Annotated in this window: 104 protein-coding genes and 1 tRNA gene (2 of these 105 running past the window's edge); 65 read left to right on the top strand and 40 right to left on the bottom strand. The window is 33.9% G+C overall.

Going from position 1 to position 115,343, the window contains the following annotated elements; all coding sequences use genetic code 11:
• The 5 genes in view from ACM39_RS08525 to ACM39_RS08505 are tightly spaced (at most 36 nt apart) and all read left to right on the top strand, a layout consistent with a single transcriptional unit that may run on beyond the window.
• A protein-coding gene (locus ACM39_RS08525) for a response regulator (protein ID WP_048510607.1) crosses the window boundary here: on the top strand, positions 1-3,322 show its 3' portion. The gene continues 290 nt to the left of window position 1, outside the view; only the last 3,322 of its 3,612 coding nucleotides appear in the window; the start codon falls outside the window, past its left edge; its stop codon occupies positions 3,320-3,322.
• A gap of 15 nt (positions 3,323-3,337) precedes the next feature.
• On the top strand, positions 3,338-3,703 hold the full coding sequence (locus ACM39_RS08520) for a response regulator (protein WP_048510606.1): 366 nt from the start codon (positions 3,338-3,340) through the stop codon (positions 3,701-3,703).
• The gene (locus ACM39_RS08515) at positions 3,704-4,534 is read left to right on the top strand and encodes a CheR family methyltransferase (protein WP_048510605.1); all 831 of its coding nucleotides are present in this window, start codon (positions 3,704-3,706) and stop codon (positions 4,532-4,534) included.
• Between the two features lie 13 nt (positions 4,535-4,547).
• A complete protein-coding gene (locus ACM39_RS08510; RefSeq protein WP_048510604.1) occupies positions 4,548-5,120 on the top strand; it encodes a chemotaxis protein CheB in 573 nt (190 codons plus the stop codon).
• A gap of 36 nt (positions 5,121-5,156) precedes the next feature.
• Complete coding sequence (locus tag ACM39_RS08505) at positions 5,157-5,525, top strand: response regulator (protein WP_048510603.1); 369 nt, start codon at positions 5,157-5,159, stop codon at positions 5,523-5,525.
• A gap of 69 nt (positions 5,526-5,594) precedes the next feature.
• Here the strand turns inward: ACM39_RS08505 and ACM39_RS08500 are convergent, their stop codons facing one another.
• Complete coding sequence (locus tag ACM39_RS08500) at positions 5,595-5,897, bottom strand: hypothetical protein (protein WP_048510602.1); 303 nt, start codon at positions 5,895-5,897, stop codon at positions 5,595-5,597.
• A gap of 191 nt (positions 5,898-6,088) precedes the next feature.
• Here ACM39_RS08500 and ACM39_RS08495 point away from each other — a divergent pair, with 191 nt between their 5' ends.
• Both ACM39_RS08495 and ACM39_RS08490 read left to right on the top strand, forming a co-directional pair.
• Positions 6,089-7,081: an SDR family oxidoreductase gene (locus ACM39_RS08495; RefSeq protein ID WP_048510601.1), complete on the top strand. Its 993-nt coding sequence runs from the start codon at positions 6,089-6,091 to the stop codon at positions 7,079-7,081.
• Positions 7,082-7,164: 83 nt separating this feature from the next.
• Entirely contained in the window at positions 7,165-8,346 is a 1,182-nt protein-coding gene (locus ACM39_RS08490; RefSeq protein WP_048510600.1) for a glycoside hydrolase family 88 protein, read from the top strand.
• 53 nt (positions 8,347-8,399) lie between these two features.
• Here the strand turns inward: ACM39_RS08490 and ACM39_RS08485 are convergent, their stop codons facing one another.
• The 6 genes from ACM39_RS08485 to ACM39_RS08460 form a co-directional block, all read right to left on the bottom strand.
• Positions 8,400-9,743 (bottom strand): MATE family efflux transporter, encoded by a 1,344-nt coding sequence (locus ACM39_RS08485; protein ID WP_048510599.1) that lies wholly within the window; start codon positions 9,741-9,743, stop codon positions 8,400-8,402.
• Entirely contained in the window at positions 9,719-11,065 is a 1,347-nt protein-coding gene (locus ACM39_RS08480; RefSeq protein WP_048510598.1) for a lysine N(6)-hydroxylase/L-ornithine N(5)-oxygenase family protein, read from the bottom strand. The genes ACM39_RS08485 and ACM39_RS08480 overlap by 25 nt, the downstream gene beginning before the upstream one ends.
• A gap of 167 nt (positions 11,066-11,232) precedes the next feature.
• Positions 11,233-13,656, bottom strand: coding sequence for a GNAT family N-acetyltransferase (locus ACM39_RS08475; RefSeq protein ID WP_048510597.1), 2,424 nt, complete (start codon positions 13,654-13,656; stop codon positions 11,233-11,235).
• Entirely contained in the window at positions 13,634-15,151 is a 1,518-nt protein-coding gene (locus ACM39_RS08470) for a pyridoxal phosphate-dependent decarboxylase family protein (RefSeq protein WP_048510596.1), read from the bottom strand. The genes ACM39_RS08475 and ACM39_RS08470 overlap by 23 nt, the downstream gene beginning before the upstream one ends.
• Positions 15,152-15,347: 196 nt before the next feature.
• Positions 15,348-17,579: a TonB-dependent receptor gene (locus ACM39_RS08465; protein WP_048510595.1), complete on the bottom strand. Its 2,232-nt coding sequence runs from the start codon at positions 17,577-17,579 to the stop codon at positions 15,348-15,350.
• A gap of 292 nt (positions 17,580-17,871) precedes the next feature.
• Positions 17,872-19,353, bottom strand: coding sequence for a PLP-dependent aminotransferase family protein (locus ACM39_RS08460; RefSeq protein ID WP_048510594.1), 1,482 nt, complete (start codon positions 19,351-19,353; stop codon positions 17,872-17,874).
• A gap of 66 nt (positions 19,354-19,419) precedes the next feature.
• Here ACM39_RS08460 and ACM39_RS08455 point away from each other — a divergent pair, with 66 nt between their 5' ends.
• The 16 genes from ACM39_RS08455 (at position 19,420) to ACM39_RS08380 (ending at position 36,573) form a co-directional block, all read left to right on the top strand.
• On the top strand, positions 19,420-20,037 hold the full coding sequence (locus ACM39_RS08455) for a hypothetical protein (RefSeq protein WP_048510593.1): 618 nt from the start codon (positions 19,420-19,422) through the stop codon (positions 20,035-20,037).
• Positions 20,030-21,136, top strand: coding sequence for an aminotransferase class I/II-fold pyridoxal phosphate-dependent enzyme (locus tag ACM39_RS08450; protein ID WP_048510592.1), 1,107 nt, complete (start codon positions 20,030-20,032; stop codon positions 21,134-21,136). The genes ACM39_RS08455 and ACM39_RS08450 overlap by 8 nt, the downstream gene beginning before the upstream one ends.
• Position 21,137: 1 nt before the next feature.
• Complete coding sequence (gene bioD, locus ACM39_RS08445) at positions 21,138-21,794, top strand: dethiobiotin synthase (RefSeq protein ID WP_048510591.1); 657 nt, start codon at positions 21,138-21,140, stop codon at positions 21,792-21,794.
• Entirely contained in the window at positions 21,791-22,789 is a 999-nt protein-coding gene (gene bioB / locus ACM39_RS08440) for a biotin synthase BioB (protein WP_048510590.1), read from the top strand. The genes bioD and bioB overlap by 4 nt, the downstream gene beginning before the upstream one ends.
• A 43-nt stretch (positions 22,790-22,832) precedes the next feature.
• Positions 22,833-24,101, top strand: coding sequence for an adenosylmethionine--8-amino-7-oxononanoate transaminase (gene bioA, locus ACM39_RS08435; protein ID WP_048510589.1), 1,269 nt, complete (start codon positions 22,833-22,835; stop codon positions 24,099-24,101).
• A 272-nt stretch (positions 24,102-24,373) separates the two neighbouring features.
• On the top strand, positions 24,374-26,179 hold the full coding sequence (locus ACM39_RS08430) for a hypothetical protein (protein ID WP_048510716.1): 1,806 nt from the start codon (positions 24,374-24,376) through the stop codon (positions 26,177-26,179).
• A gap of 256 nt (positions 26,180-26,435) precedes the next feature.
• Positions 26,436-26,523 (top strand) — tRNA-Ser (locus ACM39_RS08425).
• A gap of 524 nt (positions 26,524-27,047) precedes the next feature.
• On the top strand, positions 27,048-27,752 hold the full coding sequence (locus tag ACM39_RS08420; RefSeq protein WP_165585109.1) for a helix-turn-helix domain-containing protein: 705 nt from the start codon (positions 27,048-27,050) through the stop codon (positions 27,750-27,752).
• Positions 27,753-27,806: 54 nt separating this feature from the next.
• Complete coding sequence (locus tag ACM39_RS08415; protein WP_048510587.1) at positions 27,807-28,214, top strand: hypothetical protein; 408 nt, start codon at positions 27,807-27,809, stop codon at positions 28,212-28,214.
• 310 nt (positions 28,215-28,524) lie between these two features.
• Positions 28,525-29,049 carry a hypothetical protein gene (locus ACM39_RS08410; protein WP_048510586.1) on the top strand — a complete coding sequence of 175 codons (525 nt, stop codon included), beginning with the start codon at positions 28,525-28,527 and terminating at the stop codon, positions 29,047-29,049.
• Between the two features lie 87 nt (positions 29,050-29,136).
• Positions 29,137-29,940 (top strand): molecular chaperone, encoded by an 804-nt coding sequence (locus ACM39_RS08405; RefSeq protein WP_048510585.1) that lies wholly within the window; start codon positions 29,137-29,139, stop codon positions 29,938-29,940.
• A complete protein-coding gene (locus tag ACM39_RS08400; RefSeq protein WP_048510584.1) occupies positions 29,933-30,961 on the top strand; it encodes a hypothetical protein in 1,029 nt (342 codons plus the stop codon). The genes ACM39_RS08405 and ACM39_RS08400 overlap by 8 nt, the downstream gene beginning before the upstream one ends.
• 99 nt (positions 30,962-31,060) lie before the next feature.
• Positions 31,061-33,766 (top strand): hypothetical protein, encoded by a 2,706-nt coding sequence (locus ACM39_RS08395; protein WP_131701430.1) that lies wholly within the window; start codon positions 31,061-31,063, stop codon positions 33,764-33,766.
• Between the two features lie 172 nt (positions 33,767-33,938).
• A complete protein-coding gene (locus ACM39_RS08390) occupies positions 33,939-34,817 on the top strand; it encodes an SDR family oxidoreductase (RefSeq protein WP_048510582.1) in 879 nt (292 codons plus the stop codon).
• 55 nt (positions 34,818-34,872) lie between these two features.
• Positions 34,873-35,631, top strand: coding sequence for an SDR family oxidoreductase (locus tag ACM39_RS08385; protein WP_048510715.1), 759 nt, complete (start codon positions 34,873-34,875; stop codon positions 35,629-35,631).
• 21 nt (positions 35,632-35,652) lie between these two features.
• On the top strand, positions 35,653-36,573 hold the full coding sequence (locus ACM39_RS08380; protein WP_048510581.1) for a helix-turn-helix domain-containing protein: 921 nt from the start codon (positions 35,653-35,655) through the stop codon (positions 36,571-36,573).
• A 234-nt stretch (positions 36,574-36,807) separates the two neighbouring features.
• Here the strand turns inward: ACM39_RS08380 and ACM39_RS08375 are convergent, their stop codons facing one another.
• Entirely contained in the window at positions 36,808-37,269 is a 462-nt protein-coding gene (locus ACM39_RS08375) for a MaoC family dehydratase (RefSeq protein WP_048510580.1), read from the bottom strand.
• A gap of 229 nt (positions 37,270-37,498) precedes the next feature.
• Here ACM39_RS08375 and ACM39_RS08370 point away from each other — a divergent pair, with 229 nt between their 5' ends.
• Positions 37,499-38,107 carry a hypothetical protein gene (locus ACM39_RS08370; RefSeq protein ID WP_048510579.1) on the top strand — a complete coding sequence of 203 codons (609 nt, stop codon included), beginning with the start codon at positions 37,499-37,501 and terminating at the stop codon, positions 38,105-38,107.
• 210 nt (positions 38,108-38,317) lie between these two features.
• Here the strand turns inward: ACM39_RS08370 and ACM39_RS08365 are convergent, their stop codons facing one another.
• Positions 38,318-39,277, bottom strand: coding sequence for a helix-turn-helix domain-containing protein (locus ACM39_RS08365; RefSeq protein ID WP_048510578.1), 960 nt, complete (start codon positions 39,275-39,277; stop codon positions 38,318-38,320).
• Positions 39,278-39,382: 105 nt separating this feature from the next.
• Here ACM39_RS08365 and ACM39_RS08360 point away from each other — a divergent pair, with 105 nt between their 5' ends.
• Positions 39,383-40,906 (top strand): FAD-dependent monooxygenase, encoded by a 1,524-nt coding sequence (locus tag ACM39_RS08360; protein ID WP_048510577.1) that lies wholly within the window; start codon positions 39,383-39,385, stop codon positions 40,904-40,906.
• A 219-nt stretch (positions 40,907-41,125) separates the two neighbouring features.
• Positions 41,126-41,482: a response regulator gene (locus tag ACM39_RS08355; RefSeq protein ID WP_048510576.1), complete on the top strand. Its 357-nt coding sequence runs from the start codon at positions 41,126-41,128 to the stop codon at positions 41,480-41,482.
• Positions 41,483-41,677: 195 nt separating this feature from the next.
• Here ACM39_RS08355 and ACM39_RS08350 read toward each other — a convergent pair whose 3' ends face one another.
• Positions 41,678-41,941 carry a hypothetical protein gene (locus ACM39_RS08350; RefSeq protein ID WP_048510575.1) on the bottom strand — a complete coding sequence of 88 codons (264 nt, stop codon included), beginning with the start codon at positions 41,939-41,941 and terminating at the stop codon, positions 41,678-41,680.
• Positions 41,942-42,961: 1,020 nt separating this feature from the next.
• On the opposite strand from ACM39_RS08350, the gene ACM39_RS08345 reads away from it, so the two are divergent.
• From ACM39_RS08345 to ACM39_RS08335, 3 genes are all read left to right on the top strand, one after another.
• On the top strand, positions 42,962-43,636 hold the full coding sequence (locus ACM39_RS08345) for a hypothetical protein (protein ID WP_131701429.1): 675 nt from the start codon (positions 42,962-42,964) through the stop codon (positions 43,634-43,636).
• A gap of 645 nt (positions 43,637-44,281) precedes the next feature.
• A complete protein-coding gene (locus ACM39_RS08340; RefSeq protein WP_048510573.1) occupies positions 44,282-46,027 on the top strand; it encodes an ATP-binding protein in 1,746 nt (581 codons plus the stop codon).
• Positions 46,008-46,664, top strand: a complete 657-nt coding sequence (locus tag ACM39_RS08335; RefSeq protein ID WP_048510572.1) for a response regulator transcription factor — start codon at positions 46,008-46,010, stop codon at positions 46,662-46,664. The genes ACM39_RS08340 and ACM39_RS08335 overlap by 20 nt, the downstream gene beginning before the upstream one ends.
• A gap of 402 nt (positions 46,665-47,066) precedes the next feature.
• Here ACM39_RS08335 and ACM39_RS08330 read toward each other — a convergent pair whose 3' ends face one another.
• Positions 47,067-49,235, bottom strand: coding sequence for an outer membrane beta-barrel protein (locus ACM39_RS08330; RefSeq protein ID WP_048510571.1), 2,169 nt, complete (start codon positions 49,233-49,235; stop codon positions 47,067-47,069).
• Between the two features lie 322 nt (positions 49,236-49,557).
• Here ACM39_RS08330 and ACM39_RS08325 point away from each other — a divergent pair, with 322 nt between their 5' ends.
• On the top strand, positions 49,558-51,141 hold the full coding sequence (locus ACM39_RS08325; RefSeq protein ID WP_048510570.1) for a Na+/H+ antiporter: 1,584 nt from the start codon (positions 49,558-49,560) through the stop codon (positions 51,139-51,141).
• Positions 51,142-51,219: 78 nt separating this feature from the next.
• Here ACM39_RS08325 and ACM39_RS08320 read toward each other — a convergent pair whose 3' ends face one another.
• Entirely contained in the window at positions 51,220-51,636 is a 417-nt protein-coding gene (locus ACM39_RS08320; RefSeq protein ID WP_048510569.1) for a hypothetical protein, read from the bottom strand.
• A gap of 197 nt (positions 51,637-51,833) precedes the next feature.
• The gene (locus ACM39_RS08315) at positions 51,834-52,169 is read right to left on the bottom strand and encodes a hypothetical protein (protein ID WP_048510568.1); all 336 of its coding nucleotides are present in this window, start codon (positions 52,167-52,169) and stop codon (positions 51,834-51,836) included.
• Between the two features lie 418 nt (positions 52,170-52,587).
• Here ACM39_RS08315 and ACM39_RS08310 point away from each other — a divergent pair, with 418 nt between their 5' ends.
• Positions 52,588-52,797, top strand: coding sequence for a hypothetical protein (locus ACM39_RS08310; RefSeq protein ID WP_053073309.1), 210 nt, complete (start codon positions 52,588-52,590; stop codon positions 52,795-52,797).
• A 103-nt stretch (positions 52,798-52,900) separates the two neighbouring features.
• Here the strand turns inward: ACM39_RS08310 and ACM39_RS08305 are convergent, their stop codons facing one another.
• Positions 52,901-53,548 carry a DUF1349 domain-containing protein gene (locus ACM39_RS08305; protein ID WP_048510566.1) on the bottom strand — a complete coding sequence of 216 codons (648 nt, stop codon included), beginning with the start codon at positions 53,546-53,548 and terminating at the stop codon, positions 52,901-52,903.
• 103 nt (positions 53,549-53,651) lie between these two features.
• On the opposite strand from ACM39_RS08305, the gene ACM39_RS08300 reads away from it, so the two are divergent.
• The 5 genes from ACM39_RS08300 to dnaX all read left to right on the top strand — a co-directional run bounded on the left by ACM39_RS08300 (position 53,652) and on the right by dnaX (position 58,248).
• Entirely contained in the window at positions 53,652-54,407 is a 756-nt protein-coding gene (locus tag ACM39_RS08300) for a helix-turn-helix transcriptional regulator (protein WP_048510565.1), read from the top strand.
• Between the two features lie 73 nt (positions 54,408-54,480).
• Complete coding sequence (locus tag ACM39_RS08295) at positions 54,481-54,864, top strand: helix-turn-helix domain-containing protein (protein ID WP_048510564.1); 384 nt, start codon at positions 54,481-54,483, stop codon at positions 54,862-54,864.
• Positions 54,865-55,173: 309 nt separating this feature from the next.
• The gene (locus ACM39_RS08290) at positions 55,174-56,430 is read left to right on the top strand and encodes an aminotransferase class I/II-fold pyridoxal phosphate-dependent enzyme (RefSeq protein WP_048510563.1); all 1,257 of its coding nucleotides are present in this window, start codon (positions 55,174-55,176) and stop codon (positions 56,428-56,430) included.
• A 6-nt stretch (positions 56,431-56,436) separates the two neighbouring features.
• Positions 56,437-57,063, top strand: a complete 627-nt coding sequence (locus ACM39_RS08285; RefSeq protein WP_048510562.1) for a TetR/AcrR family transcriptional regulator — start codon at positions 56,437-56,439, stop codon at positions 57,061-57,063.
• A gap of 99 nt (positions 57,064-57,162) precedes the next feature.
• On the top strand, positions 57,163-58,248 hold the full coding sequence (dnaX, locus tag ACM39_RS08280; protein WP_048510561.1) for a DNA polymerase III subunit gamma/tau: 1,086 nt from the start codon (positions 57,163-57,165) through the stop codon (positions 58,246-58,248).
• On the opposite strand, the gene ACM39_RS08275 is transcribed toward dnaX, so the two are convergent.
• Positions 58,229-58,417, bottom strand: coding sequence for a hypothetical protein (locus ACM39_RS08275; protein ID WP_048510560.1), 189 nt, complete (start codon positions 58,415-58,417; stop codon positions 58,229-58,231). The two genes, dnaX and ACM39_RS08275, sit on opposite strands and share 20 nt — an antisense overlap.
• Positions 58,418-58,553: 136 nt before the next feature.
• Between ACM39_RS08275 and ACM39_RS08270 the strand changes: the two genes are divergently transcribed.
• From ACM39_RS08270 to ACM39_RS08250, 5 genes are all read left to right on the top strand, one after another.
• Entirely contained in the window at positions 58,554-58,856 is a 303-nt protein-coding gene (locus ACM39_RS08270) for a hypothetical protein (RefSeq protein WP_228377082.1), read from the top strand.
• A 402-nt stretch (positions 58,857-59,258) separates the two neighbouring features.
• The gene (locus ACM39_RS08265; RefSeq protein ID WP_048510558.1) at positions 59,259-60,341 is read left to right on the top strand and encodes a chorismate mutase; all 1,083 of its coding nucleotides are present in this window, start codon (positions 59,259-59,261) and stop codon (positions 60,339-60,341) included.
• A gap of 139 nt (positions 60,342-60,480) precedes the next feature.
• The gene (gene rsgA, locus ACM39_RS08260) at positions 60,481-61,407 is read left to right on the top strand and encodes a ribosome small subunit-dependent GTPase A (RefSeq protein WP_048510557.1); all 927 of its coding nucleotides are present in this window, start codon (positions 60,481-60,483) and stop codon (positions 61,405-61,407) included.
• Between the two features lie 321 nt (positions 61,408-61,728).
• On the top strand, positions 61,729-62,145 hold the full coding sequence (locus tag ACM39_RS08255) for a nucleoside-diphosphate kinase (protein WP_034722935.1): 417 nt from the start codon (positions 61,729-61,731) through the stop codon (positions 62,143-62,145).
• Positions 62,146-62,400: 255 nt separating this feature from the next.
• Positions 62,401-62,886: a DUF1772 domain-containing protein gene (locus ACM39_RS08250; protein WP_082140557.1), complete on the top strand. Its 486-nt coding sequence runs from the start codon at positions 62,401-62,403 to the stop codon at positions 62,884-62,886.
• A 215-nt stretch (positions 62,887-63,101) separates the two neighbouring features.
• Here the strand turns inward: ACM39_RS08250 and rpe are convergent, their stop codons facing one another.
• Together rpe and ACM39_RS08240 are read right to left on the bottom strand one after the other, a co-directional pair.
• Positions 63,102-63,752 carry a ribulose-phosphate 3-epimerase gene (gene rpe / locus ACM39_RS08245; RefSeq protein WP_048510555.1) on the bottom strand — a complete coding sequence of 217 codons (651 nt, stop codon included), beginning with the start codon at positions 63,750-63,752 and terminating at the stop codon, positions 63,102-63,104.
• Positions 63,753-64,091: 339 nt separating this feature from the next.
• The gene (locus ACM39_RS08240; RefSeq protein ID WP_048510554.1) at positions 64,092-65,165 is read right to left on the bottom strand and encodes a M28 family peptidase; all 1,074 of its coding nucleotides are present in this window, start codon (positions 65,163-65,165) and stop codon (positions 64,092-64,094) included.
• A 51-nt stretch (positions 65,166-65,216) separates the two neighbouring features.
• Here ACM39_RS08240 and ACM39_RS08235 point away from each other — a divergent pair, with 51 nt between their 5' ends.
• Positions 65,217-65,921 (top strand): DUF4294 domain-containing protein, encoded by a 705-nt coding sequence (locus ACM39_RS08235; protein WP_048510553.1) that lies wholly within the window; start codon positions 65,217-65,219, stop codon positions 65,919-65,921.
• 46 nt (positions 65,922-65,967) lie between these two features.
• On the opposite strand, the gene ACM39_RS08230 is transcribed toward ACM39_RS08235, so the two are convergent.
• Both ACM39_RS08230 and mnmD read right to left on the bottom strand, forming a co-directional pair.
• Entirely contained in the window at positions 65,968-66,384 is a 417-nt protein-coding gene (locus ACM39_RS08230) for an NUDIX domain-containing protein (RefSeq protein WP_048510552.1), read from the bottom strand.
• A gap of 132 nt (positions 66,385-66,516) precedes the next feature.
• Positions 66,517-67,191 (bottom strand): tRNA (5-methylaminomethyl-2-thiouridine)(34)-methyltransferase MnmD, encoded by a 675-nt coding sequence (gene mnmD / locus ACM39_RS08225; RefSeq protein WP_048510551.1) that lies wholly within the window; start codon positions 67,189-67,191, stop codon positions 66,517-66,519.
• Between the two features lie 84 nt (positions 67,192-67,275).
• Between mnmD and ACM39_RS08220 the strand changes: the two genes are divergently transcribed.
• From ACM39_RS08220 to ACM39_RS08210, 3 genes are all read left to right on the top strand, one after another.
• Positions 67,276-68,346: a branched-chain amino acid aminotransferase gene (locus ACM39_RS08220; RefSeq protein WP_048510550.1), complete on the top strand. Its 1,071-nt coding sequence runs from the start codon at positions 67,276-67,278 to the stop codon at positions 68,344-68,346.
• A gap of 89 nt (positions 68,347-68,435) precedes the next feature.
• A complete protein-coding gene (locus ACM39_RS08215; protein WP_048510549.1) occupies positions 68,436-68,948 on the top strand; it encodes an FKBP-type peptidyl-prolyl cis-trans isomerase in 513 nt (170 codons plus the stop codon).
• Between the two features lie 77 nt (positions 68,949-69,025).
• Positions 69,026-70,063, top strand: a complete 1,038-nt coding sequence (locus ACM39_RS08210) for a peptidylprolyl isomerase (RefSeq protein WP_228377089.1) — start codon at positions 69,026-69,028, stop codon at positions 70,061-70,063.
• A gap of 114 nt (positions 70,064-70,177) precedes the next feature.
• Here the strand turns inward: ACM39_RS08210 and ACM39_RS19095 are convergent, their stop codons facing one another.
• From ACM39_RS19095 to ACM39_RS08175, 8 genes are all read right to left on the bottom strand, one after another.
• A complete protein-coding gene (locus ACM39_RS19095; protein ID WP_131701428.1) occupies positions 70,178-70,429 on the bottom strand; it encodes a hypothetical protein in 252 nt (83 codons plus the stop codon).
• A gap of 356 nt (positions 70,430-70,785) precedes the next feature.
• A complete protein-coding gene (locus tag ACM39_RS08205; RefSeq protein ID WP_048510547.1) occupies positions 70,786-70,983 on the bottom strand; it encodes a hypothetical protein in 198 nt (65 codons plus the stop codon).
• Positions 70,984-71,177: 194 nt separating this feature from the next.
• Positions 71,178-72,536, bottom strand: coding sequence for a M20/M25/M40 family metallo-hydrolase (locus ACM39_RS08200; RefSeq protein ID WP_048510546.1), 1,359 nt, complete (start codon positions 72,534-72,536; stop codon positions 71,178-71,180).
• Positions 72,537-72,539: 3 nt separating this feature from the next.
• Positions 72,540-73,946, bottom strand: a complete 1,407-nt coding sequence (locus ACM39_RS08195; protein ID WP_082140551.1) for a M28 family peptidase — start codon at positions 73,944-73,946, stop codon at positions 72,540-72,542.
• A gap of 55 nt (positions 73,947-74,001) precedes the next feature.
• Positions 74,002-75,246 carry a DUF1015 domain-containing protein gene (locus ACM39_RS08190; protein ID WP_048510545.1) on the bottom strand — a complete coding sequence of 415 codons (1,245 nt, stop codon included), beginning with the start codon at positions 75,244-75,246 and terminating at the stop codon, positions 74,002-74,004.
• Between the two features lie 3 nt (positions 75,247-75,249).
• The gene (locus ACM39_RS08185; RefSeq protein ID WP_048510544.1) at positions 75,250-76,215 is read right to left on the bottom strand and encodes a D-2-hydroxyacid dehydrogenase; all 966 of its coding nucleotides are present in this window, start codon (positions 76,213-76,215) and stop codon (positions 75,250-75,252) included.
• A 121-nt stretch (positions 76,216-76,336) separates the two neighbouring features.
• Complete coding sequence (serC, locus tag ACM39_RS08180) at positions 76,337-77,401, bottom strand: 3-phosphoserine/phosphohydroxythreonine transaminase (RefSeq protein WP_048510543.1); 1,065 nt, start codon at positions 77,399-77,401, stop codon at positions 76,337-76,339.
• Positions 77,402-77,525: 124 nt separating this feature from the next.
• Positions 77,526-77,876, bottom strand: coding sequence for a 4Fe-4S binding protein (locus tag ACM39_RS08175; protein ID WP_048510542.1), 351 nt, complete (start codon positions 77,874-77,876; stop codon positions 77,526-77,528).
• A 59-nt stretch (positions 77,877-77,935) separates the two neighbouring features.
• On the opposite strand from ACM39_RS08175, the gene ACM39_RS08170 reads away from it, so the two are divergent.
• Genes ACM39_RS08170 through ACM39_RS08160 form a run of 3 tightly spaced genes read left to right on the top strand, consistent with a single transcriptional unit; the run spans position 77,936 to position 80,198 of the window.
• Positions 77,936-78,970, top strand: coding sequence for an acyl-CoA reductase (locus ACM39_RS08170; protein WP_048510541.1), 1,035 nt, complete (start codon positions 77,936-77,938; stop codon positions 78,968-78,970).
• Positions 78,971-79,020: 50 nt separating this feature from the next.
• Positions 79,021-79,476: a hypothetical protein gene (locus tag ACM39_RS08165; protein ID WP_048510540.1), complete on the top strand. Its 456-nt coding sequence runs from the start codon at positions 79,021-79,023 to the stop codon at positions 79,474-79,476.
• Between the two features lie 35 nt (positions 79,477-79,511).
• Positions 79,512-80,198 (top strand): Bax inhibitor-1 family protein, encoded by a 687-nt coding sequence (locus ACM39_RS08160; RefSeq protein ID WP_048510539.1) that lies wholly within the window; start codon positions 79,512-79,514, stop codon positions 80,196-80,198.
• A 134-nt stretch (positions 80,199-80,332) separates the two neighbouring features.
• Here the strand turns inward: ACM39_RS08160 and ACM39_RS08155 are convergent, their stop codons facing one another.
• The 4 genes from ACM39_RS08155 to ACM39_RS08140 all read right to left on the bottom strand — a co-directional run bounded on the left by ACM39_RS08155 (position 80,333) and on the right by ACM39_RS08140 (position 82,153).
• Positions 80,333-80,581 (bottom strand): DUF6952 family protein, encoded by a 249-nt coding sequence (locus tag ACM39_RS08155; RefSeq protein WP_002980002.1) that lies wholly within the window; start codon positions 80,579-80,581, stop codon positions 80,333-80,335.
• Positions 80,581-80,886, bottom strand: a complete 306-nt coding sequence (locus tag ACM39_RS08150) for a thioredoxin family protein (protein WP_048510538.1) — start codon at positions 80,884-80,886, stop codon at positions 80,581-80,583. The genes ACM39_RS08155 and ACM39_RS08150 overlap by 1 nt, the downstream gene beginning before the upstream one ends.
• Before the next feature lie 108 nt (positions 80,887-80,994).
• On the bottom strand, positions 80,995-81,627 hold the full coding sequence (locus ACM39_RS08145) for a peroxiredoxin (RefSeq protein WP_048510537.1): 633 nt from the start codon (positions 81,625-81,627) through the stop codon (positions 80,995-80,997).
• Between the two features lie 163 nt (positions 81,628-81,790).
• Positions 81,791-82,153, bottom strand: a complete 363-nt coding sequence (locus tag ACM39_RS08140) for a helix-turn-helix domain-containing protein (protein ID WP_048510536.1) — start codon at positions 82,151-82,153, stop codon at positions 81,791-81,793.
• A 142-nt stretch (positions 82,154-82,295) separates the two neighbouring features.
• Here ACM39_RS08140 and ACM39_RS19605 point away from each other — a divergent pair, with 142 nt between their 5' ends.
• Both ACM39_RS19605 and ACM39_RS08135 read left to right on the top strand, forming a co-directional pair.
• Positions 82,296-82,463 carry a bacteriocin-like protein gene (locus ACM39_RS19605; protein WP_410470243.1) on the top strand — a complete coding sequence of 56 codons (168 nt, stop codon included), beginning with the start codon at positions 82,296-82,298 and terminating at the stop codon, positions 82,461-82,463.
• Positions 82,438-83,514 (top strand): peroxiredoxin family protein, encoded by a 1,077-nt coding sequence (locus ACM39_RS08135; RefSeq protein ID WP_082140550.1) that lies wholly within the window; start codon positions 82,438-82,440, stop codon positions 83,512-83,514. The genes ACM39_RS19605 and ACM39_RS08135 overlap by 26 nt, the downstream gene beginning before the upstream one ends.
• Before the next feature lie 45 nt (positions 83,515-83,559).
• Here ACM39_RS08135 and ACM39_RS08130 read toward each other — a convergent pair whose 3' ends face one another.
• A complete protein-coding gene (locus ACM39_RS08130) occupies positions 83,560-84,753 on the bottom strand; it encodes a pyridoxal phosphate-dependent aminotransferase (protein WP_048510713.1) in 1,194 nt (397 codons plus the stop codon).
• Between the two features lie 94 nt (positions 84,754-84,847).
• On the opposite strand from ACM39_RS08130, the gene rsmG reads away from it, so the two are divergent.
• From rsmG to ACM39_RS08110, 4 genes are all read left to right on the top strand, one after another.
• Complete coding sequence (gene rsmG / locus ACM39_RS08125) at positions 84,848-85,483, top strand: 16S rRNA (guanine(527)-N(7))-methyltransferase RsmG (RefSeq protein ID WP_048510534.1); 636 nt, start codon at positions 84,848-84,850, stop codon at positions 85,481-85,483.
• 62 nt (positions 85,484-85,545) lie between these two features.
• The gene (locus ACM39_RS08120; protein WP_048510533.1) at positions 85,546-85,950 is read left to right on the top strand and encodes a hypothetical protein; all 405 of its coding nucleotides are present in this window, start codon (positions 85,546-85,548) and stop codon (positions 85,948-85,950) included.
• A complete protein-coding gene (locus ACM39_RS08115; protein WP_228377081.1) occupies positions 85,950-86,354 on the top strand; it encodes a hypothetical protein in 405 nt (134 codons plus the stop codon). The genes ACM39_RS08120 and ACM39_RS08115 overlap by 1 nt, the downstream gene beginning before the upstream one ends.
• 127 nt (positions 86,355-86,481) lie before the next feature.
• A complete protein-coding gene (locus tag ACM39_RS08110) occupies positions 86,482-89,181 on the top strand; it encodes a PD-(D/E)XK nuclease family protein (protein ID WP_048510532.1) in 2,700 nt (899 codons plus the stop codon).
• A 53-nt stretch (positions 89,182-89,234) separates the two neighbouring features.
• Here the strand turns inward: ACM39_RS08110 and ACM39_RS08105 are convergent, their stop codons facing one another.
• The 4 genes from ACM39_RS08105 to ACM39_RS08090 all read right to left on the bottom strand — a co-directional run bounded on the left by ACM39_RS08105 (position 89,235) and on the right by ACM39_RS08090 (position 94,577).
• Entirely contained in the window at positions 89,235-91,181 is a 1,947-nt protein-coding gene (locus tag ACM39_RS08105; RefSeq protein ID WP_048510531.1) for a T9SS type A sorting domain-containing protein, read from the bottom strand.
• Positions 91,182-91,338: 157 nt separating this feature from the next.
• Positions 91,339-92,517 carry an acyl-CoA dehydrogenase family protein gene (locus ACM39_RS08100; RefSeq protein ID WP_048510530.1) on the bottom strand — a complete coding sequence of 393 codons (1,179 nt, stop codon included), beginning with the start codon at positions 92,515-92,517 and terminating at the stop codon, positions 91,339-91,341.
• A 120-nt stretch (positions 92,518-92,637) separates the two neighbouring features.
• Positions 92,638-93,426 (bottom strand): NUDIX hydrolase, encoded by a 789-nt coding sequence (locus ACM39_RS08095; protein WP_048510529.1) that lies wholly within the window; start codon positions 93,424-93,426, stop codon positions 92,638-92,640.
• A gap of 23 nt (positions 93,427-93,449) precedes the next feature.
• The gene (locus ACM39_RS08090; protein ID WP_410470244.1) at positions 93,450-94,577 is read right to left on the bottom strand and encodes an MFS transporter; all 1,128 of its coding nucleotides are present in this window, start codon (positions 94,575-94,577) and stop codon (positions 93,450-93,452) included.
• Positions 94,578-94,814: 237 nt separating this feature from the next.
• Between ACM39_RS08090 and ACM39_RS08085 the strand changes: the two genes are divergently transcribed.
• From ACM39_RS08085 to ACM39_RS08060, 6 genes are all read left to right on the top strand, one after another.
• On the top strand, positions 94,815-97,724 hold the full coding sequence (locus tag ACM39_RS08085) for a SusC/RagA family TonB-linked outer membrane protein (protein WP_048510527.1): 2,910 nt from the start codon (positions 94,815-94,817) through the stop codon (positions 97,722-97,724).
• Between the two features lie 11 nt (positions 97,725-97,735).
• Positions 97,736-99,286 carry a RagB/SusD family nutrient uptake outer membrane protein gene (locus tag ACM39_RS08080; protein WP_048510526.1) on the top strand — a complete coding sequence of 517 codons (1,551 nt, stop codon included), beginning with the start codon at positions 97,736-97,738 and terminating at the stop codon, positions 99,284-99,286.
• Between the two features lie 2 nt (positions 99,287-99,288).
• Complete coding sequence (locus ACM39_RS08075) at positions 99,289-100,719, top strand: glycoside hydrolase family 30 protein (protein WP_048510525.1); 1,431 nt, start codon at positions 99,289-99,291, stop codon at positions 100,717-100,719.
• Between the two features lie 9 nt (positions 100,720-100,728).
• Positions 100,729-102,951, top strand: coding sequence for a glycoside hydrolase family 3 N-terminal domain-containing protein (locus ACM39_RS08070; protein WP_048510524.1), 2,223 nt, complete (start codon positions 100,729-100,731; stop codon positions 102,949-102,951).
• 178 nt (positions 102,952-103,129) lie between these two features.
• Positions 103,130-103,939, top strand: coding sequence for a family 16 glycosylhydrolase (locus ACM39_RS08065; protein ID WP_053073308.1), 810 nt, complete (start codon positions 103,130-103,132; stop codon positions 103,937-103,939).
• 40 nt (positions 103,940-103,979) lie between these two features.
• Positions 103,980-105,419 (top strand): glycoside hydrolase family 30 protein, encoded by a 1,440-nt coding sequence (locus tag ACM39_RS08060; protein WP_048510523.1) that lies wholly within the window; start codon positions 103,980-103,982, stop codon positions 105,417-105,419.
• Between the two features lie 145 nt (positions 105,420-105,564).
• On the opposite strand, the gene ACM39_RS08055 is transcribed toward ACM39_RS08060, so the two are convergent.
• The gene (locus ACM39_RS08055; RefSeq protein ID WP_048510522.1) at positions 105,565-106,383 is read right to left on the bottom strand and encodes an enoyl-ACP reductase; all 819 of its coding nucleotides are present in this window, start codon (positions 106,381-106,383) and stop codon (positions 105,565-105,567) included.
• A gap of 119 nt (positions 106,384-106,502) precedes the next feature.
• Positions 106,503-106,802 (bottom strand): hypothetical protein, encoded by a 300-nt coding sequence (locus ACM39_RS08050; protein WP_048510521.1) that lies wholly within the window; start codon positions 106,800-106,802, stop codon positions 106,503-106,505.
• Between the two features lie 134 nt (positions 106,803-106,936).
• Here ACM39_RS08050 and ACM39_RS08045 point away from each other — a divergent pair, with 134 nt between their 5' ends.
• Positions 106,937-107,491 (top strand): DNA-3-methyladenine glycosylase I, encoded by a 555-nt coding sequence (locus tag ACM39_RS08045; RefSeq protein WP_048510520.1) that lies wholly within the window; start codon positions 106,937-106,939, stop codon positions 107,489-107,491.
• Positions 107,492-107,596: 105 nt separating this feature from the next.
• Here ACM39_RS08045 and ACM39_RS08040 read toward each other — a convergent pair whose 3' ends face one another.
• Positions 107,597-108,451, bottom strand: coding sequence for a nucleoside phosphorylase (locus tag ACM39_RS08040; protein ID WP_048510519.1), 855 nt, complete (start codon positions 108,449-108,451; stop codon positions 107,597-107,599).
• Between the two features lie 317 nt (positions 108,452-108,768).
• Between ACM39_RS08040 and ACM39_RS08035 the strand changes: the two genes are divergently transcribed.
• The 3 genes from ACM39_RS08035 to ACM39_RS08025 all read left to right on the top strand — a co-directional run bounded on the left by ACM39_RS08035 (position 108,769) and on the right by ACM39_RS08025 (position 113,906).
• Entirely contained in the window at positions 108,769-110,595 is a 1,827-nt protein-coding gene (locus ACM39_RS08035; RefSeq protein WP_048510518.1) for a cytochrome-c peroxidase, read from the top strand.
• Between the two features lie 201 nt (positions 110,596-110,796).
• Entirely contained in the window at positions 110,797-112,950 is a 2,154-nt protein-coding gene (locus ACM39_RS08030; protein WP_048510517.1) for an alkaline phosphatase PhoX, read from the top strand.
• Positions 112,951-113,006: 56 nt separating this feature from the next.
• On the top strand, positions 113,007-113,906 hold the full coding sequence (locus tag ACM39_RS08025; RefSeq protein WP_048510516.1) for a leucine-rich repeat domain-containing protein: 900 nt from the start codon (positions 113,007-113,009) through the stop codon (positions 113,904-113,906).
• A 1-nt stretch (position 113,907) separates the two neighbouring features.
• Here the strand turns inward: ACM39_RS08025 and ACM39_RS08020 are convergent, their stop codons facing one another.
• Positions 113,908-114,231: a translation initiation factor gene (locus ACM39_RS08020; protein WP_048510515.1), complete on the bottom strand. Its 324-nt coding sequence runs from the start codon at positions 114,229-114,231 to the stop codon at positions 113,908-113,910.
• A 261-nt stretch (positions 114,232-114,492) separates the two neighbouring features.
• Here ACM39_RS08020 and gpmI point away from each other — a divergent pair, with 261 nt between their 5' ends.
• Positions 114,493-115,343 carry the 5' portion of a 2,3-bisphosphoglycerate-independent phosphoglycerate mutase gene (gene gpmI, locus ACM39_RS08015; protein WP_048510514.1) on the top strand. Its footprint extends 691 nt past the window's final position, so 851 of the gene's 1,542 nt are visible here — the first part of the coding sequence; the start codon lies at positions 114,493-114,495; its stop codon lies off the right edge, out of view.

Below are 115,343 nucleotides of genomic sequence, written 5' to 3'. Positions count from 1 at the left end.
GGATATTTCAGATGAAAGCCAGCTCGCCAGACTCAATCAGCTTGAAAAAAATGTCAATGGAAATATTGATAATTTAAAACAATTTGTCGAAAATAGGAAAAAAGGTATTGTGATGACCCAGCAACAGATGTTGTTGAGCAAAATGTATATGGATAAATGCCGTCAGATTGTTCGTGATTTTGTACAGTACGAAGAAAATCAGCTTGATAAGAAAAATAATAATCTTAACAGATCATCAAATACAACGGTGATATTCATTATTTTTTCTGCGATTGCGGCCATTGTTGTTACTACATTTTTATATATAAAATTACGTGCTGATATAGTACGTAGAGATAAGCTTGAAAGAGAATTACGAAAAAAAGATTTAGAAATCAGCAGGCGTGTAAGCGCTATTCAGCAGATTGCCAATAGAGTAGCGAATGGTGATTATAGCCAAAAAGCCGTTGATAATTCACAGGATGATTTAGGTGATTTGGTAGATTCATTAAACAATATGACAGACTCACTGAAAAAATCATTTGATAAAATTAATAAGAGTGATTGGCGTCAGAAAGGACTTGCTTTATTGAATGAATCTTTAGTTGGAAACAAATCTGTAAAAGAGGTTACCAAAGAATCTTTAAATCAGCTTGTAGAATATGGAAATTGCATTAACGGATCTATCTATCTTTTTGATGAAGGCTTATTAAAGCTGAATGCTGTTTTTGGGCTGGAGAGCAATATGAAAAAGACTTTCGAGCCTGGAGAAGGAATGGTAGGTCAGACTTTTGTCAGCGAAAAGATGGCGGTTTACAATAATCTGCACGAAGATGATTTTGTAGTAACTTTTGCAAGCAGTACAATTCAGATTTACGGGATATTATTAATACCAATCATAGCCGATCATTACTGTATTGGAGTGTTGGAATTAGGTTCAACTTTAAATTTTGAAGAAGAAAGAGTTGACTACTTTGCTGAATGCAGCCGAAATATCGGCATTGCTTTAAGCGCGGCAAAAGGTCGTGAAAAAGAACAGCAATTATTGGAAGAAACACAAGCTCAATCAGAAGAATTGCAGGTGCAGCATTCCGAACTGGAAAATCTTAATACAGAATTAGAAGCTCAGACTCAAAAATTACAGGCTTCAGAAGAAGAGCTGAAAGTTCAGCAGGAAGAATTGATGCAGGCAAATGCTGAGTTAGAAGAGCGCTCAAGAGCTTTAGAAGAAAAAAATCATTTGATTGCTGAACGAAATAATGAGATTCAGAAAAAAGTAGAAGAATTGGCTTTAAGTACAAAATACAAATCAGAATTTTTGGCGAATATGTCTCATGAGCTTCGTACGCCTTTAAATTCAATCTTACTTCTTTCGCGTCTGATGGCAGAAAATCCCGATGAAAATTTAAATGAAGACCAAATAGAATCTGCAAAAGTGATTCAAAGTTCGGGAAGCAGTTTATTAACTCTTATTGATGAAATCCTGGATCTGGCAAAAATAGAATCCGGTAAGATGACACTGGAGTACCAGGATGTTGTAATCGATGATATCGTTAAAGATTTAAAGAATTTATTTAATCCTGTTCTCCGTGAAAAAGGAATAGAATTCAATCTTGAGATAGAAAATGATGTAGAAAAAACGATTGAAACAGACCGCTTACGTGTAGATCAGGTATTACGCAACTTATTGTCAAATGCTACAAAATTTACCACGGAAGGAAGCATTACTTTAAATATTAAGAAAGATCCAAAAGATAGGAATTTTGTTATTTTCAGTGTAAAAGATACAGGAATAGGCATTCCGGAGGAGAAACAGGGAATTATTTTTGAAGCTTTCCAACAGGCAGACGGATCAACGAGACGTAAGTTTGGCGGAACAGGTCTGGGATTGTCGATCAGCCGCGAAATTGCAAGATTATTGGGGGGAGAGCTGATTTTGAAAAGCAAGGTAAATGAAGGAAGTGAATTTAGTTTGACTATCCCTGTAAATCCAACCTTTCAAACCGGTAAAAATGAAACAGATCAGCATTTGGTTGATGTTATCCGTGAAGATGTAGAAGAGATTCAGAATATTCTGGAAGATGGAGAATCAGAGATGGTATTGCCTTACGAGATATTGGAAATTCCGGAAGATGTAGCAGATGACAGAGAGGCAATCTCAGAAGAGGATAAAGTAATTCTGATTGTAGAAGATGATACAAATTTCGCCAAAGCTTTATTGAAATACGCCCGAATTAACGGTTATAAAGGAGTGGTTGTAGTAAGAGGAGATCATGCTTTGTCTGCAGCGGTTCAATATCATCCGAAAGCTATTTTACTGGATGTACAGTTACCGGTGAAAGATGGTTGGAAAGTAATGGATGAGCTCAAATCAAATTCTGCTACAAAACATATTCCGGTACATATGATGTCTGTGCTTCAGGTGGAAAGGGAAAGTCTGATGAAAGGGGCTATTGATTTTATTAATAAACCTCTTGCTTTGGATAAAATGACAGACGTTTTTAAGAAAATTGAAGAAGCTCTTCTGAAGTCTCCGCAAAAAGTTTTGATAGTGGAGGATAACGCTAAGCATGCCAGTGCATTATCTTATTTTTTAAGTAATTTTAATATTTCTTTATCGGTAGAAAATAATGTTGAAGATAGCGTGAAAGCCCTGACTTCGGCTGAGGTTGACTGTGTGATTCTGGATATCGGGGCTTCCAGAGGGAATGAATACCAGATCATTGAGTCTATTAAAAGCTATGAAGGCTTAGAGAATCTACCGATTATTATTTTTACGGAACGTAATTTGTCAAAGACTGAAGAACAAAAAATTAAGCAATATGCTGACTCTATTGTAGTAAAAACAGCTCATTCTTATGAAAGGATTTTGGATGAAGTAGGCTTATTCTTACATTTAGTTGAAGAGAAAAACAATTCGGTAGAAATGGCAAGAAACAAAGTTTTAGGGTCATTAACGGAGGTTTTAAGTGGTAAAAAAATATTAATTACTGATGATGATGTTCGAAATATTTTCTCGTTAAGCAAAGCTTTAGAAAAATATAAAGTAGAAGTAGTAGTTGCGATGGATGGGAAACATGCATTGCAGCAAATCAAAGAGCATCAGGATATTGATGTGATTTTAATGGATATGATGATGCCTGAAATGGATGGCTATGAGACGATAAAAGAAATTAGGAAAATGCCAATGTTTAAAAGGCTTCCGATCATTGCTATTACTGCAAAATCTATGATTGGAGAACGTGAAAAATGTATCACGGCAGGAGCGTCAGATTATATCTCGAAACCGGTAGATATTGATCAGTTATTGTCTCTTTTAAGAGTTTGGTTATATGAAAGTTAAACAGCTAAAGTTCTGATGAATAAGAAAATTTTAATTGTGGATGATGATCCACGTAATATATTTGCTTTAAAACTTACTTTAAAAGCACGCGGTTATCAGATTGTAAGCTGTACAATGGCTCAGGAAGCTATTCAGATATTAAAAGAAGATAATACAATAGATATTGTTTTGATGGATATGATGATGCCGGAAATGGATGGTTATGAGGCTATCAGAATAATCAAAGATATGCCTTTGGTCAGCCGGGTTCCTGTGATTGCGGTTACTGCACAGGCAATGCCGGAAGACCGCCAGAAATGCCTTGATGCAGGAGCGCAGGGGTACGTATCAAAACCAATCGATGTAGATCAACTAATCTTAGCAATAGAAAAACTTTCATAAATGTTAGAACCAAGTATCGTAAAAGATGAAGAGGTAGAATATTTGATAAAAGATGTTTATGATTTGTATGGGTATGATTTTTCAGAATATAGCAGGGCTTCTTTTAAACGCAGGATAAACCGGATTTGTCTGCTCGACAGGTTTACCAGTTTTGCGGAGTTAAGATATACATTAATGAATGATCCTGAATATCTGAAACGTTTTGTAGAAGAAATTACGGTGAATGTTACTGAAATGTTCCGTGATCCGGCTTTTTTTAAAACGTTAAGAGAAAAAATTTTACCACAGTTAGGAACGTATCCATTGATTAGAATATGGGTTGCAGGTTGCTCAACGGGAGAAGAGGCTTATTCGGTTGCGATTTTGTTAAAAGAAGCTAATCTTTACCATAAATCACTTATCTATGGGACAGATCTTAATCCTTCGGTTTTAGAAACTGCCCGAGCCGGAGTTTTTCCGTTACAGCAAATGAAATTATATTCTGAAAATTATATGCTTTCGGGAGGTAAAAAAGATTTTTCACATTATTATACGGCAAATTATGATAGTGTAAGATTTGATAAAAGTTTAAAAGAAAAACTAATATTATCAACTCATAATTTGGTTTCAGATAGTTCTTTTAACAGTTTTCAATTAATTATATGCAGAAATGTTTTAATTTATTTTGATAGAGGATTGCAAGAACGCGTTTTTAAACTTTTTGATAACAGTCTTGAAAATCTGGGATATTTGGCCTTAGGAGCAAAAGAAACGCTGAGGTTTTCCAGGCTGGATAAAAATTATCATCAGGTAGATGAGCAGCGCATCTGGAAAAAAGTAGAGCATAATTAATAGCATTTAGCCCATGAAAGCAAAGAACACAAATACAGAATTGGTGGTTATTGGAGGATCTGCGGGAAGTCTGCAGGTGATTCTGGAAATGCTCAAAAAATTAAAAGAAAAAATTAGGTTCCCTATCTTGTTGGTAGTGCATCGTAAGGCCTATTCCAATAATATTTTGCAGATTTTACTACAACAGTTTATATCTATTGAAGTTGTTGAGATTGAAGATAAAACAGAAATTCAAAATAATAAAATATATGTAGTGCCTGCGGATTATCATTTGTTGTTTGAGAATAAGAAAATGATGGCTCTTGATTGTTCGGAAAAGATGAATTATTCCCGGCCATCCATTGATGTTACTTTCAAATCCGCAGCAGAAACCTATGGTGAAAATCTTATTGGCATTTTGCTTTCGGGGGCAAATGCTGACGGGGTAGAGGGTTTAGCATATATCAAAAAAAATAAAGGAAAAGTCTGGATACAAGATCCTGAAACGGCTGAAGTAGAATATATGCCGAAACATGCCGCTGATGAAATTGCTTATGATTTGCTGATTACCCCTGGAAATTTAGCGGATAATATTAATAAGCTGTAAAAATATAAACAACCTTAGGTTTTAAATATAACTAATATGAGTAAAAAGAGAATTTTGATTTTTGATGATGATACGGCTATTTTAGAGGTAATCACCATCATTTTTGAAGAGAATGGTTATCAGGTTGAAATTTCGGAGACCTCTCATGATATTATAGAAAAAGTTTCACAATATCAGCCGGATGTGATTCTTATGGATAACTGGATTCCTAAAATTGGCGGTGTAGAAGCCACAAAACTGTTGAAAAGTCACGAGGAATTTAAGGACATTCCGGTTATCTATGTAACTGCAAATAATGATATTGTAGCCTTGGCAGAGCAGGCTCAGGCTGATGATTATGTTGCAAAACCATTCAACCTTGATGATTTAGAGGGAAAAGTGGCAAAATATTTACAGGAAGCTTGATAGCAATCAGGCTGAATCCTTTCAATACGTTTAAAATTAATCCTTACAAATTGTAGGGATTATTTATTTTTAGACGATTTTTTTAATGTGTTGCAGGTTCATCTCTTTGGTATGTTTTAACCTGTCTTTGATATTCTCAATAGTACAATTGCCGTTATTAATCTCTGTGATTAAAGCTGCCAAAAATACTTTTATCTGAGGATTAAATAATATTTTATCACTGAATGTGGTGGCTATAATCATTTTTTTTGAAACGATATTTTGAGTAAAGATATATTCATCTTTCAAATCAAAATCCAGATCGAATTGTATTTTAATATTTAAAGCCAAATATCTATTGATTATATCTTTATTTTCTAGCATATTTTCCATCTTGTGTCCTTTACTTATTATATAATAATATCTATGCCATAAATTCAATTTGGAATTTATATTTTTTGATATAATGAACTAAATTACTTTTTAGTATAAAAATTTAACTTATTATTTTAAAATGATAATAACTTAATTTTTATGGCATAATAATAGGTTGATTATAGGTAATTAACCAAAACCATCACAAAATGAAATCAATTGAAAAAGTACAAAACAGCCTGAAAGGAAAAACAGTTGTCATCACGGGTGGGAGCAGTGGTGTAGGGAGAGCAACAGCAGAAGCGTTTGCGTTAGAAGGATGTAACATTGTAGTTGCGGCCAGAGGAAAAGAAGCGTTGGATGAAACGGTAGCTTTGTGCAGGGATTTAGACGTTGCTGCAATTGGTATACCGGCGGATGTATCGATAGCTTCGGATGTTCAGAATTTGGCTAATAAAGCGCTTCAATTTAATGGAAGAATTGATATTTGGGTAAATAATGCAGGAGTAATGGCAAGCGGAAAATTTGAAGAAATCCCAATGGAGCTAAACGAACAGGTTATTAAAACTAACCTTTTTGGATACATGCACGGAGCGTATAGTGTTTTGCCGGTTTTTAAAAGACAAAATGAAGGTATCCTCATCAATAATGTTTCCATCGGCGGATTCATGCCTGCTCCGTACAGTGCGGTATATTCTGCTACAAAATTCGGTATTCGCGGAATGATGGAATGCCTTCATGGTGAAATTTCTGACTTTTCTGATATCCACATTTGCAATCTTTATCCTCAAATTCAACGCTCGACGGGAAATATGCATTCTGCCAAATATTCGGGCTTAGATTTTAAAATTCCTCCGTTTGCGGCTGATCCAAGAGACACTGCAGCAAAAATAGTTGAGTTAGCCAAAAATCCCAGAAAAGATTTGTTTCCGGATTTTACATCAATGATGCTTAAAAATGTTTATGGATTATTTCCTAAACCAATTATCAATACAGCTTCAGCTGCAATGAGATTGATGATGAAAATAAAAAATGCACCGTCTGATTCGGGTAACGTGTTAGAACCTTCATCAAAACCTCATCGGATTTACGGTGAAACCATGTTGCCGGTTCCTTCAAGAAAAACTAAAATTGCAGTTTTAGCAGGGCTTGGTTTAGGCTTAACTTATATGTTTTTGAGAATGAAATCTAATAATAAATAAACAAGATTTTAGATAATCATAAACTTAAATTCTTCCACTGAAATCATAAATTTTAAGTAAATTGTACGGAATAATCTACGTACATGGCCTTACATAAAATCACGATGGCAACTTTTACCATTTTGGCAACTTTTTTTAATGCTCAAAGCAAAAAAGAAATGTCAAAACTGATCAATGAAGAATTTCATTTCGCAACCAGGCAATACAAACATTTGATGAAAGCTGTTCCGAACGATAAAATGCCCCAGTCATACAAGGATAATAAAGTTATTACTAGAGAGATTACTTGGTGGTGCTCAGGTTTTTACCCGGGTTCGTTATGGATGATTTATGAACAGACGAAAGATTCTGAAATAAAAAAAGAGGCAGAAAGATCGTTATTAATTATAGAATCCAATAAGACGTTTACAAGAGATCATGATTTGGGCTTTATGATGTTTTGCAGTTTCGGTAATGCTTATCGAATTACAAAGGATTCAAAATACAAAGACATTATTCTTACATCGGCAGAATCTCTTTCAACAAGGTTCCGTCCGGGAATGCAGGCTATTTTGTCTTGGGATAAAATGGCTGATTTTAAAGGTCCTGTAATCATCGATAATATGATGAATCTTGAAATGTTAAACTGGGCTTCACAACATGGGGGAAACAAAAAGTTGAGCGAAATTGCTGTCGCTCATGCCAATACAACGATGAAAAATCATTTTCGACCGGATTACAGTTCTTATCATGTGATTGATTATGATATTGATACAGGTCAGGTTTTAGCAAAAAAAACGTTTCAGGGATACTCTGATTCTTCGGCTTGGGCTCGGGGACAGGGTTGGGCTTTATACGGATATACGATGATGTACCGGTTTACAAACGATGAAAAATATTTAATTCAGGCAAAAAATATCGCGAAATTTATTCTAAATAATCCCACTTTACCAGATGACAAAATTCCTTATTGGGATTTTAATGACCCTAAAATTCCGACTGTTCCGAAAGATGCTTCAGCGGCTGCAATTATAGCTTCAGCCTTATTGGAATTGGGACAATACACGGAAGGTAAGGAAAAAGAAAAGTATATAAATTCTGCTCAAAAAATGATAATTAGTCTCTCTTCTGAAAAATATCAGGCTAAATTAGGCGAAAATGGAGGTTTCTTACTGATGCACAGTACCGGAGGCTTGCCATTGAACTCTGAGATTGATGTTCCGTTGATATATGCAGATTATTATTTCCTGGAAGCTTTAAAAAGATATAAAGATTGGTATTTATAAAAGGTTTCGGGCAAATCGAAGATTTGCCCGAAACCTTTTTATTTCATAAAAAATTAAGCTGCTATTGTTTGTGATTTAGCAACGCCTTTTTTCAGTATAATAAATGTAATAGTTCCTACAGTTACTTCTATCAAAGCACTACCCCAATAAATACTTTTCACTCCGAAATAATACGGAAGAATAAGCATTAAAGGAATATAAAGAATAATCTGACGAAGGAAAACCAGAAAACTTGCCTTTTTACTGTCATTTACAGCAGGATAATAGGAGAGCGCCAAGACCGTAATTGGGAGTAAAGGTAAAACGGAAAAAAATAATCTGAAATCCAAAATCTGGTGCTGAGTTACCGAATATCCGGGGAGCATTAAATCAATTAACTGTTGCGGAAAAACGAGAGCCACAAAAAAGAAAGGAAATAGAATTGCTATTCCGGCTACAATATATGTTTTCAAAAATTTTCCGGCTCTTACATAATTTCCGGCTCCGAAATTAATGCCTACAACAGGCTGTAAACCACGCATTAGACCAAATAATGGAGTCAGTAAAAACAAAAAAAACCTATTCAAAACTGTGAAAAATGAGATGTCATTTTCCGTTCCGTATCTTGCAATAGCATTAAAAATAATAATACTTTGGATCACTCCCATTATGGATAAAATCATTTCCGGAAGTCCCAATTTTAATATTCTTTTTCCGATTTCAGGATGAAAAGATAATGATTTCCAGTTTGTTTTAAAAGAACTTTTTCCTTTAGCGTAATAGAAAATTCCAAGTAAAGAATAAATAATCATACCGCAGTTTGTTGCCCATGCTGCACCTGAAACGCCCATTCCTAAGGTTGAAATAAAGATTGGCTTTAAAATAATATCAATAATTAATCCTACAGCAATCATTACAGCAGCGGTTTTCATTTTGCCTTCAGCACGGATTAACATATTTAAGGCTAAACCATAAATCCAGAAAATAGTACCAATCAATGTTGTTCTGAAATATTCAACTGCTATGGTTTGTAAATTCCCTTTTGCTCCCATCATTGCCATCAATTCATTAGCAAAAATATAAGCCGGAACTGTGCAAATCAAAGAGAAAAAAATACATAGAAAGTTGAAACTCCCGAATAAATTATATAATTTATTGCTTTCGTTTTTGCCAATCCAGATACTTACTGCTGCTCCGGCCCCGGTTCCGACCAATCTTCCGAATCCCAGAACAATCTGGGATAACGGATAAGCCATTCCAACTGCTGCGAGAGCCTGAGTATTAACTAAATAACCAACAAAAATAGCATCCAGAAAATTATTAATTCCATATAAAACAATGGCCGCAATGGCAGGCCATGAAGTTTCCCACATGACCTTTTTCAAATCACCTGTTAAGATGAATGTTTTGCGGTCCATACTTCTGAAGTGTTAAATTGTTGAAAGGCAATTCGCTTTTCTACTTTATAAATTTCTTTTCCTGCAATAGAATTGATGATAATAGAATTTCGATAAGCACCCATTCCTAAATCTGGTGTTACAAAACCATGAGTATGGAGCTCTGCATTCTGAACGAAAATGGTTTCTTTGTTATCAATTGTATAATAACGGCTTACATTAAATAATCCGTCTTCCGTTCTTTGAATTATACTGTGGATTCCCTTTAAAAAACCAGGTTCTTTATATTTATACCCTGTTGCCAAAATAATGTAATCTGAAATATGGGTAAATGTGGCTTCATCCTGAACATGAGTAAAATTTAACAGATAAGAATTTCCTTCAGGATAAATGCTGTCGAGTTGACAGCTTGGCTTTAATTCTACATTCAAGGGTGCATTTCCGACACTCATTTCGTATAGCGTATCGAAAATTTCGTTAATTAGGTCAAAATTTATTCCTTTATAAAGAGGAGGCTGTTTTACCAATAAATTTTTACGTTTTTCAGAAGGCATCTGGTAAAAATGATCAACGTATTCGGGAGAGGTTAATTCTAATGTCAATTTAGAATATTCCATTGGGAAAAATCGGTCCGGACGCGTAAACCAGTTCATTTTAAAATCAGTTTTGGTTTCCGGAAGCAGGTCCTGAAATATTTCTGCTGCGCTTTGTCCGGAACCGATAATTGAAACGGAATTTGAATTTAAAATGTCATCTTTACGATTAAGGTATTCCGAAGTATGAATTACATTTGGATAATTTTTTCCTTCCATAAATTTTGGAAGATTCGGCTGGGTTCCTGTTCCTAAAGCCAGTTTTTTTGTATAATATCTTTTTACATCGTTATTTTTCAAATCTAAAATTTCAATGATGTAAATTTCCCTGGTTTTATCAAATGTAATGTTTTCAACTTTTTTTCCAAAAAGACAATTCTGCAATTGATTAGAAACCCACTGACAATACAGATTGTACTCTTTTCTTAAAATATAAAAGTTTTCCCTGATATAAAATTTATACAAACGGTCTGTTTCCTTTAAAAAATTCAGGAAACTAAATTGGCTCTTCGGATCTGCCATCGTCACCAAGTCAGCCATGAAAGGAACCTGCAACGTTGCATTATCAAGCATTAATCCGGGATGCCAATCGAAGCATTCTGCCTGATCCAAAAAAAGGGAATTAATAGATTTTACAGGCTCTAAAAGTGCTGCCAATCCAAGATTAAAAGGACCAATTCCGATCCCGATGATATCGTATATTTTATTATTTTCCAATGTTTTTGTTTTTGAAATTTGATTTTTAACCATTAAGATTTTATTTAAAGGGCGAGGATTTGAGTTAAATTCTTCATCTTTGACTACATTTCTAAACTTTCAGTTATATTCAGAATGATAGAATGTATGTTATTCCGAAGGAGAGATCTCTTAATAGTTTCAAATTCCTTAAATAAAATCTTAATGGTTTATTTTAAATATTAAACACTTTTCGCTTCCAATCTACTCTCAGGACATTTTTCCCAATATCCCTCTCGGGTACAGAAAGTCAGATAAGCCGTTTTGTGGGGCATTTCAATAACACCTTCCCGAGTGTAACCCAATTTTGTGATGATTCTATCCGTCGGAACTGCATCAACAGATGCTTCACCGATACATTTCCCAACCTCAGGAAGCATAAAAATATAATCTAAAGCAACCTGAAAGGATTGGAAAGAAAACTTCTTGTCTTTTTGAGTTTCAGCAACAAAAAAATGAGTTCCATAGTCGGTCGGAAGTGCTTCATAGTAAGCCCCTACAATATCTCTCATTGGCCAGTACGGTTCAAAGCTGAATTGAGGAACATCATTCACATAGCCTATAAAGCTGTGCTGCTCATCGCTTGGAAGAATTGTTCTGAACCAAAGTTCTAAGTCTCTTTTCGGACCATCCATTTTCCAGAAAGGTTTTGCGTGTTCCATATTAAACCATTCGTGGATCATTTCAAAATCTTTTTCAATGTCGAAAGGCCTAATGCTGATATTTATGTTTTCTTCTTCAAAGTATCTTGAATAAACGGTTTCTTTGGTTTCAGGCTTAATTAGTTTATTCGAAAAAAAATATTTGTTTAAAGGATTCGGGGTATCTAAGAAAACGGCAGGATATTCTAAATTTTCGTTTGCTTCATTGATGTTTTGAAGACTAGTAATTAAATTCCCTTTGGTATACCAATTTCTTTTATTGATGATGTAGCTTACCAATCCGGTTTCATCCTCATTTTCAAGTTCTTTGAATGCTTTATAAACCAAATTGATTAATTTCCGTTCATCTGCCAACTGATTACATCCCAAAGCATTAACAACCCCTAAAATATTATTTGTCACCAAATAGTAGGTGTATTTCGGTGCTAGAGATTCTTCATCAATAATCGACTGACTTTCACCGGCAATTCCCGGAAGTGCATTGGAAACCAATTCTTTTCTGCCTTCTCTAAAGAAAAAGCCCTGATTGTCCCTGAAATAAATTTTCGCCGGAAAACTATTTTTGTCAAGTTCTATCATTACATTCTGCTGATGGAATTCACAAGCTAATCCATACTTATTTAAAATTCCGACAATCGGTCTTACACAAATATGGAGATATTGCTTAAACCAATCCAAAGCAACCTGTTCTACAGATAAACCAAGATTTCTGGCTGTATTTACAATGATATTCTGAAGCCTTGAAGGCTGTCCCAAAATACCGTCCTGGCAAAGAGCCGCCAACAGCGTTACATTTTTGTTTTTATTTTCACCATAGAAGGGATTTCGCCTGATGCTGATATTAAATCCGTTAATGATTTTATCATTAAATTTCACAGCAATAAAAGCGGGATCCACCATGAAATCAATTTCGGGGAAATCTTTTTGTAAATTTTTTCCCCAATCTGTTTTTAATAACTGGCTGATATCATATCCACGGTGAAGCTCCGGGTATAAATTAATTCTCTCAGAATTAGTAATTTTCACATGAAGAGAAAACTTAAACATCCATTTATTGGTTTCGCTGTAAACAGTTCTTACAGAAGAAGTAGGAGTGAAGTGTTCTCCGTAATGTCCTAAAGCAAAGAGAATTCCTTGTTCCTGCATGATTTGAACATTTTCCTGAGCTAACAAATATTCTGCTTCCCAAGGATGCATCGGGACAATTTGATAATCCGGAAATTTGTCCCACAATTTTTTATGTTCAGTATTTAAAAGCGGATATATTTTTTCACCTAACCTTTGGGAAACAAGTTCTCCATCCGCATTTTTTTCTACAATATTTTCAGGATTGATTAAGAAATAAAATAACTGAAATTTTCCTGATGTTTCGGGAGAATACACAAGTAAATCCTGTTGATTAAAACCTTGTTTTGATTTTGGAACAGGGTGCAAAATATGTCCTAAAATAAGCGACTGTTCTGCTTCTATAAAAGACATTTCCAGGTCATTGGCAGATTTATTATTTTCAACCAAATATTCCAGGTAAGTTGAAAGATTTTCAATGCTGTTATTCAATCGTTCCATGACTGTTGAGGCATCGATATTCTGATAACTATTTTTAGCATACTCTGCCGTTAAAGCCATAAATCCATAAATATCAACCTCAGCAACTTCATCTGTCTCTAAAATTCTTCTCAGAACCGGAAAATCAAAAAGATGTCTTCCGCTTTCCGAAAAATAAGTAACAGGAATATAAATATCACACCCAATCGAAGAAAAATCTATTCTGATGTGAAGATTTGTTGGAGTTTTTCTCAGATTTTTTGCAATAGCAATATCGTATTTCGGGATTCCCAAATAACGGCTCCAGTTGGTAAATTCCTTCATGTAGCAGTTGATCAGAGCCGTATAGTTTATCTTTTCTGCGTATTCCTGTATATTAATTGACTTCAATGTATTCATTTCCGTATTGTTTAATGGTAGTTAAAATTGTTTGGATATCTCCGATGGTTGTTAAAGGGTTTAGAATGGTGAATTTTAAATAAAACTGTCCGTTTACTTTTGTTCCTGCAACCAGGGCATTTCCGTGTTTATAGAGTTGTGATTTGATGAAAGTATTGATTCTGTTTAAATCAAAAGTTTTGAAAGGATCTGCTGAATATCTGAAAACCAGTGCGGAAATATCAGAATTGTTCAGAACTTCAAAATACGGATCATTTTCCAGAAGAACAGCAGCTTGACGAGCTGTGTGAATAATCCTTTCAATATAACTTCCCAATCCTTTTTTACCAATAATTCGCAGTGTAAACCAAAGTTTCAGAGCATCAAACCTTCTGGTTGTCTGAATTGATTTATTGACCTGATTAGGAATCTCATTTTCATCATGATCTTTCGGGTTTAAATAATCTGCGTAATGTGTTATTATAGTGAAGTAACTTCTGTCCTTTACCAAAAATCCACTGCTGCTTACGGGCTGGAAAAATGATTTGTGATAATCAACTGTCACAGAATCTGCTTCTTCAATTCCGTTGATTAAATGGCGATACTTCTCCGTCAGCAGCAATCCGCAACCATATGCTGCATCTACGTGAAACCACATTTGATATTTTTTTGCAATGGCTGAAATAGTAGTCAAAGGATCAATATTTCCAAAATCAGTTGTTCCCGCTGTAGCAACTATAGCAATCGGAATATTTCCGTTTTCAATTTCTTTCTGAATGGCATCTTCCAATAAAATACTGTTCATTTTAAAAGAACGGTCGGTTTTCACTTTTACAACTGCCTGTTCGCCCAATCCTAAAATCGAAGCACTTTTCTGAATGCTGAAATGGGCCATTTCTGAAACAAAAATCCTGAAACGATGGGCATTTTCCGGCAATCCGTTTTTCTTGATATTATGATTAAAATGTTTAATAGAATAATAATCTCTCGCTAAAAGCATTCCCATCAGGTTACTCTGGGAACCGCCGCTTGTGAAAATTCCATCGGATGATTTTCCGTAGCCAATTTCGCTACATGTCCATTCAATCAGTTTTTGCTCCATCAATGTCCCACCTGCACTTTGATCCCATGTATCAAGGGAAGAATTGATGGAACTAATAAGCATTTCCGCAGCAACAGCCGGAATCACAACCGGACAATTGAGATGGGCAACGTATTTTGGATGATGAAAGGCAATTGCATGCTGTGTATAAAGTGTTCTGACTTCTTCAAAAACTTCCTCATAATTCTGCGGAAGATCATTGAGATTGACATTTTCAAACTGTTTTCTCAGCTCTTTCGGGGAAACTCCACTGAAAGGCTGATTGCTGTCTTCTAGAAATGCAACTACACTCTCCTGTGCTTTCTGCATCGCATTCTGATATTCGTGAATATTGATATCACAGAATAAATTTTCCAGATTTGGGAAAAGGAGTTCCCTTTCCGAAACCGCATGTTCGGTAATAACTGTGTTCATAAAAAATACGGGATTTTGTGTTTCTTTTTACTTTTTGATTAGAATTTTATTTAAATTTTAATTTGAAACCATCAAGGTTTTATCAAGAACTTAAGAATATTAAATTTGCTTTCACTTAGGTGAAATCAGTATGACTTAATCTTAATTAAACGTAACTCCTTAATAGAATCTTAATGGTTAAAAATATTTACAATAATTAATAATTTATCGTGTATCCTACAGAAAATGTAGTTCCTCGGCCCTGATAAGCAAAAGCTTTTTCAGGTGCTCCGTAGAAAAATACGGAGCGCTGTCCCCAAATGGTAGTATACTGTTTGTTAAAGATGTTTTGTACTCCAAAGTTGATTGTTCCCTTGTTTAATTTCACATCTCCAACAAAGTCAAATAGGGTATAACCTGTGATTTTCATATCTGCTAAATCTGTATAGTTCATAGAGTTTTGCATTTGAAGCCTTAATGAAAATCTTTTTGCATTCCATCCTGTGTACACCATGAATTTGGACGGATTTGTTGTATATACTGACTGATTTTGCCAACCCTTATCAATAGTTTCTGTTTCAGATTGCATTAATAAAACATTTCCCCCTAATTCCAAGCCTTGAACAAATCTATACCCTAAAGCCCCTTCAAAACCGTAGTTCCTCAATTTTTGATCGAGTAAAGAAATCGTGAAAGCGGCATTGTCAATTTTCAAAGTTTTGTTGGAAAGAGCATAGAAAAAGGAACCCTGAGCGTAGAATCCTGCATCTGAAGTTCTGTTGTGCCTGAAACCCAGTTCCATTTGATCAGTTTTAATTCCACTCAAAGGCTGTTCTGCAATATTCATGCTGTTTAGTATATTCCAACGGTTATTATCCAATTGATATTTTCCGAAACCGTAAGATTTTGCGGCATCTGGAACAGCAAATCCTTGAGAAAAGCTAAACCAGGTTTGCAAGGAAGGAGTGATTTTATACAGCAGACTTGCATTCAGTAATGTTACATCATAATTATTTTTACCCCCTTTCACTGCATCCGCGGAATTTCCATATCCGAAATGCATATAAACCTGTTCTTTAAATCCAACAAAATCGTCAAGTTTTACATTAATAAACTGTTGACGAACCCCTCCGGAAAGGATTAATTGCTTGGTAATATTCCAATCGGCCTGAATGAATCCCGATAAAGTGAAAATTTTTGTATCAGGATATCTTCCGACAAAAGTATCGGTTTTGTTTACTAAGCCTCCGGATTCAGCACTTTTTTGGGGATTAAAAATGGCTTGGTCTCCTGTGAAATTTTCATAATCAGAATCAACTCCATACGTAAAATTGAATGATTCCCATTTTTTGTTTACCACTAATTTTGCTCCGTAAATATCAGTATTTCCTCTCGCCGAAGAAAGAAAAACCGGAAGCGTGATCCCAGCCGGTGGTTTCGGAACTTCTGCAAAAGATGCCCCGAAATCTACTTCTTCACGTCTTCCGTAAGCTTGTAAAAGCAAATCCTGGCCGCCCCAAATATTTCGGGCATTGTACTGAAGATTTGCCATAAAACGTTCCGTCCTTGGAACTATATCAGAATCAGTACCATCTAAAACATTGATTAAATCCGGATTTTTAGTAGTAAATCCCACAAAATCCTGACCAAAAGAAAGCCATTTTTTGTTTCTGACCTGTGAATTGTAATATTGTAAATCTAAACTCAAGTCTTGATTTGGACTTAGTTTTGCACTCATTCCGCCCAGAATGTCAATTGAACGGTTGTATTGAAAATCAGCCTGTTTTACATCAGTAATAATCTGATCTCCATTAGCATCAAAAGCTCCTTCATTTTGAGTGAAAGCAGCTCCTAATCTGAACTTCATTTTATCACTTCCGCCTTCAATAGACTGGGCAATTCTTTTATCTAAATCGTCTTTATGAAAACCGCTTTTTAATCCAACTGATGTTTCGAATGCTAATTTATTTGAAGCTGGTTTTTTCGTAACGATATTAATAATTCCTCCCGTAGAATCTCCCCCGTAAATGGAAGATGCACCAGAAAGAACCTCTATTTTTTCTATGTTGAAAGGATCAATGGCATCAAATTGTCTGCTGGAAGCTCTCGTACTGTTTAAAGAAATTCCGTTGAGCAATACCAAGACGTTTCTGCCGCGCATATTTTGGGCATAATTTGTTCTACCCTGATTTCCAAAATCGAACCCCGGAATCATATTTCCTAACACTTCTTTCAATCCGGCGCCGCCTTTTATTTGGGTCTGAAGTTCTTTTTCGCCAATCACCCAAACTGTTCCCGGAATATCACTAATCTGCTTTGGAGAGCGGGATGATACCATAATGACTTCATTGATATCTTTGGTTGTAATACTGTCTTGCTTAATTTGAGCAGAAGCATTTGCTGTTAAAGTCGCCAGCAATAAGATTGAAAGTGCGTATTGTCTTTTCATTTATTTAGAATAATTAAAAATAATTCTGTAAATATAAATTATTCTCTAAACAAAATTCAAAATGATATTTGTCATATAATTCAAATTGGGGTGAATTTGGGTTAATCTTACCCTTTGTTAATGGAATAGTGCAAACGGTTAACCCTGTGTGAGTGTATAAAATAAGCAGTCTCAAAATGAGAATAAGCATTCGATAAAAATATTTGGGAATTAACAAAAATATAATATTAATTCATAGTTTTAGTAGTAATTACTGTTTTTCCAGATAAATTATAATCCCCAAAATTGATAGCTAGGTGAGTGATTTTGCATTTTCTGAAAAAATATTGATAGTTTTTTCCATCTCTTCAAAATTTAAATTTCCGAAGCCTAACCGCATGGCCGTCAGATTTTTATTTTGGTATAATAACGTTTTGGGAATAAAAAGGCTTTTTTGAGCACAATTTCGACTTAATTGCATCAGGTTTATCGGAGTTTTCCATTCCATCCAAATGGCAAGACCTCCCGATGGTTTTTCAAACTGAATTAAATTTTTAAGCTGATCATTCAGCAGAGCTGAAAAATAATCCCGCCTTTCCTGATAAATTTTCAATGATTTTTTTAAATAGCGGTTGATTTCGCCTTCTGCGATCATTTCGCCCAAAACATGTTCCATCAAAATATCCCCCTGTCTGTCGATGATTCCCAGATATTTCCTCATTTCCATCATCAGGTTTTCCGGAGCGACAATAAAGCCTGTGCGAAAACCGGGAGCGAGAGACTTTCCAAAAGAACCGATATAAATAACCATCCCATCCGTATCGGCGCTGGCTAAAGGTAAAATAGGGCTTTTATCATAGTGAAAATCATAATCATAATCATCTTCAAGAATTACAAATCCAAATTCATGAGCAAGGTTGAGAAGCTCCAGTCTCCTTTGTGCGCTAAGGGCAACAGTAGTAGGGTAATGATGGTGAGGTGTGAGATACAGCATCCTGATTTTATATTCTTTGCAAATTTTCCTTACTTCATCTACAATAATCCCATCCTCATCAATTGGGATCGAAATAATATTTACCCCCACTTTTTGGAAAATCATGTTTACGGAAAAATAACTCAGTGCTCCTACCAAAATCGTATCACCTTTAGAAAGTAATATTTCAGAAACGATATAGATACTCATTTCTGTACTTCGGGTGATGAGGAGATTATGCGTTGAAATAGGCAATCCTCTTGATAAATTTAAATATTGAGCTAAATTTTTCTTAAAAAATTCACTTCCGTCATGGTTATATTGCTCAATTTTATGAGCTCTTCGTTTTAACGTGGAACTGTAAATTTTTGAATATTGATCAACTTGAGTTAACCGAATATCAGGAATTCCGTCATTCCAAACATATTCACAATTTGAATATTCGAACGGATTATCTAAAATATTCGATGTTTTAAAGGTAAACCCGGTTTTTTTTGGATAGTTTTCAAGATTTTTCTCGTTGAAATTTTTAATTGTTGATAGCTTTTCCTGGTCTTTTCCAATAACAAAAGTACCTCTGTTAGGGAAGCTCTCCACCCAACCCTGGGTAAACAATTCATCATAAACAGAAACAATTGTGTTTCTGTGAACTTCTAAAATCTGACTTAATGTTCTCGTTCCCGGAAGTTTGGTTCCAAAAGGAATATAACCGCGTTGAATAGCATTAATCAACTGATTTGAAATTTGCATGTAGATAGAAACTTCAGATTTTCTATCGATTTTAATGAAGCTTTGATAAGGAATCTCAACCGGACTATCCATAATATTAAAACTGGCACCAATTAACCATCCGGCAATATACTACTTTTGAACCAAAACAAAAACAGAATGGAATTTTACAACCTTTTACAAAGAATTGTTCAACGAGATGAATCACATGCGAAATGGCTGAATACGCTTTCATTCATGGAAAATGCCGGGGCAAGAAAAATTTCTGCTTGTGAGCATCCTGCAAAAGTCGATTTGATACAGCTGAAACATGCTGCGGAAGAGCATCGTCATGCTTTTTATCTGAAAAAGCAAATTGGCAAGCTTAATCCGGAATACTGCAAAACTTATGAAAATAATGAGCTTTTAGCATCTATTGCAACCAAGCAATATCTTCATTCTCTGGATATTAAAGCTTGTAAATATCTTCAGAAAGTATGTAAGCTGAATAAAGAAGAATTAAAATATGCGGCTTATCTTTTTGTAACCTATGCAATTGAAGTGCGTGCAGATGAATTATATCCTGTATACCAGGATATTTTAACGAAATTTTCTTCTAAAATTATGGTGAAATCCATCATTGTAGAAGAAGAAGGTCATTTGGAAGAGATGATTAATCAGCTTAACGGTTTTTCTGATAACTGGAAAATTCATGCAGAAAATATTCAGGAAATAGAGCAGGAATTGTATAAAAAATGGATTGCTGCCATTCAGGAAGAGGTTTTGGAATATGCATAATCTTTCTCATTTTCAGGAAGCTTTAGACAAAAGAAAAAGAGAGGGGATTTTCAGACAATTGTGCATACAGCCTGATGGAATTGATTTTTATTCGAATGATTATCTGGGGTTTGCAAAAAGTAAAGAATTGCAAAATTTATTATTAGAGAATATCAATGATAATCCCCAATTACTTTCCGGTAGCACCGGTTCCCGGCTGATAAGCGGAAATGGCAAATTAATAAGTGAAATTGAAAGTTTTATTGCAAAAGAACATCAATATTCATCTGCTTTGCTGTTTTCTTCTGGATATAATGCCAATTTAGCTTTATTTTCTGCGCTTCCAACCCGTCATGATATTATTATTGTAGATGAGCAGATTCATCGTTCGGTGCATGATGCCTGTAAGATGTCTCTTGCTAAGAAATTGAAGTTTAAACATAATGATATAGAAAGTTTAGAGCAGGTTTTGAAACGGCAAAACGGATATTGTTATGTAGCTGTTGAAAGCTTATATTCCATGGAAGGAGATTTTGCACCAATTAAGGAAATCTCAGAAATTGTAGAAAAATATAAAGCCAGTCTAATTGTTGATGAGGCTCATGCTTTTGGAGTTTTTGAGCATGGTCTAGTTGATCAGCATCAACTGCAAGGCAAAGTTTTAGCAACGGTTGTTACATACGGAAAAGCTTTGGGAAGTCACGGGGCAGCAATACTTTGTGGTGATTTAATCAAATCTTATCTTGTCAATTTTGCCTCGCCTTTTATTTACACAACTTCTGCTCAAAATATACAATGGATAAGTATAAAAACAGGATATGATTTCTTAAAGCTGAATAAACAATTATTAATTAAACTTCAAAAAAATATTGAAATTTTTCGAAAACAGAATTTGAAAACTCCGTCTTCGGAAAAAAGTCCGGTTCAGGCTATTGTGATCCCGGATAATGAAAAACTGAAAAAATTACAGGAAACCCTAAATGATAAAGGATTTCTTACATATGCTATACATAGTCCGACTGTAAGGACAGGATCCGAAAGATTGAGGGTTTGTTTGCATTCATTTAATACAGAAGAGGAAATTATTGGTTTGACCAAAATTATTAAGGAATTTATTTAAAATGAATGAAAATATAAAAGAGAAAAACGATATAGAGAAAACAGAACAGATACTGCTTTTTGTCACAGGAATTGGAACGGAAGTCGGAAAAACGGTTTGCTCGGCAGTTTTGACAAAGTATTTTAATGCAGATTATTGGAAACCTATTCAATCCGGTGATTTGCACTGTTCTGATTCTATGAAGATTAACGAGTGGGTTGGTGAAAAAGTAATTTGCTATCCCGAAACTTATCGGTTAAAACTTGCTGCATCACCGCATCACTCCGCTTTGGAAGAAGATATTTTAATTGATTTAAATGAATTCCGGTTTCCGGAAACTCAGAATAATTTAATCATAGAAGGAGCAGGAGGATTGATGGTTCCTTTGAATGATGAAGAATTTATGATTGATTTAATTGAAAAACTGAACATTCCTGTTGCTTTGGTCGTAAAAAATTATTTGGGATGCATTAATCATGGCTTATTGTCAATAATGGCTTTAAAACAGAGAAAAATAAATATTAAATATTTGATTCTTAACGGAAAGTTTCCAGTCGGTACAGAAAGAATTATTTGTAAAAATATCCTACCGGAAACTGAAATTATAAGAGTTCCAGAGATTGAAAATATAACAAAAGAAAATATAGAAAGTATTACAAAACAATTAGAAAAAATATGATAAATAAAACAAAATTGAGAAATGATTGGACGAAGGAGGAAATCGAGGAAATTTATAATCTTCCCCTTCTTGAATTGGTATATAAAGCTGCGACGGTTCACCGGGAATGGCATAATCCTGAAGAAATTCAGATGTCAACTTTGCTCTCTATAAAAACGGGAGGCTGCCCTGAAGATTGCTCATATTGCGGACAGGCAGCTCGTTATCATACAAACATCAAAGTCCAGGCTCTACTTCCAACTGAAAAAGTAATTGAGCATGCACAAAAAGCAAAAGATAGTGGTTCTTCCCGTTTTTGTATGGCTGCAGCATGGAGAGAAGTTCGAAATAACCGTGATTTTGACCGTGTAATTGATATGGTGAAGGGAGTCAATGAACTTGGTATGGAAGTTTGCTGTACCCTTGGAATGCTGACTGAAGAACAGGCAATTCGCCTTCAGGAAGCCGGATTATATGCTTATAATCACAATCTTGATACTTCGGAACAGTATTATGAAGAAATTATTTCAACCAGAACTTTTGATAACAGAATTAATACAATCAATAACGTAAGAAAAGCAGGAATTACTGTTTGTTCGGGAGGAATTATCGGGCTTGGAGAAACCCACAGAGACAGAATTTCAATGCTTTTGACTTTAGCGACGATGCCAAAACATCCGGAATCTGTTCCTATCAATGCATTAGCTAGAGTAGAAGGGACTCCGCTTCAGGACAACGAAAAAACAAATACTTGGGAAATGGTAAGAATGATTGCTACAGCCAGAATTGTGATGCCCTCGTCGATGGTTCGCCTGAGCGCAGGAAGAATTGAAATGACCGAATTTGAACAGGGCTGGTGTTTCATGGCAGGTGCAAACTCAATTTTTACAGGAGAGCGTGAAACCCTTTTGGTGACACCTAATCCGGGAGTTTCAGAAGATATGCAGTTATTACAAACTTTAGGTTTAAAACCGATGAAAAAAGAAACACAAAAAGTGATGAGTTGTGAATTATAAGTGATAATCAAGCTATTGAATGATACAAACTAACTTCTAAAATATGAGTTTAAGAGAACGGGATAAAGCTGTAAACTGGCATCCTTATACGCAAATGAAAACTGCAGGTGATGCCATTCCGATTATGCGTGGAAAGGGCGTTTATCTTTTTGATGATGATGGAAACAAATATATCGATGTGGTTTCTTCATGGTGGGTTACTTTGCACGGCCATGCAAATCCGTATATTGCACAAAGAGTTTTTGAACAAATGAATAGCCTGGAACAGGTTATTTTTGCGGGATTTACTCATGAACCGGCGATTCAGCTTTCGGAAAATCTTTTAAAACTGCTTCCGGGTAATCAGGAAAAGGTTTTTTATTCGGATAACGGTTCTACGGCAGTGGAAGTGGCGCTGAAAATGTGTATTCAGTTTGCCCATAATCAAGGAAAAGAAAAAACAAAAATTCTGGCGTTTAAAAATGCTTATCACGGCGATACTTTTGGTGCGATGTCTGTGAGTGAAAGAAGTATCTGGACAAAACCTTTCGGTAAAATGCTTTTTGAAGTTATTTTTATTGATATTCCAAATTCTGAAAATCTTGAAAGTTTACAATCTCAGATTAAAAATATTTCAGATGAAATTGCCTGTTTTATCTATGAACCTCTGGTTCAGGGTGCTGCGGGAATGTTAATGTATGATGCTGAAAGATTAAATGAATTAATGAAATTCTGTCGAGAACAGGGAATTTTAATGATTCAGGATGAAGTTTTTACAGGTTTTGGAAGAACAGGAAAATTATTTGCAGCAGATTATCTTTCAGAAAGCCCAGATATCATGTGTTTTTCAAAAGGATTGACAGGTGGAACAATGCCCATGGGAATTACAACCTGTTCGGGAAAAATATTTAACGCTTTTTTGTCTGATGACAAATATAAAACGTTGTTTCACGGGCATTCATTTACGGCAAACCCTTTGTCCTGTACAGCAGCTTTGGCAAGCATGGAGCTTTTGCTGAAAGACGAAACACTGGAAAATATTAATTTAATTTGTGAAAAACATTCAAAATTTTCCCAAACTTTAAAACAACATTCAAATGTCGAAAATGTACGTCAAACCGGAACTATTTTAGCATGGGACTTTAAGACCGGGCACGAAACTTCTTATTTTAATGAAATCGGAAAAAGAGTATATGAAGAATTTTTATTAAGAGGAATTGTCATGCGTCCTTTGGGAAATGTAATGTATCTTGTTCCGCCCTATTGTATTACTTCGGGTGAACTTGATTTTATTTATAAAAATATTTCGGAAGTTTTAGATATTAAAATTTAATTGTTTTCTAAAGTATATTTTAAATAAAAACAGGATGCAATTCACATCCTGTTTTTATTTCATATTTGCTTTAATTCTTTTTTTATTAGTTTTCAGTTGCGAAAAAACTGAAAATTCTAGCGTTTTTCATAATATCCTGTTAATACATGTTTAGACTTTTTTAGAAATTAATTTATTATTTAGCGCATATTAATAGTAAACTCTGTATTTTTGTGCAAGTGAATTAGTTGATGGGAATTTAGAGGCGAAAAATTATTTTAATGAATATAAAAATGATCAAAAAACCTTTACACAATTTCCATATTCCCGTAATGGGATTAGCTTATACGATAGACAGTCCTATTCGTGTAGCGCAATACGGAATTTCTTCCGTAATTTCTATAATTGATGATGAGATTATAGAAAAAATGAAGAATTTTTACAGTAAAAAGTTCAATTTGAACTATTTAGGTATTTCTACGAAAACAGAAGACTACCGTGCCAAAAGAATTACTGCTTATTTGGATATGGTAGATGATATCGTGAATGAAAAATTTACTGCTTTTAAAGAAGAGATTACGAAAAATAAAACAGCTTTAAAAAGCTTTGTGGAAATGCTTCCCAATACGTCAGAGCTGAAAAACAGTTTGATAAATCTTCTTAATCAGGAAAATTTTGCATCTTCTATCAGAAATTTTGTTGAAACTCATTTAATTCCCGGAAATATTGATGTCAATATCATGACTAAAGTCGATAAGGATAATTTCAGAAAAAATGAGCAATTACCTATAATTTACAATGATGCTCACGCTTCTCTGCGTGGTTTTGCGAAAAGCAAATTATCTTCCTCAATGGTTCTTTCTGCAGGAATGAATCCTCGTTTATACAGTTATATAGAGGAATTTGATGATTTTTTTCCTGATGAAAATGGTTTCCTTAAAAAGAAAATTATTCTGAAAGTAAGTGATTTTCGTTCTGCAATGATTCAGGGGAATTTTTTAGCTAAAAAAGGACTTTGGGTTTCAGAATATAGAATAGAATCCGGTTTAAACTGTGGAGGACATGCTTTTGCGACTGAAGGTTTGTTGCTTGGCCCGATCATGGAAGAATTTAAACAAAGAAAAGATGAATTGATTCAATCTGCTCATTTATTGATGAGTAAGGCGTTGGAGCAAAAAGAAAAATTTATTGTTTCTAAGCCTTTGGAAATGAAAATTACCGTTCAGGGTGGGGTAGGAACGTCGGAAGAACATGATTTTCTTTTAAAAACGTATAATGTAGACAGTGTTGGTTGGGGATCTCCTTTTTTGCTTGTTCCTGAAGCGACTTCGGTGGATACTGAAACGAGAGAATTGCTTTTAAAATCAAAAGAAAATGATTATTATTTGAGCAATCTTTCGCCCTTGGGAGTTCCTTTTAATACGGTGAAAGGAACTTCCAACGAGATTTTTAGGCGAAACAAAGAAAACAGGAATCATTATGGAAGTTCATGCCCCAAAAAGCTACTGGCCTTGAGCAAGGAGTTTTCAAATGAAGGAATTTGTACAGCTTCAAAAAAGTACCAGGATATTAAGCTTGAAAAATTAGAGATGGAAAAACCACACATAACGGCTGAAGAATTTCAAAAAAGAAAAGAAGATATCACGGAAAAGGCCTGTTTATGTGTAGGTTTAGTAAATGCAGCTTATATAGAACAAAATATTGAAATGAAAGGTGAAAAACAAGGTGTAGTGATTTGCCCCGGACCTAATCTTGCTTTTTTTGATAAAGAAGTATCACTTTCGCAAATGGTAAAACATATTTATGGAAATGCCAATATTCTTCCTGCCAATAATCGTCCGAATATGTTTATTAATGAATTAAAATTATATATTGATCATTTTAAAAAAGAAATATCGGATTTTTCAGGAATAATTACTAATTCACAGTTAAAAAAATGGAAAGGTTTTAAAGAAAATCTTCTTGCCGGAATTACTTATTATGATAACCTGTTTGAGAATTCAGGTTTTTTTGCAACAAGATTAAGCGAAATTAAAAATCAGTTTGAAAGATACAAATTGATGCTAATGGAAATAGAGATTCCAGAAATAAAACAATAATATAAAAATTCCTCCTTAGAATAATTATTTGGAGGGGGAATTTTTTAATGTATTTTGTTTTAAATTCAGATTGATAGTCTTTTTACAGTTTCCATAAATTAAAGAATAATACTAGCTTTCTTATAATCAATTAAATGTCATAAGATAAAAAGCGATAAATTATTTTTTTCCAATAAAGCTTGAAAATTATTTTGTCAGAATAAAAAAACGGTTTATATTTGCACCACTGAAAACGACGATAACATCGGAGTTTAAAGGAGAGATGGCAGAGTGGTCGATTGCGATAGTCTTGAAAACTATTGACTGTAACAGGTCCGGGGGTTCGAATCCCTCTCTCTCCGCCAGGTTAGAAACCAAAATAAGCTAAAACGCTGTAAACATCAATGTTTGCAGCGTTTTTTTGTTTTACGCTAGTCACAAAGAAGATCAAAAATAGGTCACTATTTATATGACCTATTCAGTGACTCATCCTCAAAATTTGAAATGGGTCACGAAAAATTTAGGAAAGCCCAACCAATATCTGAAATAAATTATTTATGGCAACACAGTATTATCCGAAACTTTCAGATTTATATCCATACAAATTATATAAGTAAGCCTAAATACAAAATTATCTTTTGTTGAAATCCGAACATAAAAAAGTACCTCATTTCAAAGGAATAATGTTAAATATGTTATTATTTATTCTATAAAATTCTATTTTTATAGAATAATTTTTATCATTTTACCATAGATCATAAATATGTATATTATAACAGAACAATTAAAAAATTTAGGCTTTAGTATAAACCGGCTGGATAGCATCATACAAAGAAATAATAATAAAAGGAACTTTAGTACGCTTGAATATTTCTGTATCTATATAATTATGGAAGATATAGAACTTGAGGTAGAAAACATAACACATTCTATAAAAGGTGGTAATATAGCATTTATCGGGCCTCAAAAGCAAATTGTATTTGGCCGGGCTAAAGGCGAGGAAATTTATGTTATTGCCTTCTCATCAAGCTTTTATGAGAGATCAACAAAGGACAGTCTGTTTCTAAATTCTCAACTCTTTTTTAATTACGATTCGGATATATTTATTGCTCCTTTTATCAATATTGAACAAATGAGAGTGGTATTTATGGGGAGAATGCAGAATTTTCAGCTTAAGGATGAGAGCTTATATGTGTCAGCTGCGCATAATGCAATTGAAAGATTAATTTTAGATGCATTTTTACATATACCTACAGATTCTATTAAGAAAGATATTAAATTTGACTATCTCCATTACGTAAACCGGTTTAAAGTTCTATTACAACGAGATTATAAAAAAGATAAAAAGGTATCATATTATGCTAGTGAACTCAATATTACTGCAAGAAAATTGACTGAAATGACAGAATATGTTCTGGGACAAACTGCCAAGCATGTTATTATAGAAAAAATCATCAATGAATGCAAAAAGGCTTTAATCTTCTCAGGATCCACAATATCTGAGATAGCTTATGAGCTTGGGTTTAGCGATGAAGGCAACTTTAGCAATTTTATAAAAAAACATACAGGAAAAAATCCCTCAGAAATGAAATAATTAGAAAAAATATTGTACTTTTGAATAAATAACCTATCGGTGAAAAATTAAGATATGGTGACAAAATATATTTTATCAGTATTTTTCTTTTTTTCTTTTATGAGCATATATGCCCAGATTGATGATATTCACGTAAATGTAAGGCTATATCCTGTACAGATGCTTGCTCTTGGTCAGGAGCCTGCAACGGCTGATAGAAGTAAGGAAGTATTAAAGGAAATAAATTCTGTTACCATATCGAGTCCTTCAGGATTTCAGCTGAAAGCTCATCATGAGAGGTATGGTAATAAAAATTTAAGAAAGAAGGTGTATAATAATCCTGATTATAAAGAATATGACCTTATCAATAGTCAAAATGGAGTTGTAGAAAAAGTCTATACGATAGAGCAGAATGGGGTAAGAAATATAAGTAGATTGGAAAATAAGTCTAATTATATGATACTTACTTTAATCTCTCAATAACCTTTATATAGGGTATATAGGGCTAAATTGCTATGTATTGAATATTAATTTTTTACACTTAGAGGGTTTGCTTTTTAATAAATTAATAATGATTTAGTAATTATTTAATATATATGTAATATTTTTTTATGTTTTGATAAAATAGTTTTCCTTTTTTTTATCAATAGTTGTTTTTATTTATAAAATTAATTCCAAAACCAAATTTACAAATTTTAAGTGCTTTTTCACAAAAACACTATTACTAGCCGTATCTAAATTTGCAGTAGAAAATAAGAATTAATAAAAATATAATAAAAACAACCATTATTTTATGAAAAAATGTATTCTGGCCTCTCTTGTATTAGCAGGTTTTGTAACATTAAAGGCTCAGCAAAATGTAACTTTAAACGTGAGATTAAAGCCAATTCAGACTCTTGTAGTTAATAACACTCAAAAAGTTGTAAATTTAGACTATGTTACTAAGGATGATTATGCAAATGGAGTGTCTTCTGTAAATGCTGATCACTTGAGCATCTATAGTACCGGTGGTTTCCAGGTTAAAGTAAAAAGTGCTAATGCAGCGTTGCAGAATGGCGCCAAAAATATTCAGGCAAATACAATCCAGATCAAGGCTAGTGCAGGAACAGAAGCTGTTAATGGAGCTCAATATGCACAAAATGTACAGCTTTCAGCTAACGAAGCAACATTGGTAACCTCTGCTAATGGAGGCGTAAATAAAAAGATTAATATAGAATATAAAGGGGCTGGTGCAAATGCATATCTTGATAATTATATTGCAGGTCAGGATCCTACCGTTTATACAACAGAGTTAACTTATACTATTATTTCGCAATAAGAAATAAATATCGCTAAAAAATATGAATAAAGTGTTACAAAACAATTGTGGCACTTTTTCTGTACTTTAAAAAAGTAAAGTATAATAATGAATCGATCATCTATAATCATTTGTTTTTTTTTATTCCTTTTGTGTTCTCAGTTCAAAGCTCAGACAGGGGTTTCTGTTTCTCCGCCAAGACTTTACTTCGAATCGGATGCAGGAAAAAGTGCAACGCAAAAAATAACAGTAACTAATGTTAGTGTAAAAAACTCTCTCGATATGGCCGTGAGTTTAGGAGACTGGGAATATAATGAAATGGGGGAAAATATAATGTATGCAGCCAGTACACTTCCTTCGTCATGTGCCAGCTGGGTATCGATAAAAAAAGAAGATGCATATTTTACTTTAGCTCCTGGGGAAAGAAAAGATATTGATGTTACTATAACACCCCCAAATGTTTTATCGGATCAGCTGCTGGCTCATACTGCTGTTCTTTATGTAAGTCAGATGAACCCTGTAGATGATGTAGATAATAAAGGGGCAAGCATAAAAGTTAGCATCCGCTCGGGGATAAAGCTCTTCCATAAACTACCCGCAGCTGGTAAGAAAATAATTGAAATTCAAAATCTTACATTAGATAAATCTAAAAAAGCACTCAATTTGTTATTTGAAAATCAGGGTAATATATGGATAGACGGGAAAATACAAACCGAGCTTGTTAATACAGAGAATGGAAAAAAATTGTCACTTGACCAGATAATTTTTTATACCATGCCCGGGAATAAAAGAGAGATGAATATTCCTCTTCCAGCAACCCTAGAGAAAGGAAAGTATACTGCATCAGTAATGATGGATTACGGTGATAGCAATAATTTGGAATTGGCAGAGTTGAACTTTACGTATGAATAATAAAAAATTATATCTCATATTACTGTTGGTTTCCATGAGTTGTTTTTCACAGGTTTCATACAGTTCCTGGGTAAACAGTTATCTTCAGATTAATTCTTATAATGGGAATACAAATCCTGATGCTTATAATTTTACACTGGCAGGTAATGGCAATATAAATATACCATATTGGAGGATATCGGTCATGTTGAAGCAACCCATTATTTCCAATAGTGGGAACTATACTTTGCCCGCTAATAAAATTTCTTTTCAGCCGGTTTCTTCATCGGGACAGGCATATCCAAATCCGGTTCCTACTATCCAACAGATAGGTATTCCTCTTAATGTGATTTTACAGGAAGGGCAGGAGGTTTTTTTGATCCCACAATCAAATGCCGCATTGTATAACCAACCGGCTGAACCTAATGGATATTACAGTCTTCAGATCAAATACAGCATGAATCTTACAGGAGGTTCATATCTTGGGGCGTATCCTGCCTGGACCACTTTTACAGCTCCATTACAGTTTACGGCTTATGATCAATATAACAATATTATTGGTAGAATGGATCATAATTTCCAGTTTCAAATCGGCATGCTTTCAGGAACCGCTACAGATCTTCCGGAATTGTCTATGAAATTCGGATCTAGTGCTATAAATGGTTCACTGGAGTTTAAAAATATGCAGGATTATATTAACGGGGTCAATGTAACCTATTCTAATGCACTTATTGTAAAAAGTAATACTAATTATCAGATTAAATTAAAATCCCTTCAAGGGCAGTTCGTCTCTTCTTCGGGCAGCTCTATTCCTTTGGATGCTGTACGGCTTGACTTGTTACCCGTATCAGGTAATATGGGAACTGCATACCCGGTTTTATTAAGTGCAGCGCCACAGCTCATTGCTACTGGCGGTTCTACACAGAATTCTGATGCTTATTATGATATCAGGTATTCTACCAAACCTAATGATGAGAGATTAATGAACGTTAAAACAGAAGAATATACCACAACCATCCAATACGAGATCACTCCTTTATAGTTTATAATGCTTTATAAAGACTTGTTCAGAAAAATAATCTTTGGTTTTTTTATACTGTTTTCCATTTGGATTTCGGCTCAGAACAACACTGGAATAAGTATGGAAATCCGCAATGAATCCAATTCGGAAAATCCCAATATTATAGACGTTCTGTTAGTTTTAAAAAACAATGAAAATAACCGTTTCAAAGGAAAAATTGACATTAATACACCTTCAGGTTTCAGAACGATTTCTGACAGCAAAATTGAAATAGAGCTGAATCCCGGGCAGAATCTGTTTATTCCCGTTAAAATACTGATCAACAAAAATGCTGGATCTGGGAAAGCTGATCTTACGTTTAGCCTTACTGATGATCAAAATCATCCGGTTATAAAAAAGTCTCTTCCTTACACGGTAGTAGAGAATAATACCATAAAAATAACTGCTGAAAATCAGATTATCTACATGGGGACAACTACTGATTCTCTTGAAGTTAGGGCGAGAGTTTCTAATTTAGGAAACAAAAGGCAAAATGTTACAGTAGTATTTAAAATTCCCGAAGCCACACAAAGGAACCTGTTTATAGAAAAAAAGGGGACTATTGGAGTACAGAAAGATTCGGTATTTATTTTTCGTTTCCTGCCTTCAGGAAATTTGGTGAAAAGTTCACAGTTTACTGTTAATATTGCAGGCTTCAGAGAACCGGATAAAGAAATCTTTGGCAATGCTTCTGTATCTGTGCAGAATGTTTCTTCTACACAACGTTATCAGGATATTCAGCTTGATATGTTTTCAAATTACAGCAAGAATACTATTACTGCCAGCTACAGACGTGTCGGCGAAAATACAGAGATGTATCAGCTGATAGGATCAGGTGGGTTTAATATTCCATCAGGTTATGTGTTTGCCAGGGCAAATATATATACTCTTAATAATCAAAGTGATCCAGTAGTGAATAATACCTATATCTCTTATCATAGGGAAAGAAGTGAGTTTACTTTAGGAAATATCAGTAAGCTTATGGAGCTTCCGTTATTTGGAAGGGGAGTAGAATATGGATATACCTCCGGTGATAAAGATAAAAAAATAGAAATTGGTTTTGTAGATCAAAGCTTTAGCCTTATCGAGCGCAATTCGTTTTTAAAATATGGCTATGGATTTTATGCTAAAGGCATTCTCGGCGCCCAAAATGCATCGAAAAATATATCCGGAACATACATTTTCAAAAATGATCCCTATGAAAAAGCAAATCATAATATATTAGGTACGGATATTCAATATTCTTTTAATAAATACTGGAAAATGAATTCCAGAATATACAGTGGGCTAAGTTTTTATGAGAATACCCATATTACCAAGCCTTCCTTTGCTTTAGAATCTCAATATTCAGGAAAGATTAATACAGTCAACCTGAATGGAAACTATTTCTATAGCAGTGACTATTATCCCGGAAACAGGAGGGGAATAGTACAGATACAGCAGAATTTTTCTACCAATATTTTTAATGATCATTATTTATATGCGAATATAATGGTCTCAAACTTTTCTCCAAAATTTTACTCTTATAATACTGATTTAAAATCAAACACTACAAGAACAGATATTGGCATCAGCTTTCCGAAAAAAAGTAATTTCGGATTGGGATTAGGCTATCAGTATCAGGAAGAAACCTCCAATACGTATAATAATTTTTTTAATACCTCAGGAAATCAGGAATCAAAACAGCTGAAAGCACAACGGCTTACTCAAAATGTGACGTGGACCAGTGGTAATAAAAAGCACTCGTCGTTATTGGGATTGGAAGAGGGGCTGGTAGAATATCCGGATCGCAATAATGCCCAATATCAAATGAAGATTACGGGAAATTACAGCTATAAGTGGTTTAATATGAACGGGATCTATCAATATGGTAGCTATTACTTATCTGAATATGCTTTATCCAGAACATTTAATAAGGATATTATCTATAAAAAGTTTTCGTTTTCAGCTTTTTTTAACAAAAACCTTTTTAGTGAAAAATTTAACGTTACTTCAGGACTGTCATATACAGAAGATGCTTTATACGGTAAGTCGCCTTCAGGATTTGTCAATCTTAAATACTCAAAAGAAAAATATGGATTGTTCCTGAATTCTTCGTGGTTTAATTATTCGTCCAACAGTTTTAAAAATAATCTTTTTACTGTTGAGGCAGGGGTTACGCTGAATCTTCAGCCTAACAGATTAAATCCGAACAAAAAGGGAGAAGTAACGGCTTTTGTATATTATGATAATAACAACAACAGTATATATGATGAAGGAGACCGGATTGCTGAAAACTATATCATTATGATCAACAATATTTCTTTCAAAACCAATAGCGAGGGCAATATTGTGTATAAAGCAATCCCGTATGGCAAATATATGTTGAAACAGGTAATTCAGCAGGGATGGTATTATAATGAAGCAGAGTTTGAGATAAATAAACACAACTATTTTCTACAAATCCCGTTACATCAGAACGGGACAATGCTGGGAAAAATTCTCTATAATTTTGATTCAAAAAAAGCGTTGGATTTCGAACCTAAAACGGGAGGAATTGTTTTTGGGATTTATGATAAAGATAAATTCTTACAGCGTGTGGTTACAGATGATAATGGAGAATTTGTATCTTTTCTTGAATCCGGAAACTATAACATCAGGCTTGTTGAAAGCTCATTGCCAACGAATACGTACTGTGAGCAAACAAGTCGTGATTTTACAGTCCAAACAGGAAAAATAATAAATATTGAGCCGTTTGTCATTAATGTGCTGGAAAAGAAAATCCGTGTTAAGAAATTTGGAAATTAATTAATGGTTAATCCTAAATTTTTAGGCTTATGAATTTGCAGGCTGGAATAATTAATGCCCAAAGCATCTTAACGTTATTCATTTTTTAAGCTTTTCGGCTACGAAAACCTGACTTTTGGATACATGTTTTTATTGAATTGTGCAGACCTTTGTCTCAACAAAAATAAAAACAATGAAAGTATTTGTAACAGGAGCCTCAGGGTTCATAGGCTCTGCGGTTGTCAGAGAGTTAATCAGCGCTGGTCACGAAGTCCTAGGACTTGCACGTTCGGAAGCATCGGCAAAAACCATTAGTGAGGCAGGGGCAAAAGTATTATTGGGAACCCTCGAAGATTTGGACATCCTGAAACAAGGTGCTTCACAGGCTGATGGTATTATCCACACTGCTTTTATCCATGATTTCACCCAATTTGTAAAAGCAGGAGACGTTGATAAATCCGCCATCAATGCGATAGGTGAAGTATTGGAAGGTACAGATAAACCTCTTGTAGTAACTGCAGGAATGTTAGGCTTACCAGCCATCAACGGTTTTATCACAGAAGAAAGCTCCGCAGAAAATTCTCCTCGTGCTTCAGAAGCAACCGCTTTGGCACTGGCAGCTGAAAAAGGAATCAATACTTCCGTAGTCCGTTTACCGCCGTCTGTTCACGATAAAGGTGATAAAGGTTTTATTCCGTTTATTATTGGTCAGGCTCGTAAAAATGGTGTTTCGGCTTATCCTGAAGCAGGAAAAAACTGTTGGTCTGCGGTACATCGGTTGGATGCGGCAAAAGCTTTCAGGTTAGCCTTAGAAAAAGCGGCAAAAGGGGTAGTTTATAATGTGGTGGGCGATAATGCCATCGAAACAAAAAAAATTGCAGAACTTATCGGGGAAAAACTGAATTTACCTGTACAATCCTTATCAGGAGATGCTATTGTAAACCATTTTGACTGGATGGGCCGTTTCATTACATTTGAAGGCAAAGCTATCGGTACAAAAACACAAGAAGAATTAGGTTGGAAACCGGCACACATCGGATTATTGGAAGATATGCAGGAAAATTATTTCTAATTTTTCATCACAAAGATTGAATAACATAAAATTAAAATTCAATAAAACTCACAAAATGAACGCAAAAACAGCATTGATAACAGGTGGAAGTCGTGGACTTGGACGTAATATGGCAATTTCACTGGCTAAAAAGGGAATTGATATTATTTTTACATATAAAAGCAACAAAGCATCTGCCGACCAAGTAATCGAAGAAATTCAATCGCTCGGGCAAAAAGCAGTTGCTTTCCAATTAGACACAGGCAATATTAATTTATTTGATGATTTTCTGAAACAGGTAACTACATATCTGCAGGAAAATACCGGCAGTCCAAATTTTGATTTTCTCATTAATAATGCAGGAATTGGTTTAATGGCACGTGCAAGCGAAACTACCGAGCAGCAATTAGACGAAATTTTCAATATTCATTATAAAGGTGTATTTTTTTTGATACAAAAAGCATTACCGTTTATAAATGACGGTGGCGGAATTATCAACCTATCGTCCGGACTTGCACGTACAACGGTTGCTAATGCTTCTGTATACGCATCGATGAAAGGGGCTATTGAAATTCTTACACGTTACCTGGCCAAGGAGTTGGGTACGAGAGGAATCCGTGTAAATGCTATTGCGCCGGGAGCAATCGAAACCGATTTTGATGGTGGAAATGTGAGGGATAATGAGGAAGCAAACAAACGAATTGCAAGCTTTACAGCATTAGGAAGAGTTGGTATGCCTGATGATATTGGTAAAGTTGTGGCATTTTTGTGTACTCAGGATGCATATTGGATAAACGGGCAACGAATTGAAGTTTCGGGCGGGCAGGCATTATAAAAACAATTCTTAAATTTGGATATGGAAAACAAGCAGCCCATCAGATTAAAGAGTATCAGCGAATTTCACAGATCGCGGGGTTTGCCGCAACCCGAACATCCGTTGATTAGCGTGATAGATTTTAGTAAGATTCCACGTACGACCGATATTGGTGATAAAAGCTGGGTATTTGATTTTTACCAGATTTCGCTGAAAAGAGGTATCGATTTTAAAATGAAATACGGGCAGCAAAAATATGATTTTGACGAGGGTGTTATGGGGTTTATAGCACCCAATCAGGTCTTCAAAATTAACCCTGAAAAAAATTCAATCCAAAAACGTTCCGGTTGGATGCTGCTTGTTCATCCGGATTTTTTTTGGAATACACCGCTTTCCAAAATTATTAAGCAATACGAATATTTTGATTATTCAGTGAATGAAGCCTTGTTTCTATCCCAGAAAGAAGAAAAAACAGTTAACGGTATCATTGAAAACATCCGGCAGGAATATCACGCCAATATTGATAAATTCAGCAAGCAGATTATTATTTCACAAATAGAAACTTTGCTGGGGTATTCAGAAAGATTTTACAACCGTCAATTCATCACCAGAGAAAAATCCAGTCATCAGATTTTGAATCGTCTGGAAGAGCTTCTGACTGATTATTTTCGTAATGACGATTTAATTTCAAAAGGATTACCCACTGTCCATGATGTTGCAGAGCAGATGAATGTTTCTCCCAAATATCTAAGCACTTTACTTAAAGTGCTTACGGGGCAGAGTACACAGCAACATATTCATGATAAGCTTATAGAAAAAGCCAAAGAGAAGCTTTCAACCACTAATCTTTCAGTAAGCGAAATTGCTTATGAACTGGGCTTTGAACATTCGCAGTCTTTCAGCAAGCTTTTCAAGAGCAAGACCAGTCAAAGTCCCGTGGAATTCCGTTCAGGTTTTAATTAGTCTGAGCAATTTCAATTTAAAAATTAATGGGCTTGTAAAGAGATGAGTAATTTATTTGATAATTGAGTTCTGAATATTCAAATTATTGAGCTAAAGGATAGTTATTTATTATTCTTTTTTATAGAAATAAATGCCTTTTTAATCTGCAAATGTGCTATTGATTTTTTATAAATTGGTACAATAGTTCATTCGTAATAATATTAGTCTGAACATTCCATATTACAGTTGTCTGTGCTATTGATTGAAATGATAAAGAAAAATTACATCACCTATATAAGCCGGTTTCTCTTGTCCTTTAATAGCTAACTTTGCCTGGATAACGACTTTAACTGTTCCCTTTAGATTTGAAACGGATTTTGCGGTAGCCTGCAATTGTACTTCACTATTTACCGGTACCGGCTGCCCAAATTTGAAATTTTCTATCCCATAATTTATTTCCATTTTTACATTTCGAACATCAGCAATCTGTTTCCATAAATAGGGTATGAGAGAAAGCGTTAAATAGCCGTGAGCGATGGTAGAACCAAACGGGCCTTCCTTCTCTGCTTTTTCCTTGTCAATATGTATCCACTGTTGATCTAAGGTGGCGTCCGCAAATTTGCTTATCTGTTGCTGATCTATCTGATGCCAGTCTGATACTCCTATAGTTTTTCCTTCATAGGACTTATAATCTCCAAAATTGTTAATAATTACCATTGTGTCGCATATTTATCTCGGTTTAATATGACAAGTTACGCAATTTATACATGGTATATAATAGCATTCAATAAACACAATATTGAAGATCTTGACTGTTTATAAATTACTTATCTTTATCAGGTCTGCAATTCTTTAACTTTTTTTAAGTTTGTGATGTTGCATACCTGCATCAAATTTCAGCTTTAACATCTAACAATATTAAACTAACCACTTAAAAATTTACTCCATGAAAAGCAATTTCAAAAGCAATTTTTTATTTATCTACGCCGGTGTTTCAACTTTGGCATTGTGTTATTCGTTTGTTTCAATTAAAAACTTAAAGGAATCATTTGACGAAATAACAGTAAAAAGAATCAACATTGTTGATGATAAAGGAACAAATAGGATTGTTATTTCTAATGAGGAGCGCATGCCTAATCCCATCATAGCCGGAAAAGAATACAAACGACGCATGGCTCCCGCGGGCTTGATATTCTATGACAAAAATGGAGATGAAGTGGGAGGGCTTGCACTATCCCAAACCAATGAAGCAGGATTGCATGCGTTGGCATTTGACTATGCTAATGCCGATGCGATTGGCTTTCTTTCACAGGATGATCGCAATAATGGAAAGAATTTCCGAGCAGGAATACTCATCAATGATAAGGATTTGTCGGGCAAGCCAGGAAGTAATATTTCACGGATGAAGCTGACAACTGAAAATGGTAATGCCGGCTTGATAATCAACGGGCCAGATGAAAAACCGAGAATTTCAATTGTGGTTGACAGTCTTGGCAATCCAGCGATTAAAGTATGGGACTCAAAAGGAAAAGCGAGGAATGCGTTGCTTAAATAATTTGTAGAAACATTGCCTTTATTAATGTTTAACCAAAAAATAAATGCCATTGGTCTAATCTGAAGCACAGACCGGAATCCGGAATTTGATCAATGGCATTATTATGAAATAATATTATCTTAAAATTGCTTTAAACTTGAAGAGAAACACTCATTAGAAAGGTTAGAAATCTATCTTTATAGTGAATTATATTCAGTTTAAAGTATATGTCTAATTCATTTTACTATATTTCTTAGGCTTCACTCCAATATGCTTTTCAAAAAGACGGGTAAAATGACTAAGATTTGAAAACCCAAGCTGATAGCCGACTTCCGAAACAGACAGTTTTTCTTCACGAAGTAAAAATGCAGCTTCCTGCATCCTCAGTTTTTGATAATAATTATAAATGCTATCGCCAAAAATTTGCCTGAATATTTTCCCTAACTTGCTTACGCTCATATTGGCCCTGGTTGCCAGAATAGCTAATTGCGGAGGCTCATTCAGATTGTTTAGCAGTTCTTCACGCAAAGCATAAACAGCCGTTACATCGCTTGTATGTATTGGGTATTTAGGTAACTCTTCACGTTGTAGCAAATTTTCAAGAAACAAAAATATCAATTCTTCTGCTTTTATTTTATAGTAGAAGTTTGCTAAATGATGGGTAGCCGGTATTTGAAAAATTTCAGAGGCCACCAACTGGATTTTAGGAGAGACGATTTCTTCATAAAGAAAGGATTGTTCCTTTTTTGTTACTAATTCCGTCAGGCGATTATTGCCATCTTTTTCTAACAATTGCTGCAAATAACCGGCTTCAATACCCACGATGATATTGCTTGTTTCAAATAACCCCGGCACTTCAATGTCTAATGTCATATCTGAAGTAGAAACCTGCACCGAAGGCATGTAGCTGAATGACAATTTTTGTTGCGTATTCCTTTTGCCCATTATCACATTCCTGAAACTAAAAATCAAAATGCTTTTACTAAACTCATGCTTACTTCGCTTTATAACAAGTCTTTTTTTCAACTCATAATGCTGAAGCATAATACTGAGCTGGGGCAAAGGTTTTATTATTTTCAGGTAACCTGTACCGAGGCTTTCCGGAAATTGTAAGAAACTATTTTCATCCATTGAACCACCCGAATTTTTGATGTATTCAGGGAAATTATTTATCTCAATTTCTTCGTTCATCTTAATAAGTAAAATCAGATTAGACTATTTTAAGGTTAAAATTAGCTATTTTATTCATATATAATAGATGAATTTTGTAGTGTAAATCATTTAAAAAAAATAAAAATGAACATAACTGAAAAATCATACGATGTAATTGTAGCAGGAGCAGGCCCGACAGGTTTGATGCTGGCTTGCGAATTAAAATTGATGGGCGCCAATGTTGCCATAATAGAACGCAGAGCCCACGGCACAACAGGCGAATCGAGGGCACCGGGCATCAACGCAAGGTCAATGGAAGCTTTTAGAATGAGAGGATTGGCAGAAGAATTTGAGAAACTGGGAAAAGCCTTGCGAGTTGTTCTTTTCTCAGGAGTTCCGATGAACCCCAAAGCCTTAGACCCTGATTTCCCAGATGCACTCATTTTACCACAACACCAGACAGAACGTCTTTTGACAGAACGGGCAATAGAATTAGGTGTGGAAATTTATTGGGCAACCGAATTACTTTATTTCAATCAGGATAAAACGGAAGTCAAAGTTTTTGCCCAACAAAATGGAGAGGTAAAAAACTTTTCGGCAAAATATCTTGCAGGTTGTGATGGTGGAAACAGTATAGTAAGAAGATTGTGCGGAGAAAGTTTTACAGGCGAAGACCCGCTTTCTCATTGGGTTGTAGCAGATGTTTATTTAGATAACCCGCCTGCCGAACACGAACGGTTTGGTCGCAATTTACGAGTTGGGACTTATCAGGTTTCTAACGTAGAGGAAGATTGGTATCGCGTGAGCATAATGAAAGTAACACCACCTATTGACCGAAGCCAACCTGTAACTTTAGAGGAATTGCAACAGGCAATGATAGAAGGAATTGGCACTGATTTCGGATTGCGTTCCGCCCGCTGGATGTCAAGGTTTGGCGACGGTTTCAGACAAGTAACAAAGTATCGTTACCAACGTGTGTTTTTGCTTGGCGATGCAGCTCATACACATTCGCCCATTGGCGGACAAGGTCTGAATTTAGGCATACAGGATGCGATGAATTTAGGTTGGAAATTAGGTTTGGCAGCCACAAACAAGGCTTCGGACAAATTGCTTGATACTTTTGAAGAAGAGAGACACCCTGTTGGTGCTGCGGTTCTCCAAATGGCAAAAGCACAAACGGCCCTTATTAAACCCGGTTCTCAAATAGAAGCCCTCAGAGCGGTTGTCGGGACTATGTTACAGGTTCCGGAAGTAACACTTCATTTATCAAAAATTCTTAGTGGTTTAGGTGTGCGTTATGCTTGGGGAGAAGGCAAACATCTATTGGTTGGACAAAGAATACCTAATCTCAAATTACTATTGAACAATACGGAAACAGGCTTGTTCGCCTTAATGCACAAAGGACGACCTTTGCTGCTGAATTTTGAAGATAAAAACAATGTAGAAATTCCAGAGGCATATAAATTGAGCATTGATGTTATTAACGCAGTTCCAAAAGTGAAAGAAAATAATGGTATGTGGAGCTTACCCGCAATCGGAGAAGTACCTGCCATCAAAAGTGTTTTCATAAGACCAGACGGATTTGTGGCATGGGTGCAGAATAAAGGAGAAGAATTTGATATTGAAACACTAAGTGAAACATTAAATAAATGGTTGGATAACGACTAGGAATTTATAATTATTATAAAATCGTTTCTTATCTTTAAAATGGGAATAGTTTTTCACATCGCTTTCCTCGAAATTTACTTGTATATTTTTCTTGTCACTTTTAATATCTTGATATGTTCATCAATACAAATTACAACTTCTCGCATTTCTTTTTACCATGCTGTATGGTCACTCAATATACATTTTTTTGTATATTTATTACAATATTATTAATATGGTATGAAAAAGAAGGTTGTACTTATTCAGGATAATAAAGATGTTCTCAATATTATGGAAGAGGTCCTGGAAGATGAAGGCTTTGATGTTACTCCGTCATTGACAACAGAACCTATTGAGAAAATTGATGAAATTGAGCCCGATGTAGTTGTCGTAGATGATCATATCAAAGGAACGAAAAAAGGATCAGAAGTAATCAAGGAACTTAAATCAGATCCGGAGACGGAAGAAGTATCTTCGGTACTTACTTCTACATCTTTTGATCTTCCTAAAACAGCAAAAGAGTGTAAGGCAGACGATTTTATTCAAAAACCTTTTGATATCGATCATATGATTGATGTTGTTAAAAAAAATTCCTGATGAATCTTAAAATAAATAAGATTAGATATCGAAACAGGATATGACAGAGAATGAAAAATAAAGAAATTCCTATTTATGAAAAAACTGGTTTGTTGTTAATAGCTTTTTGCCCAAATTCAACAGCTTTTTCAAAATTTTTATCTGTGTAATAAAACCTGCATAAAAAAGAAAGAAACCTCATCCCATTTTCTTCGATCATTTTTGGGTAGAGGTTTCATATATTTCCTGCGCTTGTGTAAAATATTTCCTCGCAAGATCCATATTGGGCTTTTTGGCAGTCATATATTGCGAACCTAAGAAGTAGTTTAATTGAATAATCCATTCATTTCTAGCGCCTGTTTTCGCCAATTTTCCATATTTACTTATAAGTTCATCTTCTTTCAAAGCTTTTAATAAATAGTCATTAATTCTTTCTTCAGAAGATTGAGGGATTTGGTCATAATAATATAAAAAATCCAAATATATTGCAGAGATTCTGTAATATTTTTCATCGTTATCAGGGATTTTTTCTGCAATTTTGAGAGCTTTTTGGTATTCACGGTAACCTTCACTGTACAGCGCTAAAAGTGTATAATTTAATGCTCTGTTTTTATAAAATTCGACAGCATTTATATTATCAGATTTTCTCCATCAAAGGTTCTATCTCATTCGAAATTTTGATAGACTTTTCAAAATCTCCCTTGCTATAATAAAAAAGAGCTAGTTGTAAGCTACTACGCCTTATTCCATTACTATAATGTATCAGTTTTGATTCTTCATAACATTTTTCCGCAATGGAAATTGCACTATCGGTAGTTATTGTTTGTTTAAAATTTGTACTTGCAAGCTCTTTCAATCTTTTATCAATGCTTTGTGGGGTAGATTGTGCTGCAGTAAAAACTGGAGGAAAAATACAATGAAAATAAGAAATGTCTTTTTAAAAAAAACTTTTTGAAAAAATATTACTCTTACGAAATAAAAAAAGCATGAAAATTTTTTCATAATCAGTATTTATAAATTTTTTCATTAACAAAGTCAGGCATTATCCTTTAATGAACTTGAAATTATTTCAATAGGTTACATTGTTGTAATTTAATATAACTTATTGGTTATCATGTGCTGAAAATTGTAAAAAGTATTTTTAAAGGATAATTGTTTTTCATTTTTTCTATAATCATTCTATTAATAATTTGCTATGCTTATATCTCAAATCTAATTTTGCAAGCAGAAATTCAATCTATAAAGAAAGGCGAAATATTCCCAAATCTAGTTGTGAAAAATGGATAAAGAAAAAAGAAAAAGTAAAACAACTTTACTATATAAAAAATTATTCGAAAATAGTAAAGTATTAAATATCAATGAAATAAAAAAATGAGTGATATTAAGGGATGTGATGAGTGTTTTAACATGAGCACTTTATATTGTTCTCTTTTTTATCCTCATAATTTTGTCAGCTGAAAATAAATACTTAAAGGTTTAATAAATTATAACAATTGAGAAATGAAAAAATTATTACTGACAATTACAGTACTTTCGTCATGCTCCTTTGCATTTGGGCAAGTGGGTATCAATACAACAGCTCCCGAATCTATGTTAGATGTAAATGGTGATGCAAGAGTAAGAATCATAAATCCTGCAAATACTCCTGATTATATTTTAGCATCTGATACTAATGGTGTGCTTCGTAAAACTTCTTTAACTGTTGGAGATTTAGATGGAAGCTCTGAAACTTCAGGAGTTAGCATTCAAAAACAACAATACTTTGGAACCAGGGCAGATGCTAATCTGGCAATAAGTGCGGGTGTGATAGAAATACGTTTATATCCTGTAAATGGTACGAGTACAACTGATGTTTATCCACAAATAAGACTTAAATCTGCGCCAGCTGCAAATATTGATGTTGTTGTATTAGATGAAGAGACTTGGCTGACAACAGGACAAAGTTCGAGTGTTAATACGTTTAATGGTTCAGCCGGAAAATATACATTCACACCTACAGACTGGTCTACATGGAAAAGTATTGGTTCAGGAACAATGGTTGTTAATGAAAAAAATGTACTTACGTTTGCTGTCCCAGGAACTAAAGACTTATATCGGGCAACCTGTTACGTAGTAATAAATTCTGCTGTAGCCGGGCAGGAAAGACTTTACAATTTAATCCTAGAAAAGTTCTAGAAAAAATAAAGCTTATTAAGGTTCTAAATACACACAATGATAAACTAAAACAAATTGCGGAATGTAAAGATGATCCCTTCTTGCAGTACTTTTTTAGAAGTCATTTTCATGAGGATCAGGAATTTTATAAAGGAAATGATATAAAATACCACTTGATTTGATGATAATATAATACTGTTCTGTAAGAGTCTTTACTTCCGCAAAATTTGTTGAAAAACTTGTTCCCGCTATTAAACTTCTTTCTTATCCATAATCAAAATCTATATTTTAAAAATGAGTATTTCTGAAAAGTTGTAAGAAATAAAGATATTTAAAAAGCAGATTATTTATTTTATGCTTTGTAAAAAAATATGGAAAACCTTGTTCATTGAACAAGGTTTTTTTTGATTATATATATAGTTTGTTTTATGATTGTAAAATTGTACGTAAACTTAGTGAAATTGTGGAGTTTTTATCAAATATTTCGAACTGGATTAGAATTAATTTTTCTGATTTTTGTAAGGTATAAATAGACAAAAAATACTTTAACTTTGCCTGAATAATATAAACCAATAATTAAATTTTCGGTAATAATATTATTTCTTTTAAAACTAATACCAAATAGACTTAAGTAGACAAGAAATTAATTTTAGCTGATAAATAGATATGAAATACAAATTATTAGATTTTAAGCTGAGAAAAATTGTTCATTATTCATTAATTATCTGTGTTTTATTAGTGCAGGTAATTGTTGCAATATTTTTTTATAACGAATTTATCAATGAGGAGAAATTGAAATTTATCAATGCCCAATTGAAGGAAAGTAGAGAGTTGGAAGGGATAACCGACAATTCAAAAAAAAATTTCATGGATGCACAAAATTATCTCCAAAAATATATGATTAGTCAGGATGATAAAGATCTCAAATTGTATTTTCAATCTCTTGGAAAGCTTAACTATAATTTTGATAAAATAAATAAATATGAAAACCTTAATCCAAGGTTGAAAAATGGTTTAGTAAAACAGAAAAAAGATACCCTGAAAATTACAAGGTTACAAACACTGATAGATTCTGCATATAAATTTTCTCTGAAACCACCTCCAAAAATTCAGGATGAACAATATAATATAGAAAAATATAATTACAATAATAATTTTAATGGTTTGGATGTACAAACCCAGACCTTTTCTGATACCATCAAGAAGAAAGGCCTGATGGGGCGTTTAAAGGATGCCATATCAGGTAAGGTTGATGTACAAAAAGAAAGCACCATCATTACTTTAACGAATAAAAAAGCTGCAGAGCTTTCTGATGTAAAATCAAAAATGGATAGCATAGTAAAATCTATGGATAAATATTATTTGACTGAAATTAAGAAGGTTCAGGTACGTGCCGTTCAGAATCAACGCGATAATCAGCGTGATAATATACAATTTTATGGTAACTTCAGCAGATTACTAATCTACAGCAACGGGTTGATAGATGTCTATGAGAGTGCTATAAAAGGTTTCAAGTCAGAACTGGAAAAAGAATATAATGCGCAAAGCTCAATCAATACTAAAATCCGAACGTATTCGGTATTTGGATTAATGGTTTTAATGTTCATTGTATCAATTCTGATTATGTATTTTACAAGGATTGCTTTCATATATGAGCTGAAACTGAATGCGGCAAATAAAGAAATTAAAAATAGTCTTAATTTCAAAAACAGGATTTTGGGAATGCTGAGCCATGAGTTACGTTCTCCGCTAAAAATTATCAATATTTTTATTGATAAAATTACCAAAACTACAAAAGATGAGACGATAAAAGAATATCTTAAATCGATAAAGTTTACCAACAGCACCTTGCTTATACAATCTAATCAGATTTTAGAATACACAAAAAACCAGGAAGCAGGAAAAAAACTTGTAAGTAATGTTTTTAATCTTAAAAATGAGATCAATTCTATTGTGACGGCAATTGCGCCTTATATAGAAACCAGAAATAATAAGTTTATAGTAACGGATAATATACCGGCAGATTTGATTGTTTATTCAGACAATATAAAAATCAACCAGTTATTTATGAATATTCTGGGAAATGCCAATAAGTTTACGGAAAACGGGCAAATTGATCTCACAATGACAACTGAGCCGATAGGAGAGAATAAAATATCACTGACAACAACAATAGTTGATACTGGTGTAGGAATATCCGAATCAGATCTGGAAAAAATTTTTGAGCCTTATTACCAAGGGTTGTTATCTGATGAAGTTGATAATTTTGGCGCGGGCTTAGGGCTAAACTTATGCAAAGAAATTGTAGAGCTTTTTGATGGTGAAATTTTTGTGTCAAGTAAATTACATAAAGGAACAAAAATGACGTTCAGGATAAATTTAAATATTAATAATGATGGGATTACAAATTGAAGATAAAGAGATTAAATTTCTTTTAGCAGACGACCATAGCATTGTGCGGCACGGGATGGAGCTCGTAATTAATGAGGTTGTTCCCAATTCTAAAATTTATCAGACCTCATCTTTACAGCAGGTCGTAGAACTTGTGAAATTAAATGAAATAGAAATAGCAATAATTGACGCTCATTTTCCGTCTGGAAACAGCTTACATATTCTGCCACAAATAAAAAGTGTGAATCCCAATATTAAAATTTTAATTTTCTCAGGCCTGGAAGAACATTTGCATGTGCTAAAGTTTATTAATGCCGGTGCTAATGGATATTTGAGCAAATTAAGCGAAGAAGAAGAGGTAAAACAGGCGATTTTAAGTATTGTACAAAAAGGGGAGTATATTTCTGCCGCTTCTCAGAATTTATTGATACAGTTTGCTAATGATCCTAATCTGATGAATCCGCTCAGTCGTTTAACCAATAGGGAATTACAAATTGCAGAAATGTATGCCGACGGATATGGCAATCTGGAAATTGCAAATCAGCTTGATATAAAGCAAAATACGGTAAGTACCATTAAGAAAAATATTCTGGATAAATTAAAAATAGAAAATCTTGTTGAGCTGATTGATCTTATTAAAACCCATCATAAAATTTAAGGTTTAAACCCATCTTTGTGTGTTTTATCGATAAATATCGACGTTGTTATCGATATATATCGATGTAGGTTGTGGGAGTTTTTATACAGCAATTTCGTTACTTTGTCGTAGAAAATTTACCGAATGAAAACGGTATAGATTTAGAGCATAAGTGATGAAAAAAAATAGTGTATGTATAATCTTTAACCTGCTTCTTGAAAACCTTATTAAAAAAACACATATATAATATATAAAGAAGAATTGGTTTCAAGATTATTTTAATACAGCAAAAAAGGAGGCGAAAGCCTCCTTTTTCTATGATTCGTAGTTATCAATACTAAAACCGAATCATCAAACGTTTATGCACTATTTTGCTGAAGCAAATTTCTGCTGCAGAAATAGCAATAGATTATTACAGTCCGTTTATTTTCCGCCGCCACCGTTTTTCTCTACATCGGTTTTTGTGTTTTCTTTTACTTTTTGATTTCCGAAACGTTTTACAAAAGTAAGGGAAAAGCCATACCAATCCCATTTTGATGAACTTCTGAAACTTCCTACCGGGCTATAAGTTGTAGCATCAAAATTTGGTCTTTTGAAGATATTCATGAGTTGCAAGCTGGCTTCCATTTGTGTTTTAGGAAATATTTTTGTTACCGAAATATTGTGGAATATATTGGTTCTATTGGCATTAGAATTTCCGTTATTTTGATTGGAAACTTCAACCCATCCGCTTACATTGATGTTTTTATTAAAAAGATTCGTGTAAGAAAGATTAGTAGACCCTCCAAAGTAACTGATATAGCTTTTGGGTCCGGGCATATTTTCCGTATTATTAAGACCATTTTTAGCATTAAAATCACTGTTGTCAATATAATACCAGCCAAAACCGACATTTACGCTCAGCTTATTTTTTAAGAATGTCTGGTTGGTATTGGCAAAAAGATAATATTTCTGAACTTTTCCTGTAAAATTATCCGGCAAAGTTACGGTTTTACCGTCCTCAACAGCATAACTCGTCCAGTAATCCTGATCAGTAAACATATACCTTGCAGAAAGGAAATACTTTTTCAGAATCCCGAGTTTCATATAAAGCCTGTGACTGGGATTAGGTTCTAAATGTATGTTTCCTCTTGAATAAAACCCATCGTTATTGGGCAAAAGAAAAGGATTAAATTCAGCATACCAAGGTCGCCAAAGGTTACGATTATAGGTAAGACTTAGATCATATTTGTCTGAAAAAGAATATTTTAATAATAAATTGGGTAAAAACGTTCCGTAAGAATCTTTTCTATTTGTACCTGCTATGTCCTGCCGCATTTTGTAATGAATATTCTCATAACGAATTCCAATTCTGGTTTCCAGTTTTTTAAAGAAAGTTTTACTATAGTTGGCATATAATGAATTAATATTATCCTCATAATGGAAAGTATCATTTTTTTGAAGTCCTGTGATATTATCAAGACTGTTTCCATATAGGTTATTCGGAAGAATATTATTGTTGAAATCCATCTTTCCTCCTAATTCCAATGTTCCTCCTGACTTGCCTAAAGGTTGGGTGGCATCTACCTTAAGGTAATAATTCCGGGCCTGGTTATCAGAAATAATCCCCAAATGATCAGCCATCGGAGAAGTGCTTTTATTGATTATAAATTCGTTGGTTTCCGATTGAGAATCATAATTAATTCCTAAATTAATATCAAGAATTCTGTTTTTTTCTTTGTCATAATATTTATAAAATAAGTTGGTTCCCAAAGTACGGTTAAGCCCCGTTGAATTTTGGTTTTGAAGGTAGGAACTTTGAAAAATATCATTCATATATTTGGTTCCGTCGGCTTCCGAAGAAGCTAATCTTCTGCTTTGATAATATTCCAGGATAAGCCCGAAATTATTTTTATCATTAATTTCAAATTCGGAAGTTGAAGATAGGGAAGGGCTTTGGCTTCTGGCAATACTTTCAAGGTTAATTTCAGTTACAGAGTTATTTTCATATAACGTATTGACACTATAGTTTTTCTCTACGTAAATATTGTCACTGTAACTTCCTATGAATGTTTGCGTGAATTTTTTCTTATGATAATTCAGATTGAGGTTGGTATACTGTGAGTTTTTCGTATTTTGCTTGTTATTGAAGGTTACACTTCCTTTTATCCCTTCATCATCACGTTTTTTTAAGACAATATTAATCACAGAACCTGAAGTTTCATAACGTGACGACGGGCTTGTAATTACTTCAATTTTCATAAGATTGTCTGCAGGAATTGTTTTAAGGTATTCTTTTAATTCTTTACCTGTAAACACAGATTTTCTATCATTAATATAAACGGTTACTGATTCTCCTTCAGCTTTCACGACATCGTTATTATCGATACTTACCAAAGGTGTCATTCTCAAAACATCCCATGTTGTATTTCCTGCCAAAATAGAACTGTTTGATACATTGAAAACCGTTCTGTCTGCTTTAGATTCTACAGTTGGCTTTCTGGCAATTACGGTAACAGCTTCTATTTCTTCTGATTTGAGGGTATCTTGTTTTGTTTGAGCTAATACTAAAGAGCTTATCGTTATAGCGATCGGTGCTAAAATTACTTTCATTTGTTATAAAGTTTTCATGTATAAGACACCTATCGGAGAATATTTGTTACATCAAGATATAAAGATGTAATAGAAAATTAAAAATTAATCGGATGATTATAATGATAGTTATTGTTCTAAATGTTTATATGTCAATGCGTACAAAACTATTTTTATTTTGAAACAGATGCACATTTCAGATAAATTTAAATATTTGACGAATCTTTTTAAAAATGCCGGCAGATAATAAATGGTTTAACATAATCTATTTGTTTATATAAAAGAGGGACTGCTGTTTCGTATTTTATATATTTGTTAAGTTTATAAAAAATTCCCTCAGAAGATGCACGAATTATTACCTTTTATCATTGCGCTTGTGGTAGCTATTGTATTGATAGAAATGCTTGCGGATAAATTACGAGTCGCTTATCCTGTACTTTTGGTTATTGCAGGGCTGCTTATCAGTTTTATTCCCGGATTACCCAATATTCAGATAGATCCGGATATGATTTTCTTTATTTTCTTACCTCCGCTTCTTTTTGAAGCTTCCTGGAGTATTTCGTTTAAGGAAATGAAAAAATGGTGGCGCATAATCGGTAGTTTTGCTTTCTTAGTAGTGTTTTTTTCTGCATTGGCAGTAGCCCTATTTGCAAATTATTATATCCCGGGAATTACATTGGCATTGGGCTTTTTACTGGGAGGAATTGTATCTCCGCCCGATGCCGTAAGTACCGGTGCTATTATGAAGTTTGTAAAAATTCCTAAATCCACGTCGGCTATTTTGGAGGGAGAAAGTTTGCTTAATGATGCTTCGTCGCTTATCATTGTTAGATTTGCTTTGGTTGCGGTAGGTTCCGGGCAGTTTATTTTTCAGACAGCAATCCGGGATTTTTCGTGGATGGTGATTGGAGGAATCGCTATCGGGCTTTTAGGCGGATGGTTATTCATGCAGGCACATAAAAAATTGCCTACAGACGCTCCTTCAGATATTGTTTTCACGCTTGTAGAGCCTTACCTGTTATATTGGGCGGCTGAGCAGGTTCAGAGTTCCGGTGTATTGGCAGTAGTTGCGGGAGGTTTATTTTTATCAATAAGAAGATTTTCTTTCCTAAGCAGTGCAAGCCGAATAAAAGCTTTCAGCTTTTGGGAAGCTTTGATTTTTATACTCAATGGTATTGTGTTTATGCTTATAGGTTTAGCACTTCCTGAGGTTGTAAGAGGGCTTCGGGCAGACGGAATTCCTTTAGGCAGAGCTATTCTGTACGGCTGTTTGGTTACTGTTATTTTGATTGTCACCAGAATGGTTTCTTCATATGGAGCTCTGGTTGCTACATTGATATTCAGACCAAGTGTAGCTCCGGGAAGAGGTCTTTCAAGGCGAAGAAGATTAGGAATGCCCTTGCTGCTTGGATGGACGGGTATGAGAGGAGTTGTATCATTAGCGGCGGCTCTTTCGATCCCGTTGACATTGCCGGACGGAGAAGCTTTTCCTCATCGTAATCTTATTTTATTTATCACGTTTACGGTTATTTTATTTACCCTTTTGATTCAGGGGCTTACACTTCCTTATCTTATCAAACGTACCAATCTTTTTGATTATGGCAGAGAATTGACTGAAGATGAAGCGAAAATAAAGGTAAAAAACCAGCTTGTTGTAGAAACATTACGGCTTTTGAAAGAGAAACATGAGAAAGGATTATATAAAGATCCCCATTTACAGAAAATGATTAATATGTGGGAAGATAAAATCAGCCAGCCTGAAAAAATGAAAATGACAGAAACTTCCAAACAAAATTATCTGGAACTGCTAGAAAACCAACGGCAGTTTTTGGCGGGACTAAAAAAAGATCCTGAATTGCATGAAGAATATATTCATTGGCAAATTTATCAGATTGATTTAGAGGAAGAAAGAATAAAGCTTTTATAAATTAAAAATTATATATTTTAATAAAACATAAAAAAGAGGTTGATAAAATTATCAACCTCTTTTAATAATATATTATAATTAAGATTTGGTACTTATTAACGTATAATTCATAGACGTAGGTTCTTTACCAAACAAAGACCTGAATATATTCTGAAATTCGTGAATATATCTGCATTTTATAGCATTACCATAAATTTTCAGCCCTTCTACTATTTTTTTTGAGCTTAAGTCAATATCATATTTAATAAAAGGTTCCGGTCTTTCATACCGTATTCTCAAATCAGAGCTGTACGTTCTTAAAAAGCCAAATTTTTCCAGCCATTCTTCGGTAATCTTTATAGGTTTTACCTTTTCTGCATCTATTGAAAAACTCTCAGAATCATTTTCTATTCTGACAAAATACTTTTTGTCCCCATTTTGAAAAATTTCAGTTACAGTGAAAATTTGATTCTGATATTCAACAAAATTTTTAATCTTTAAATCTATTACGTTCATAGTATTTTGTGCTAAGGTTATTGATGTTCACTAGTAATTATATTTGCAAAAACTATGCCTTGAATAAGTTTTATTTTAATTTATATCAAAATTATTTGAAATATTTTTCATTAAAAAGTTGTTATTAATTAAATATTAACACTTTTATGATTTATTAATTAATAAAGAATTGCCTTAAATTAAATGAATAGATAAGTCTATCCATGATTTAAGATGTTCATTAATTGTTGTAAATATTCGTTTTCTTTTAAAACCTTGTTATAAGATTGTTTTGCATAAGCAGGAGACAGCTCGTAGTTCTCCGGCTTTGAATTAAAATCTTCATTTTCAATATATTGGTTGAGATGAAGAGTGTAATCTTTAATCCACCGGTTGATCATTTTTCTTTTTATTTTACATAAAGTGTTATTCTTTATTTTCTGTAAAGAATTTAAAATGAATGATTTATCTCCATGGAAGTTAATAATATTGGTTACGAAGGATAGATTGTGCTTGTCCTGTAATACAGAATGTTGGTCATCTTCAAAAATCATGATCGTAAAGTTTTAGGATTCGGTAAAATTTTCAAAACACTTGAGATGAGTAAATGAAGATCAACAGACGGGTATTGGAAAAGACTTCTTCATCACGAGAAAAATATTATTTTCTATAAAAAAATAGTTTTGTGTTGGCATAATATTAATATTTAAGTATAAAAGTGTGGTATCTAAGAATATTAGTGATTTATTCTTAAATTTTTCTCTTCAAAAACCTAACCAAAATAGTTAAATATTTTTAAAATTATTAAACTTTTAGAAATATTATTTTAATAAAGTTATAGATGTGATTCGGTTTAATAATAATAATGAGTTATCATGTACTTTATTTGTTAAGATTCTTTTTTGACTTATTGAAATATTATTCTTTGTCATGTGGTATCTTTTTTGATACAAAATGAGGGAACACACAATAATGAATAAAGAAAATTTTAATCACCTGATAGGTAAAACCCGTAGAGAAATTAAAAATGAGTTAGGCGATGAATTCAACTACTTCAAAAATCCTATCTGGACGTATGAATTAGGAAGAACATGGCTGGGAAAAAAAATTATTCTATCTCTGACGTTCAAGGATGGAAAAGTAAATGAGGTTTTGGTATTTAAAACCTTCCGAAGACGTTGATTTATTTTTTAATAAAGTCACTATTGTTTTTGCCGTAAAATAAAAACCCCTCAAAAAATTGAGCGGTTAAAATAATATTGACTTTATATTGAATGTGAATCCATCATTTGTTGTTTTCCAGCCATTTTAATCGGCGCTCATCTGCTAAATGTTTTACTTTGAAATACTCAAAAGCAGCAGTAAAACCATTTCCATCCGGACATGCAGCCATCAAACCCACCATTACAGGGGAGTTGTCCTGCAAATGAGCATTACGCATCATTGTATATTTGTTATCATCGAAAGAATAGAAAATCTCGACAGCATCTAGCCTGCGGACTGCTTTTATCCAAACGGGAGGTGGTGTTTTGTCCAATGTAATGACGCTCCAGTCACTGGTTTTGTGAGTAACAACTGTACTAAGGTTATATTTCCCGTCTACAAATTCTACCCCGGCTTTTATATAATTTTCTTTATCTATTCTCAGCATTAAACCCGCTTGATCGAATCTTGTTTTATAATTTCCCGTGATTTTTACCTTTGCTTCAAATTCACCACCATACATAGTATAATAAAAAGGTGCATCATCAACTGTAAAGCCATAATGTGAAATTCTCCAGTAATCACTTTGAGGAGTCACAACCATTGAAAGGGTATTGTTTTTAATATCCCACTTATCAGGTTCGTTAAACCATATCATCTTTTCTAATGTTTGGGAAAAGTTTTTTTGTATTAAAAATAATATACACAAGCTTAAAAATATTTTCTTCATTCTATGACTCTTTTTATTATATGTTATGGCAGGGGTAATTTATTAACTTAGCAAAGTTAAAACTTCACCTTTTTTTCATCAATACTTATAAATAACCATTTTTATGGAAATTCTGGATACCCTTAACCAAACTTTACTTAATAAAAATATTGATACAGAAAATGAATGCCTGCTTGATCTGAATGTTTATAAAAATATAGCTTCTACCTATTCGCAGATTGAAAATTATATCTCTGTTCTGAGTGACATGCAGAGTAATAAGAGTTATGTTTTTAAATCTAAAGCTGCATTAGAATTAGGTTTGCAGCTTGAACAAAATCCAGTTGAGATTCATTCGATTTGGGAAGAAGAAATCCTCAGTAAAATTCATCCTGATGATAAGCTGAAAAAATACATTCATGAATTGCGTTTTTTCAAACTAATGGATTCTATAAATCCTGAAGAACGTACAGGCTTTAATGTTTTATCCAGAATCCGTATGAAAGATAAAAATGAAGAATATAGGTTTATTCAGCATCGCATGTTTTATGTATATTCGCCCTACAATGGAAAATTGAGATTTGCCCTCTGTCTTTATAATATTGCCTTGGAGCAGTCTTTAAATTTTCCCGCTGAATTTTTGATTGTAAATTCTACAAAAGGAAAAGTGATTGCAGAAGATAAATTAAATTATAAAAATATTCTTTCACAGAGGGAATTGGAAGTTTTGAAATATGTCGGAGAAGGTTTTACGAGCAGGGAAATTGCAGATTATCTTTCCATAAGTATCAATACTGTAAGTCGTCATCGTCAGAATATTTTAGAAAAGCTAAAAGTGAAGAATTCTATCGAAGCTTTTAAAGAAATTTCCGCTAAATAATTATTTCCGAAAAGTTCACCATACAATTTTAGTTAATATCTTTAAATTTAATCTTTAATTTAGATTTAAAAATATGCAAAATGATGAGCAGAATTTAAAAAGAAGCGAAAAAATAACACATGATTATTTTACCTTCTTAGACCAACATATTCATGACGTGATTTCAGGACAGACTGCCGAGTTTATGGAGCTTAATGAGATTGCAGAAAATTTGGCTATTTCTCATAAACATTTGACGGATACGGTCCGTAAAGAAAAAGGGAATCATCCCTGTCATTTTTATGATTTTAAAATTATTGAGCACATGAAATTAATGATTGTAAAGACTGATAAATCTATCGCAGAAATCGCAAGGATTTTCACTTATGATCCTTCAAATTTTTCAAAATTTTTCAAAAAATGGACAGGTCAGACTCCGGGGAGTTATCGAAAAAAAATGAAAGAAATTCCACGTTAAAAGTTGCTCCCGAAAAATTCATAACAGTTCTCGGAATAGGCTACAAGATAATTTTTTGTGAATTTTCCGTTAATTTAATGAGAAAAGGATTGTACATAATAGCCATCATTTTTCTTATATTTAAATAGTTGAAATTTGTAATTTGTTGATTTGTAATTCGTAAATAATCTTGTTAAAACGTACGAAATATATTTGTTTTTCAGATATAAATTAAAAATATTTAAAGCATAACAAATTTTGGTTAGAAAATAGATCTCTTCAAGATGAAATAATCATATATTTGTTCCTTAAACAACTAATAAATTAAGGATGAGTATTGATTTTGCCACAGCAACTTTTAAGGATTTTGAGAATATTCCTGGCTATAATATTTCTCAAAGAGCAGAGATTTTTTATGACTTTTTAAATTATATGAAGTCAAACGGACACATGAATTACCGTTTGAAAAATACTACGGGAACAAATTCGGTTGTGAATGTAGATATTGAGAACACAGAAAGAGATTATGTAAGCTTTGTTTCCAGTGATTATTTAGGTTTTACACAGCATCCAAAAGTGAAACAGGCTGCAATTGAAGGAATAGAAAAATATGGTACAGGAACGGGAGCTACGCCTCTTATTGGCGGATATTTTACATATCACAATGCGTTAGAACAAAAAATTGCTTCTTTTTTCGGGAGAAATCAGGACGAAGCGGCGATTTTTACGACAGGATACACTGCGAATAGTGCGACTTTGCAGGCTTTGATGCAGAAAGAAGATTTGGCAATTTTAGACATGGCTGTTCACGCCAGTGTACACGAAGGATGCGCTTTTACCAATAAAAAAACGTTTCCTCATAATAATTTGGAAGCTTTGGAACACATTTTGAAGATATCTGAAAATACATATCGTACAAAGCTAGTGATAGTCGACGGTGTGTATTCCCAAGATGGTGATACATCTCATGTCAAAGAAATTTATAACTTAGTAAAAAAATATAATGCTTTTTTGATGGTGGATGATGTGCATGGAGTAGGGATTTTGGGAAAAACAGGGAGAGGAACATTGGAAGATACCGAATTGTTAGATAAAGTTGATATCATTACAGGTACATTTAGCAAAACTTTTGGTAACTTAGGGGGATATGTGATAGCAGATAAGAAAATAGCTGCATTTTTGAGATTTCAGTCTCGTCAGCAAATTTTCTCTGCAACAGCACCTCCGTCTTCATTAGGAATCTTGAAAGCTATTGATCTTATTGATGAAGAACCGGAATGGAGAGAGAAACTTTGGTGGAATATTAATTATTTCAAAAAAGGATTAAATGATATAGGTTTAGATACAGGAACTACGTGTTCGGCTGTTGTTCCTGTAAAAATTGGAGATCCATTTGTAACAGGTGATGTCGGAAGGCTACTAATAGAGAGAGGAATTTATACAAACCCGATTTTGTATCCTGCTGTAGCAAGAAAAGATGCACGTATCAGGATGAGTGTGATGGCCAGACATGAGAAAGAACATCTTGATAAAACGTTGAATGCATTTGAAGATATCAACAATAAATTGCATATTGCAAAAAAATAATATTATATGCCTAGAAAAGTAGTGCAAGGCCCTATAAGGGATAAAGAAAAAACTAAGCAAAAGCTATTGGCCGCTGTCGGAAAAATTTTAAGAGTGAAAGGGTATTCAGGTCTTAAAGTAAGTAAAATAGCAGCCGTAGCCGGCTTTGACAAAAAACTTATTTATGAATATTTTGGAAGTACAGAAAAACTGATTGACGAGTATATCAGGTCTCAGGATTACTGGAGTAAAATAAACCAGAATGTTGATGTAGATTTATCGGATGGTGGTCAGGAGCTTTCTAAGCTTGCTGTTCTTAATCAATTTGAAAGTCTGAAGAAAAATAAAGAACTTCAGAAAATTATTCTTTGGGAGCTTTCAGAAAGCAAGCCTATTCTTAGAAAATTGGTAGAGCAGCGTGAAGAAGCCGGAGGTACCTTATTTGAGCATATTACCGATCCTTACTTTGGAGAGCATGCTACCAGATATAGAGCAATAATGGCTTTGATTATCTCGGGAGCTTATTACTTAAATCTTTATACAGGATATAATGCAAATAAATTTTGTGGAATTGATTTAAAAACAGATGAAGGAAGAGAAGAAATTCAAAAAGCTATTACTGAGTTGATTGATTTTGCTTACGAAAAAAAATGATGATTAAAAGTTTTCTAATTTGAACCGGAAATAAGTTTTTGTTGATAATTTGAAAACTTTAAATTTTCAAATTAGAACTATATTTCTTACTTTTGACCAATGGAAAATTTTATTGTATCTGCTAGAAAATATCGCCCACAGGAGTTTGACACTGTTGTCGGGCAATCCCATATTACAGATACTTTAGAACACGCTATTGAAGAAAATCAGTTGGCGCAGGCTTTACTGTTTTGCGGACCTCGTGGAGTGGGGAAGACTACTTGTGCAAGAATCTTGGCAAGAAAGATTAATGAAAAAGATGGATCTGTTTCAGAAGACGGCTTTGCTTACAATATCTATGAATTAGATGCTGCCTCAAACAATTCGGTTGACGATATTCGTGAACTGATTGATCAGGTGCGTTTTGCACCTCAGGTTGGCAAATATAAAGTATATATCATTGATGAGGTTCATATGCTGTCTTCTGCTGCCTTCAATGCTTTTCTGAAAACTCTTGAAGAGCCGCCGGCTCATGCCATTTTCATTCTTGCCACAACGGAAAAACATAAAATCATTCCTACGATTTTATCGCGTTGTCAGATTTATGATTTCAAGAGAATTATTATTGAAGATATACAAAGTCATTTGAGAAATATAGCTCAAAAAGAGAGTATTCAGTACGAAGATGATGCGTTATATCTTATTGCTCAAAAAGCAGATGGAGCACTTAGAGATGCACTTTCTATTTTCGACAGACTTTCTACGTTTTCTCAAAAAAATATTACTTTGGCAAAATCGGCTGAAGTATTAAATATTTTAGATTATGATCAATACCTTAAGGTTGTAGATTTTGCCAAAGAAAATAAAATTCCTGAAGTACTTTTTGCTTTCAACGAAATTGTAAAGAAAGGCTTTGACCCGCATATTTTTATTGCTGGTTTAGGAAATCATTTCAGGGATTTAATGATGGCCCAAAATACTTCAACAATTGATTTGATTGAAGTCGGTGAAAAAACAAAAGTAAAATTTGTCGAGCAGGCTCAAAAATGGAATGCTCAACAGCTCATTGACGCTATTGAAATTTGCAATCACGCGGATATTAATTACAAAAATTCTAAGAATCCCAGACTTACAGTAGAAATTGCTTTAATGCAATTGGCTTCTCTGACGGCTAGTGTAGACGTTACTAAAAAAAAAAGTTCTTAATACTAGCTCCTTTTCTCAGTGAATACCAGGAAGTAAAACCTTCTAAACCAGAAGAGAAAAAAGTAGAAAAAACAGGAAATCCCGTTACTGTAGAAGCTGTAAAGGAAACAGTCATTTCAAAAACATCAAAACCACTTTCAAAACAGGGGATTTCTTCTGGATTTAGCATTAGTTCTCTTATTACTAAAGAACAAAAAATAGAGCAGGAAGAAATTAAAATTGCTAAAAATGAAAATATAGCACAAAACCATTTCACAGAAACAGATCTGCAAATGGAATGGAATTTGTTCCTAAAGCAATTGAAAATGAAAGATTCATTTGTGTTTAATGCTATCAAAGCGTTTAAACTTGTAAAAACAGATGAAAAAAATATTACAGTCTCATTTCCTTCAGATTCTGCAAAGGTAGAATTTGATAAGGTAAGCGGAGAGTTTTTTAATCATTTCAGAAGGAAAGTTCAGAACTATGCTATTGAAATTGAGTACAAAAGAGATTTCGAAAACCTAAAGATAGAAGTGATGACAAAAAAGAAAATCTTCGAAAAATTTATTGAGAAAAATCCATTGTTGAAAGAACTTGATGATTTAATGAAGTTTGATTTGACATAATTTTATATATTTGTCAAATATTTTTGTGGAAAATAAAGTTTCGACAAAAACAAATTTAACAGAAAAGCCCTTAAACAGACGATTGACACATAAAAGTGGAACAATTTATCTCACATAAGTCTAACCATTTTGGTTTTGCAACTGCTAATTATTTTAGTGGTTATGTTGGCTTTTCATTTACCTATTTTAGAAATTTCAGAAATTATTACCGATTTTATTGGTACTGCAGCTGAATTTCTTTCCAAAAAATAGTACAGGAATAATATAGATTCTCTCATATTTCCTGATTCCTTTAAAAATTTTTATCGGCTTTTTTTTGAAAAGAATTATAAAGTAAATTTTATAATGAATAACCCTATTGATATAATTTAACCCAAACAATAAAAAAAATAAATTTAAGATATGAACTTAAAAGACTTAAATAACGACTGGATTAATGAATTTTCAGAACCGTTAATGATTGCAGGACCGTGCAGCGCAGAAAGCGAAGCTCAAATGCTTGAAACTGCAAAAAGAATTAGAGAAACGAATGCCCAGGTACCTATTTTCCGTGCAGGAATCTGGAAACCCCGTACAAAACCAAACGGATTTGAAGGAGTAGGGGTAATTGGTTTAAACTGGTTGAAGAAGGTAAAGGAGGAGTATGGTTTTAAAACTGCAACAGAAGTTGCGAATGCGCATCACGTTTTCGCGGCATTAGAAGCTGATGTGGACGTTCTTTGGATTGGTGCCCGTTCTACGGTAAATCCTTTTACGGTTCAGGAAATTGCGATGGCTTTGAGAGGAACTGACAAACCTGTTTTTGTAAAAAATCCCGTAAACCCGGATTTGGCTTTATGGATAGGAGCTTTAGAAAGGCTTTTAGGACAAGACATTAAAAAATTAGGAGCGATTCACAGAGGTTTCTCTACTTACCAAAAAACGAAATACAGAAATAACCCGAACTGGCAGATTGCTTTAGATTTCAAAAGCCAGTTCCCGAATATCCCGATGCTGATTGATCCTTCTCATATTTGCGGAAACAGAACAGGTTTGGCAGACGTTACCCAGGAAGCATTCAACGTTGGTTACCAAGGCGCTATCATCGAAACTCACTGCAATCCGGATGAAGCTTGGAGTGATGCAGCCCAACAAATTACGCCGGAAGTTTTGGCTGAACTAATAGGCAATTTAAAAGTGAGAAACGCAGGTCTGGCTGGTTTTGATGATGAAATGGGAAGACACAGAACATTAATTTCCGATATTGATTTCCAGTTAATTGAATTACTTTCTCAAAGAATGAAAGTTTCAGGAAAAATTGGCAAACTGAAAAAAGAAAATGACATTGCAATTTTCCAGCCGGAACGTTGGAAAGTTATTACAGAATATGCCAATCAAAAAGCTATGGAAACAGGAATGTCTCAGGAATTCATCGAAAAAGTTTTCAAGGCAATTCACGAAGAATCTATCGAGGTTCAAAATAGTATTATGATAGAAAGGCAATAAATACGAAGATAATAGTTAGTAGTTTTTTAGGGGTTGGAATTTAGGATTTATATAAATAAACATTATGTTTAAATTAATTCCTAATTTCTAAGCCCTTTTTCCTATCTGCTAATTCCCTATATTTGCAGCAACAATATTTATGAAAGGAAAAATCATTAAATCTACAGGAAGTTGGTATCAGGTTTTGGAATTAGGAACCGATAAAATTTTCGAGGCCAGAATTCGTGGTAAATTTAAATTAATAAAAACCAGATTGACCAATCCTCTTGCTGTGGGAGATTTTGTTGAATTCCAACTGGAACAGGATAATATTGCATGGATTACCAAAATTGAACCGCGCAGAAACTATATCATCAGAAAATCTGTAAACCTTTCAAAAGAAGCACATATTATCGCGTCAAATATTGATTTGGCATGTTTCATTTTTACATTAAAACACCCGGAAACATCACTCGGTTTTCTCGACAGATTTCTGGCTTGCTGTGAAGCATACAACATTACACCGTTAATTTTATTCAATAAAATTGATGTATTAAATGAGGAAGAAATAGAAATTGTAAAAGACATAGAATTTCTTTATCAGGAAATAGGATACCAGACTTTAGAAATTTCTTCTTATTCAAGATTAAATTTAGAACGATTACAGGAAATTCTGCAAGATAAAACGTCTGTGTTTTTCGGACATTCAGGTTGTGGTAAATCAACTTTGGTAAATGCTTTACAGCCGGATTTGAATCTGAAAACTTCAGAAATTTCAGATACACATTTAAAAGGGAAGCACACCACAACTTTCGCACAAATGCACTTCTGGGATTTTGGAGGAAACGTAATCGATACCCCCGGAGTTCGTGAATTTGCCATGATTGATATAGAAAAAGAAGAAGTACAACATTACTTCCCTGAAATTTTCAAAAAAAGAGAAGAATGTAAGTTTCATAACTGTCTTCATATTAATGAACCTAAGTGTGCTGTGCTAGATTCTCTTGAAACAGGAGAAATTCAACATTCAAGATATGCTACTTATATAAAACTGATGGACGAGGCGGAGGAAGCCACCCAAAAATAGGTTAGCTGATATTAAAAATTTATAATACCACTGTCTTTCTTAAAGTCGGTGGTTTGTTTTTTTATTCAATATTTCAAATTGATTGGGGTTAGAGATAAATATTGGGGATTTTACCAAACAAAAAACCCAGCCGAAGCTGGGTAAAAACTAATAACCATGAAAACTCAAATTAAACATGAGAATCGCAATAGGATAAACAATTACTATGCCAATTTTAGTTCATGATTTCTTAATAAAAGTTATTTTTATGTTAAAATAATTTTAAAATTAAAATCAAAGATATTTTTTGTAATTTTGCGCCATTAAAAAAATATACATTTTATGTCTAACATTACATTTACAATGATTAAGCCTGATGCAGTTGCTGATGGACATATCGGAGCTATTTTAGGAAAAATTGCAGAAGGAGGTTTCAAAATCAAAGCTTTAAAATTGACTCAACTTACTGTAGCTGATGCTAAGAAATTCTATGAAGTTCATGCTGAAAGACCTTTCTACGGAGAATTAGTAGAATTCATGAGCTCTGGGCCAATCGTTGCTGCTGTTTTAGAAAAGGACAATGCAGTAGAAGATTTCAGAACTCTGATTGGTTCTACCAACCCGGCTGAGGCAGCTGAAGGAACTATCAGAAAGATGTTTGCAAGAAGTATTGGTGAGAACGCTGTTCACGGTTCAGATTCTGATGAGAACGCTCTTATCGAAGCTCAATTCCATTTTTCAGGAAGAGAGATTTTCTAAGAAAATATTACCTCAAAAATAAAAAACCGCAGACTTCTGCGGTTTTTGTTTTTTAAGACATCCTGCCACATACCATAAAAAGCAATCTTACCTTTCATTTTTGTTTTACTAAATCTATAGAATAAGAAAACTCAAATAATTTCAGTAAATCTGAAAATTGATATGGCAATTAAAATATGTTGCTGATTTTATATAATTAATGTATTATTTTTATGTTCCAATTTGCATCAGATTATCAAAATAAAATATATGAAAATGACAACGGTAATTCTAATTATTACATCCACACTCACGGCTTTGATAGCAGGTCTTTTCTATGCCTATTCATGTTCTGTGATTTTAGGATTAGGAAAATTAAGTGACACAGAATATTTAAAAGCAATGCAATCAATTAATCGTGAAATTCTGAATCCTGTATTCTTTATGAGTTTTATGGGGGCTGCCATTATGCTTCCGGTAACTACATTCTTGCTTCGGGGTCAGGGTTCTGTTTTTGTTCTTTTATTAATAGCTACCCTTGTTTATTTAGTTGGTGTTTTTGGAGTAACAGTTGTGGGAAATGTTCCGCTAAATGATCAATTGGGAAATTTTGATATTGTAAATTCTTCGGCAGAAGCAATAAAGCAGATGAGAAAGACTTTTGAGATTCGCTGGAATATGCTTAACCACGTGAGAACAATCTGTAATACGCTAAGCATTATTCTTGTTATTTGTGCCTGTATCTGGAACAGAACACCTTAATACTTTTTGCAGATAATAAAATAGGTATAAATACGGAATCTAAAATCAGTATTTATACGGATGCTTCGTATCATATTTATTGAGACCTTTACATCAACATTAGAATATAAATCATTGAAAGTCTTCTAATGAAAACTAATAACCATTATGAGCTCAGATTTTCAAGAGAAAGGCAGCTAATTTAGCTGCCTTTATTCTTTTATTTTTTAAAATTATTAAATTTTTAAAAGCTCAATTGTTCTTTCCGGGCTTTCTGAAGAAAAAACTGCATTACCGGCAACCAAAACATCAGCTCCCGCTTCGAATAATTTCCCGGCATTATCAATATTTACACCGCCATCAACTTGGATTAGGGCAGTTGAATTATTACTTAAAATTAAATCTTTAGTTTCAGCAATTTTTTTGTAGGTGTTTTCAATGAATTTCTGACCTCCAAAACCTGGGTTTACGCTCATTAACAGCACTAAATCTACATCAGCAATAATATCTTCCAATAATAAAACAGGTGTAGAGGGATTCAAAACAACACCCGCTTTTGAGCCTTTACTTTGGATAAGGTGAACCGTTCTGTGGAGGTGGGTACAAGCTTCGTAATGAACAGAAACCAAGTCTGCACCGTGATCAATGAATTCTTCAACATATTTTTCCGGTTCAACAATCATTAGATGCACATCAACAAATTTTTTAGCGTGTTTCTGAACTGTTTTCATTACAGGAAAACCAAATGAAATGTTAGGAACAAATCTGCCATCCATTACGTCTACGTGAAACCAGTCGGCTTGAGAATTGTTCAGCATTTCAATGTCTCTTTGCAGGTTCCCGAAGTCTGCGGATAAAAGGGAAGGAGCAATAAGCTTCGTTTTCATTTTTACTTTTTATACTTTCTATTTTTATATAAACCTATTAAAGGTATTTTTTAATTAAAAAAACAATATGCGAAAAAACAGCCAATTAAAATAATTTCAATTATTGACAATTTAATGTTATTGATTTTTAAAACTAATAATCTGTCAATTATAAATAATCCCAAAGGTATGAAGCTGGAAATCAGTAGCGTTTCAAGAACCATATTGTATCCTGAGCCTATTTTCGGAGGATTAAACTGTTTATATATAATTAAAAAGACTACATAAATAAAAAATAATGCGCTTGTAATTAATATAAAAGTCGGCCTTCGGATTAAATGATAAAAGAAATTTTTCATCTTAATGATATTTTAGCTTCATTTCGGGCTCTATTTTCAAGATGGTTTCGTAAATTAATTTTATTACATTTCCTACATCTTCTTTGGAAACCATTTCTACTGTCGTATGCATGTAACGCAAAGGTAGTGAAATTAAGGCACTTGGTACTCCTCCGTTAGAATGGGCAAAAGCATCTGTATCTGTTCCTGTAGCTCTGCTTGCTGCTGCCCTCTGGAAAGGGATTTTTTTAGACTTTGCGGTATTAATAATCAATTCTCTGATGGTATGATGAATGCTTGGAGCAAAGAAAACTACCGGTCCGTCTCCACATTTTTGATCTCCTTCCTTTTTCTTTTCGATCATCGGAGTTGTCGTATCATGGGTAACGTCTGTAACAATGGCGATATTAGGCTTAATAGTATCTGCGATCATATCCGCTCCATACAAGCCAACCTCTTCCTGAACAGAATTTGTAATATATAAACCGAAAGGAAGTGTTTTCTTATTTTCCTTTAAAAGTCTTGCGACTTCTGCAATCATGAAACCTCCGATTCTGTTATCTAAAGCTCTGCAAACGAAGTATCTATCATTCATTTCAAAGAATTCATCTGGATAAGTAATCATACATCCTACATAAATTCCGAGCTCTTCAACTTCTTTTTTTGAAGTGGCACCACAGTCGATGAAAATATTTTCTATTTTCGGAGTGGGCTCGTTTTGATTGGTTCTCGTATGAATTGCAGGCCAGCCGAAAACACCTTTTACAATCCCTTTTTCACCATGAATATGAACTACTTTTGACGGAGCAATTGTTTGGTCTGACCCCCCGTTTCTGATCACGTAGATTAATCCATCATCGGTAATGTAATTTACATACCACGAAATTTCATCGGCATGAGCTTCAATCACTACTTTGAATTCCGCTTCAGGATTAATAATTCCATAGCAGGTTCCGTAATGATCTACTTCAATTTTGTCTACATAGGGTCTGATATAATCCATCCAGACTTCCTGTCCTTTGTGTTCATAGCCAGTGGGAGATGATGTATTAAGATATTTTTCTAAAAATTTTAAAGATTTCTTTTCAAATTTCATAAAAAGGAATGATTTTTGCGTTTAATTTATGTTCTAATACGCGTAAAAATAATGAATTTTAGTAAGATTATTTGTCTTTTTCTCTTCTTTTTTGGAGTCAGTGTTTTTGGTCAAAAAGATTCTGTCATCGCAAAACCTTTGAGTCAATATCCTGCAGAATTGTTGAGAGTAGATGAATTTGGCAATAAATATTATTACGACGAAAAGCAGAAAGCCAAAATTTATGAAATAAATGGTGAAACCGTGGTTGTAATGGATGAATTGATTCTATTTAATAAACCTAAATTTAACAATCAGCTTGATAGAAATTACTATTATTTTTTAAATAAAAAATTATACAGAGTTTATCCTTTATTTGTAGCTGCCTTACAGCAATACAGGGATATTCAGAAAGAAATGACAGATTTGGACAGCAAGGCAAAAAGGAAATATGTAAAAGAAAGACAAAATATGCTGGCCGATCAATATGAAAAGCAATTGAGAGATCTGACAACTACGGAAGGCCAGGTTTTTGCAAAATTAATGAACAGGGCAACAGGTAAAAACGTGTATGAAATTATCAAAGAATTGAGAGGAGGCTGGAGTGCTTTCTGGTGGAACGTAAAAGGTAAAATGGCAAATATTGATTTGAAAGACCAATATAATCCGCACAAAAACAGAACCGATGAGTTCATAGAATCTCTCCTTCAATCAAATTGGAATTCCGGTTATCTTCAGCCTTATCCGGGTGCCAATCAGTTTAAAGCAGCAAAGTAAAATATACTTATACTTTATCATAAAAAATAAAATTCCTGTAAAAATATTACAGGAATTTTTCTTTTAGTTTATTAAATACTATTTTATCTATAGGTAATGGAAAAGGATTGTCCGGTATATCAATATCAATCCATTCTGTTTTTTCTATACAGGGATCAAGGATTAGGAAATCTCCTTCATTTATAATATTCACAATATAATATATGGTAAGCAATTGTTCGTTTTCCCTGAAACGCGAAACCAGGAAATCTTCCTGAGTATAAAGATGTTCTACAATCTCTATTTTCACATTCAGTTCCTCATCAAATTCTCGATGTAAGCAATCTATTATTCCTTCGCCAAATTCCAAACCACCTCCAGGAAATTTCATTAAAGGTTCGCCTGCGTATTCTTCAAATAGTGTCAAAACTTTTTTATTTTTTACGGCACAGGCATAGACTCTAATGTTTATCTTATCTATCATATATAATAATTTGTATAGCTAATGTAAGAATTTTTATATAGAAGTTAGAGGTTGGAAACTAGAAATTAATTTGGAAAATGCTAGAATAATGATTAAGGCTAAATTTAGTATTGTGACTTTATAAATAACCTGCTATAATTTAATAGCATTAATCATTTCCCTTTTTCCAGGAGGACCTTGTTTCTTTTCCACCTTAAAATTGAGATCCTGAAGAATTCTTCTTACACTTCCTTTAGATGAGTAGGTAGTTAATAATCCGTTAACCGCCATTTTGTCAGAAACCATTTCAAATAAGGGTTTTTCCCACAGATCAGGTTGCACTCTTGCGCCGAAACAATCAAAATAGACAAGGTTGATTTTTGGTAAATCTATGTTTTTCAGGTCAAAAAAGTCACATTCTATCTTTTTTAAGTTGAATCCACTAATAATTTCTACTGATTTTTCCCAGTCTGCCAGATGAATTTTTTGATAAATATTTTTGAATTCCGGGTTGTCGAAATGTTTAAAATATGCCAAATCGTTAATTTCAGATTCATTTATGGGATACTTTTCCAGTGAAAAATAATTGATGATATGATTTTTGTCAGTTTTTAAATATTCATTAATTGTAACCAAAACGTTCAGACCTGTTCCAAAACCGAGTTCTAAAATATTAATTTCACAATCATTTATTAAATTTAGTCCATTTTTGATAAACACATGTTCTGCTTCCTGAAGCGCACCATGATGTGAATGATAGTTTTCATTTAATTCATTGATAAACAATGTTTTACTTCCGTCGTTTGTGGTTTTTATTTCTCTTTTCAAGCTATTTTTTTACAAATTTACTCCAAAATTTTTATATTTAGAAAATTATGTTAAATTTGTAGAACATCATAAAAAATTTTAGAAATGATAATTCAAAAAACTGAAAACTCCAGAATTTCTACATTCGACCCAAACAATTTTTCATTCGGAAATACTTTTATCGATCATATGATAATATGTGAGTATGAGAATGGGAAGTGGGGTGATGTAAAATTAGTTCCTTACGGTCCGATACCTTTTACGCCTGCAATGATGGGAGTAAACTACGGACAAGCTTGTTTTGAAGGTATGAAAGCCTATAAAGACAAAGACGGGCAGGTTTTCCTTTTCAGGCCTGAAAAGAATTTTGAACGTATCAACAAGTCGGCAAAGCGTCTTGCAATGCCTGAAGTGACGGAAGAAATGTTTTTAGAGGGATTAAAAGCATTAGTAGATCTAGACAGAGACTGGATTCCGCAGGGAGAAGGGATGTCTTTATATATCAGACCATTGATTTTCGCTACTGAAGAAGCTTTAAAAGCTAGAGTATCAGAGAAATATATGTTTGCTATCGTAGCAACACCTGCAAAAAGCTATTATACCGAGCCGGTTTCTGTGAAGATTTCAGATCATTATTCAAGGGCGGCAAACGGTGGAGTAGGTTCTGCAAAAGCTGCCGGAAATTATGCAGCTTCTTTCTACCCGACTCAATTGGCTATCGAAGAAGGATATGATCAAATTATCTGGACTGATGATGCAACACATGAATTTTTCGAAGAAAGTGGAACAATGAACGTATTTGTAAGAATCAATGATACGATCTATACGCCACCAACCTCTGAAAAAATTCTTGACGGTGTTACCAGAGACAGCTTTATACAATTGGCTAAGAAAAAAGGAATTGAAGTGAAGGTAGAGCCAATTCCGGTAAAAACAGTAATAGAAGCTCAGAAAAATGGTACTTTGAAAGAAGTTTGGGGTGTAGGAACAGCAGTTGTAACTACAGTTTTCCAGGCCTTAGGATATAATAATGAAAAATTGGAGCTTCCTAAACTTTCAGATGAAGAAAGCTACGCTGTACTTCTTAAAAATGATTTGGTTGCTTTACAGACTAATCTTTCTGAAGATCCTTTCGGATGGAGAGTATTGGTTGATCACGTTCTGGAAACAGTTTAATTTTAACGTAAAAGAATTATATAAAGTCGGGATATTCCCGGCTTTTTTGTTTTTTATATTCCCTGAAATGCGTATTTTCGCAAAAGTTTATGAAAAAATTACTCTTCATATCGGTATTGGGCTTAATGAGCTGCAATAGAAATGCACCACAGGCACATCCTCCTGTAGGTGGGGTTTTAAGTAAAAGTGATTTAGATATTTCTAAAAATAGAATGAAAAATCTGAACAATGTTGAAAGAATCCATATGCAGCATTGGATTGACGGACAGTCTGTAAAATACTATCAGATGCCACTAAATTATTGGGTAAGCGCAGAAGGATTTAATCAGAGAGAAAGAAGAAAAGACGACACTTTTATTTCTTATTCTTATGATTTGTATGACTTTGACCAAACAAAAATTTACGACCACCCAATAGAAAGAAGAGAAGCCAAATTCGGACATTTTGAGGAATTGAAAGCTGTAGAAGATGCGTTGCGTCACATACATGATGGTGAGGAAGTTACACTTTTAGTTCCATCTTCTCTGGCCTACGGAACGTATGGTGATGAGAAAAAAATAGATAACGACGTACCTTTGATCATAAAATTAAAAGCATTATAATGAAATTGTTTAACAAGAATATAATTCTGGCAGCGGCTAGTGTTTCGCTGATGAGTTGTACACCAATTTATAAAAAAATGAACGTAGACAAAGAAACTTACGAAGGGCTTAAAGACGGACTTTACGCTAATCTTCAAACAACTAAAGGTAACCTTATTGTAAAATTTGAAGACAAAAAAGCACCTGTAACTGTAGCTAATTTTATTGGTCTTGCAGAAGGAAAAATCGATAACAAAGCGAAAGCTAAAGGAGTTCCTTATTATGATGGAACTATTTTTCACAGAGTTATCAAAGATTTCATGATTCAGGGTGGAGATCCTCAGGGAACAGGAATGGGTGATCCCGGATATAAATTTGATGACGAAAAAAATGACCTTAAGCATACAGGAAAAGGAATCCTTTCTATGGCAAATTCAGGACCTAATACAAACGGTTCTCAATTTTTCATCACAGAAGTTGCAACTCCTTGGTTAGATGGCAGACACACTATCTTCGGAGAAGTTGTAAAAGGAAGTGAAGTAATTGACGCAATTGCAAATGTAGAAAAAGGAGCTCAGGATAAACCTAAAACTGATATCGTTCTTGAAAAAGTAGGAATTTTCAGCAAAGGTGATGAATACAAAAACTACGACGCTACAAAAACTTTCAGCGAAGGAAAATCTAAAATCGCTGAGAATAATAAAGCTTATATCGCTAAAGAAGAAGCTGAAAAAAAGAAAAAAGAAGAAGAATTCAAAGCCAATCAGTTGAAAATGGTTGAAGACTTAAAATCCGGAATGCAGGTAACTGAATCTGGTCTTTATTATAAAATTACAAAAACAACCGACGGAAAGACTCCAAAATCGGGTGACAATGTATCTGTACACTACGCTGGAAAGTTAGTTGACGGTACTAAGTTTGATTCTTCATTTGACAGAAATGAGCCTATCGATATCCCTATCGGAATGGGTAGAGTAATCAAAGGCTGGGATGAAGGTATCCTGTTATTAAAAGAAGGTGAAACTGCTACTTTATTAATTCCGCCAGCAATGGGTTACGGAGAAAGAGGTGCAGGAGGAGTTATCCCGCCAAACGCCTGGTTGGTGTTTGATGTTGAGCTTGTAAAAGTAAAATAATTGAATCTCTATAAACTTTGAAAGCCATCTGAAAGGATGGCTTTTTTATTTGTGTTTCACAACAAAACCGCCTGATGTATCAGACGGTTTTCAGTAAAATTAAATAAGAGTTTTTTAATGTCTCCTGAATTTCTTTTTTGACTGTATGTAATTGACATTTCCTGTCAATGAGCTGATAAATATAAGGCCAAAGCCCAAATATGCCCCGATTGCGGCTAAGTAAATTATTGTATTGTTTAAACTAAACTTTGACATAAATATCAACATAGATAACAGCGCAAAAGCACCCAATAATATAATACTTAAAACACGCACTTTCATAGAATCTTCCTGAGTTTTGATTCTTTCTACAAAATTCTTCATCATAATTTTAATCTCTTTAGATTGTTACACTTCTTTTATTTCCGTTTCTTTGGAAGAGAACGAAGGTGGCGATATACGTTCTTCCATTGTTTGTAATAGCTAATACATCATGGTAAAAATTGTCATTTTTTACATTGGCTAAGGTCACGATGTAGTTGGCTATCTGTTTATAGTCGTGAGTTAATTTTTTCTTAACTCCTTTCTATCAAATATATTCTGTTAAAATATTATTCAAATCAGATAAAATGATTGGCAAAATCATAATACCAGTGCAGAAACTTTGGAACTAATATTCTGATGATAATATCTATTGACAGACTATTTAGTTTGGCTTCTGCTTCAGCATTTCGGCTGATTCTTTATTCACTCTCCTCTAACCAGAGAGGTTGATTATAAATTGGGGATTGAGCCTGGATATTTATAAAGCATTCTTTAAAATGCGCATTCGTACATATAATTTTTGAAGAAGAATTGTTTACATCTTCAATAAAGTGTACGATAAATTGTCCAAATTCAGTTGGTGGAATTTCGATATCCACCGAGGTTAGTTTTTTCATCAAAGATTTGTGTTTAAGAATTTTTTTCAGAGTTCTATGCTGCCATTTTCATGCCAAATATTTTTTTTTCAGATTAATTATGAAATAGTTAAGAAATTTATTAATACGTATTTTTTTTATATTGTTAAAATATGTATGACTTTGTTTAATATTATTTAATAAAAAACCGCCCTCAAAAAGGCGGTTTCAATGTTTTACCAATTTTTATCAACCATGTAAATAAGCTGGGTCATTACTGTTGCCCCTAACAATAGTTCTCTCCGGTTTACCTTTTCAAAAGTATCTTCTTCTGTATGATGGATATCAAAATACCGTTGAGGATCAGGAACAAGCTCTGCTGCCGGAATCCCCATATCACGGAGTGGGTAAATATCTGTTCCGGAATATCTGCCTTCAAAACTATATACACCGTAAGGAATAAAAAGATCTACCCAATTTTTAATCTCATTCCTTTTCGTATCATCCATTTCCAGGGAAATTCCTCTTGGAGAGAAGCCTCCTGCATCAGATTCTATGGCGAAAAGGTGTTTCTCATTATTTTCTTTTACCATTTTACCGTATTGTACTCCTCCCTTTGTTCCATTTTCTTCATTGGCAAAACAGACAACTCTTATGGTATGATTGTTTTTGATCCCCAATTTTTTGAAAGTTCTTAAAACTTCAATACTTTGCACGATTCCGGCTCCGTCATCATGAGCACCTTCGCCTACATCCCAGGAATCTAAATGTCCGCCTACAACAATCACACTTTTATCTTTTTTTCCTGTAATTTCGCCAATGACAGAATGAGATAGCTTTTCGCCTTTCATCCTGCAGTTTGAATTAAGCTTTGCCGTGATTTTTTGAGTTCTTAATAATATCTCAAGTTCATCGGCCGTAGTATTTCCTACGGCTACAGCAGGAACTTTAACTATATCATTCTCATAGCTCATTGTTCCTGTATGGGGTACATCATCAAAAGCAGAAGATAAAGAGCGGATAATTGCAAATTTTCCTCCTTTTTTTGCTGTAAGGGATGCAGCATTTCTTCTGTAAACTCCTGCATCACGATAACCAAGAAAAGTCTGAACATATCCTTGGTTGAAAGGATAGTTGAAAAAAACAATTCTACCCTTCACTTTCTCAGCCGGAAGCCTGTCGTATTCTTCCAGGGATTTTACCATGATAATTTCTCCTGAAACGTCTTTTCCTCCTGTTCCCTCAGAATTCCCTAAAGAGAGCATTTTAAGGCTTTTCCATTTTCCTTTGGAGATTTGTATATGCAGAGATTCTTTGCCCCTTTCCCAAACCGGGATTATTACTTCCTGAAGCCAGACTTTGTCGGCCCCGGCATCACGAAGCTTCTGCTCTGCCCATTTGACCGCCTTTTCATAAGCTTCAGAACCACTCAAACGATGCCCGATATTTTTAGTTAAATCCTTGAGCTCAGCATATCCCTTTCCATTATTTAAAATTTCTAAAGAAATCTTACTGAATTGTATAGAATCTTCTTTCATCTGACCAAAAACGGCCATATTGAAAAGAAGTAGTATTGTTCCTAATATCTTTTTCATTTTTTACCAATTTTTATCAACCATGAGAATCATCTGTGTCATTGCAACGGCACCCAGAAGAAGTTCTCTTTTGCTCACTTTATCGAAAGTATCTTCTACAGAGTGATGGTAATCGAAATATCTTTGTGGATCTACAACGAGTTCGGCCAAAGGAATATCCAGTTTTTTCAAAGGAGAAATATCCTGAATGGCATCAGTTTGATCAAAATCATAAACCCCATAGGGAAGAAAATAGTTTTTCCATTCGAAGATTTGCTTTCTTCTTTGTGGCGACATATCTAATGAAAACCCTCTCGGTGAATAGCCTCCTGCATCGGTCCCCAAAGCGAAAACGTGTTTCTCATCTTTCTTTTTAACATAAGAAGCGTACATTTCACGACCTTGTCCACCGTTTTCACTGTTTGCATACAAAACTACTCTTATGGTATGGTTATTTTCATAGCCAAGCGCCTTAAACGTTCTTAAAACTTCAATGCATTGAACCACTCCGGTGCCGTCATCATGAGCGCCTTCCGCGAAATCCCAAGAGTCAAGCTGGGCTCCCAGGACAATTACCTTAGAATCTTTTTTACCTTGAATTTCAGCAATAATATTAGGATTTGTGGTTTCACCTTTTGATTCGGCGGACATGTTGAGCTTTGCTGTGACTTTTTGTTTCTTTAAAAGTTTTTCAAGCTCATCCGAAGATCTTGCACCGATTGTTAAAGCCGGAATTTTCACTTTGTCATCAGGTTCGTAATAGACCATTTTTGCATGGGGAGTATCATCAGAAGCTGTTGTCAAAGATCTTATAATTAAAGCTTTTGCACCTGTTTTTGCAATTACTGAGGCAGAAATTAATTTAGACTTTGCAGTAATTAAATATGAATCGCTGGTATTAATGATTTTCGGATCCATAGGAAGATTCACAAAAACTATTTTGTCTTTTAATTGTCCTACAGATAAAGCATTAAGCTCAGAAGTGGTATTTATTAAAACGATTTCACCCGTCAAATCTTTTCCTCCGGTTCCTTCAGAGTTTCCGAAAGACAGCATTCTGATATTTTTCCAATCTCCGTTGCCTGCTTTTATTTGCAGAGATTCTCTTCCTCTTATCCACACCGGAACTTTTACCTCCTGTCTCCAAATCATTTCAATGCCAATATCCTTTAGTTTTTTTTCTGCCCATTCTACTGCTTTTATGTAGCCGGGAGTTGCACTGAAGCGAGAGCCAACACCTTTTGTAAGCTCTCCCAGATTATCGTATGCGGTTCCGCTGGTCATAATCTCATCAGAGATCTTTTTGAACTCATCATGATAATTGAATTTGGCAACGGTAGTTTTTTTTAAAGGATTTTTTTTCTGAGGTTTTTTTTGAGAAAATAAAAATCCACTCAAAAAGAGTGGAATTATAATGAAGATTTTTTTCATTTCTTTTATACCTTTTTCTTTCCGATGATAAAATTAGGGAAAAATTAGGAATATTTTACTGTTTCATATCGTACATTAACAATGCCGTAACCAATTTAGGCTCAATAAATGTACATTTTGGAGGCATGCTTAGTTTTAAATCTGAGATTTTAATCATATCATTAAAACTTACAGGATAAATTCCAAAACCTACAGCTCCTTCTCCGTTGTCAACTTTTTCTTTTAAAAGACTGATTCCTTCAAGATTGGAAGTTCCTTTTACGTAAGAAATTTTCTCAGAACTATCGGGATCTTCAATTTTTAAAATATTTTTAAAGATGTATTTGTCTAAAAGGTGATGGTCCAGATTATCCAGAGACATTTCCTGAGAACGAAGGTCGTGCTTTACGTGAAGAGAGTAAAATTTACCGCCCATATACATCGAAATGTGGAATTTTTGTGAGGGATAATATGCCGTTTCTCCTTTTTCGTGAATTAAAAAATACTGTTCTAATTCTCTTAAAAATTCTTCTGTGGACAACCCGTTGATATCACTTACAATTCTATTATAATCGTGGATTTTAATAGATTGATTTGAAACTATAAAACTATAGACAAAATTGTAAGCTTCTGTTCCGTTATGTCTTTTATTTTTGTCTTTATGATGTTTTGCGTTTAATGCTGTAGAACCAATTCTGTGGTGGCCGTCAGCAATATAAAAAGAATCAATTTGATCAATTACTTCTTTAAACTGCTGCAATTTTAGACGATTATCAATTCTCCAGATTTTATGCCTGATTCCTTTGGTATCTACGTGATTGAAAATCGGAACGTTCTTCTCCTCATGATTCATCAGCAATTCAATCTTAGAATTGGCAGGATAGGTTAATAAAACAGGTTCTGCCTGTAAATTTACCTTATCAAGGTAATGTGCCAGCTTTTCCTTTTTATGGGGAATTGTACTTTCATGTCTCTTGATTTTGCCGTTCCAGAAATCTTCGATACTTGCTAAACCCAAAAGCCCTCTGAAAACCTGTTTGTTTGGATAGATTTGCTCATAAAGATAGTATGCAGAATTGTCCTGAACGAGTTTTTTCTCCTCCATCAAATCTTCAAATGTAGAACGGATTTTTCTTAAATTCCTATCAATATCTTTAGATTTACTTACAACATAAGGCTTTATCATATTAATGTAAGTATCTTCAACTTGAGCTTTCTCCGCTATCTCTTCCTGTGTAAAATTATCCAAAGGATGGGTAGGGAAAGTGCTTTCAATGTCTTTATGAGGTCTTATTCCACGGAAAGGTTTAAAAACAGGCATATTTTATTTTATAGGTTCTTTTTGTAGCTTAATAATTTGTTCTGCAAGTTCGACTCCGATTTTTTCCTGAGCATCAACTGTATTTCCCCCAACGTGTGGAGAAAGTGACAGTGCAGGATTCATCAATAAAGGTAATTCTGGATTAGGTTCATTTTCAAAAACGTCCAGAGCGGCTCCTGCCACCTTTCCTTCTTCAATAAAATCGATCAGAGCAACTTCATTTATCACACCGCCTCTTGCAGTATTTACTATGTAGACGCCATCTTTCATTTTTTCAAACTGAGGTGTGTCTATGATATATTCGTTCGTTTTTGGTGTGTTGATACTGATAAAATCCGCATCTTTAAGGAAAGCATCCGTATCATTGGTGGAAGTAATTTCAAAGTTAACTGACTGTCCGTCAAAAAAACTTAATGTGAGAGCTTCTGTTTTAGGTTTTCTTGTTAAAACTTTAACATTCATTCCTAAAGAAATTCCAATTTTTATCACTTCCTGACCGATGCTTCCAAAACCAATAACTCCTAAAGTTTTTCCTGAAAGTTCATATGCATTGTTGAATGATTTTTTCATTGCATTGAAATGAGTTTCTCCTTCCAATGGCATTAACCTATTGGATTCATGAAGAAATCTCGCTAATGAGAAGAAATGTCCGAAAACCAACTCTGCAACAGATTTTGATGATGCAGTCGGTGTATTGATTACTTTTATTCCTTTGCTTTTAGCATATTCAACATCGATATTATCCATACCTATACCTCCTCTTCCTATAATTTTCAGATTCGGACAAGCATCAATTATATCTTGCTTTACTTTCGTAGCACTTCTTACCAAAAGAACATCTACATTATTTTCGTTGATGAAATTGATAACATGATCTTGTGCAACCCTGTTGTCCAAAATCTCAATTCCTGCATCTCTTAATGCCTGTTCTCCTGCTTTCGAAATTCCGTCGTTAGCTAAAACTTTCATGGTTCTTATTTAATTTAAAATTTTAAAGATTAAATTATTTAAAATTTAAACAGTTGCGCAAATTAAGAAAATTTAAAATAACAATAAATAATCTTTAAATATTTGATAATTACTGATTTATCTATTTGACAGACTTCATTACATCAACCAGAACCTGTACGCTCTCGATTGGCAAAGCATTATATAAGCTTGCTCTGTAACCTCCCAGGCTTCTATGCCCGTTCAGTCCGCTGATTCCGGCAGCTTTCCAGGCATTGTCAAACTCTTCTTTTTTGCTTTCATCTGTAATTTTGAAAGAAACATTCATTAGCGAACGATCTTCTTTTACACAGAATGTCTCAAATAAAGGATTATTATCTATTTCGTCATATAAAAGTTTTGCTTTTGCTTCGTTTCTTGCTTCGGCTGCGGCAATTCCCCCGTTGTTTTCCAAATTTTGGAGAGTCAGTAAAGATGCATAAACAGGGAAAACTGGAGGCGTATTATACATAGATTCTTTAGCAATATGTTGAGAGTAATCAAGAATTGAGAACATATTTTCTCTCCCTGTTTTACCTAAAATTTCTTTTTTGATAACCACTAAAGTTACCCCTGCAGGCCCCATGTTTTTCTGAGCTCCGGCGTAGATCAAATCAAACTTGGAGAAATCTAATTGCCTCGAGAAAATATCAGAACTCATATCGCAGACCATTACAGTATCCACATCCGGAAATGACTTCATTTGGGTTCCATAAATTGTATTATTTGAAGTACAGTGGAAATAATCATATTCTGGACCTACTGTATAGTCTTTTGGAATGAAAGAGTAGTTTTCCTCTTTTGAAGAACCAACAATATCTACTGTTCCCATTTTTTTAGCTTCTTTTATAGCCCCTGCAGCCCAAGTTCCTGTGTCCAGATAAGCTGCTTTTCCACCAACTTTCATCAGGTTGTAAGGAACCATTGCAAATTGCAAACTAGCACCTCCTCCTAGATATAAAACTTCATAATCATCACCAAGGTTCATCAATCTCTTTACAATTGCGCGTGCTTCGTCCATTACGGCAACGAAATCTTTGCTTCTGTGCGAAATCTCAAGAAGAGAAAGTCCGATACCATTAAAATCTAAAATCGCCTGTGCAGATTTTTCGAATACTTCCTGAGGTAAAATACATGGTCCCGCGCTAAAGTTGTGCTTTTTGCTCATATTGTTATTTTTTTGGTTTTCCGTAAAAAATTTTCATTCTTACAGCTTCATTTTTAGTTTCTTATTAAAAATTCTGACTTTTTATATATAAAAAACCGTCTCATAATACATGAGACGGCAGTTTTTATTCTCCGTGTAAAAATGCTTTTTTATTAAGCAATGCTTCTTCAGACTCTACATGGTCTTCATCCGGAACACAGCAGTCTACAGGACAAACTGCTGCACACTGTGGTTCTTCATGGAAGCCTTTACATTCCGTACATTTATCTGTTACAATGAAATAGACATCATCACTTACAGGTTCTTGTGGTGCATCTGCGTCTACGGTAAGACCTGATGGTAGTGTAACGGTACCGGAAAGTTCGGTACCTTCGGAAGCTTTCCAGTCTACGGCTCCTTCATAAATTGCATTGTTCGGGCATTCCGGTTCGCAGGCTCCGCAATTAATGCATTCATCAGTTATTTTAATAGCCATCGCTAATTTTTTTTAAATTTGCACAAAATTACAAAATATTCCCCAATTTTACAGTAATTATGAATATTGAAAATCAAGTTTTAGGACTTACGAAACTAAGCGATTATATAAAAGAGTATTTGGCAAAAAATACAGAGGATTATAATGAAAATGATTCTGATTTCGAGCTATTGTTAGAAAAAACAAAAATAGAAAACCAATGGTTTACTATTGAAAACCAGAAATTTGCCTTAAAACAGTGGGCGGATTTATTAACCAAAGAAAATATAACAAACTGGCTTGAAGAATATTCTGCCTCAAAAATATCAAAAAGAGTAGGGTTGATTCTGGCTGGAAACATTCCTTTGGTAGGTTTTCACGATGTGATTTCTGTAGTGTTGAGTAATCATATTCCTGTGATTAAATTATCTTCAAAAGACAGATATATGATTCCGTTTTTATTAAAAAAATGGAAGGATTTTTCTGATAATGAGGTTGAATATGAATTTGTCGAAAAATTGGAGAATTTTGATGCTGTAATTGCAACCGGAAGTAATAATACGGCAAGATATCTGGAATATTACTTTAAAAATCATTTACATATCATCCGAAAAAACAGGACTTCTGTAGCTGTTTTAAAAGGCGACGAAACAGAGGAGGAATTACAGCTTTTGGCGAATGATATTTTCCAATATTTCGGATTAGGTTGTAGAAACGTAACCAGGCTCTTTATTCCGCAGGACTTTTTAATTGATAAGTTATTTGAGAGTTTTATAGGCTTTCAGGATATTATCAATCATAATAAATATGCCAATAATTACGATTATAACAGGGCTGTTTATCTTTTAAATCAGGATAAATTCTGGGATAATAATTTTGTAATGCTAAAAGAAGACGATAAGCTTTTCAGTCCTCTTTCTGTTATTAATTTCAGCAGGTATTCTTCTCTGGAAGATGTAAAAAACTTTATTGCTGAAAATGAAGAAAATATCCAGTGTATTGTTGCGAAAGATGAGCTTGGTCTTGATTCCATTCATTTTGGAGAAGCGCAAAACCCGGGATTAGATACTTATGCAGACAATGTGGATACAATGAAATTTTTAGAGGTAATTTAATTCTTTGTATCTTCAACATTTATTTTATTTCACCTAATCACCAAAATTATATGAAAAAATTATTTCTAATACTTCCGGTTTTCATCATGCAATTTGCCTTTTCACAAGCTACTGTGAAAAGTTTAAAAATCGAAAGCGGAGACAAGAAAGAGCAGGCAGCAGATTTGACGAAAGAAAAAATTGCTTCTTTCGATGTGAAATTTTCGCAGTTTATCAGTGCGTTAAAGTCTTCCGATCGCAAAACCATGGAAAGCCTGCTTTCTGATAAAGCTAAAATGGTTGTTACGGATAATGTTTATAAAAAACTTTCTGCAGATATTAATTTTAATAAAAAGCTTGAAATTTTCAAATCAGGATATAAGACGTTGAAAGACGGAAGCAGTTATCCTATGATTCAGTATAAATATTCTGATGACAAATCTTCTGTTCCAAAAGAAATTGTTACCGCTGTTTTTGAGAATGACGGTAAAATATTAGGAATTAAACCCATAAAAGATAACAAATAATTTATTTCGGAAATAATTAAAAAACTATATTACCTATGATGACAAATTCTCTGGTCGCGCTTTCTTCGGATATTGAAAGAGCAAATTTTTACAAGAAAACGTATTTGCATGTTGCTTTATCAGTGCTTGCATTTATCGGGGTTGAAACAGTTTTGCTAAACACGGTACCGCCGGAAATTATCGGATTAATGTTTGGTCAGCAATATACATGGTTGTTGATTATCGGTGTTTTCTGGCTGGCTTCTATCCTGGCAAACAAATGGTCTTTATCACAAAGCAGATCAACCCAATATTTAGGATTAGGATTTTATATTTTGCTAGAAGCGGTAATTTTTCTTCCTTTGATTTATATTGCTGTAGCAAAAGCCGGCGGGGTAGTGATTTATCAGGCTGCAATGTTGACAATTGCCATGTTTGCAGGGATTTCTGTAGTAGCTTTCACTTCCAAAAAGGATTTTTCATTTTTAAGAAACATCATTATTATCGGAGGTTTCATTGCTTTAGGGCTAATCGTTGCAGGTACGGTTTTCGAATTTGACCTTGGCCTTTGGTTTTCCGTGGGAATGGTAATTTTAGCTTCTGCAAGTATTTTGTATGAAACGAGTAAACTTAAAAATACATATACAACAGGTCAGTATGTAGGAGCTTCTTTACAGCTTTTTGCTTCTATTATGCTGCTATTCTGGTATATTTTAAGAATTTTAATGAGCAGAAGAAGTTAGATTTAATGATGATTATAAGATATGAGCTTAATTGAAATCTTAATCTTAATAATTCATTTATAAAACCCAAAAAATCCTGATGTTATTCATCGGGATTTTTTATTGTAAGAATATTGATTCTTAAATATTTTAGATTATTTATCAATTGATCCTAAAACCTTTTGAGCGAAAGAATTCAAAGCATCTTTTTCGCTCATTCCGTTTTGTACGTTGGCGTGAACCTCAAGAGCTCCGCAGATGTTGGTAATTAGCTCTCCGGCAACATTTAAATCTTCTTCACTTGTTCCTCTGAACTCGCAGAAGCTTTCTAAAACTTCCAACGTTTTTTCAAGGTTTTCCGGAGTCTGGTTTTGATAAAATTGTCTGATTACAGGTAGCTTCATTATAATTCGTTAAATAAATTAATTAAACTTTCAGCCTGGTTAGACTGAACCTGATTTACTAATTCACCATTTTTAAAGATGGCGAAAGTGGGTAAGTTGTCAACTTTAGCCAATTTCCTGCTTTCCGGTAATTTTTCAGCGTCTACATAAAGGAAAGGAATACTTTCGTTTTCAGATGCTAATTTTTTGAATTTTGGTTTCATAATTCGGCAGTTTCCGCACCATGTAGCTCCGTACTGTACGACAACTTTTTCATTATCGCTTACAATATTCTGTAGTGTGTCTTCTGTTAATTCTGTATACATTGTTGATTTTTTTAATTGAAAAAATAACAATGCAGCAATCTAACCATTGAAAAACGAGTCTTACAATTGTTATACTGTTATATTGCTGCATTGTTATATTAATTTTAATTAGTTCTTAGCCAAATATTCAGCAGTAGAAGTTCTGTCAGCTTTCATAGCATCTTTTCCTTCTTCCCAGTTTGCAGGGCAAACTTCACCGTGCTTCTGAACGTGAGTATAAGCGTCGATTAATCTTAAATATTCTTTTACGTTTCTTCCTAAAGGCATATCGTTTACAGACTCATGGAAAATTTTTCCGGTTTCGTCGATAAGATATGTCGCTCTATAAGTAACGTTAGAACCTGTGAAAATTTCTTCTCCTTCTTCATTGTATTCGAAATCCTGATCTACAATTCCCAGCATGTTAGCCAATTGTCTGTGTGTATCCGCTAAAAGTGGGTAAGTTACCCCTTCGATACCACCGTTGTCTTTTGAAACATTCAGCCAAGCGAAGTGTACTTCGTTTGTATCACAAGAAGCCCCGATTACTTTAGTATTTCTTTTTTCGAATTCACCTAAAGCTTCTTGGAATGCGTGAAGCTCAGTTGGACAAACAAAAGTGAAATCTTTTGGATACCAGAATAAAAGAACTTTTTGCTGGTTAGCCGTAGCTTCTTCAAAGATGTTGATTCTTAGGTCGTCACCCATTTCCGACATTGCATCTACTGTTACATTTGGGAATTTTTTTCCTACTAAAGACATAATTTTCTTGTTTTTATATTTAAATTTTCTGGTGCAAATATAAAAACATTTCATCTATCAAACAAATTGATTTTGATAAATAAAATCTATAATCATTTTATTTAATACCAATAAAAAAAGCCCTGAATTCAGAGCTTTGCCAAAATTATATGTAATTTTATTTTTAATCTTTTTTATTAATTTGGTTTTTTAAATCTTCGATGATTTTTTCATTGGCATTATTTTGTTCAACCAATTTTTTAAATTCTTCAAGAAAATTATTAGGAAAATTGTTAATAATATTATGTTGTCCTACTTGTCCATGATTTTCTTGTACATTATTAAAATATTTTTCATCCAAAAAATATTCAAAATCTTTATCAAAAAAATGGCAAATTTTATCCATAAGTAAAAAATCTATTTTTTTAGAATTTCCACTTTCTATATTGTGTAAAGTACCTTGAGAAACACCTAATTCAAAGGCAAGTTCACTTTGCGACAGATGTTTATCTTCTCTTAAATTTTTGATTTTAGTTCCAATATTCATGTTCTGAATTAATTAGTTTTCTGATTGAAATAATTATTTTCCTAGTTGGTAAAGGTATAAAGAATTTTTCATATTCGTAAAAGCAATTGATACTGAAAATTGCAGTGAAAAAATAATTTTTAACTTTAAACAAACTTAAATTATGAAAAAATTAAAAAGACTTTCGAGAAATGAATTAAAAAAGGTAAGTGGAGGAAAAATGGCACCAAATTCTATAGAAGATGATGGCTGTTATGTGAATTTATACTCATGCCCGGGCCAAGGAAAGGCTAGATTATCTGCTAATGGACAAAACTGGTCATGTTGCTAGTATGAAAAGATTGATAAAATATAGTTTTATATTTTTAACAACAGTTGTATTTTCTCAAAATACAACTGTTGCTTATAAAGTAAAAGAAGTATGTCATGATATTGGTATAAATGGAATTCTGGATAAAAAGTATTATAAAGATCATACTTTATTTCTGAAAAACAATAAAGATTACAGTACGGAAGGTGAATTTAATTTGACTGTTAATTCTAAATTTCCTTTACCATATTCTTTTATATGCGGTCAAAAAGACGGAAGTTTTAAAGTTTCTGCCCTATTTACCGTATCTCGAGAAAATTTAAATTTTGAAATAGATAGTATTGGAAACTTTATTCAGCCCATGCCTTTAAAAAATGAAAATTCAGTTTTAATAAAAGACCAGTATAAGTTTAATGCTAATTTTTCCAAATTATTAAATGTATTTTTTAATAATGAAGATGGTGACTTAAAATTAGATAATTTATTAATAAAGTATTCCAAGGAAAATCCAAATAGTTTTATGTTATTTTGGACATTAGTAAACCAATTTCAATACAAAGGGCCTAGAAAATCCTATTTTGAATCTTTTCAAAATCTGTCATCAAAAATTAGAAACTCAGAATATGGAAAAATGTTTTATCAAGATATGATAAATTCAATTAAATTAACAGAGAAATCTAAATTCCCCAACCTGGAATTTCAAAACAAAAAAATACGTTCCTCTTTGGGGAAAAAATATACTCTCGTTGATTTTTGGTTTTCATATTGTAAACCTTGTTTAGAAGATATTCCGAAATATCATAAGTTATATTCTATGTATAAAGATAAAGGGTTGGAAATAATAAGTATTTCTACTGATCGAACTGAGGATATGGAAAAATGGTATAAAGTTGTGGCTGAGAAAGAACTGAATTGGCAACAATATTTAGATGAAAATGGTATAAAATCCAAGTTCTATAATATAAACAGTTTTCCTACTACTTTTCTTTTAGATTCTGAAGGAATCATCATTAAGAAAAATATTTCTCCGGAAGAACTTGAAAAATTTTTAGAGCAAAATGATTATTTTTAATAAAAAAAGGAACTCAAAAAAGTTCCTTCATTATTGTTTTCTGTTTTAATTAAATTTTTCCAGTAATTCCTTAATTCTTCTCATAGCCTGTCTCAAATCCTCTTCGGATGCAGCATAAGAAAACCGGATACATTCGGGACTTCCGAATGAAACCCCTCCGACACATCCCACATGGGCATTTTCAAGGATAAACATTGCGAAATCATCAGAGTTCCTGATTTCCGTTCCGTTTAAAGTTTTCCCGATGTAATGAGAAATATCAGGGAAGAAATAAAAAGCGGCTTTAGGTAAAAGAACCTTAAACCCGGGAATTTCTTTCATTAAATCATAGACTAGATCTCTTCTGATTTTAAAGGCATCGATCATGTATCTGTATTCTGAAGGATCTGTATTTAGGGCAACAATAGAGGCTCTTTGAGCCACTGTATTAGCACCGCTTGTCATTTGTCCCTGAACCTTTTCGCAGGCTTTAGCCAGCCATTCAGGGCACGCAGAATACCCGATTCTCCATCCCGTCATTGCAAATGCTTTAGACATTCCGTTGATTACTGCAGTCTGTTCATAAACTTCAGGAAATTGAGCAATTGAAGCGGTTTTTGTTTCATAATTGATATATTCGTAAATCTCATCTGAAATGACCGTTACTTGAGGATATTTGGCAATAACTTTGGCGATAGATTTTAATTCGTCATACGTGTAATAGCCACCGGAAGGATTACAAGGCGAAGAGAACAAAACGGCTTTTGTTTTATCAGTGATCGCTTCTTCCAATTGTTCTGCAGTTATTTTAAAATCAGTTACATAAGATGTAGGAAGCATTACTGAATTTCCACCCATCATTTTTACCATTTCATCATAGCTTACCCAATAAGGATTGGGAAGTATAACCTCGTCTCCGTCGTTGATAATAGCTGCTAAAACATTGATAATTGCCTGTTTAGCACCGTTTGAAACGCAAATTTGTGTAGGTTTATATTCTAAATTATTATCTCTTTTAAGCTTATTTGAAATAGCTTCACGAAGTTCTAAAAATCCAGGAACGGGAGAGTAGTGGCTGTAGTTCTGATTGATTGCATCGAATGCTGCCTGTTTTATATTATCGGGAACGTCGAAATCGGGTTCACCTAGAGTTAAACTGATGACGTCTATTCCGTTGGCCTTCATTTCCCTAGCCTTATTAGACATGACAAAAGTTTGTGAGTATCCTAGTCTTTGTACTCTATCTGAAAGTTTATCCATAAAATCTTTTTGCATTTGAACAAATATAATATTAAAAACTTAATTTGAATAAAATGTGAAATAAAACTTATTTTTGCGTTTTATAATAATTCACATGTCTACAACGTTACTACTAAAATACTTTCCGGATCTTACAGAAAACCAGATTAATCAGTTCAATCAATTAGAGGAACTCTATAACGAATGGAACGAAAAAATCAACGTGATTTCCAGAAAAGATATGGAATCTTTGTACGAAAAGCATATTCTTCACTCATTGGGAATTGCAAAAGTAATGGAATTTGCTCCGGGAACCAGAGTTTTAGATATCGGGACAGGAGGCGGTTTTCCGGGAATCCCTTTGGCAATTCTGTTTCCTGAGGTAGAATTTACTTTAATTGATTCTATCGGCAAGAAAATCAGTGTTGTAAATGCGGTTGCCGAAGGAATAGGCCTGAAAAATGTAACTGCAGTTCATGGAAGAGCAGAAAAGGTGAAAGAAAAATTTCATTTTGTAGTAAGCAGAGCAGTTACCCAGATGCCTGAATTTTTAAGATGGCTGAAAGGAAAATTTGAAAAAGAACAGTTTAATACAAAACACAATGGAATTTTATATTTAAAAGGAGGAGATTTAGCAGAAGAGCTTGCCGGACTTAAATGTGAAATTTTCAATCTTAAAAACTATTTTGATGAAGAATTTTTTGATACTAAAAAAGTAGTGTATCTGTCAAAAGGGAATTTTAATTCTTAATTTAACATAATTAAGGAATAATTTTTGCTAAAATTATATTAATAATCAAAATTTGTGTAGTAATGAAAAAATATCTCAATCTTGGGTTTTCTGCAATAGTTTTAGGATTATTTTTTACTTCGTGTAATGACGATGATGATTATCAGACGATCCAGTCTATAGATAAAGTAAAAATTGACAGCGTTAGGATTGTAAATGATACGATGGATGTTTTTACGGTTCAGAGCATTAAAACATATTCTACTTATTCGTCTCAATGCCAGGGATTTTATGGGTACGATTATATTCATGGCAACAACCTTACAAGAACAGTAACTGCTTACAAATATCTTACAGATGGAAATTGTGCCCAGAATCATGTGATTTCCAGCCAGATAAATTTTAGCCCGCAACAGACCGGAACCTATACTTTTAAATTCTGGAATGGAGATAATAACTGGATTACCAAAACAATTGTAGTAGAATAATGAAGTTGAAATTTTTAATATTTTTTTTAATTTCCAGTAATTTATTTTGTCAAAAGATAATCTGGAGCGAGAATCAAAAACTTATTTGGGATAATTTTAAAAGCGGAACCAACAGACACGGAAGAACTGATGTAGTAGCATATACGAACTGCGGTATTCAGTATTCCGTAATAAAATCTTCTGACCCCAAAATACCTGTAAAATTAACTATTGAAGCTGTTTTTACAGAAGATAATCCTGGAAAGATGCAAAAAGGATTAGTGATTATGTTCTTCTGCATGAGCAAAAACATTTTGATATTGCTGAAATATTTGCAAGAAAACTCCGCAAAGAGGCAACAGAAAAAATCAGAACTTCGGGTGAATTTGATAAATACTTCCAAGCTATTTATACCAAAACATTAAAAGATTACCAAAACTTTCAAGTTTCTTATGATAAAGAAACCCAACACGGGACAAATAAGGAAAAACAGGAAGAATACAATCAAACCATTACCAACGAATTAGACAACCTAAACAGCTTTAAAATCTCTTGAAATTCCTCAATAAAATTATCCACGAGCTCCTTGCCCAAAATACGGATTTATCTGTATTTAACATTGTTTTGCCCGGAAAAAGACCGATTGTATTTATCCGGCAGATTTTAGAGGAGAACAATTATTCAGGATTTCTTCCGAGCTTTTTTACTATTGAGGAACTGGTCGATAGAATTGCAGATAAACAGCCTATTCAGGGGATTTCTTTATGGCTTTTCGCTTTTGATGTTTATAAAAGTCTCAATCTTATTCCCAATGATGATTTTTCGGATTTCTTAAAATGGTTTCCGACTTTACAGAAGGATTGGGATGATATTTTAAAGTTTTCGGATAGTGATCAGGCAGTTTTACAATATATGTTTGATGAAGAGAGAATTAAAGACTGGGCTCAGGATTTGGGAGAAGATGAGAATGTTCCGAGAAAGAAATTTCTTAATTTCTGGAGAAATATGAATGTTTTTCTTCCGGTTTTAAAGCAAAGGTTACAGGAAAAGAATTGGGCAACTTCAGGAATGATTCATGAAACGGCTAAATCCAGAATTACTGATTTTGCCAAAAACACAGCAGAACAGTTTGTTTTTTGTGGTTTTAATGCTTTTACTCCGGTTGAAGAAAAGTTGGTGCGTAACCTTTTACAATGGGATAAAGCACAGTGTTTTTTTCAGGCAGATCATTATTATTTTGATGATGAAAGACAGGAAGCCGGGAAATTTCTCAGAAATCATAAAACATGGAAAGAATTCACTGAAAATCGTGCTTTTCAATGGATTGAAGATGATTTTAACCAGCCGAAAAATATCAAGATCTATGAAGTTTCCGGAAACATTACCCAAACGAAAATTTTACCGGAAATTTTTAAGGAAATAGAAAATAAAACGTTTTCGAATACGGCTGTCGTCTTATTGGATGAGAATTTGCTTCCGGCGAGCCTGGATGTGATGTATTCTGTTGAAAATCTAAATATTACAATGGGATTCCCATTGAAGAACCTGTCGTTTTCAAATGCTGTAAAACAACTGTTTTATCTTCAGAAACAACTTGAAAAAAATAAATCTTCATATTATTACAGAGATATCTTTCCAATCCTTGAAGAGCTTCCCAAATCAGATGAAGATGAGCAGATTATCACTGATTTTAAGTCTAACATCGAAGAAAGAAATATCGTTTATATTTCAAGAAAACTATTAGAAGAAATTCTCGGTGGCCTTTCTTATTATAAATTATTACAGAAAGCAGATTCTACCAGTGAATATCTAGAATTACTGATAGCTTTCTGCAAAAAAATCAAATGGTTAGATATTGATGATATCCAGTACGAAAATGTTTCGCACTTCGAAAATGCATTCAGAATTATAAAAAACCAGCTTTCGCCTTATAGTTTTGAAATCAAAATGGAAACACTGGAAATTTTGATTAATCAGCATATCAATTCTGAAAGCATTGATTTTCAAGGTGAACCTTTAAGGGGGCTTCAAATTATGGGGCTGTTAGAAACCCGTCTTTTAAATTTTGAGAACGTCATTATGCTTTCTGTAAATGAAGGAAAATTACCCCTCGGAAACTCTCAAAATACCTATATTCCGTTTGATATAAGAAGATTTTTTGATCTTCATACTTTTCTTGAAAACGACAGTATTTATGCCTATCATTTTTACCGCCTGATTCAGGATGCAAAAAATGTCCACCTGCTTTTCAATGCATTGAGTTCCGGTGTCAATACAGGCGAAAAAAGCAGATTTATCACCCAGATTGAAATGGAAAGCTCTCATCAGATTGAACATCTCATTATTGAAAATTCTTCGGAGCCGATTATCACACAACCGATCGAAATTTCAAAAACAAATATTGTTCTTGATCGTCTTGAAAAATGGAAAGAAAAAGTATCGGCTTCACATCTTACCAGTTACCTTTATAATCCGGTTGATTTTTATCTTTCTAAGATTTTAAATACCTCGGAAACGGATGAAATTGAAGAAGAATTATCCGTGAAGAATTATGGAAATTTAGTACACTACTCACTTCAAGAGATTTATGAAGTGCTTAAAGGTAAAGTGTTAAAAGAAAATGATTTAAAAGAATCAATTAAAGCAATAGATAAATATATAGAAGTTGCCATAGAGAAGCTCAGGCATCAGCCTGAATTTTATGAAAAAGGAATGAATTTTATTCATAAAGCGATCGCCAAAAAAGTAATTGAAAGTATTTTAAATTACGATCTTGAACTGATAAAAAAAGGCAATAAATTAGAAATTATCGCTATTGAAAAAAGGTTTGAAAATGTAGATTTTTATCTTAATGAAACAACTAAAGACAAAATTTCTTTTTTTGGATTTATTGATAGGGTTGATAAGCTGAACGGAACAATCCGAATTATTGACTATAAAACAGCAAAAATTAAAAATCTCGTAGTCAAAATCGATGCTGAGAACGAAGCAGAATATTTCCATAACAGCGACCGAAAACAGGCTTTGCAATTATGTATTTACCAATATGTTATCCAAAGCCTTCCTGAATTTTGGGGATTGCCTGTAGAAACCGGAATTTGGAGTTTTGCAGAGGCCAGGAAAGGGGTAGTCTCGCTTCAATTTGAAAAAGGAAATATAGATAACGCAATGGAATCCGTAAAAAGCCTTATTCTTGAAATTTTGAATCCTGATATCAATTTTATTGAAGATATTAAGTCATACTCACATTAAAGCACTCCATTTCTGAAGTGCTTTTTAAAGAAATTATTTATTACAGAGGTGAGTTATATTTTTACTTTTTTACTGATCATTTTACCATTGTTTTTTGTAACCTGAACTACATAAATTCCTGTTTCCAAAACTTTAGATTCAAATTGATTTTGTTTTATTTCCTGATTTTCAATTAGATATCCCGAAATATTGTAAATTGCAATGTTCTTGATATCTTCTTTGGTATTGACAATCACCTGATGGTTTTTTGTGAATATTTCTATATTTTCATTCAGAGGAATCGAGTTGTCAGTTTTCCTGTTAAACTGTAAATTATAATATGGAGTAACAATTTCAAACGTATTGTTTCGGTTATCAACAGTGTTCAAATTGATTCCTCCTTCTCTCTTATAATCTTCCTGAGAAATAATTTTAATTAAATTTTTCTTTTCATCGAAAATATTAATTTGTGATAATTCGCTTTCATCAATTTTTAAAGTTAAGATATTATTATTTTCTGACCTTACAATCTCATTTTCCGCAATTGTATTTGGAGTATTTTTAATGTAAGGTATCAGTTTTTCAGAATTATTTTCTGAAATTCTCAATAAATAAACACCTTCTTTTAAGGTTGATAAACTATTGTCTGTGAATGATTTACTTTCTATTTTTTCTTTATTAAAATCTGTAATTTCTTTTACTTCAATTCCATTCAGATTCGGATTTATCTGTGATGAATAAAGAGGATTTATTGCCTGCTTAGCGCTTGATTGTTTGGAAGTTAACATTGCCCATTCATTGAACAGGCCTCCACTTCTCAATGTGTTAAATTTAGCATTAGAAGCCAATACGAAAGGGATAATTCCCCCTACATGCCCTAAAGGTCCCCAGTAGAAGGAGTCTAATTTATATTTATTTAGATCCCACCAAGCATAATAACCTCTTTGGATATCAATCGTTTTTGATGTGTTTTCGGGCGGAATTGCCAAGTCAACTGTTGAATGTCCCAATGTCATGGGTATTTTATTATACCAATCATAAACGTCATTAGCTTTTAAGCACTGCCTTAATTTATTGTTTTGATTATTCGTCACATCATTTACGAAATTGTTTGTAAAAAGTCTTCTCCAAATCAATGGTCCCCAAAGCAGGCCTCCATTATCCTGAAGCACATGATAATTGTATGGGTCTGCATATTCTGCGGAAATTACCTCTGAAATATTATTGTTATACGTTTTATAACCTGTATTATTACAAGTGTTTACAACATTGGCAAGGAAAGACGTAAAAGGATAAACATCTTTCTCGATAACACCTTTCTGAAGTGTCACACCTGAAAAATCGTAAGGCCCGTCTCCCATGTATGCATACTTAAATTTCAGATTTGTAGGATTTGAGATATTGAGCTTTTTTAATGTGGACATAGCCGCGTGGGCTCCCTGGGAATAACCGGCTATAAAGTATTCATCGTACCGCTTTATATTTAATTGTGCTAAAACTTTATTGGCAGCAGTTACAAAGTCAATAGTAGCACCAGCTTCAGTAGGATAGTGTACATAAGGATGAACACCTTCTCCTGAACCCATCCCTACGTAATCGGGAGCCATTAAAATATACCCGTTTAGGACATATGAAAGCTCGACAACAAATCCAGCCGTTAAAGTACCCTTAAAATTTGAAGGAACATTTTCCCGGCTATCCGTTGTTCCGTGATCAGAAACAACGGTTGAAAGTTTATAATTTACGTCCGGGTACATTAATAAACCTGTTGCCTTTACCAATGCATTGTTTTCATTTTTGGTGTAATAGGTTATTTTATAAGCCTTTAAACCTAAATGAAAGCTGTTTAGGTAATTTACAAAGTCAGGAGCATTTTGCTCTCCAAGATTATTTGAGATAAAATTTGCCAGACCTTGAGGGGTAAGATTGAGTTTTTGCTCAAAATTTACAAGATCTCCGGCTTGCTGTGCGAAATAAAAAGGTGCTGAAAGCCCTAATAACAGAGTAGTGAATTTTTTCATATTTCATATCTTTTTGTAAGTTTAAATTATATTTTTTTAATAAAACTCACACTACATTGAAGGGTTAATAATTATTCATTGAATATAATTTGTTGGTTTTGAATATAAAAAAGCCTGATCAAATGATCAGGCTTCGCTATAAAATTTTTCGGTTTATTTAGAAGGCGTTGATACCAGTGATATCTAAACCTGTAATCAATAAATGAATATCGTGAGTTCCTTCATACGTAATCACAGATTCTAGGTTTGCGGCATGTCTCATCATTGGGAATTCGCCCATAATACCCATTCCTCCAAGAATCTGACGTGATTCTCTTGCAATATCTATTGCTATTTTTACGTTGTTTCTTTTGGCCATTGAAATCTGGGCTGGAGTTGCTTTATGATTATTTTTAAGAGTTCCTAACTGTAAGCAAAGTAACTGAGCTTTAGTGATTTCAGTTAAAAACTCTGCCAGTTTTTTTTGTTGTAATTGATAAGATCCAATTGGTTTCCCGAATTGCTTTCTTTCCTTAGAATATTGTACAGCAGTGCAATAACAATCAATTGCAGCGCCAATTACACCCCAGGAAATCCCATATCTGGCTGAATTTAAACAAGATAAAGGTCCTTTTAATCCCGTAACTCCAGGAAGCAGGTTTTCTTTTGGAACTTTTACATCATTAAATACCAATTCTCCTGTTTTTGAAGCCCTTAAACTCCATTTGTTGTGCGTTTCGGGAGTTGTGAAGCCTTCCATTCCTCTTTCAACGATAAGGCCTTGTACTTTTCCTTCTTCATTTTTAGCCCAGACAACTGCAATATCACAAAGAGGGGAGTTTGTGATCCACATTTTAGCACCATTCAAAAGGTAATGATCTCCCATATCTTTAAAATAAGTTTCCATAGAACCGGGATCTGAGCCGTGGTTAGGCTCTGTCAAACCAAAGGAGCCTATCATTTCACCGGAAGCTAATTTTGGAAGGTATTTTCTTTTTTGTTCCTCAGAACCAAATTCGTTGATAGGAAACATTACCAAAGAACTCTGAACGGAAGCCGCAGAACGAACTGCTGAATCACCTCTTTCCAATTCCTGCATGATGAGACCGTAAGAAATCTGATCAAGGCCGGAACCACCATATTCCACCGGAATATAGGGGCCAAGTGCTCCCACTTTACCCAATTCCCTCATTAGATTCGGAATATCAGTGTGATTTTGAGCAGCCTGATCAATCTTCGGCATTACAAAACTCTCCACCCAATCTCTGATAGATTGACGGATAAGTTTGTGTTCTTCGGTAAGTAAAGCATCAATTCCGTAATAGTCAGGGATGCTTGTAAGAGGATAATATGACATGATTTTTTGATTTTGCTAAAAGTAAGACTTTTTCGTGGGGGTCTGAGAATTTTTTTTAAGGTGCTTTATTACTGTTGCATTTCAACATAATAAGCCATTTAATAATAAAAATTTTCTCAATTAAACTTCATCATCATTGGTGATAGGATACTGACTTGTAGAATTATGGACTTTATTTTTAAACTTATATAAATATGGAGCTTTATTCGCAGAACCGTCATAAAGCTTTTCCAATCTGTCTAAAATGTTTAAGCTTAAAATTTTTCTCTGAAAATTATTTCTTCTGAATTTTTGTCCTAAAATGGTTTCATAGAGACACTGAAGGTCTTTCATTGTGAATTTTTCAGGAAGAAGATTACTTGCTGCAACTTCCGTATTAATATTCATTCTAAGGTATTCCAGACCTGTTTCTATCACCCTGTCATGGTCAAAAGCCATTTTGGGAAGATTATTTACTTCAAACCATTCGCAGGTTTCATTAAAAGCATCCGGAAAAGTATTGGTTAAAGAAAAATCAATCAAACTGCAATATCCCACTGTGATAAATCTTTGAAAAATCCAGTGGTCTTTCGGTACTTCAATTCCTTTATTATTAAGTAATATCTGGTGAACATTATTTTCCGTACGATCTATTCTCCCAAAGGTATGGAATTGTTTTAAAAAGATGTCTTTAAGATGAGTCCTTTCATATAAAACACGCTCTGCAGCTTCTCTAAGATCTTCATCATTGAAGACGAAACCTCCGGGAAGCGACCACAGATCCAGATCATGATATTTTAGAAGTAAAATCTTCAAAATATTGTCGTGAAAACCAAATATGGTGCAGTCAACAGATACATGTGCTACAAAGTCTTTTGTATCAATAAGTTCCTGAAGGGTTTCTTTATTTTTTTCGGTCTTGATTTTCATGGGAGTAAAAATAAAATTATTTTCTAAATATTTTTATTTACGGTGTGAAAATATATTAAACTAATCATAAAAAGCACACTAACAGCCAATAATATATATAAAGAATAATAATTTAGCAGTCCGTTTCCGAATAAAAGAGCCATGATAATTGAACTGACAGAGCTGCCTAAAGACGAAAAAATAACGATCAGTGATGTAAAAAGGTTAATTTTTTTTTTGTCAACCAATGCAATCATTTTTGAATTAATTACAGGATAAAGAGGCGATAAAAACAGACCAATTACGGGAAATAGAAATAGAAGAGTCTTTGAATCGTCAGAACCTAAAAACTGTATCCCTAAAATAATAAATAAAACAGCGATGATTAAAAATAAGCAGGTTTTAAAGTATCTTGATAACGAAAATCTTTGAATGATATTTGCAGTGATTGTTCGCCCTATGTATGAAAATAGTGCTAGAAACGAGGAAGCCTGAAGCGCAAAGAAAGAATTAACTTTCAAATGATTTTTATAGAATGAAGGCAGCCATGAGTTAAAACTTTGTTCAACAAATACAATACAAAATATAACTGCTAAAAATATAATTACTGATTTATTTACAAAATTCAACAGGCTTGAAATCAAACCATTATCATTTTTTTGTAGAGGCTCTGAGATTTTTATTTTTGAAAATAATAATATCGTTATCGCGGAAAGAACAGAAATTGATATAAAACCAAATTTCCAAAATTCTGAATATTTACTTGAAATAAGCCACCCAAACCCTGTATTAACCACAAAAATTCCGATCATGAACGAAGCCTCAACGCTATTCATAGTTTTTGCCAGGGATTTTTCCTCTGAAATATTATTACGGATAATTCCAAATACACAAATTTTACCAATAGCGAAACAGGTTCCAATAATAGCAAACCATAGTTTGTAAAACCAAAAAACTTCAACAAAAGGTAAAATACATGAACAAATCCCAACAATTGTTAATGCTAAAATCAATGCGTTTTTTGTTCCGATTTTACTGATAAAATTTACTGCAAAAAGTGAAATAAATGCGATTGGCAAATCCTTAAAAGATTCCAGAAAACCGAGTTTCTCATATGTGATTTTTGCCTCCGAAAGTTGTAGTATTACAATGCCCATGCAGTTTAATACCATCGAAAAAATTAAAAAGGTAAGCTTGAGGGGAAGTGAAATTTTGGATAGCTTGCTATTCATTTTGGGGATTTATTTTATTGAATTTTTATAATTTTTTATGAATTATCGGAACAAATTTATGGCTTTGAGCCCCCAAAAATAAACGAAATATTAAAATAATTATTAATATAATGTTAATTATTTAAAAAAAAATATATTTTTATTGTCTCAATTTGAGAATTAAAAAAATAACTGTATATGAATGTAAGAATATCAAGAAGTTTGGGGATGGTTGCTGTTCTCTATTTTACAGCCAATTTCAATGCCCAAAAAACGACCAATGACACCCTTCCGAAAGAGCAAAAAATAGAGGAAGTTGTCATGATTGGTTACGGTACTCAAAAAAAGAGTAATGTAACGGGAGCTATCTCAAGTATAAAAGCTTCCGATATAGAAAATGCCCCTGTTGCAGGAAGGCCTGAACAAGTGCTTCAAGGTAGAGCTGCTGGTGTAAGTGTAATATCGAACTCCGGACAGCCTGGAAGCGAGCCTACGGTTCGTGTACGTGGTATTACCAGTTTTGGGGCAGGAAGTAACAATCCTCTTTGGGTAGTTGATGGAATTGTAGTAGATAACATTGGATGGTTAAACCAATCCGACATTGAAGGAATGGAAATCCTTAAAGATGGAGCTTCTGCTGCGATCTATGGGGTTTCAGCTGCAAAAGGTGTAATTCTTATTACTACCAAAAAAGGAGCAAAAGGTAGAATGAATGTTTCTTACAACGGATTCTTCGGAGTAGGAAGCGCAGCCAAAAAGCTTGATTTATTAAATGCGACACAGTATGCAACAATCATGAATGAAGCTAATGTGAATGATGGACATGCTCCAACGTTTGCAAACCCTGGTTCTTTAGGAACAGGAACTGATTGGCAGAAACAAATTTTCAATACGGCACAACGTCAATCTCATGAATTCAGTATAAATGGAGGAAATGATAAATCCACGTTCTATACTTCCTTCGGTTATTACGATCAGCAGGGTATTGTATTGAGAGATATTTCAAATTATAAGAGAATTAATGCAAGATTTAATTCCACACATAAAATTTTCGACTTTTTAACAGTTGGGCAAACTTTTGCTTATACTCATGTAAAAGCACAAGGGATTAATGATAATAATGAGTTTGGAGGGCCATTAAGTTCTGCTATAAACCTTGATCCGACAACTCCGGTTGTTGTTACAGATGTTGCTAGTCAACCGTTTCCAAGTGATTATACAAACAACGCATTTATCGTAAGAGATCCAAATGGCAACCCTTACGGAATTTCTCACTGGGTAAGTAAAGAAATGTCGAATCCATTAGCTTTCCAAGAAACACAAAGGGGGAGATACAGATGGTCTGATGATATTGTAGCGAATGTTTTTGGTGATGTGAAAATCAATAAGCATTTAAATTTTAAGTCAAGTGTAAATGGTAAACTTTCTTATTGGGGAAATCAGGCATTTACTCCACAATCATATTTAAGCTCGGCTAATTCTAATTTAACGAACAGCTTATTTAGAGAAATTCAAAGAAAATTTGAATGGAACACAGAAAATACTCTTACATACCAAAATAAATTTGGGCTACATAATTTAAGCGTTTTATTGGGACAAGGATATTATGAGTATAATATTTCTTACGGACAGAATACAACGTATAAAAATCTTCCTACAAACGATTGGAGAGAAGCTTCTTTCAACTTTGATATTGCAGCATCAGACAAATCTTCAAATGCCTGGGATGGAAAACAAACACATAAAGCTTCTTATTTCGCCAGAGTAGTATATGATTATGACAACAGATACCTTTTCACCGGAACAATTCGTAGAGATGGATCTTCAAAATTTGCACCGGCAAACCATTGGGGAACGTTCCCAGCCATGTCTTTAGGATGGAATGTTTCCAATGAAAGCTTCTGGCCAGAAAATAATGTTGTTAATAGCTTTAAATTAAGAGGAGGATATGGTGTTCTCGGTAATGATGCTATCGATGATTTTCAATATGCAAACTTTTTTGTAGCAGGAAGTAATTATACTTTTGGAGATAATATAGTTCGTGTTGGATATGCACCAAGTACATTAGAAAACCCGGATTTGAAATGGGAAAGAACATCTCAGCTCAATATTGCAGCAGACCTTAAGATCTTCAAAAATTTTGACTTAAGCGTTGATGTTTACAGAAAGAAAAGTACAGATATTCTTAGAAAAATTGCTCTTCCTGGTTATTTAGGCTTAATTAATGATCCTTGGAGAAATATCGGAGATATGAACAATGATGGTATTGAGGTAAGTCTTGGATACAAAAAGAATTGGGGAGATTTTGGATTATCAGCAAATGGTAACTTCGGATACTTGAAAAATGAAATTACTCGTCTAGAAGCAGATAAAGAATATGTAAATTTTGCATCTTTCCAAACTTTGGGAACTGTTTCTAGATTGCAGGTAGGTCAATCATATGGTTCTTTTTATGGCTTCCAAAATTTAGGTGTTTTTCAAAATCAAGCGGAAATTGATGCTTATAGAAACTCTAATGGGGCTTTAATTCAACCAAATGCTAAACCGGGAGACTTTAAGAGACTTGATGCAAACGGAGACGGAAAAATTGATGAAAATGACTATATCAACTTAGGAAACTCTGTACCGAAATATACTTTTGGTTTGACACTAAATATGAATTACAAAAACTTCGATTTAATGATATTCGCTCAGGGACAGGCAGGTAATAAAGTCTTCCAAGGACTAAGAAGGTTGGATATTCCTGAAGCAAACTATCAAACAGCAATTCTTGACCGTTGGAATGGAGAAGGTAGTACAAATACAATGGCAAGAGTTACAAAAGATGATCCTAATCAAAACTACACAAGAATGTCGGACTATTATCTTCAAAAAGGAGATTATCTACGTCTGAAACTAGTTCAGGTTGGTTATACTCTTTCTAAAGATATTGCTAAAACAATTGGCGCTTCAAAAATAAGATTCTATGTAACAGGAGAAAACCTTGTAACATTCACAAAGTATACAGGTTATGATCCTGAAATTGCAGGTTCGGATACATTTGGTATAGACAGAGCTTTCTATCCACAGGCAAGAACTTTCCTTTTCGGTGCTAATGTTCAATTTTAATTAAAAGAAAAATGAAAAATAAAAGATTTATATATAAAAGTGTTGCTGTTTTAATGCTTGCAGGAGTTGGTTTCGGATCAGTTTCTTGTAATAATGGTAACCTTGAAGATGTTCAAAACACAGGAACTTTTGATGAGAGTAATTATTTTCAAAACGAAGAGCAGTCATTTTCAGGCTTAGTTGCCACTTATGATATGTTAAGAAAGTATTCCGGAGGTTTTGAAAATATGGTGACGTTCTTTAATGGTGCTTCCGATGATTTCTATTCCGGGGGAGGGAACTCATCAGATGGCGCGGGAATTCAAGGATTCTCAAACTATAGCATCAATCCGATTATTATGCCGGCGAGTTATTGGAAAGATTATTATCAAGGAATTGCAAAAGCTAATATTTTGCTTGAAAAAATTCCTAATGCTACCATGAATGATCAAACCAGAAACAGATTTATTGCTGAGGCTAAAGTTTTGAGATCATTATATTATTTTGAATTATTGAGAGTATTCAAAAATATTCCTTTGATTTTAAAACCAATTAAATATAATGATGATTATTATAATATTCCTCAGGCAAAACCTGAAGATGTTTATACTCAGATAGAAGCAGATATTCTTGCCTCAATCGGAGATCTTCCTATGACTATTGATCCGAACAATAAAGGTCAGATTGGAAGGCTTACGCAAGGTTCTGCACGTGCTATTTTAGGAAAAATTTATCTGTATGACAAAAAGAACAGCTTAGCGGCTGAACAGTTTGCAATGGTAAACGGAACTCCTGGAGGAACGAGCCAGTATGGATATCATCTATTAGCAAACTTTGCTGATCTTTGGAAAGTTGACAATAAGTTTACTACAGAATCTATTTTAGAAGTGATGCATACTAATGCAAGTAATGCTGATTGGGGATTCTGGGGATCAGGAAAGGATGAAGGAAACTCAGTTAATCAGATGGTGGGAATTATTTCTTATGGTAAAGTAGACCTAACACCTCCAGCCGTTAATGATGCTCCAAGCATTCATAAAGGTTGGGGTTTCAATCCGGCTACAGATGATTTGTTTAATTTTATGCAAGGAGATCCACGTCTTGATGCAACAATTTTTAATGCAAAAGCATTAGTACAACAGGGTAAAATTACCTATTCGCCAGGATTTAGAGATACAGGATATTTCTTGAATAAATATCTTCCGAGAACAGAAGATGAATCTACGCAGCCAGGAGCTACAGAACTAAATTTCCGTCAAAATTATATTGCGATAAGGTTAGCTGATACTTATTTGATGGAAGCGGAAGCTTTGGGAGGATCTGGTGCAAGGGCTCAGGCTTTATTAGATGCTGTAAGAGCTAGAGTAGGTTTAGCATCAATTCCTGTATCTATACAGGCGATTAAAGATGAAAGAAGAAGAGAATTGGCAGGAGAAGGTCACAGATGGTTCGATTTAGTAAGATGGGGTGATGCTCCGGCTAAATTGGGTTCAAGAGGATTTACTGCTGGTAAAAACGAAATTCTTCCAATCCCTTTCAACGAATTAACAAACACAGCTTTAAAACAAAACCCGGGTTACTAAACATGAAGTTTCACAGTTTATATAGTTTCTTTTTTAAAAGTACTGCACTGCTATTTAGCGGTGTGGTACTTTTACCTTTATCATCCTGTACGTCTGTTTCAAATACAGAAAACAAAATTCAGTTCTGGTTGACCAAAGGTGATGAAAGCATAAGATTACAACAACAGGCTCCATTAGTTTTTGTAAATAACTCTAATAAATTTCAGAATATTGAAATTGACGATTCTCAAAAGTTTCAATATATTGATGGTTTTGGATATACATTAACGGGGGGAAGTGTAGAAGTAATCAATCGTCTTTCACCATCTAAAAGAAAAGCTTTATTGAATGAACTTTTCGGGAATGATAAAAACTCAATATCAATCAGTTATTTAAGATTAAGTATTGGTGCTTCAGATTTAGACAGTGAAGTTTTTTCTTATGATGATTTACCGGAAGGCCAAACAGATCCGTCTCTTTCAAAATTCAGTTTGGCAAGAGACAAAGATTTAATTGCTATGTTAAAAGAAATTTTAGCAATTAATCCAACGATCAAAATCATTGCCGCACCTTGGTCGGCCCCGGTTTGGATGAAAGATAACGGAAAGTCAAAAGGAGGAAGTTTAAAACCTGAATTTTATGATATTTATGCAAATTATTTTCTGAAATATATTCAGGGAATGCAGCAGGAAGGTATTATAATCGATGCAGTAACACCTCAGAATGAACCTCTGCATCCGGGGAATAATCCGAGTTTGTATATGCCTTCAGATCAGCAAAAAGACTTTATTAAACAGAGTTTAGGTCCGGTTTTTAAGACAAATAATGTTAAAACTAAAATTATTATTTACGACCACAATTGTAACAAACCGGAATACGTAACAAATATTTTAAGCGATTCCGAAGCTTCTCAATATATTGATGGTTCTGCTTTTCATTTATACGAAGGTGAAATTTCAGCCTTATCTACTGTCTATAATGCTTTTCCTGATAAAAATCTATATTTTACCGAGCAATGGACCGGTGCAAAGGGAACTTTTAATGAAGATTTGAATTGGCACACCAAAAATGTGATTATCGGCTCTATGAGAAATTGGAGCAAGATTGCTTTAGAGTGGAATGTGGCAAATGATCCGCAATACAAACCTCACACAGACGGAGGCTGTACAGAATGTAAAGGAGCAATTACTGTTTCCGACAGTGAAAATTTCACTAGAAATGTTTCCTATTACATCATTGCCCATGCGTCGAAATTCGTTCCCGCGAATTCCCGAAGAATCGCTTCTACACAAACTGATAATCTTTCGACTGTAGCTTTTAAAACACCTGCCGGAAAAACAGTTTTGATTGTTCAGAACAATAGCAGAACAGACGAAAATTTTAATATTAAATTTAATCAAAAAACAGCTCCTGTAACAATTACGGGAAGCTCGGTGGCGACATATATTTTTTAAAATAAAATTATGAAAAGAGTTTATTTCTTATTAGCAATTACAGCATTTGGAATGAATGCATTCGGGCAAAAGACGATTGATCAGAAAGTTTCTGAATTGTTAACTAAAATGACGTTAGAAGAAAAAGTAGGACAATTGGTTCAATACAGTGGCTTTGAATATGCAACAGGTCCTCAGAATTCCAATTCTGCAAATGTCTTAAATGAAATAAAACAAGGAAAAGTAGGTTCTATGCTCAATGTAGCAGGTGCGGAGGAGACCAAAAATTTCCAGAAACTGGCTTTGCAATCGAGGTTGAGAATTCCATTATTATTTGGACAGGATGTAATTCACGGATACAGAACTACATTTCCGGTGAATCTTGGTCAGGCTGCGAGTTGGGATTTAGCGTTAATTGAAAAGTCTGAAAGAATTGCTGCTACCGAAGCTTCAGCTTATGGAATCCACTGGACTTTTGCACCAATGGTTGACATTGCAAGAGATCCGAGATGGGGAAGGGTGATGGAAGGTTCAGGAGAAGATACTTATTTGGGAACCCAAATCGGTTTGGCAAGAATTAAAGGTTTTCAGGGAAAAGGCTTGGGAAATCTTGACGCAATTATGGCTTGTGCGAAGCATTTCGCAGCATACGGAGCGGCAGTTGGAGGTAGAGATTACAACTCGGTGGACATGAGTTTAAGACAGTTAAACGAAACGTATTTACCTCCTTTCAAAGCGGCTGCAGAAGCAGGGGTAGCTACTTTTATGAATTCTTTTAATGATATCAATGGTATCCCGGCAACGGCAAACAAGTATATTTTAAGAGATGTATTAAAAGGTAAATGGAACTACCAGGGTTTTGTAGTTTCAGATTGGGGAAGTATTGGCGAAATGGTTTCTCACGGTTATGCAAAAGATAACAAAGAAGCTGCAGAAAAAGCAATCCTTGCCGGAAGTGATATGGATATGGAAAGCCGTGCTTATATGGCTGAGCTTCCAAAATTAGTTCAGGAAGGAAAGATTGATCCTAAGTTTATTGATGATGCAACAAGACGAATTTTAGTTAAAAAATTCGAAATGGGTTTATTTGATGATCCTTACAGATTCAGCAATGAAAAAAGACAAAAGGAGCAAACCAATAATGAAGAAAACAGAAAATTCGGAAGAGAATTTGGTTCAAAAAGTATTGTTTTACTTAAAAATGAAAAAAATATTCTTCCGCTTTCGAAATCAACAAAAACGGTAGCTTTAATCGGCCCTTTCGGAAAAGAAACTTCTGCCAATCACGGTTTTTGGTCGGTTGCTTTTAAAGATGACCATCAAAGAATTGTAACCCAATTTGACGGAATAAAAAATCAGTTAGATAAGAAATCAACCTTATTATACGCAAAAGGTGCAAATGTTGATGATCAGGATAAATCGATGTTTGCTGAAGCTATTGAAACAGCGAAGAAAGCAGATGTTGTTATCATGACATTAGGTGAAGGTCATGCGATGAGCGGTGAAGCGAAAAGTAGGAGTAATCTCCATTTTTCCGGTGTTCAGGAAGATTTATTGAAAGAAATTGCGAAAACTGGAAAGCCAATTGTTTTAATGATCAACGCAGGAAGACCTTTGGTTTTTGACTGGGCTGCAGATAATATTCCGACAATTGTATATACTTGGTGGTTAGGAACGGAAGCTGGAAATTCTATAGCTGATGTTCTTTTCGGAACAGTAAACCCCGGTGGAAAACTGCCGATGACTTTTCCTAGAACCGAAGGACAAATTCCAGTGTACTACAACCATTATAATACAGGAAGACCAGCAAAAGATAATATGGACAGAAATTATGTCTCTGCATACATTGATTTGGATAATGATCCGAAATTCCCGTTTGGATATGGTTTGAGTTATACGCAGTTTAAGTATTCTGATATGAATTTAAGCTCAACAAATCTTAAAGGAAATCAGGCTTTAAATATCAGTGTAAATGTTTCTAACACCGGGAATTATGATGGGGAAGAAGTGGTGCAATTATACATCAGAGACTTATTCGGAAAAGTGGTAAGACCCGTTAAAGAACTGAAAGGTTTCCAAAAAGTATTCATTAAAAAAGGGGAAAGTAAAACCATTAACTTCACACTGACCACGGAAAATTTAAAATTTTATGATGATGAATTAAACTATGATTGGGAAGCGGGAGATTTCGATATTATGATAGGAACCGATTCTCAACATGTTCAGACAAAAAGAATTAATTGGTCAAAATAAATATTAGTTTACAAACTGAGAGCGGGATGAAACCCGCTTTTGGGGGTAAGAGACATTAGATTTAATGTTTGTCATTCTGAAAGAAACTAAGTAATCTTTGTAGAGACACTTTCAGTATGACAAGCTTTGAAAATAAAATTAAATAATGCTAGAGTAATCAGCCATAAAATTCAGAATTTTGAAAATTAAACTTCAATATATTTTCCATTTAATCATCGGAGGAACTTTAGTTTTTTCATCATTAAATTGTGCATCAAACACATCTGATTCAAACAGAAAATTAATTTGGAATGATGAATTCAATGGAAAAGGATTACCTGATGCTACAAAATGGAATTATGACGTTGGCGGAGACGGTTACGGAAATAATGAAGCTCAGTTTTATACCAAAAACCGCTTGGAAAATGCAAGAGTTGAAAATGGAAACCTTGTTATTGAAGCCAGAAAAGAAAATTGGGAAAAGAATAAATATACGTCGGCAAGACTTTTAACTAAAGGAAAATTTTCCTTCCAATATGGGACGGTTGAAATTCGTGCTAAACTTCCAAAAGGTCGCGGAACCTGGCCTGCCATCTGGATGATGAGTGAAGATATGAAAAAATGGCCGGATGACGGAGAGCTGGATATTATGGAACATGTTGGTTTTAATCAGGGCTACATTCATGCTTCGGTTCATACCAAAAAGTACAATCATATCATCGGAACCCAAAAAACAGATACCTTGATCGTAAAGGATGTAAGTGAGAAATTTCATGTCTACAAAGCAGACTGGACACCTGAAAAGATTGATGTTTATATTGATAATCAAAAATTTTTCACGTATGAAAATAAAGAAAAAACATATGCTGCATGGCCCTTTGACCAACCGTATTTTATCATTTTAAATTTAGCTGTCGGGGGATTTTGGGGTGGAAAAGAGGGAATTGACGATACTATTTTTCCTCAAAAATATGAGATAGACTACGTAAGAGTTTATCAAAACAAATAATGATATGAGCAATTTGCTCAGAAAAAAATAGAAAGAAATTATGAAGAAACTAATCATAAGTTGTTTTGTAATCGGGATGATCTTCAATGCAAATGCACAGAACTACTGGAAAAAGAATGTGGGAAAAACAGCCAGAATTATCCTTACCAATGCTAAAACCAATGAAAAACTGGCAGATAAAGGAATGGTAAAATTTGAAAAATTTGATCAACCGAAAGAAAATGAACCCAGCATTTTTGTTGATCCGGATTTTAGATATCAGAAATTAATAGGAATCGGAGGTGCTATTACAGATGCTGCTGCTGAAACTTTTTATAAAATGCCGAAGGATAAGCAAAAGGAAATCATTGAAGCTTATTACGGGAAAAACGGTTTAGGATATTCGGTTGTTCGTACTAATATGAACTCGTGTGATTTTTCCAGCGATTCTTATACTTATGTTCAGGATAATGATACTTTATTAAGGTCATTTAACGTTGCTCATGATGAAAAGTTTAAAATTCCGATGATTAAAGAAGCTCAGAAATCGATTGGAGCTCAATTTAAACTTTATTTTTCTCCTTGGAGTCCGCCAGCCTGGATGAAAACCAATAAAAATATGCTGGACGGAGGAAAGCTGGAACCACAATATTACCAAACCTGGGCGGATTATTATATAAAATTCATCAAAGAATATGAGAAAAGGGGAATCAATATTTGGGGATTAACTATTCAAAATGAGGCAATGGCAAAGCAAACTTGGGAGTCTTGTCTTTACACAGCCGAAGAAGAAGGTAATTTCCTGAAAAACAATCTTGGACCGACTTTATGGAAAAATGGTTATAAAGATAAAAAAGTAATGATCTGGGATCACAACAGAGACCTGATTTACCAAAGAGCTACCACCACCTTAAGCGATCCTGAAGTCTCTAAATATGCTTCCGGAATTGCATATCACTGGTATGAAGTCTGGCATAACAGGACTCAGTTATTTGACAATATAATGGAGACCCAAAGAGCATTTCCGGATAAATTTTTAGCGTTTACGGAAGGATGCAAGGAAGTATTTAAAATGTCAAGAATTGAGGATGTAAGTTTGGGTGAATTGTATGGTAAAAATATGATCAACGATTTTAACAGAGGTACCTCTTTATGGACGGACTGGAATGTACTTCTTGATGAAACAGGCGGTCCAAACCATGTCGGGAATTTCTGTTTTGCACCTATTATTGCTGATACCAAAACAGGAGAGGTACACTATACTTACGAATATTATTATGTAGGACAGATTTCAAAATATATAAGACCAAACGCACAGAGAGTCGGAAGTTCTACTAATACATCAGATTTGATATCGACTTCATTTATGAATGAGAACGGACAGCTGGTAACCGTTATCATGAATGATTCTGATAAAGATATTGATACTAATCTTTGGATTGAGGGAATGTCAGCAAAGCTTTCTGCACCTGCACACTCTATACAGACCGTAATTTTATAAGCTTCATATTAACATTATTTTAAAAAAATCGACGGTACCAAAGGTACCGCCGATTTATCATTATATAGTATTACATATTTAAAACAAAAAAGCCGAAACAAAATTGTTTCAGCCTGGATAATTTATATTTAAAAAATAATTTTATTTATTTTGATGATTCAACATCATATTTACTGATAACCTTCTGAGTAACACCAGAACTGCTGAAACCTCCGTCATGGAAAAGATTCTGCATGGTTACTTTTTTGGTAAGGTCTGAAAATAATGTTACACAGTAGTCTGCACATTCAAGTGCTGTAGCATTTCCTAGAGGGGACATATCTTCTGCATACCCAAGAAAACCTCCGAAACCTTTCACGCCGCTACCTGCGGTAGTTGGGGTAGGAGACTGAGAAACAGTATTTACACGTACTTTTCTTTCACCCCAATAGTTTCCGAAAGTTCTCGCGATACTTTCCAAATATGCTTTGTTGTCAGACATATCATTATAATCCGGGAACGTTCTTTGAGCTGCAATATAAGTAAGCGCCAGGATGCTTCCCCATTCATTCATACAGTCTTTTTCATAAGCTACACGCATTACTTTGTGGAAAGAAACTGCTGAGATGTCCCAACCTTTTTCTAACCAGTCGTAGTTCATTTCTGTATAATGTTTTCCTTTTCTTACATTGATAGACATTCCGATTGAATGAAGGATAAAGTCGATTTTCCCGAATTTTGCAACCGCAGCATCAAAAAGTTTTTCAAGATCTTCAATGGAAGTAGCATCTGCGCCAATAACCTCAGAACCTGTTTTTTCTGCTAGACCATTAAGTTCTCCCATTCTCAAAGCAATAGGAGCATTTGATAAGATAAATTCAGCACCTTCTTCATGACATCTTTCTGCAACTTTCCATGCGATTGATTGTTCATTAAGGGCCCCAAAAATAATTCCCTTTTTGCCTTTAAGTAAACCGTATGACATAATTTTTTAATGTTTATTAATATACAAATGTAGCAATAATTTGTGTTTAGAGCATAATAAAAAACGGAGCCTTGTATAAAAAGACTCCGTTTTTTGAAAATATTTATATGACTGAAATTTTAATTCGTTTTCTTGTTCCATTCTGCTTTTACATCTTCCGCAGCATCTTTCGTTTTTTCCCACGCGTCATTGGCTTTATCTTTTACGTCATCCCAGGCATCAGCAAAATTATTTTTCACTCTGTCCAGCCAGTCTTCCTGTTGTGCTTCTTCATCATTATTTCTTTTTTCGTTGATATAGTCTTTAGCTCTGTCTGCTAATTCTTCAACTTTCCATTTTGTGTTTTCTGCTGCATTTTTTAAAGAGTTCTCAGTATTATTTACTGCATTTTCCGCTTTGTTGTAGTCTGAATTGTTCATAATATTAATGTTTATAAGTGTTATATTTAATAATTAAACAATAACCATTCCTAAAAAAGTTACTTATTGTTAAAATTTTCATAATCTTTTGTTATGCTTTCCGAAGGTTATATCTTTAATATAAAAATTATTTCATGGAAAAAATACGTTGCGGCTGGTGTGAAAAAGATGACTTATATAGACAATATCATGATGAAGAATGGGGAAAGCCTGTTTATGATGATGAAACTATTTTTGAATTTCTCATTCTTGAGAGCTTTCAGGCAGGTCTGAGTTGGTACACCATTCTTTCAAAAAGAGAGAATTTTAGAAAAGCCTTTGATGATTTTGATTATAAAAAAATTGCAAAGTATTCTGATCAGAAAGTAGAACAATTAATGCAAAATGCAGGAATTATAAGAAATCGGTTAAAGATTCTGGCAACAATTACCAACGCACAAAAATTTATTGAGACTCAAAAGGAATTCGGAAGTTTTTCAAAATATATTTGGGGGTTTGTGAATGAAAAATCTATTGATAATAAACCTAAAACATTAGAAGATATTCCTGCAACTACTGAAATATCAGATATTTTAGCAAAAGATTTAAAGAAAAAAGGATTCAAATTTATGGGCTCAACGGTGGTTTATGCACATATGCAGGCAACGGGAATGGTGAATGATCATATTGAAAATTGTTTTCTCAGATAATAAATTCTATTTTCTTCATTTCCAGTAAAATATATAGATGAAATATTATTTTAAGGATGATATAATGAAGCGGCCGGATTTAAAATCCGGCCGCTTCATTTTTCTTTATTTGATAATTCTATCCAATACCCAAGTTATCAGATTTTGTTCGGAAGCATGATGATCTGCTGAGAATTCGCCGCGTCTTCTGTTTGCAATCACGTTATTTACTGTAATGGCTTTATGTCCTAACAGTTTAGATAAAGCATAAATGGCAGATGTTTCCATTTCAAAATTAGTGATTCCAAGTTCATTTAATGTTTCAAGGAATTTATCATCCAAAGCCTTCAGGCGAAGCTGTCTTCCCTGCGGAGCATAAAACCCTGGGAAAGTAGCCGTATTTCCATGGTATTTTGCATCTTCATAATAACCGGCAATATCTTCTGCCCAATCAGCAAAGTAAAGCATCGGCTTGATTTTCGCATATGGAAATTTTTCTAAAAAATTTCTTGAAAATTCATTCTCAAAATTGTAATCCTGATAAAAATGCATCAACCCGTCAAGTCCCACCACGTTTTGAGTAACAAGCATATTATCAACCTGCACATCAGGATTTACACTTCCGCAGGTTCCCATTCTGAATAATTCTAAAGCCTTATGCCCGGTTTTAAATTCCTTATTTTTAAGGTCAATATTTACCAAAGCATCAAGCTCATTCATCACGATATCAATGTTTTCTGTTCCAATTCCGGTAGACATTACGGTGATTCTTTCGCCACGAAGTGTCCCTGTGTGTGTGTAAAATTCTCTTTTATTTTTCTTGATTTCTACTTTGTCGAAATATTTTGAAACTTTTGCGACTCTGTCCGGATCTCCTACAAGGATGATTTTTTCAGCAATATCTTCCGGTAAAAGATTCAGGTGATAAACACTTCCGTCATCATTCAGAACAAGCTCTGAAGCTGCAAGTTTATTCAGCATAATATGATTTTTAGTTAAATTAATAATTTAGTTTTAATTGATTTAAAGAAAAAATAAAAACAGGTTGACTACAAAAGCCATTAACAGTTTTGTTTTTTATAAAATTTAGTTTTTGATTTTGACACTTTTAAAATCCTCCCCAATATCCTTCATCATTATTTTAAAACAGGTTTAAGAAATGTAACCTTAATGTATAATGAGTTTCGGTTTCGGGGTTTAAAATTAATAAAAATCCTTTAAATAAAATGTAAACATTAGTTAATCTAAATTTAAAGTGCGAATGAATCTCAAATGATAGTTTTGCGCAAAAATTTTTAATGAGATCTTATCCTGTAGTCATTGTTATTCTGTTAATCGGTTTTGCTGTTATGTCTTTTAATCCTACTTATCAAGGTATGGGAAGCGAAAATACAACGGTGAATAAAGGTTTGACTGATTTTAAAATCAAGCTTGAACAGCTTAAATCTGATGTTTATGAATTTTCCGAGGATAAAACTTCTCTTGAAGACCTCCGAAAATCTTTAGCAGATACAAGAAACTCGTTTAAGGAAATCGAATTTTACGTTGCCTATCATTATCCGGAGTTTACCAAGACACACCTCAATGCAGCTCCGTTATTTCACATAGAAGCGGCAGGAACTTCGGCTTATACGCTTCCGCCAGAGGGGTTGCAGGTTTTGGATGAATTAATATTTTCGGATGAAGCCAAAGAGCAAAAAGAAGAAATAAAAACCATTACAGATTTTCTTTACAACAGTTATGCAAATTTTTATTTAAGTTCAGTCAGAAATGGTTTGAGCAAAGGAAATAACAGAACTTTACCGCTTAGAATTGAGTTAATCAGGATTTATACATTAGGTGTGACAGGTTTTGACACTCCCGGTTCTTTGAATATTTCAGAAGAAGCAAGTCATGCACTGTTGGGAATAAAAAAGTACATTAATGATGATATTTATTTTAAAAATTATAATGTTCAAAAAGCTAATCATATCATAACCGAAACTGTTGATTACCTAGCAAAAAATAAAGATTTTGAGACTTTTGACCGGATTGAATTTTACAAAAAATACATTCAGCCTTTGTATCAGGAATTGGGAAGCTGGGACGGGAAGAGTGATGATTTAAAAGAATTTTCGGGGTGGAATGCCGGTAATAAAAACTTTTTCAGCAGTGACTTCCTTGATCCCTATTTTTATACTTTATTAAAATCTTCGGAAAATAATTCTGCTTTGAGAAAGCTGGGGAAAGAGATTTTTTATGACCAAAAGTTGAGTGAAAATGGTAAAATGAGCTGTGCAACCTGTCATTTACCGGAAAACGGATTCACAGATTTGAAGGCAAAATCACCAAGTAATGTTGAAGGAAAAACGGTGTTAAGAAATTCTCCATCGTTGTATAACGCAGTTTTTGCAAAACGATTTTTCTATGATTTAAGAGCGTTTTACCTTGAACAGCAGGCTGAACATGTAATTTACAATGAAGATGAGTTTAATACAAGCTACGAAAGTATTATCAGAAAAATAAAAATGAAACCCGAATATAAGAAAGCTTTTTCAAAGGCTTTTAAAAACGGGAAAATAAGCAGGGAAAATTTTTCTAAAGCGTTGAGTTCGTATGTTGCGTCATTGTATTCTTTTGAAAGTGATTTTGATAAATTTATGAGAAATGAAAAGGAAATTTCTGAGGATGCTAAAAAAGGATACAACTTATTCATGGGAAAGGCAAACTGTGCGACGTGTCATTTTGCACCACATTTTTCAGGGTTGGTTCCACCGTTTTTTAACGAAAATGAATCTGAAGTCTTAGGAATAACAAAAAAGCCAATCAATCAAAAACCCTTGGAATTAGACAGCGATAAAGGACGGATAAACAGCCCTGTGAAAAAGGAAAATTCGTGGATTTATGAAAATTCATTTAAAACGGTGACCGTTCGAAATATTGCTTTAACGAAACCCTACTTTCATAACGGAGCCTTCAATACACTAGAAGAAGTTCTGGATTTCTATAATGAAGGTGGTGGAGAAGGTTTAGGCTTAAAAATAAAAAATCAAACGTTACCTGCGGACAAATTAAATCTAACTCAAACTGAGATAAAGCAAATCATCGCATTTTTGAATTCTTTAACAGATGTGAGCCAAAAGTAGGAGAGTGATGAGCTATGAGCTTTTCAGGCCGGATTTATAAAAACCGATAATTCCTAATTCATTAAAAATTTAACATTAAATTAATTCACTTAATATTGGATTATTGATTAATTAATATTGTTCAGTATTTATTTAAAATACTATTAATAGAGGACTCACAACAAAAAAATAGTTTTGCAAGGTCTAATAAATTAAGTAATAATGAACAAAAAACTACTAACAACCGCAGCGTTAGCTATGATGACGGGTTCTGTGTTTCACGCACAAACTTTTATTTTCAATAAAAACTCTTCTTGGAGTTATAAAGACAACAACCTGGCTCAGCCGGCACAATGGAAAGATAAAACCTATGACATCTCTGGCTGGTCTACCGGAAACGGACCTCTTGGATATGGGGATCCTGTGACTACACAGACAAATACCGGCCTTATCACAGCCTATTTTGCAAAAGATATCAATGTGAATCTGGCTGATTTGAGCAATGATATGGAATTGGGAATTATGAGAGATGACGGTATTGTGGTTTATCTTAATGGTGAAGAAGTGGTAAGAGACAATATGCCTGCCGGAACTATCACCTTCGATACTTGGTCAAGCACGACAATTGATGGAGCTGCAGAAAATATTTATAATATTTTTACGATTCCAAAATCAAAATTTGTTAACGGGACCAACAGAATTTCGATTGAACTGCATAACAGAGGCGCTGCAAGTTCAGATTTAAGAATTGATGCATATCTTAAAACAATTACAAACACAACAACTCCTGTTGCTTGTAATGCAACTCATATCAGTTGCTTTACTTCGATTGTTCCTACCGCTCAAACAAATAAATTAATCATTCCTGCCGAGCATAAATATCAATTGATTTTAAAAGAAGGCGATAATTATACTGAAGGAGGAGGATTAGTTGGTGGTCAAAATGACTTTACGGCCTACGTTCCCAAAACAGGAAGCAGTACAAACGGATATCTTTCTGTAAACCATGAAACCAATCCTGGCGGAGTGACAATGGCCGAAATTAATTATAACGGAATGACGAAACTTTGGCAATTGACAAAATCAAGAGCGGTAAGTTTTTCAGATCCTAGCTTGGTTCAGACTATCAGAAACTGTTCAGGTGGTATTACACCTTGGGGAACCGTGGTTACAGCTGAAGAGCAGACAACTTCAAGCGATGTAAACGGGGATGGAATGAAAGATTACGGATGGCTGGTAGAAATTGATCCTGCAACTGCCCAGGTTATTTCTAAAAATACTGATGGTTCTAAAGGAAAGCTTTGGCAAATGGGCATTATGAACCATGAAAATGTAGTGATAAATAATGCGGGAACAATTGCTTATTACGGTGAAGATGGCGGAACACACATGGTTTATAAATATATTATGGATACTCCAAATGATCTTTCTTCCGGGAATCTATATGTTTTAAAATTAGATCAGGGGCTTACAGCCGCAGGAGATCCTGTAGGAACTACAGCTACCTGGATTCAGGTTCCTAACAAAACCAAAGCTGATCAAAATAACACAGCTGCTTTAGCCCAATCTGTCGGAGGAACAAAATTCAATGGAGTGGAAGATGTTGACATCAGTCCGCTTGATGGTAAAATTTACTTTACAGCAAAAGGTTTAGACAGGGTATACCGTTTACAGGATAACGGAAGCACGGCTTCTCAGGTTGAAACTTTCGTGGGAGGAGCGGCAACCACATATTCTTTCCAGACAGCTCAGGGAATGAAATCTGAAGCTTGGGGAGACGGAAATGACAATCTTACTTTCGACGAACTTGGAAATCTTTGGGTATTGCAGGATGGAGGAAAAAATTACATTTGGGTAATCGCTCCAGATCACACTCAGACCAATCCTAAGGTGAGACTTTTCGCTTCTATGCCTGCAGGTTCTGAGCCGACAGGTCTTACATTTACACCAGATCACAAATTCGGTTTCTTCTCTATTCAGCATCCTGATTCTACGATATCAACGGATATTGATGCTACAGGTAATACAATTGATTACAGAGGAAAATCGGCAACGGTTGTTATTGCTTTGAAGGATAATTTAGGAACTTCAGGAACTTTGGGGACTGTCGAAAATCATAACAATGAAAATACAGTAACAGTTGCACCAAATCCAACTTCCGGAATTGTTAAGATCAATTCTGCAAAAGGATTGAAAGATATTTCAGTTACGGCTTACAGCATGGATGGTAAAATTGTTTTCACAAAGAAATTTTCAGGAACAAGCAAAGCCTTGGACTTAGATTTCACCCCACAGCTTGAAACTTCCCGTATATTGGTTTTAAATATCGAAGCTGAAGGAGGTTTTCAGAAAACAGTAAAGCTTTTAAAAAAATAAATTATTAATGATTTTTTGGCTGCCGGTAATTTTTACCGGTGGTCTTTTTCTTATTTATGAAAAAACTTTTAGTAATTGTAGCCATTTTATCGCTTTTTCAGGTAAAAGCGCAGATTGATCCTGTAAAATATCCCACTTATACCAATATTGAAGACGCTTTAAAAGCTAAAGACGTCGTTTACAGTATGAGTTTCAGGGATAAAGGTTTGTTTAATCTTCCTCCGCAGATCAGGAATTTTAAATCTATTTTCTTTCTGAATATAATGGGAAATAAATTTGAAAAAATGGATCAGGAAATTTTTACTCTAAAAGGACTGGAGATTTTAAATATAAACGAAAACAGTATTAAATTTATTCCTAATGAAATTGGAGAATTAACAAAACTGATAAGTTTTTCGATGAGCCTAAACAGTTTAACCGATATTAATCCGAATATTGCTAAACTCCAAAAATTAAAAGCCATTCATCTTGATGCCAATAATCTGAGCATATTTCCAGAGGCTTTAATGGAAATCCCTTCATTGGAAGAAATCAACCTTCAGGGCAACCAGATTAGTTTTATTTCAGACAAGCTGGATAATATTAAAAATCTAAAATCATTGAACCTTTCTGCCAATCAGATTAATGATTTGGGAAATTTATCTTTTCCGAAAGATTTGAAATATTTAGAGCTACAGGAAAATTCGATTGCAAAACTTCCAGAAAATTTATTTGATTCAAAAAAACTTGAATTTTTAAATGTAAGTCAAAATAACATCAAAGAAATTTCATCTAAAATTAAAGGATTAAAAGGGATTGTAAGCCTGAATTTAGCCAACAATGACCTAAAAGATCTTCCAACTGAGATTTCACAACTGAAAAATCTTAAAACATTGATTCTTACAGGAAACCCGATGACAAAATCAACCGTAGAAAAATTGAAAAATTTAATGCCTCAGACACAGATATATTTTTAAACTATCCTCCGACTCTCTTGGTTTTGTAACCCATTTCTTTAAGGATATTCATGATTTTATCACGGTTATCACCTTGAATAATAATCGTTCCGTCCTTTTCAGAACCACCTATTCCCAGTGTGGTTTTGATTTTTTTTGAGATTTTCTTTAAATCATCTTCGCTGCCTTCCCAACCTTCAACAATAGTCACAGGCTTGCCGTTTCTCCCTTTTTTCTCAAATTTACATACCAAAGGCTCTTTTTGCTTGAATTGTTCTTCAGGCATTTCAAAATCCTGCTCTTCATGCTCAGGAAATAGGTTTTTCAGTTGATCTCTTAAATCCATAAAGCAAAATTAATAAAATATTTAAGGTGAAGAAAGCCAATAAGCAGAGAAATTTCAGTTAAATCATTCGTGTAAACCTATGAAACCTGTAGGAGAAAATAAATGGGTAAATAATCTGATAAATAAATTATAAAATATGTTTAGATAAAAAATATGTCAAATTTCCGGGCGAATAGCTAAAATATTAATAAAAATTTAAGTCCTTCAAATTCTTCAATTCATTTCAAATTAGATAAATTTGTAGTACAAAAGTTATACAAAATGTCGAAAAAAGCAATATTGGCAATCCTTGACGGATGGGGTTTGGGAATGAATCCTGATATTTCAGCAATAGATAAAGCAAATACACCATTTATAGATAGTTGTTATAAAAAATTTCCACATACAACGCTTGAAGCAAGTGGTTTAGCGGTTGGGCTCCCCGTGGGACAGATGGGAAATTCTGAAGTTGGACATATGAATTTGGGAGCAGGAAGAGTGGTTTATCAAAATCTTGTAAAATTGAATATGGCTGTTGAAAACGGTTCGTTAGGACAACAAGAGGTTATTCAGCAAGCTTTTGAATATGCTAAAAGAGAGAATAAAAAGGTGCATTTCATCGGTTTGGTTTCAAACGGGGGAGTACATTCACATATCAATCACTTAAAAGGTTTATTAACGGCTGCAGGTGAATTTGGATTGCATGAGAATGTTTTTGTTCATGCTTTTACAGACGGTAGAGATTGTGATCCGCATTCAGGATTAGGATTTATCGATGAACTTCAAAAGCATATGGCTCATACAACCGGAAAATTGGCAACAGTTGTAGGGCGTTATTATGCAATGGACAGGGATAAAAGATGGGAAAGGGTAAAACTGGCTTATGATGCTTTGGTAGAAGGTGTTGGTGAACAGACTACTGATGTTTTAGCTGCAATCAAAGCTTCTTATGATAACAAAGTAACGGATGAATTCTTAAAGCCAATTATCCTGGTCGACAAAAGACAGACGGGAAATATAGTTCCTGTGGCTAAAATTGTTGATAATGATGTTGTGATTTGTTTCAATTTCCGTACAGATAGAGGGAGAGAAATTACAGAAGTACTTTCTCAGCAAGATTTTCCGGAATATTT

Source organism: Chryseobacterium sp. FH2 (assembly GCF_001045455.1).
Taxonomy (GTDB): Bacteria; Bacteroidota; Bacteroidia; order Flavobacteriales; family Weeksellaceae; genus Chryseobacterium.
Note: the sequence above shows the minus strand (reverse complement) of the source record. Positions and strands in the feature narration are given on the sequence as shown.

Coding starts and splice junctions, on each gene's coding strand:
- ACM39_RS08520 (WP_048510606.1), top strand. CDS start 3,338: ATGAATAAGAAAATTTTAATTGTGGATGATGATCCACGTAATATATTT.
- ACM39_RS08515 (WP_048510605.1), top strand. CDS start 3,704: ATGTTAGAACCAAGTATCGTAAAAGATGAAGAGGTAGAATATTTGATA.
- ACM39_RS08510 (WP_048510604.1), top strand. CDS start 4,548: ATGAAAGCAAAGAACACAAATACAGAATTGGTGGTTATTGGAGGATCT.
- ACM39_RS08505 (WP_048510603.1), top strand. CDS start 5,157: ATGAGTAAAAAGAGAATTTTGATTTTTGATGATGATACGGCTATTTTA.
- ACM39_RS08500 (WP_048510602.1), bottom strand. CDS start 5,897: ATGGAAAATATGCTAGAAAATAAAGATATAATCAATAGATATTTGGCT.
- ACM39_RS08495 (WP_048510601.1), top strand. CDS start 6,089: ATGAAATCAATTGAAAAAGTACAAAACAGCCTGAAAGGAAAAACAGTT.
- ACM39_RS08490 (WP_048510600.1), top strand. CDS start 7,165: ATGGCCTTACATAAAATCACGATGGCAACTTTTACCATTTTGGCAACT.
- ACM39_RS08485 (WP_048510599.1), bottom strand. CDS start 9,743: ATGGACCGCAAAACATTCATCTTAACAGGTGATTTGAAAAAGGTCATG.
- ACM39_RS08480 (WP_048510598.1), bottom strand. CDS start 11,065: ATGGTTAAAAATCAAATTTCAAAAACAAAAACATTGGAAAATAATAAA.
- ACM39_RS08475 (WP_048510597.1), bottom strand. CDS start 13,656: ATGAATACATTGAAGTCAATTAATATACAGGAATACGCAGAAAAGATA.
- ACM39_RS08470 (WP_048510596.1), bottom strand. CDS start 15,151: ATGAACACAGTTATTACCGAACATGCGGTTTCGGAAAGGGAACTCCTT.
- ACM39_RS08465 (WP_048510595.1), bottom strand. CDS start 17,579: ATGAAAAGACAATACGCACTTTCAATCTTATTGCTGGCGACTTTAACA.
- ACM39_RS08460 (WP_048510594.1), bottom strand. CDS start 19,353: ATGGATAGTCCGGTTGAGATTCCTTATCAAAGCTTCATTAAAATCGAT.
- ACM39_RS08455 (WP_048510593.1), top strand. CDS start 19,420: ATGGAATTTTACAACCTTTTACAAAGAATTGTTCAACGAGATGAATCA.
- ACM39_RS08450 (WP_048510592.1), top strand. CDS start 20,030: ATGCATAATCTTTCTCATTTTCAGGAAGCTTTAGACAAAAGAAAAAGA.
- bioD (WP_048510591.1), top strand. CDS start 21,138: ATGAATGAAAATATAAAAGAGAAAAACGATATAGAGAAAACAGAACAG.
- bioB (WP_048510590.1), top strand. CDS start 21,791: ATGATAAATAAAACAAAATTGAGAAATGATTGGACGAAGGAGGAAATC.
- bioA (WP_048510589.1), top strand. CDS start 22,833: ATGAGTTTAAGAGAACGGGATAAAGCTGTAAACTGGCATCCTTATACG.
- ACM39_RS08430 (WP_048510716.1), top strand. CDS start 24,374: ATGATCAAAAAACCTTTACACAATTTCCATATTCCCGTAATGGGATTA.
- ACM39_RS08420 (WP_165585109.1), top strand. CDS start 27,048: ATGGAAGATATAGAACTTGAGGTAGAAAACATAACACATTCTATAAAA.
- ACM39_RS08415 (WP_048510587.1), top strand. CDS start 27,807: ATGGTGACAAAATATATTTTATCAGTATTTTTCTTTTTTTCTTTTATG.
- ACM39_RS08410 (WP_048510586.1), top strand. CDS start 28,525: ATGAAAAAATGTATTCTGGCCTCTCTTGTATTAGCAGGTTTTGTAACA.
- ACM39_RS08405 (WP_048510585.1), top strand. CDS start 29,137: ATGAATCGATCATCTATAATCATTTGTTTTTTTTTATTCCTTTTGTGT.
- ACM39_RS08400 (WP_048510584.1), top strand. CDS start 29,933: ATGAATAATAAAAAATTATATCTCATATTACTGTTGGTTTCCATGAGT.
- ACM39_RS08395 (WP_131701430.1), top strand. CDS start 31,061: ATGGAAATCCGCAATGAATCCAATTCGGAAAATCCCAATATTATAGAC.
- ACM39_RS08390 (WP_048510582.1), top strand. CDS start 33,939: ATGAAAGTATTTGTAACAGGAGCCTCAGGGTTCATAGGCTCTGCGGTT.
- ACM39_RS08385 (WP_048510715.1), top strand. CDS start 34,873: ATGAACGCAAAAACAGCATTGATAACAGGTGGAAGTCGTGGACTTGGA.
- ACM39_RS08380 (WP_048510581.1), top strand. CDS start 35,653: ATGGAAAACAAGCAGCCCATCAGATTAAAGAGTATCAGCGAATTTCAC.
- ACM39_RS08375 (WP_048510580.1), bottom strand. CDS start 37,269: ATGGTAATTATTAACAATTTTGGAGATTATAAGTCCTATGAAGGAAAA.
- ACM39_RS08370 (WP_048510579.1), top strand. CDS start 37,499: ATGAAAAGCAATTTCAAAAGCAATTTTTTATTTATCTACGCCGGTGTT.
- ACM39_RS08365 (WP_048510578.1), bottom strand. CDS start 39,277: ATGAACGAAGAAATTGAGATAAATAATTTCCCTGAATACATCAAAAAT.
- ACM39_RS08360 (WP_048510577.1), top strand. CDS start 39,383: ATGAACATAACTGAAAAATCATACGATGTAATTGTAGCAGGAGCAGGC.
- ACM39_RS08355 (WP_048510576.1), top strand. CDS start 41,126: ATGAAAAAGAAGGTTGTACTTATTCAGGATAATAAAGATGTTCTCAAT.
- ACM39_RS08345 (WP_131701429.1), top strand. CDS start 42,962: ATGAAAAAATTATTACTGACAATTACAGTACTTTCGTCATGCTCCTTT.
- ACM39_RS08340 (WP_048510573.1), top strand. CDS start 44,282: ATGAAATACAAATTATTAGATTTTAAGCTGAGAAAAATTGTTCATTAT.
- ACM39_RS08335 (WP_048510572.1), top strand. CDS start 46,008: ATGATGGGATTACAAATTGAAGATAAAGAGATTAAATTTCTTTTAGCA.
- ACM39_RS08330 (WP_048510571.1), bottom strand. CDS start 49,235: ATGAAAGTAATTTTAGCACCGATCGCTATAACGATAAGCTCTTTAGTA.
- ACM39_RS08325 (WP_048510570.1), top strand. CDS start 49,558: ATGCACGAATTATTACCTTTTATCATTGCGCTTGTGGTAGCTATTGTA.
- ACM39_RS08320 (WP_048510569.1), bottom strand. CDS start 51,636: ATGAACGTAATAGATTTAAAGATTAAAAATTTTGTTGAATATCAGAAT.
- ACM39_RS08315 (WP_048510568.1), bottom strand. CDS start 52,169: ATGATTTTTGAAGATGACCAACATTCTGTATTACAGGACAAGCACAAT.
- ACM39_RS08310 (WP_053073309.1), top strand. CDS start 52,588: ATGAATAAAGAAAATTTTAATCACCTGATAGGTAAAACCCGTAGAGAA.
- ACM39_RS08305 (WP_048510566.1), bottom strand. CDS start 53,548: ATGAAGAAAATATTTTTAAGCTTGTGTATATTATTTTTAATACAAAAA.
- ACM39_RS08300 (WP_048510565.1), top strand. CDS start 53,652: ATGGAAATTCTGGATACCCTTAACCAAACTTTACTTAATAAAAATATT.
- ACM39_RS08295 (WP_048510564.1), top strand. CDS start 54,481: ATGCAAAATGATGAGCAGAATTTAAAAAGAAGCGAAAAAATAACACAT.
- ACM39_RS08290 (WP_048510563.1), top strand. CDS start 55,174: ATGAGTATTGATTTTGCCACAGCAACTTTTAAGGATTTTGAGAATATT.
- ACM39_RS08285 (WP_048510562.1), top strand. CDS start 56,437: ATGCCTAGAAAAGTAGTGCAAGGCCCTATAAGGGATAAAGAAAAAACT.
- dnaX (WP_048510561.1), top strand. CDS start 57,163: ATGGAAAATTTTATTGTATCTGCTAGAAAATATCGCCCACAGGAGTTT.
- ACM39_RS08275 (WP_048510560.1), bottom strand. CDS start 58,417: ATGCTAAATCCAGAAGAAATCCCCTGTTTTGAAAGTGGTTTTGATGTT.
- ACM39_RS08270 (WP_228377082.1), top strand. CDS start 58,554: ATGAAAGATTCATTTGTGTTTAATGCTATCAAAGCGTTTAAACTTGTA.
- ACM39_RS08265 (WP_048510558.1), top strand. CDS start 59,259: ATGAACTTAAAAGACTTAAATAACGACTGGATTAATGAATTTTCAGAA.
- rsgA (WP_048510557.1), top strand. CDS start 60,481: ATGAAAGGAAAAATCATTAAATCTACAGGAAGTTGGTATCAGGTTTTG.
- ACM39_RS08255 (WP_034722935.1), top strand. CDS start 61,729: ATGTCTAACATTACATTTACAATGATTAAGCCTGATGCAGTTGCTGAT.
- ACM39_RS08250 (WP_082140557.1), top strand. CDS start 62,401: ATGACAACGGTAATTCTAATTATTACATCCACACTCACGGCTTTGATA.
- rpe (WP_048510555.1), bottom strand. CDS start 63,752: ATGAAAACGAAGCTTATTGCTCCTTCCCTTTTATCCGCAGACTTCGGG.
- ACM39_RS08240 (WP_048510554.1), bottom strand. CDS start 65,165: ATGAAATTTGAAAAGAAATCTTTAAAATTTTTAGAAAAATATCTTAAT.
- ACM39_RS08235 (WP_048510553.1), top strand. CDS start 65,217: ATGAATTTTAGTAAGATTATTTGTCTTTTTCTCTTCTTTTTTGGAGTC.
- ACM39_RS08230 (WP_048510552.1), bottom strand. CDS start 66,384: ATGATAGATAAGATAAACATTAGAGTCTATGCCTGTGCCGTAAAAAAT.
- ACM39_RS08220 (WP_048510550.1), top strand. CDS start 67,276: ATGATAATTCAAAAAACTGAAAACTCCAGAATTTCTACATTCGACCCA.
- ACM39_RS08215 (WP_048510549.1), top strand. CDS start 68,436: ATGAAAAAATTACTCTTCATATCGGTATTGGGCTTAATGAGCTGCAAT.
- ACM39_RS08210 (WP_228377089.1), top strand. CDS start 69,026: ATGAACGTAGACAAAGAAACTTACGAAGGGCTTAAAGACGGACTTTAC.
- ACM39_RS19095 (WP_131701428.1), bottom strand. CDS start 70,429: ATGATGAAGAATTTTGTAGAAAGAATCAAAACTCAGGAAGATTCTATG.
- ACM39_RS08205 (WP_048510547.1), bottom strand. CDS start 70,983: ATGAAAAAACTAACCTCGGTGGATATCGAAATTCCACCAACTGAATTT.
- ACM39_RS08200 (WP_048510546.1), bottom strand. CDS start 72,536: ATGAAAAAGATATTAGGAACAATACTACTTCTTTTCAATATGGCCGTT.
- ACM39_RS08195 (WP_082140551.1), bottom strand. CDS start 73,946: ATGAAAAAAATCTTCATTATAATTCCACTCTTTTTGAGTGGATTTTTA.
- ACM39_RS08190 (WP_048510545.1), bottom strand. CDS start 75,246: ATGCCTGTTTTTAAACCTTTCCGTGGAATAAGACCTCATAAAGACATT.
- ACM39_RS08185 (WP_048510544.1), bottom strand. CDS start 76,215: ATGAAAGTTTTAGCTAACGACGGAATTTCGAAAGCAGGAGAACAGGCA.
- serC (WP_048510543.1), bottom strand. CDS start 77,401: ATGAGCAAAAAGCACAACTTTAGCGCGGGACCATGTATTTTACCTCAG.
- ACM39_RS08175 (WP_048510542.1), bottom strand. CDS start 77,876: ATGGCTATTAAAATAACTGATGAATGCATTAATTGCGGAGCCTGCGAA.
- ACM39_RS08170 (WP_048510541.1), top strand. CDS start 77,936: ATGAATATTGAAAATCAAGTTTTAGGACTTACGAAACTAAGCGATTAT.
- ACM39_RS08165 (WP_048510540.1), top strand. CDS start 79,021: ATGAAAAAATTATTTCTAATACTTCCGGTTTTCATCATGCAATTTGCC.
- ACM39_RS08160 (WP_048510539.1), top strand. CDS start 79,512: ATGATGACAAATTCTCTGGTCGCGCTTTCTTCGGATATTGAAAGAGCA.
- ACM39_RS08155 (WP_002980002.1), bottom strand. CDS start 80,581: ATGAAGCTACCTGTAATCAGACAATTTTATCAAAACCAGACTCCGGAA.
- ACM39_RS08150 (WP_048510538.1), bottom strand. CDS start 80,886: ATGTATACAGAATTAACAGAAGACACACTACAGAATATTGTAAGCGAT.
- ACM39_RS08145 (WP_048510537.1), bottom strand. CDS start 81,627: ATGTCTTTAGTAGGAAAAAAATTCCCAAATGTAACAGTAGATGCAATG.
- ACM39_RS08140 (WP_048510536.1), bottom strand. CDS start 82,153: ATGAATATTGGAACTAAAATCAAAAATTTAAGAGAAGATAAACATCTG.
- ACM39_RS19605 (WP_410470243.1), top strand. CDS start 82,296: ATGAAAAAATTAAAAAGACTTTCGAGAAATGAATTAAAAAAGGTAAGT.
- ACM39_RS08135 (WP_082140550.1), top strand. CDS start 82,438: ATGGACAAAACTGGTCATGTTGCTAGTATGAAAAGATTGATAAAATAT.
- ACM39_RS08130 (WP_048510713.1), bottom strand. CDS start 84,753: ATGGATAAACTTTCAGATAGAGTACAAAGACTAGGATACTCACAAACT.
- rsmG (WP_048510534.1), top strand. CDS start 84,848: ATGTCTACAACGTTACTACTAAAATACTTTCCGGATCTTACAGAAAAC.
- ACM39_RS08120 (WP_048510533.1), top strand. CDS start 85,546: ATGAAAAAATATCTCAATCTTGGGTTTTCTGCAATAGTTTTAGGATTA.
- ACM39_RS08115 (WP_228377081.1), top strand. CDS start 85,950: ATGAAGTTGAAATTTTTAATATTTTTTTTAATTTCCAGTAATTTATTT.
- ACM39_RS08105 (WP_048510531.1), bottom strand. CDS start 91,181: ATGAAAAAATTCACTACTCTGTTATTAGGGCTTTCAGCACCTTTTTAT.
- ACM39_RS08100 (WP_048510530.1), bottom strand. CDS start 92,517: ATGTCATATTATCCTCTTACAAGCATCCCTGACTATTACGGAATTGAT.
- ACM39_RS08095 (WP_048510529.1), bottom strand. CDS start 93,426: ATGAAAATCAAGACCGAAAAAAATAAAGAAACCCTTCAGGAACTTATT.
- ACM39_RS08090 (WP_410470244.1), bottom strand. CDS start 94,577: ATGGTATTAAACTGCATGGGCATTGTAATACTACAACTTTCGGAGGCA.
- ACM39_RS08085 (WP_048510527.1), top strand. CDS start 94,815: ATGAATGTAAGAATATCAAGAAGTTTGGGGATGGTTGCTGTTCTCTAT.
- ACM39_RS08080 (WP_048510526.1), top strand. CDS start 97,736: ATGAAAAATAAAAGATTTATATATAAAAGTGTTGCTGTTTTAATGCTT.
- ACM39_RS08075 (WP_048510525.1), top strand. CDS start 99,289: ATGAAGTTTCACAGTTTATATAGTTTCTTTTTTAAAAGTACTGCACTG.
- ACM39_RS08070 (WP_048510524.1), top strand. CDS start 100,729: ATGAAAAGAGTTTATTTCTTATTAGCAATTACAGCATTTGGAATGAAT.
- ACM39_RS08060 (WP_048510523.1), top strand. CDS start 103,980: ATGAAGAAACTAATCATAAGTTGTTTTGTAATCGGGATGATCTTCAAT.
- ACM39_RS08055 (WP_048510522.1), bottom strand. CDS start 106,383: ATGTCATACGGTTTACTTAAAGGCAAAAAGGGAATTATTTTTGGGGCC.
- ACM39_RS08050 (WP_048510521.1), bottom strand. CDS start 106,802: ATGAACAATTCAGACTACAACAAAGCGGAAAATGCAGTAAATAATACT.
- ACM39_RS08045 (WP_048510520.1), top strand. CDS start 106,937: ATGGAAAAAATACGTTGCGGCTGGTGTGAAAAAGATGACTTATATAGA.
- ACM39_RS08040 (WP_048510519.1), bottom strand. CDS start 108,451: ATGCTGAATAAACTTGCAGCTTCAGAGCTTGTTCTGAATGATGACGGA.
- ACM39_RS08035 (WP_048510518.1), top strand. CDS start 108,769: ATGAGATCTTATCCTGTAGTCATTGTTATTCTGTTAATCGGTTTTGCT.
- ACM39_RS08030 (WP_048510517.1), top strand. CDS start 110,797: ATGAACAAAAAACTACTAACAACCGCAGCGTTAGCTATGATGACGGGT.
- ACM39_RS08025 (WP_048510516.1), top strand. CDS start 113,007: ATGAAAAAACTTTTAGTAATTGTAGCCATTTTATCGCTTTTTCAGGTA.
- ACM39_RS08020 (WP_048510515.1), bottom strand. CDS start 114,231: ATGGATTTAAGAGATCAACTGAAAAACCTATTTCCTGAGCATGAAGAG.